The following is a 114,587-nucleotide window of genomic DNA, read 5'->3' as shown; positions in this document are numbered from 1 at the left end:
TCTGGTGGTACTCGGAGGGATTGCCGATACCGTAGATCGCCGAGACGGTCGCGACGATCACCACGTCGCGGCGCTCCATCAGGCTCTTGGTCGCCGAAAGCCGCATCTGCTCGATGTGCTCGTTGATCGACGAATCCTTCTCGATGAAGAGATCGCGCTGCGGCACATACGCTTCGGGCTGGTAATAGTCGTAGTACGAGACGAAGTACTCGACCGCGTTGCGCGGGAAGAACTCGCGGAACTCCGCATAGAGCTGCGCGGCAAGCGTCTTGTTCGGCGCGAACACGATGGCCGGACGGCCCAGGCGCGCGATGGTATTGGCCATCGTGTAGGTCTTGCCCGAGCCCGTCACGCCAAGCAGGGTCTGGAACGACAGACCGTCCTCCACGCCTTCGATGAGCGTTTCGATGGCGCTCGGCTGGTCGCCGGCCGGCGGGTACGGCTGGTAGAGCTGAAACGGCGAGCCGTCGTACTGGACGAATTTCGACTCGTCGAGCGCGTGCGCGTCGGCGACGGTGTGGTCGGACATGGGTGACATCCTGTGCGCGGAGCAAAAAACTATTTTAGCGTTTTGCCGAATCTTGCCGATGGGCAAGCCTGGGCAGACCCTGGCGGGCTTCTATCGTAGATGGGGCGAGCGGCCGGTGCTGCAAGGGTCGCGCGGTGCACAGACGATGCGCGGGCAATGCGCGCAGGGCGCACGGAAGACCGCGCACCGCGAGGCCATCCGGCCGGAATCGTCCGTTCGTGCCGCAAAAATGGCCCCGTTGGCGTCGCAGTCGGCGAAAAACCGGCCTGAGGATTCGTTACAATAGCGAGCTGCGTGGCCGGCTGCCCGGCGCCAATGCCCGATGGGGCGGCGTATGCCAGGAGCATCGAAGCAACCCTGAAGCAACCTGGAACTACCCGCGGCGCGCGGCCCACCGAGCTTCTCACTCACTTTTGCCGAATCATCATGTCCCTCTTTTCCGCTGTCGAACTCGCCCCTCGCGACCCGATCCTGGGTCTGAACGAAGCCTATAACGCCGACACGCGCGCGACCAAGGTGAACCTCGGCGTGGGCGTGTACACCAACGAGGAAGGCAAGATTCCGCTGCTGCGCGCCGTGCGCGAGGCGGAAAAGGCCCGCGTCGAAGCCGGCCTGCCGCGCGGCTACCTGCCCATCGAAGGCCTCGCCGCCTATGACGCCGCTGTGCAGAAGCTGCTGCTCGGCAACGACTCGCCGCTGATCGCAGCGGGCCGCGTCGTCACGGCGCAGGCGTTGGGCGGCACGGGCGCGCTGAAAATCGGCGCCGACTTCTTGAAGCGCGTGAACCCGAACGCCAAAGTCGCGATCAGCGATCCGAGCTGGGAAAACCACCGTGCGCTCTTCGAAAGCGCAGGCTTCGAAGTGGTCGCCTACCCGTACTACGACGCGCAAACCAACGGCGTGAACTTCGAAGGCATGCTTTCGGCGCTGAGCAGCTACGCTGCGGGCACCGTCATCGTGCTGCACGCGTGCTGCCACAACCCGACTGGCGTGGACCTCACCATCGACCAGTGGAAGCAGGTGATCGAAACCGTTAAGGCACGAGGCCTGGTGCCGTTCCTCGATATCGCCTACCAGGGCTTCGGCGACGGCATCGCGGAAGACGGCGAAGTCGTGCGCCTCTTCGCCGCTTCGGAACTCAACGTGTTTGTTTCGTCGTCGTTCTCGAAGTCGTTCTCGCTGTACGGCGAGCGCGTGGGCGCGCTGTCGATCCTCACGAGCAGCAAGGAAGAGTCGGCGCGCGTGCTCTCGCAACTCAAGCGCGTGATCCGCACGAACTACTCGAACCCGCCGACGCACGGCGGCTCGGTGGTCGCAGCCGTCCTCGGCTCGACCGAGCTGCGCGCGATGTGGGAAACCGAGCTTGGCGAAATGCGCAACCGCATCCGCGCGATGCGCACGGGCCTCGTCGAGCGTCTCACGGCGGCGGGCGTGGACCGCGACTTCAACTTCATCAACGTGCAGCGCGGCATGTTCTCGTACTCGGGCCTGACCGCAGCGCAAGTCGACCGCCTGCGCGAAGAGTTCGGCATCTACGCCGTGGGCACGGGCCGTATCTGCGTGGCCGCGCTGAACACGCGCAATCTCGACGCCGTGGCTACCGCTGTGGCGCAAGTGCTGAAGTAATGCGTCTTCGCTAGCGGAGCGCGCTGCCGCAAGACGGCGCGCCGTTCTGCCGCAAAAGAAGCACGAAAAAAAGCGTCCGCTCGAAAGAGCGGACGCTTTTTGTTTTTCCAGGCGCAGCGCGCTTGCCGCGCAACGATCGCACGCCGATGCCCGCCAGACGTCGCCAGGTGCCAGGTACTATGCGCTGCGCTAGGCGCTATGCTCCCCGTCGTTGCCGTGTCCACGGCTGTCACGATGGATGTCATGCGTGACGAAGCCGGAGTCATTGTCGGGCTTGTCGAGCCAGCCCGGCTGCGCGAGCGACGCGCGAATGTCATGCAAGCCGCTCGCCCAATGTTCGCGCATCGTCGAGATGCCGAACTGGAAGTCCTTGAAGTGACCCTCGTACTCCTTCTGCCGGTAGATCAGGTGGATCACGTTGTACTTTTTCGAGCACGAGAGCTCGTCAGCCAGCTTGACCCACTTGTCCTCCCGATGCTCGGGTGCCACGCGATCCAGCACCTCGCGCAACACGTGCCGGTAACGCTGCGAGCGCTGAAGCATGTCGGTAACGAGACGCGTGCGGCTCGAATACTGAATGTCCTTCACGCGGCCCTGGACGTCGGTGATGTTGTCGGGCACCGGTCCAAGCGCGCTCCAGAGGTCCACCTGGAACGCGAGCGTGTCACGCCGAGGCGAAGTCTGAATCACCTCGTAGAGCGGCGTATTCGACATCAGCCCGCCGTCCCAGTAGTACTCGCCGTCGATTTCCACCGCCGCAAAACCCGGCGGCAGTGCCCCCGAGGCGATGAAATGCTCGGGCCGCAGCTTCGTGGTGGTGTTGTCGAAATAGGCGAAATTGCCGGTGCCCACGTTCACGGCGCCGAGCGACACGCGAATCTCGCCCGAATTGATGCGATCGAAATCGCACAAGCGCTCGAGCGTGGCCTTGAGCGGTTTCGTGTCGTAGTAGCTCGCCGTCTCCGGATGCCCGGACGCCTGCGGCAGCGGCGGCGGAACGCGCGGCACGAAGAAGCCCTTCTGGCCTTCGACCAGCGCGCTCGCCGCCTGCATCGCCGTGAAGGTCTTGCGAATGGCGTCGCCGGAGTTGAACAGGGCGTGCTCGATGAAGGCCGGCAATGGCGGCGTGAAGGCAGGCTGGCAGATCGTCTCCCAGAACTCGCGCAGGCGCGCCACGCGATGCTCGGGCGCATTGCCCGCGATCAGCGCCGTGTTGAGCGCGCCGATCGAGATGCCGGCGATCCAGTTGGGCGCGATGCCGGCTTCGAACAAGCCTTCATAGACGCCCGCCTGGTAGGCGCCCAGCGCGCCGCCGCCCTGCAGCGTAAGCGCGATGGTCTCCCACTGCATGGACTCGCTCGCGCAGCTCGTGACGAACGGCTGGGCGCGGGGGGTGTGCTGCGCGGCTGATTGCGAGGCTGGCCGCGCAGCCGGCTTCGCGCCCGGCGGCGAGCCAGGCCGTGCATCGGATTGCGCGTTGTAACGCGCGTCAGACTGCATGCCAGGCTGTGCATCGGACTGCTGCAGCCCGGCGCCGGTGCGCGAGCCCGCCTCTGCGCCGACCGCGCTCGATTCGACCTGCCCTTTCTTGCGTTGCGCCATGGCCGGCTCTCCGCGTTATTGCATGAACCAGCCGTGGCTCACCACGAACGACTGGCCGGTGAAGGCCGCGCTCGGGAACGCCGAGAGGAACAGCACCGTCTGCGCCACGTCTTCGACCGTCGTGAAGATGCCGTCCACGGTGCCGCCCAGCATCACGCGCTTGACCACTTCTTCCTCGGAGATGCCCAGCTCCTTCGCCTGCTCGGGAATCTGCTTTTCAACCAGCGGCGTGCGCACGAAGCCGGGGCAGACCACGTGCGAGCGCACGTTGTGCTTGCCGCCTTCCTTGGCGAGCACGCGCGCGAGGCCCAGCAGCGCATGCTTGGCCGCGACGTAAGCCGACTTGAGTGGCGAAGCTTCGTGCGAGTGCACCGAACCCATATAGATCACGACGCCGCCGCGATCGTCCTTGTACATGTGCTTGAGGACCGCCTTGGTGGTGAGGAATGCGCCGTCCACGTGGATGGCCTGCATCTTTTTCCAGTCGGAGAACGCGTAATTTTCGATCGGGTTCACGATCTGGATGCCGGCGTTCGAGACGAGGATGTCGACCGGGCCAAGCTCGGCCGCCACACGGTCGATGCCCTGGTTCACGGCTTCTTCGCTGGTGACGTCCATGGCCACGCCGATAGCCTTGCCGCCCGCGCCCTTGATCTCCGCGGCCACGGCGTCGGCGCCGCTCTGGTTGAGGTCGGCGATGGCGACCGCCGCGCCCGCCTGCGCGAGCGTGAGCGCGATCTGCTTGCCGATGCCGCTGGCCGCGCCGGTAACGACTGCGACCTTGCCATCGAGCTTCGTGTTCAGAGTGAGAGACGACATCGAGCACCTCCAGGTAGTAGACGGAATGAGACCTCGACGCGCACACGCCGTCAAATCTGTCGAATAGCTTAAGACTCGAGCTTAAGACTCGGGCTTAAAACCCAGGATTAAGACATTGCCTACGCCATTCGGTCGGATGTTGCGCCGCGGCCAACCGCGCTATTGTGCATGAAGCCGTGCGCCGCGCACATCGAGCCGGGCAGCGCCGTGCGCCCTTGCCATGCACTTTCCATGCACTTGCCATGCCTCGCCACGCGTTTGCCGCAGTGCACCGGCGCATGCTGCCCAACCCGCTTGTCGGCCGCTCGTGCCATGCCGCGAGTGCTCGGCACACGCGCGCGGATCATGCTAAGTTTGGCCGCTCTACAAGGAGGCGTTCATGAACTATCGGCGACTGGGCCGCTCGGGTCTGCAAGTCAGCGAACTGTCCATCGGCTCGTGGGTCACCTATGGCAATCAGGTCGATCGCAATCTCGCGCGCGAATCGCTTGCCGCCGCGCGCGACGCGGGCGTCAACTTCTTCGACAATGCTGAAGCCTACGCGGGCGGCAAGTCGGAGGAGATCATGGGCCAGGCGCTCAAGGAGCTCGCCTGGCCGCGCGTGAGCTATGTGGTGTCCACCAAGTTCTTCTGGGGCTTGAACGAGGCGCCCAACCAGTACCATACGCTCAACCGCAAGTACCTCATGAACGCCATCGACGGCTCGCTCAAGCGGCTGCAGCTCGACTACGTCGACCTGGTGTTCTGCCATCGTCCCGATCCGAACACGCCCGTCGAGGAAACCGTCTGGGCCATGAGCGATATGATTGCGCGGGGCAAGGCGCTCTATTGGGGCACCTCGGAGTGGAGCGCCGAGGAAATTCGCGCCGCGTGGGAAATCGCGGAACGGCATCACCTTCACAAGCCCGTCATGGAGCAGCCGCAGTACAACCTGTTCCACCGCCGCCGCGTGGAAGACGAATATCGGCGGCTCTACGAGGACATCGGTCTCGGCCTCACTACCTGGAGCCCGCTGGCCTCGGGGCTACTTACGGGCAAGTATCGCGGTGGCATGCCCGCCGGCAGCCGCGCCCAATTGCAAGGCTACGACTGGCTGCGCAAGGAAGTCACGGATGCCGGCAAGAACGATATCGTCGGCAGGCTCGCGGACTTCGCAAAGGAGCTGGGCTGCACGGTGGGTCAGCTCGCGCTCGCGTGGATTCTCAAGAATCCGCGGGTGAGCACGGTGATTACCGGCGCGTCGCGCGTTGAGCAGATCGGCGAAAACATGCTGGCGCGCGAAGTGGCCCAGAAGATCACGCCGGAGGTGAAGGAAAAGATCGAGGCGATCGTCGGCGACAGCTACGATTGAGGCGGCTGCCGGCTGCGCCGCATGGCGATTATGCCGGTGTGTTGGTGTATCGGTGGTATCGCGCGGTGCATCGTCGGTGCATCGGGCCGAAGCACCGGGCGCTGCACCAGGCGCCACGCCGGGGGCGGTACAATACGCGGCCTCGCCGGCGGGCGGCCTGCATTAGCAGGCCGCCCGCGCGATTCATCCGCGGCGCGTGCGAACGGAACGTATGAGCAAACGTACCGGTAAACGTACAAGCAAGCACACGCGCCGCCGTTTTCGTATCATCTGCAATCGCACAATGCGCTCGTGCAAGTCCGCACGCGCTTGCCCGCGTTTCCGATTGCCACCGACCTCGCGTCCGCCCCATCATGCTGAGTTACCGTCACGCCTTCCACGCCGGCAATCACGCCGATGTCCTCAAGCACGCCGTCGTGGTGCAACTTCTGCAATACCTCAGCAAGAAGGACAAGGCGTACTGGTACATCGACACCCATGCGGGCGCAGGCGCCTATGCGCTGCGTGAAGGCTACGCCACGAAGAACGCCGAGTTCGACACCGGCATCGGCAAGCTCTGGGGCCGCTCCGATCTGCCAGCGATGCTCGCCGACTACGTCGACGAAGTCGCGGCGCTCAATCCCGACGGCGAGTTGCGCTTCTATCCCGGCTCGCCCTATCTCGCCTGGCGGCTCATGCGCGAGCAGGACCGCATGCGGCTATTCGAGCTGCACAGCACGGAGATCGACGTGCTGCGCCACCGTTTTCGCGATGCGGGCCGGCGCGTGATGATCTATGCGGGCGACGGCTTCGACGGCATCAAGGCGCTGCTGCCCCCGCCGCCGCGCCGCGCGCTCGTGCTGATCGACCCGTCATTCGAGGACAAGCGTGACTACGCACGCACCATCGCGTGTGTGGAGGATGGGCTCAAGCGCTTTGCCACTGGCACTTACGCGGTCTGGTATCCACAGGTCACGCGGCCCGAGTCGCAGCGCTTTCCCGAGCAGTTGAAGCGCCTTCAGGAGAAGAACTGGCTGCACGTCTCGCTCTCGGTCAGCCGTCCGCCCGAAGACGGCTTCGGCCTGTATGGCAGCGGCATGTTCATCCTGAATCCGCCCTACACGCTCGTGGCGACCCTCAAAGAAGCCATGCCGTGGCTCGTCAAGACGCTCGGCCTGGACGATGCCGCGCAGTTCAAGATCGAATCGCGCGGCGACTGAAATCCACTTCGGCCACGCGACGGCGCCTGGTGCGCGACGGCGCCGCGGCAAGCGGCGCCTTTATGCGGTGGCATGTATTGTTGCCGCGATTGCCGCGAAGGTTACGGCGAAGGCCTCGGCATCGGCCGCGGCGGCCGCCCTCCGCCACCTGGCACTTCCACATAGGGCGCGACGATGATCGGCACCTGCGAGCCGTCCGCGCCCGTTCCATTCAGCGTGGGCAACGACGGGGCCTGCACCATCGGCTGAGACGAAAGCGGTGCGTTTTGCAGCACCATGCCCGGCTGGCCATCGCTGATTCCTCGCTGCGTATCCAGAATCAATGGCTGCCCGCCCGCGTGCGCGCCGGCGCTCGTCAACGCAATCGCCAGAACGACGCTCGCGCCGACAAACGCTGGCGCGTGGCTCATCCGTCCTGGACAAGAGCGGCGGAATAAACGACCTGACTTCATGAACGCCCCCCCGATCAATGCGACTCCATGGTTTTGTCGATCGGAGTTAGCGCGTTGCGCTCCGATCCCATACAGCGTTATCGGCTTGTCGCAGAAAAGTCTTTACCTTACCGCAATGGCAAGGTTCAGACTGCATCGCGTGGGCACCGCGGCGCATCGAATTCCGGCCCAGAAATAACAAAGCCCCGCCAGATGCGGGGCTTGCGGCAGTGCAGAGGACCTGCGGACTGCTTACAGCGAGTAGCCGTGCGATTCGAGCGAGCGGAGACGCTGTTCGAGTTGCACGATGTCGGCCGACGAGGCGAGGTACGTTTCGCGGCGTTGACGCTCAGCGGTTTCGAGCCAGTTGCTCAGCTTTTCGAGAAGGTATGCAAACATGATGTGTTCTCCAAGGATTGGTGTATCCCCGGTGGATTCGCATCAGGGATTACCCTCGTAAGGGATAACCCGCATTATAACGATTGCCCCAAACTTTTCCAGTGAATTGATCGAATACGGTGCATTCCATTCTGGAATGGTGCGTCGGGACGCTTGGGGCAAGTGCATGATTTATCGGTATATTTCCGGCGACTTCGGCATGTCTGCATGCATCATGCATTGCGATGCACCAGAATTGTGCAGCACTCCGCAAAAGTTGCGACAATTTGCCTGCACGGGTTGCACCTCCTGGCGCCGCGCCGCGCGGCCCTCGCCTCGTTCGTGCGCTCAGGCCTCGACGGTGTGCGCTTCCGGCGTCAGGTCGGCGAGCCGCTCGATGATTGGGCAGTCCGGCCGCTCGTCGCCATGGCAATGGGCCGCCAGATGCTTGAGCGTGTCGCGCATCTGCGTGAGTTCGGCAATACGCTGGTCGAGTTCGGCCACGTGCTGAAGCGCGATGGCCTTGACCTCGGCGCTGGCGCGCGAGCGGTCGTGCCAGAGCGCGAGCAGGCGCCGGATATCGTCGACGAGAAAACCCAGGCGCCGCGCCTGACGGATAAAGCGCAGCGCGTGCACCTCCTGGATGCCGTAAACGCGGTAGCCGGACTCGGTGCGCCCCTTCGGCGCGAGCAGGCCGACGCTCTCGTAGTAACGGATCATTTTTGCCGTGACGCCCGATTCGCGCGCCGCTTCGCCGATATTCATGCTGCTCCCCTGAATGACATTCGATGGTTTGATGCTACACCTTCCCACAATGGGAAGGTGTAGCATCCTCGTCGCCTACCCGCTGGCATAATCCGGCGACGGCCTCATCGGCTCCCTGTTCACGCTTTTCGTTCTCTCCTAAAAGGAAAACACCATGATCCAGTTCAACGTCGAAGGCATGAGCTGCCAACACTGCGTCGGCGCCGTGACGCGCGCGATCCACGAACACGATGCCGCCGCGAAGGTCGAGATCGATCTGGCCACAGGCCGTGTGAGCGTCGAGTCGAAGCAGAGTGTCGAGGTGCTCAAGGCCGCCATCGACGAGGCGGGCTACACCGTCACGGGCACGGCCAGCGTCTGACGCGAGGCCTGCCATGTTCAAGGTTGCCGTAGCAGGCGCTTCCGGGCTGCTCGGGCGCGCGCTCGTACACGAACTTGCGGCCGGGACGGACTGGCAGGTCGTGTCCACCGCATTCAGCCGCGTAGGCGCGGGGCAAGTCGCACTGGACATACGCGACGCGCGCGCGGTCGACGCATTCGTCGCCAGCGAGGCGCCCGACGCCATCGTGATTGCCGCCGCCGAGCGCCGCCCCGATGTCTGCGAGCACGACCCGGTCGCGGCGCGCGCACTCAACGTCGATGCCGTGCGCAGCATGGCTACGGCGGCCAGGCGGCGCGGCGCGTGGGTGCTGTCGATCTCCACCGATTACGTGTTCGACGGCACGCGTCCGCCCTATCTGCCCGATGCCGCACCGAACCCGCTCAACGCCTACGGCCACAGCAAGCTCGAAGGCGAGCGCGCGCTGCTCGACGCCACCGACAACGCGCTCGTGCTGCGCCTGCCGCTCCTGTACGGCCCGATCGTCGACTGGCAGGAGTCGGCGGTGACGAGCCTCGTGCCGGCGATCCGCGCTTCTGCGCAGCCGGGCGCCGCGCCCGCGGTCATGGACGCCTGGGCCACGCGCTACCCCACCTTCACGCCCGACGTCGCGTTCGTGATTCGCGAATTGCTCACGCGCTGCGCGGACGGCAACGCGGTGCGCGGCATCGCCCAGTGGTCCGGCGACGAGCCGATGACCAAATACGACATCGCACAGCGCATTGCGCGCGCGCTCGGCATCGACGCGCAACTCGTCGCACAGACGGCGCCAGCGGACTCGACGCCGCGTCCGCGCGATTGCCACCTCGACTCGGGGCGGCTCGAAACGCTGGGGATCGGCCGGCGCACGCCGTTCGACGCGGGCATTCGCGCGGTGCTCGACGCGTTCGCGCGCGACAGCGCGGCACCGTAGCCCCCTCCCCGCTCAATGGAAATCGCGGCTCTGGGTCGCGAGCCGCCCGAGCAGCCGGCTGTGATCCTCCAGCCGCTGCGCGACCAGATGCACGACCTCGCCCTCGCGCTGCACGACGCCCGCCACCGCCAGCAACGACGCTCCGAGCAGCGCCTTGCGCTGTGACTCCACGAGTTCCGCGTGCACGATCACGTTGACCGCCCCGGTCTCGTCCTCGAGCGAGACGAAGATCGTGCCCTTCGCCGTCCCGGGCCGCTGCCGCACCGTGACGATTCCGCACACGCGCGCGAGCATGCCGTGACGGCACTGCGCCAATTGCGCCGCGCTGCGAAAGCGCTGCTTCGCCAGCCCCGGCCGCAGCAGTTCGAGCGGATGGCGGTTGAGCGTGAGGCGCAGGCTGGCGTAATCGGCGACGATCTCCGCGCCCTCCGAGGCGCGCGGCAATTCGAGCCGCGCCTCGGCCACGGGCGCGTCGCGCAATAGCGCGGGCACCGCGTGCTGCGCGGTCACGGCCCACCACGCTTCGCGCCGATGCCCCGCGATGCTCGCGAGCGCATTGGCCGCCGCGAGCGCCTCAAGCTCGCGACGCGTGAGCGCGGCACGGCGCGCAAGATCGTCGACGTCGACGAACGGCGCCTGAGCGCGCGCAGCCATCACGCGCTGCGCGGCGCCCTCCGAAAATCCCTTGATGAGACTGAAGCCCAGCCGCACCGCCGGCCCTCTGCGTCCGTAATGCCGGGACGCCAGCGCGACGCGCGCATGCACGATGCGCTTGAACTCGTGCATGAACTGGCGAGGACGCTTGCGCCTGCCATCGCGACCGCGCTCATCGTGCTGTCTGCCGCCATGTCCGTCGCACTGTCCGTCACCATGCCCGGCGTCGGCTCCTGCCACACCACTGCGCGCATGTGCAAGTGCGAGCGCAGCGGTCTTTAACAAGGCGCGGTAATGTGCCGCCTCGGCGCGGCGAGTGGGCTCGCCATCGGCGTCGAGGGCATCGAGCCGCACGCCCGGCTGGCCGCGCGACTCCAGCACGGATGCCCAGTCGCTCAGTGCGATATCGGGCGCGCGCACCTGCACGCCGTGTCGCTTCGCATCTTGCACGAGCTGTGATGGCGAATAGAACCCGAGCGGCTGACTATTCAGCAATCCTGCAAGAAACGCAGCGGGCTCGTAGCGCTTGAGCCACGAACTCGTGTAGACGAGCAGCGCAAAACTCGCCGCATGGCTCTCCGGAAAACCGTAGTCGCCGAAGCCCTCGATCTGCTTGCAGATGCGCTTCGCGAAATCTTCTGTATAGCCTTTCTTGAGCATGCGCTGCGTGAGATCGTCCTGATAGGGCCGCAGATCGCCGTCGCGCCGCCATGCGGCCATCGCGCGGCGCAGCTTGTCGGCTTCCTCGCCGGTGTAGTCGGCGGCGACCATCGCGAGATGCATCACCTGCTCCTGAAAGATCGGCACGCCGAGCGTGCGCCCAAGCACTGGGCGCAGATCCTCGTTCGCATACTCGACCTTTTCATCTCCATGCCGGCGCTTCAGATACGGATGCACCATGTCGCCCTGAATCGGCCCGGGCCGCACGATCGCCACCTGGATCACGAGGTCGTAATACGCGCGCGGACGCAAACGCGGCAGCATGCTCTGCTGCGCGCGCGATTCGATCTGGAATACGCCGACGGTGTCCGCGTGACAGCACATCTCGTAGACCGCCCGATCCTCGGCGGGAATGTCCTGCACGCGATACGCCGGGAGCCCGCGTCGCAACGCGACGAATTCGAGCGAGCGCCGGATCGCCGACAGCATGCCGAGCGCGAGCACGTCCACCTTCAAAAGACGCAGCGCGTCGATATCGTCCTTGTCCCACTCGATCACGTAGCGGTCCTTCATCGCTGCGTTCTCGATGGGCACGAGGCGCGAGAGCTTGTCCTTCGCGATCACAAAACCGCCCACGTGCTGCGAGAGATGACGCGGGAAACCGCGCAGTTCGCGCGTGAGACGGATCAGTTGCTGCGTGACATGCGAGTCGGGCGAAAAACCCGCCTCCCGCAGATGGTTCGCGATCGAATCGGGGCCGTCCCACCACTGATTCGCACCGGAGAGCTTTTCGACGAGCGCGTTGTCGAGCCCGAGCGCCTTGCCCACGTCGCGCAGCGCGCTGCGCGAACGGTACGTGATGAGCGTCGCGGCCAGCGCGGCGCGACGCGTGCCGTACTTGCCGTAGATGTACTGAATGACTTCCTCGCGCCGCTGATGCTCGAAGTCGACGTCGATGTCGGGCGGCTCGTTGCGCGCGCGGGACAGAAAGCGCGCGACGAGCATGTTCATGCGCACCGGGTCGATCTCCGTGATGCCCAGGCAGTAGCAGACCACCGAGTTCGCCGCCGAGCCGCGCCCCTGACACAGAATGCTCTGCGAGCGCGCAAAGCGGACGATGTCGTGCACGGTCAGGAAGTACTTTTCGTACTTCAGTTCGGCAATCAGCTTGAGCTCCTCTGCGATCTGCGCGCTGCGCTTCTCGTTCAGGCCGTCGGACCAGCGCTCGGCGGCACCCTTCATCACAAGCTTTTCGAGCCACGACGCGGGCGTCTCGCCCGTGGGCACGAGCTCCTCGGGATACTCGTAGGCCAGCTCGCCCAGGCTGAACGTGCAGCGGCGCGTGACCTCGAGCGTCGCATCGAGCGCATCGCGCGGATACAGCGCGCCGAGCCGCACGCGCGAGCGCAAATGACGCTCCGCATTCGGCTCCAGCGCACGGCCGCACGACGCGAGCGGCTTGCCGATGCGCACCGCACTCAGTGTGTCCTGCAACGGCTTGCGCGAGCGTGCATGCATCAGCACCCCGCCCGCCGCGACGAGCGGCAGACCGCTTTCCTGCGAGACGTGGCGCAGCACGTCGATCTGCGTCTCGTCGCCGCCCGTTTGCCAAAGCTCGAGCGCGAGCCATGCGCGCTCGGCCGCGAAGCCCGCGAGCCAGTGCGCGGCGCGCAGCGTCTGCGCGAGCGGGGCCGCGCGCTGCGGCACGAGCAGCAGCACGCAGTCGCGCAAATGCTTCAGATGCGCTGACGCCGGCTCGGGGTCGGTGAAGTCGGACGGATGCACGCGGTAGTGGCCCTTGTCCGCGCGCGAGCGCGCGAGCGTGATCAACTCGCACAGGTTGCCGTAACCCTCGCGATTCATCGCGATCGCAACGAGCGTGCAAAACGGCGCGCCGTTTTCATCGACGAGATTCAGCTCGCTGCCGATCAGCAAATGCAGCGAAGGCACGAACGGGCTGAGCGCCGCCTCTGCGGTTTCGGCCTGCTTTGTACCTTGTTCCGCACCCTCTCCTGCACCCAGCGCGCGTGCCGCGCGCACGGCTTCGTCGTGCGCTTTTTTGCGTGCTTCGTCATAGTCGTTGAGCGCGCTAAACGCGCGCACGACGCCGGCGAACGAGCATTCGTCGGTGATGGCGAGCGCGCGATAGCCGTGACGGATCGCCTGCTCGACCAGCTCGCCCGGGCGCGACGCACCGCGCAGGAACGTGAAGTTGCTCAGACAGTGCAGTTCCGCATAATCGGGCAATGCCGATCGCGACGAAGAAGATTGTGCAGGCAACGATGAGCCTGCCCCGCTGTTCGACATGATGCTGAAGATGAACCGGCGTTAGCCAAAAAGCCCCTGCAAATACCACTGCCCGCCGATGCGCTCGCGGTACAGCCAGAACATGCGCCCCTGGTCGTCGGCGGCGACGTAGTAGTCGCGCCCGACGCCCTCGCCGTCCCACCAGCCTGCCTCGATGCGCTCGGTGCGCGTGAGCGTCTTGAGCGGCCGCCGATAAACCGGCCGGTCGTCGCGCACCATCAGCTTGAGCGGCTTTTCGAGCAGCCATGCCGGACGCGGCTGCGACGGCAGCGGCACCTCGGGCAGATCGAAGGCCGTCTGCACGGGCGCGGCTTCTTGCTGCGCATCGGCTTGACCGTTCGACTTGCGCGGCTTGCGCACAGCCGTTCGGCGCGCAGGCGCACGGTATGATCGCGCCGACATCGCCTGCTCGGGCCGGTGATCGTCCTCGACGAACAACTGCAGCACGTTCTGCTCGCCAACGCGCGCGCCGATGCGCTCGAAGAGTTGTGCGAGCGATGCGTCCGACGCCTCGGGCGAGGGAAAGAGCGTATCGGTGGGTGGCGCCCAGGCGCTCACCTGATCGGCGACGAGCGCGAGGCCGATCACGGGCGCGGCCAGTTCGGTCTGATTGAGCTTCTCGCGCAGCAGCCACAGCAGATGCTCGGCATCGCGCGAAGGCGCGGCCCACGACAGCGTGAGGCTCGACGTGCGCGGTGCATGACGCGACGCCAGCTCATGCTCGAGACGCAGCTCGAAGCGGCTCAGCGCGCCGTGCTGGGCGGCGAGCCAGCCGGCCAGTTGCATCACGAGGCGGCGCGCGGCGAACAGCAGCGCCTCGGCGCTCTCCACGCGCGCCAGCAATTCGAGCGATGCGTGAAACGACGGCGGCGCGGCAAACCAGGCACGCGGATCGGGCGCCTCGCCGCGCGCCTGCGCGAGCCAGGCGAGCACGCCGTCGCCGAAGCGGCGCACGACGCCGTCACGCGGCAGCCGCCGTAAATCGCCGAGCGTCGCGCAGCCGATCTGCGTGAGCGCCTGCTCGTGCTGCGCGGCGAACGGCGCAAGCTCGACCGGCAGCGCGTCGAGTGCGCGCATGAGCGTGGCGTCCTTGAGCATGCGAAAGCGCCGCGCCGAATGCACCCCGGCGCATGCACGCGCCTGCGCGAGCGTCCACGCGCCCCACGCCGTGGGCGCGCAGGCGATGCGCGCGGCGTGGCCACAACCGGCCACCGTGGCCGCCACCTTGGCGAGCAGCGCGCGCACGCCGCCGAAAAGACGCAGCCCGGAGCCGACTTCGAGCAAAAGCGTATGCGACTGCGCGAGCGACACCTTCGGCGTGTAGGCGAGCAGCGCGAGCGCGAGCGCCTCGAACGCGCGCGTCTCGCGCGCCGGGTCGGGCTCGAGCAGCACGAGCCCCGGCGCCAGCGCAAGCGCATGGGCGCGCGTGCCGCCCGGCTGCACGCCGAGACGAAACGCATCGAGATCGGCAATCAGGATGCGCGCGTGATCGGCGAGCGCGTAGCAGCGCGCGTCTTGTGCGACCTGTGCGCCCAGCCCCGCGGCCTCATCAGGTCGATGACTGGCCGGCAGGGATACCGGCGACGCTGACGACATGAGCGGCACTGGCGGTCTCACGGCCTCCAGCGGCAACAACGGCAAGGTGACGGCGATCCACAACATGATTGATCCCGGACCACGGCTCAGCCGGCAATGCGCCCGGCTGGGGCAGCACCGACTCCTGCAGCGGCAAAGTGATGACGAGTGGCTGAGCGGGCGGCGGCCCGCGACGCTTGAAAATATCGACGGACATGGCGGCGAGCTGCATCCATTGACGACGGTTCAGACGCACGTCATCGGGCGGCGGAACCGGCGTGCACACCATGCGCAGCGGCGCCGGCGACGACTGACTGCGCGCGGCGGGCGGCCGCATGAGAAACGCCAGCGACTGCGAATCCTGGGCGGCGACCTGCAAACGCCGCAGGGCGTCGGCGCGCGCCTTCGGCTGCCAGAGCAGCACGGCGCCGATGCCGTCCTGCTTGAGCGCCTGCTCGGCGGCCCACGGCGCCTCGTCCTCGCTCGCGCGCACCCAGATCAGGCGTTCGAGCGCGATTCCCCACGCCTTGAGCGCGCTTGCGTACGGCTGCCACGGCGGCGCGACAAGCAGCACGTGCCGCCCCGCCTGCGCGGTGAGCGTGCGCAGCGCGGGCGCGACGAGCCGCATCTCGCCGATGCCGCCCTGCTCGACAAGCAGCTCGGTCAGGCTGCCCACGGGCCAGCCCGCGCCGGGCAACAGGGCGTCGAGCGCGGCATGGCCGCTCGCCACCGTGCGCTCGCCCGCGTACGCGAGCTGGTTGCCCTGCCAGACCCGGCTTTGTAGCCGGGGCGGCAGGTGCGTCGCCGCAAACTGGAGTGCTGCCATGATTGCGCTCTGAAAAAAGGAAATAGAACGCCCTGCCCAACGCAAAACGGGGCATGACAGGATTGCCGGCGCGGCGCGAAAGACCTCGCCGCTACCTGTATATTTATACAGTATTTGACGGGGTTGGGGAAGCGGATGCGTTCACCCCCAAACTTCGATCTGTCTTGCAGCAGCGCAGGGTTACGCACCGCTAGCTGGAGCATCCCCGCAAGATCCGCGTGATTAAATTCCCACCCGTTCGATGCACGTTTGCATCTCGTCCCAATATCGCCTCATGACCCAATATCGCTTCATGAAACAGGAATATTTTCGAAAATTTCCTCTTCAGGATAATTACACAATCACAAACATATTTATTACGCATAAAAATAAATCTGCGTAGAAATAATCTTATTTATTGGTCTGACGATATTTGACAGAGTGCTCCATAGTCACGCCTCATTTAACCAGGAAATTTCCCTCTCGCAGGAACGCAAGGTCAGGGGGCGAAAAGAGATGCAGGAAATTTATGCAATCAGGTCGCAGATAAATCGAAATGCAAACATCAAAGGAGTACTAATTTTGACGCACCATAAAAACCCTACCAATACTCCCAATTACGTCCGCGTCATTATTGCCGATGACCATCCCATCGTACGACTGGCCGTTGCCGCTGCCTTTACGAACCTGCCCGGTTATGAGATTGTCGCGCTTGCAAAATCGGGACTCGATCTGCTGAATGTATTGCACAAAACCCCCTGCGATCTGATCGTCACAGATCTCGCAATGTGCTGGGACGCCCCTGAAACGGACGGCATGGCACTGATCCGGTGGCTCAGATTCAAATATCCAGCCACCCCTGTTGTCGTCTTCACAATGACAACCAGCATCAGCATAATCAAAGAACTCATAAAGGCACGCGTTGCCGGCATCGTCACCAAAGACGAGTCGATGTGCGAGCTCACGAAGGTCTGTCAGTATGCGCAGTCTGGCCGCAAAATTGCCGTCTCCGATATGATCGCGCGAAGGCTTTCGGCATCCGCACCAGCAGAGATCAAGCGCAAACTCGTGCTTTCATGCAAGGAACGCGAAGTCGTCCAGTTAATTGCGCGCGGCATGTCACTAACCGAAATTGCCCGCCGCTCCGGCCGCACGACTTCCACGATCGGCACTCAGAAAATGGCGGCGATGCGCAAACTGCACCTGACATCCAACGCCGAGCTGATTCAGTATGCAATGCTCCACGGGCTGGCCGGTTCTTGAAACATCCGGGAACCCGCCCGGCAACACCGCCGCCCGCGCAAAAAGAAAAAGGGCTTAGCATGCGCTAAGCCCTTGATATTACTGGTCGGAGCGATAGGATTCGAACCTACGACCCTCTGATCCCAAATCAGATGCGCTACCAGGCTGCGCTACGCTCCGACGAATTGTCGATTATATCGCCCTCTTTCCGGGATCGTCAAATCCACATCGCTTAAGACGGATACCTTGCCGCCGCCTCGCCCCGCGTGCACCATGCAGGAAACCCGCGTGGAAACCATCCACACATGCCCATCCCTCAAGAGAGCCGCCAAATGAACCTCATCCTCTGGCGCCACGCCGAAGCCGAAGACACCGCCGCGAGCGATCTCGCCCGCCAGCTCACCACGCGCGGGCGCAAGCAGGCGCAGAACGTCGCGCGCTGGCTGCGCGCGCGCCTGCCCGACGACGCCGTGATCCTCGCGAGCCCCGCCGCGCGCACGATCCAGACCGCCGAGGCGCTCACCGATCAGTACCGCGTCGTACGCGAGCTCGCGCCCGACGCGAGCGTCGACGCCGTGCTCGCCGCCGTCGGCTGGCCCAAAGGCATCGCCTCCACGGTCGTTGTGATCGGCCACCAGCCGACACTCGGCGAAGTGGCTGCGCATCTGCTGTCGAATGAAGAAAACCGCAGTTGGGCCCTGAAAAAAGCCGGCGTCTTCTGGATCAAAAGCCGCGAGCGCAACGGCGACGGCGAAGCCATCCTGCTCGCCGCCATCACGCCCGATCTCGTCTAGCGCCCTGGCGGCGCAAACCGCCCTCGCAACCCTTGCCCGCCGCCCCTCCCCATCCCCGCCTTACAGCGCGTCACCGAATCGTCATTGCGTTTTCATGGAAACGTAACCGCGTCTTACTACATTGCCGGAAAAGTTCTTTTACTTCCGACCAGGACGCCCCATGCGAGATCTGCCGACGCCCTCCCTGCCGTTCGCCTCGAGTCTCTTCGAGTCGAATCGACGTCTGCCGCGCGCCGAAGAAACGGTTACCGCGCAGCATCGCCTGCAGGTGGCCTGGGCTCGCAGCGACGAAGAGCTGCGCGAAGCGCAGCGCCTGCGCTACCGCGTGTTCGCCGAGGAAATGGGTGCGCGTCTCTCGGGCCCGGCGGGCCTCGACGTCGACGCCTTCGATAGCTGGTGCGATCACCTGCTCGTGCGCGACCTTGACACGCTCAAGGTCGTGGGCACCTACCGCGTGCTGCCGCCGCACCAGGCCGCGCGCATCGGCCGCCTCTACGCCGAGAGCGAATTCGACGTGTCGCGCCTCGCGCACCTGCGCCCCAAGATGGTCGAGGTGGGCCGCTCGTGCGTGCATCCCGACTACCGTAGCGGCTCGGTCATCATGTCGCTGTGGGGCGGTCTCGGCGCCTACATGACGCATAACGGCTACGAGACGATGCTCGGCTGCGCGAGCGTCGCGATGGCCGACGGCGGCCACTACGCCGCCAATCTCTACACCACGCTCGGCGCGAACGCGCTCACGGCGCCCGAGTACCGCGCGTTCCCGCACACGCCGCTGCCCGTCGAGGAGCTGCGCACGGGCGCGTCCGCCGTGCCGCCGCCGCTCGTCAAGGGCTATCTGCGTCTTGGCGCGAAGATCTGCGGCGCGCCGGCCTGGGATCCCGACTTCAACTGCGCCGACTTCCTCACGCTGTTCCGTCTCTCGGACATCAACGAGCGCTACGCGCGCCACTTCCTCGGCGACGCCGCCGCGCGTTGAGTGCACGAACACGCACCGAACGCGCATCACCGAACACACATAAGCGACGCACCAAAGCACAACGCCCGGATCAGCAGACCGGGCGTTGCTTCTTGAGCGCTTCCAGCAAGACGCGTGGCTCAGGCAGCCGTCACGCTTTGGCCGCGCATCATTCGTCCGCGCGTTACTAGTCCGCGCATCGCTAGTCCGAATACACCACGCGATACGGAATCCCGATCTTGCCCCACTCCGCTGCTTCCTGGACGAGGTTGTAATCGGTAAGCGGATTGTTCTGCACCCACGCGCTCGGCAGCAGCACTTCGTAGCCCTTGCCTTCCTGGATCACCTTGATCTCCGGCAGGCCGACATCGGCGCGGCGGCGGCTCAAGAGGCCCGCGAGGCGCAGGCAGAACAGCAGCGGCCATTCCACGTCGCGCGTCTGCGAGAGCTTGCCGAGCTTGCCTACGTGGCCGAGCACGAGCGCGGCGAGGCGCGCCTGGTCGGTGCGCGAGAAGCCGGGCATGTCGGCGTTGCTGGCGATATAGGCCGAGTGCTTGTGATATGCACTGTGCGAAATCGACAAGCCGATCTCGTGCAGCGACGCCGCCCAGCCGAGGAACATGCGGTTCTCCTCGCGGCGTTCGTCGTCGGGCTCGTCGAACTGGTTGTAGAAGCTCACCGCCAGCCCGCCGATGCGGGCCGCCTGCGCGCGATCCACGCCGTAGCGGCGCATGAAGCCTTCCACGGTGACGGTGCGCATGTCCTCGTGCTGCGAGCGGCCGAGCAGGTCGTACAGCACGCCCAGGCGCAGCGCGCCGTCGGTGGTGTCGACGTAGTCGATGCCCATTTCGTCGAACACGGCGATCATGATCGAGAGACCGCCCGCGAGCACCGGGATGCGGTCGGGCTTGAGCGCGACGAGCTTCAGGCGGTTGACGTTCTCGGCCTTGATGAGCGCGCGCTTGAGGCGCTCGAGCCCGCCGCGCGAGATGCCGTGCGTGACGCCAGGGTCGTTGAAGCCATTCGCTTCCACGAGCTCGGCGAGCGCGCGCGCCGTGCCCGAGGAGCCGATCGCCTGGTCCCAGCCGGTCGTGCGGTAGTCAGAGGAAATAATCTGGATCTCGCGCGTGGCGGCAAGCTCCGCCTGACGCATGGTGTATTCGTCGACGTTGCCGGCCGGGAAAAACTGGCGGCTATGGCTCACGCAGCCGATATAGAGGCTTTCCATGTGGATCGGCGTGTAGTGCGCGCCGATGATGAACTCGGTCGAGCCGCCGCCGATGTCCACCACGAAGCGCTTGCCCGCGCTCGCCGGCACCGAATGCGCAGCGCCTGCGTAGATGAGGCGCGCCTCTTCGCGGCCCGCAATCACTTCGATCGGGAAGCCGAGCGCCTTTTCCGCCTCGACGAGAAATTCGCGCGCGTTCTTCGCCACGCGCAGCGTGTTGGTGGCCACGGCGCGCACGTGGTCCGGGTGGAAGTCGCGCAGGCGTTCGCCGAAGCGCTTGAGCGCGTCCCAGCCGCGCACCTGAGAGGCGCGGTCGAGCATCTTCTCCTTCGAAAGGCCGGCGGCAAGGCGCACGGGCTCGCGCAGGGCATCGACGGGATAGATCTGGCTGCCGGCGTCGGTTTCCTCGACCCGGCCGACGATCAGACGAAAGCTGTTCGAACCGAGATCGACGGCGGCAAGCAGTTGCGGATTAGTGACCATCGAGGGGGCAGGCTCCATGCGTGCGAACGCGGCCATCCGGTCTCGCTGGGCGGCCGCCGCGCTGTCCAAATATGCCATTTTAAGCGTACCCGACTTCGCCATGTCGCTCCTCGCGCCGATTGCGGTCCGCAGTGCCCCACGAGGGGCGCCCTGACCCAGGCTGCATCATTGCCGTGCGTGGTGTCGAATACGTGAAAATGGGGCGTAGAATTTATGACACACCAATTTTCATAATAAAGTCACATAACTGTGAGAATTTCCGAGCGTCCGTTCGAATCATCACCTGGAATTCCGCTTTCGATACCAATGTCCATCCGCTATCCCTTACTCAATCGCGAACTGGGCATTCTGGGATTCAACGAGCGTGTGCTCGCACAGGCCGCCGACCCATCTGTTCCCTTGCTGGAGCGCCTGCGCTTCATCTGCATCACCAGCAGCAATCTCGACGAATTCTTCGAAGTTCGCATGGCCGGGCTCCAGGAGCAGATGCGCGACAACCCGGGCACGATCTCGCCCGACGGCATGTCGCTGCAGCACGTCTACGAGCTCGTGGTCGAGCGCGCGCAGCGTCTCGTGCATCGACAATACGCCATGCTGCACGACATCGTGCTGCCGGCGCTCGAAGCGGAAGGCATCTATTTCCACGGTACGGACGCCTGGAACGAGGCGCAAACCGCGTGGGCGCGCAAATATTTCGTTGACGAACTGCTGCCCGTGCTCACGCCTATCGGGCTCGACCCCGCGCACCCTTTCCCGCGCGTGCTCAACAAGAGCCTGAATTTCGTGGTCGAGCTAGAAGGCAAGGACGCCTTCGGGCGCCAGGCTGTCATGGGCATCGTGCAGGCGCCGCGCGCGCTGCCGCGCCTCGTGCGCATGCCGCAGGAGCTTTCGGGCTTCCAGCACGGCTTCGTGCTGCTCGGCTCGCTGTTGCAGCGCTTCGTGGGCGAACTGTTTCCGAGCCTCGTCGTGCGTAGCTGCAATCAGTTCCGCATCACGCGCAACAGCGAACTGTTCGTCGACGAAGACGAAATCACGAACCTGCGCGTGGCCTTGCAGGGCGAACTGCCCGCGCGCCATCTGGGCAACGCGGTGCGGCTCGAAGTTTCTGCCGAGACGCCGCCGCATCTCGTCAAGCGTCTGCTCGACGAAAGCGGCCTGAACGGGAAGGACTGCTATTACGTCGATGGCCCCGTGAATCTCGTGCGTCTCATGCAATTGCCCGAGAAGGTGGACCGCCCCGACCTCAAGTTCGTGCCGCACGTGCCGGCCATTCCGCAACGCATCGCGGCGAACAGCAATATGTTCGATGTGATCGATCAGGGCGACGTGCTGCTCCATCATCCGTATGAGAGCTTCCAGCCGGTGCTCGAGCTGCTGCTGCAGGCCGCCAACGATCCGAATGTGGTCGCGATCAAGCAGACCATTTACCGCACCGGCACCGACTCGCCGCTCATGGACGCGCTCATGCAGGCCGCGCGCAACGGCAAGGAAGTGACGGTGGTGGTGGAGCTGCTCGCGCGCTTCGACGAGGAAACCAACATCAACTGGGCCTCGCAGCTCGAAGCCGTGGGCGCGCATGTCGTCTACGGCGTGGTAGGCCACAAGTGCCACGCCAAGATGATGCTGATCGTGCGCCGCACGTCCGTGGACGGCCGCATGGTGCTGCGCCGCTACGTGCACCTGGGCACCGGCAACTATCATCCGCGCACGGCGCGCCTCTACACCGACTTCGGCCTCATGACCTCCGAGCCGAAAATATGCGAGGACGTCCATCACGTGTTCCAGCAGCTCACGGGCATCGGCGGCGAGCTGCAACTGCACGAGATGTGGCAGTCGCCGTTCACGCTGCATCCGAGGATGGTCGAATCGATCCGCGCCGAAGCCGAAGCGGCGCGCGCCGGCAAGAAAGCCCGCATCGTCGCGAAGATGAACGCGTTGCTCGAACCCACGGTCATCGACGAGCTTTATGAAGCGTCGCAGGCTGGCGTAAAGATCGACCTGATCGTGCGCGGCGTGTGCTCGCTGCAACCGGGTGTGCCGGGGCTTTCGGAAAACATCACGGTGCGCTCGATCGTCGGGCGCTTCCTCGAGCATCACCGCATCTACTACTTCTACGCGGGCGGCGCGGAGCATGTCTATCTGTCGAGCGCCGACTGGATGGATCGCAACCTGTTCCGCCGCGTCGAGGTGGCGTTCCCGATCCGCGAGCGGCGCATGAAGCGCCGCGTGATCGCCGAAGGCCTGTCGATGTTCCTCGGCGACAACCAGTGCGCGTGGCTCATGCAAAGCGACGGCCATTACCGCCGCCGTCGCGCCGGCAAGGCCGCGCGCAATGCGCAAATGAACCTGCTGACGAAGTTCTGTTCGTGATGTTTCGGTGATGGCGCTACGCGTTGCGCGTGCGCCTCACACTGGCGCCGGCTGCCGGCGCGCCGTGCGCGCGGCCGGAAAGCGCACCGTAAATGTGCTGCCCCGCCCTTCCTCGCTCTTCACTTCGAGCGCCGCGTCATGGCGCTGCAATACGTGCTTGACGATTGCAAGACCCAGCCCCGTGCCGCCCGTGTCGCGCGAGCGGCTGCGGTCCACGCGATAAAAACGCTCGGTGAGGCGCGGAATGTCGCTCGCCGGAATGCCATAGCCGCTATCGGTGACCGAGAACACCGCCCGACCGTCTTCGGCACGCCACGATAGCTGCACCGCGCCGCCTTCCGGCGTGTAGCGCACCGCATTGGTGGCGAGATTGCCGAGCGCGCTCAATATTTCGGTCTCCGATCCAGTCACGCTCAGACCGTCGTCGAAATCCGCCGTGATGCGATGATGCCCGCCCGAGAGACTCTCCGCATCCTCGCACACGTGGCCGAGCACCGCGCGCATATCGATCATCTGCTCGCCGGGTTGACGCCCCTCGCCTTCGAGCTTCGCCAGCACAAGCAGATCGGTCACGATATGGCGCATGCGCGCGGCCTGCTGCTCCATCAGATCGAAATAGCGCTCGCGCTCGTCCTCGGAGAGCGGCAGCTCGCGCATCGTCTCCAGAAAGCCCGAGAGCACAGTGAGCGGCGTCTTCAGCTCGTGCGAGACGTTGGCGACGAAGTCGCGCCGCATGGCGTCGGTGCGCTCCAGTTCGGTGATGTCCTGCGAGAGCACGAGCTTGCGGCCCTCGCCGTACGGAAACACCTGCACCGAAAGCACGTTCTGGCGCTTCGCACCCATGCCGCGCATGATCAGCATGTCCGTGTAATCGTGCAAATTGAGGTAGCGCACGAAGTCGGGCTGACGCACGAGATGAGTGATGTGCTGGCGCAGGTCGCGCTTCGCGTCGAGGCCGAAATGCACCTCGGAGATGGCGTTGCACCACTCGATCTGGTCGTGATCGTCGAGCATGGCCACGCCGTTAGGCGACGCCTGGATCGCCTGAATGAAGCGCGAGTGCTGCTGTTCCACCTGACGCACCTGGGCGTGCCAGCGCTTGGCGAGCTTGTGCAGGCGGTAATAGATTTCGCCCCAGATGCCGGGAGCGCTCGGCACTTCGCCGTAGACGGGCGCATCGAGCAGACGCCAGAGACGTTGCTTGTGGAAGGTGCTGAAGAGCATTTGGCCGATCAGCGCGACGACCGCGACCGCCAGTGCGAGCTTGACGCCAAAGAGCACGCCAATGCCCGCGCAAACGAGCGCAAGTAGCACGATCGATACAAGGGCGCGCGCCCAGATGATGTTCATGTTCCTGCGATCGAAGAGAATGTCGGTCCGGACCGGGGCGCTGCGGATTGGAACGCCGGCGACGCATGAAACACCGCGCCAGCGTGCTGCTGCCTTGATTCAGGCAAACGCGCGTTCAGGCGCCCTTCGCGAGACGGTAGCCGCTGCCGCGCACCGTTTCGATCATAGCATCGCACCCCGCAGGCTTAAGCGCCGCACGCAAACGTTTGATATGCACGTCCACGGTGCGCTCTTCCACGAATACGTGATCGCCCCACACCTGATCGAGCAACTGCGTGCGGCTGTGCACGCGCTCGGGGTGCGTCATGAAGAAGTGCAGCAGGCGGAACTCGGTCGGGCCGAGATCGAGCTTGATCTCGGAGCCTTCCGCATGGGCGGCGACGCGGTGCGTGGCCGGATCGAGCTTCAGCCCGTTGATCGCAACCACGTCTTCCGTGAGCTGCGGCGCGCGGCGGCGCAGGACCGCCTTGATGCGCGCCATCAGTTCCTTCGGCGAGAACGGCTTCGTCACGTAGTCGTCGGCGCCGATCTCGAGGCCGAGCACCTTGTCCTGCTCGTCGCCGCGCGCGGTCAGCATGATGATCGGAATATGCTTCGTGCGCTCGTTGTTGCGCAGATCGCGCGCGAAATTCACACCAGACTTACCCGGCAGCATCCAGTCGAGCAGGATGAGATCGGGCAGCACGTCGCTGATCAGGCTCTGCGCCTGCTCCGCGTTGTAGGCACGGATCGGGCAATGACCTGCGTGCTGCAGGTTCACGGAAATCAGCTCGGAAATTGCGGGCTCATCTTCGATGACGAGAATGCTGCTGGGCATCGGCACCTCTTGACCTTAAGACCTGTTGATACGGTTATCTGCGCGTTTAACTGCTCGGTTAAATGCGCTTTATTTAGCTGAGTGCTTCGCGTTCGAGCGCGTCGCGCGACTTGTGCCGCACGTCGGTGCCCTTCACGATGTAGATGATGAACTCGGCGATATTCTTCGCGTGGTCGCCGATGCGCTCGATCGCCTTGGCGATGAACAGATAGTCGAGCCCGACCGAAATCGTGCGCGGATCTTCCATCATGTAGCTCACGAGCTTGCGCACGAACGCGCGGAATTCCTCGTCGATGGCTTTATCGTCGCGCACGATCTGCGCGGCGGCCACCGTATCGAGACGCGCGAACGCATCGAGTGCGCGACGCAGAATCGCCACGGCCATCTCGCCGGAGACCTTGATCTCGGCGATGTTGACCGTGCGCGAGGCGCCGTCTTCCATCAGGCGCTTGGTGCGCTTGGCGATCTTCTCGGCCTCGTCGCCGGCGCGCTCGAGGTTCGTGATGGTCTTCGAGATCGCGAGCACGAGACGCAAGTCACGCGCGGCCGGCTGACGGCGCGCGATGACATTGCTGCACTCCTCATCGATCTCGACTTCCATCGTGTTGAGGCGGTCTTCGGCGGCGATCACGCGCTCAGCGGCTTCGCCGTCGAACTCGTTCAACGCCTGCATCGCCGTGATGATCTGCGATTCCACGAGGCCGCCCATTTCGAGCACCTTCGACGAAATCAGGTTCAGGTCGGCGTCGAACTGGCTGGACAGATGTTTATCGGGCATGTTTTTTCTCCCTCCCGGCTCGGCGGATCAGCCGAAGCGGCCGGTGATGTAGTCTTCCGTTTCCTTGCGGACCGGCTTGATGAAGATCTTCTCGGTGTCGCCGAATTCGATCAGCTCGCCGAGGTACATGTAGGCAGTGTAGTCCGAGCAGCGCGCGGCCTGTTGCATGTTATGGGTCACGATCACCACGGTGTAATCGCTCTTGAGCTCGGCGATCAGCTCTTCGATGCGGCCCGTCGAAATCGGGTCGAGCGCCGAGCACGGCTCGTCGAGCAGCAGCACTTCGGGGCGGATCGCAATGCCGCGCGCGATGCACAAACGCTGCTGCTGGCCGCCCGAGAGGCCGTAGCCGCTCTGGCCGAGCTTGTCCTTCACTTCGTTCCAGAGCGCGGCCTTGGTGAGCGCCCATTCCACGCGGTCGTCCATCTCGGGGCGCGAGAGCTTCTCGAACATCTTCACGCCGAACGCGATGTTGTCGTAGATCGACATCGGAAACGGGGTCGGCTTCTGGAACACCATGCCGATACGCGCGCGCAACAGCGAAATGTCGCGGTTGTAGGTGAGCAGGTTCTCGCCGTCCATCAAGATCTCGCCCTCGGCGCGCTGCTCCGGATAGAGCGCGTACATCTTGTTGAACGTGCGCAGCAACGTGGACTTGCCGCAGCCCGACGGGCCGATGAACGCCGTCACCTTGCCTTCGGGAATCTGCAGATTGATGTTCTTGAGCGCGTGATACTTGCCGTAGAAGAAGTTCAGGTCCTTGACTTCGATCTTCGGCTTGGCCGACATGAGGCCGCGGTTGCCCTGGGCGGGGTCCAGGCCGGACGGCGCCGTGGTGTTGAGGTGACTCTCTGCCATATTCATCGGATGACTCCGCCCTTACTTTTTCGAAAAGATGGTGCGCGCGAGGATATTCAGACCCAGCACGCCCAGCGTAATCAGGAAAACACCGGCCCAGGCAAGCGATTGCCACTGCGCAAACGGGCTCATTGCAAACTTGTAGATCGTGACCGGCAGGTTCGCCATCGGCTGATTCATGTCCGCGCTGAAGAACTGGTTGGACAGCGCGGTGAAGAGCAGCGGCGCGGTCTCGCCGGCGATGCGCGCAATGGCGAGCAGCACCCCCGTCACGATGCCCGCGATCGAGGCCTTGAGCGTGATCGAGAGCACCATCTTCCACTTCGGCGTGCCGAGCGCGAAAGCCGCTTCGCGCAGGTTGTTCGGCACGAGCTTGAGCATGTTCTCGGTCGTGCGGATCACGATCGGGACCTGCAGCAGCGCGAGCGAAATCGCCCCCGCCCAGCCGCTGAAGTGGCCCATCTTCGCAACCACGAGCGCGTAGACGAACAGGCCCACGACGATCGACGGCGCCGACAGCAAAATGTCGTTGATGAAGCGCGTCACGCTCGCGAGCCAGCTTTTCTGGCCGTATTCGGCGAGGTAAATGCCCGCGAGAATGCCGATGGGCGTGCCCACGAGCGTCGCAGCGGCCACCAGCATCAGGCTGCCGACGATCGCGTTGGCGAGACCGCCGCCATCGGTGTTCGGCGGCGGCGTCGACTGCGTGAACAGTTGCACCGAAAGACCGCCAACGCCGAGCGAGAGCGTCGTGTAGAGAATCCACACGAGCCAGATAATGCCGAAGGCCATCGCGGCCAGCGAGCACGTCAGGGCGATCGCGTTGACCGCGCGGCGGCGGCTTTGCAGCTTCGAGCGCATGCGCTCGAGTTCGGCGCCGTAGGTTGCGCCCGGAATCTTCATCATCGGCTCGCTCATCGTGCGCCCTCCGACTTTTCGAGGCGCAGCAGAAGCAGCTTCGAGATCGCGAGCACGATGAACGTGATCACGAACAGAATGAGGCCGAGTTCCATCAGCGCGGCGGTATGCAGGCCGGGGCTGGCTTCGGCGAACTCGTTGGCGAGCGCCGAGGTGATGCTGTTGCCGGGCGAGAAGAGCGACACGTTGTCGAGCAGGTTCGTATTGCCGATCACGAACGTGACGGCCATGGTCTCGCCGAGCGCGCGGCCGAGTCCGAGCATCACGCCGCCGATCACGCCGGTCTTGGTGAACGGCAGCACGATCTTCCACATGACTTCCCAGGTCGTGCAGCCGATGCCGTAGGCCGACTCCTTGAGCAGCACGGGCGTGACTTCGAACACATCGCGCATGACCGAGGCGATGTACGGGATGATCATGATCGCGAGAATGACGCCCGCGCACAGCATGCCAATGCCGATGGGCGCACCCTGGAACAGCGCACCGACGATCGGCATGCCGCCAAGTACCTGACCGATGGGCTTCTCGAAGTACTGCGCGAAGATCGGCGCGAACACGAGCAAACCCCACATACCGTAGACGATCGACGGAATCGCGGCGAGCAGCTCGATGGCGATGCCGAGCGGGCGGCGCAGCCAGGCGGGCGAGAGCTCGGTGAGAAAGAGCGCGATGCCGAAGCTCACGGGCACGGCAATGATCAGCGCGATGAGCGAAGTAGCGAGCGTGCCGTAGATGGGCACGAGCGCGCCGAACTGCTCGCTAGGCGGATCCCAGTCGGCAGTCCAGAGAAATGAGAGGCCAAACTTGTGGATCGTCGGCATCGAAGCGACGATCAGCGAAACGATGATGCCGCCGAGCAGCAACAGCGTGACGATGGCGGCGCCGCGCGCGAGGCCGCCGAAAATGATGTCCCCTGCCGGGCTGGGCGCTTTCTGCTGCGCGGCGCTGCCAGGCGGGTTCGAGACGAGCGGGACGTCGGACATGATGAGCTGTTTCCAGTGGCCGCGAGCGTCAGGCTCGCGACGTTGATGCGGTTCTGAAACCGCCGGCCGCCTGGCATTCCAGCCTTGTCGGGAACATCGGGCGGGAGATCGGGCGGCACATCGTAGCGGGTGTATTACGTGCGGTATTGCGTACCGCGTGACTGCAAATGTCGGCTTGCATCATCGGCCAGCAAGCAGAACGGGCCGCGCGCGGTCTGCGCGGCGGCCCTTGCTTTGGCCCTGCTGTGGAGCACGGCCAGTCCGCCTTACTCGGCGATCGCCTTGCCGCTGGCGTCCTTCACCTTCACCTTCAACTGCGACTCGATTTCGCTCACGACCGACTGCGGCAGCGAGATGTAGTCGAGGCTGTCGGCAGCCGGCGTGCCGTTCTTGAAGGCCCACTGGAAGAACTTGAGCGTTTCCTTGCCCTGCTCCGGCTTGTCCTGCGCCGTGTGCAGCAGCACGAAGGTCGCGCCGACGACCGGCCACGCATCCTTGCCCGGCTCGTTCGTGAGGATCTGGTAGAACGACTTCTTCCAGTCCGCGCCGGCCGCTGCGGCCTTGAACGTTTCGGTATCCGGCTGAACGACCGCGCCCGATTCATTCTTCATGGCAGTGTAGACCATGTGATTTTGCTTGGCGTAGGCCCACTCGACGTAGCCGATCGCACCCGGCAGACGCTGCACGAAGGCCGCGACGCCGTCGTTGCCCTTGCCGCCCGTGCCCGTCGGCCAGCTCACGGTCGTGCCTTCGCCGACCTTGCTCTTCCACTCGGGGTTGACCTTCGAGAGGTAGTTGGTCCAGATGAAGCTGGTGCCCGAACCGTCGGCGCGGCGAACCACGGCGATGTCCAGATCAGGCAGCTTGACCTTCGGGTTCAGCGCGGCGATGGCCGGATCGTTCCACTTCTTGATCTTGCCGAGGTAGATATCGCCGAGCACGGCACCCGACAGCGTGATTTCGCCAGCCTTGATGCCCGGCACGTTGATTGCCGGCACGACGCCGCCAACCACCGTCGGGAACTGGAACAGGCCGTCCTTGGCCAGTTGATCGTCCTTCAACGGGGCATCCGAGCCCGCGAAGTCGACGGTCTTCGCCTGAATCTGCTTGATGCCGCCCGACGAGCCGATGCCCTGGTAGTTGACCTTGCCGCCGCCCGACTTCTGATAGGCATCCGCCCATTTCGTGTAGATCGGTGCTGCGAAGGTGCTGCCCGCGCCGGTGATGTCAGCAGCTTGCGCTGCGATCGCGAAGAGCGCGCCAGCAACGCCAGCGAGCGCGGTTTGCATCAATTTCATGTGGCCTCCAAGTGTGAGCGGATGAACGACACCGCGAAGCTTAGGGGCTCTTTGTGACAGTAACGTGACGATTCATGAAGCAGCCGTGACAGAACGATTACCGCCTGAAAGGCGAGTGAATCAAGCTCGATGCGCGTGCTTCAAAAGCGGGCGCGCCCCGTCGATTGGGGCACTCGCGCACGACGGCCGATGATGGGGTCATTTGCCATGCATCCCGGGGCCGGATGCGCAAAATGCTCCATGCATGCACAGGAGGGGCTGACGCAAAAGTGAAACGTTTGCTCCAGCGGAAGCGAGGCAAAACGCGGCGCCATGCCGATTGCATGACACCGCGTTCTCAAGCGAGAAAAAATTCGCGGCTGGACGCGCCTGCCGCTGACCGGCGTCTGGATCGTGCCGGTTTTACCGCGTTCAGGTGATCAGGCGATCGCGCGCTTGACCGTGTCGGCGATCGATCCGGCGTACCGAGTCGTGTCGTGCTCGTCGCGCGCCTCCACCATCACGCGCAGCACCGGCTCCGTGCCCGAGGCGCGGATCAGCACACGGCCTTTGCCCTTGAGCTCGGTTTCCGCCTCGGCAATCGCCTGCTGGATCGCGGCGTTGCCCTTCCAGTCGGCGCCCTGCGCGATGCGCACGTTGATGAGCTTCTGAGGAAACAACGTTACACCGTCTAGCAGTTGCGCCAGCGTCCGACCGCTGCGCTTCATCGCGGCGAGCACCAGCAGCGCCGAGACGATGCCGTCGCCGGTCGTGTGGCGATCCAGCGACAGAATGTGCCCCGACCCCTCAGCGCCGATCAGCCAGCCGCGCTCGCGCAACTGCTCCAGCACATAGCGGTCGCCCACATTGGCGCGCACGAACGGCACGCCGATGCGCTCCAGCGCCTGCTCGACCGCGAGGTTCGTCATCAGCGTGCCGACGGCGCCGTCCACCTTACCGTCGGTCGCCATGCGGTCCTTCACGAGCACATAGAGCAGCTCGTCGCCGTTGTAAAGGCGACCCTGCGCGTCCACGATCTGCAGACGATCCGCGTCGCCATCGAGTGCGATACCGAGATCGGCATGATTCGCGCGCACCGCGCGCACGAGCGCGTCGGGCGCCGTAGCGCCCACGCCGTCGTTGATGTTGAAGCCGTTCGGCGAGACGCCGATGGGGACCACATCCGCGCCCAGCTCATGGAACACGTGAGGCGCGATGTCGTAGGCAGCACCGTTCGCGCAGTCGACGACGAGCTTCAGCCCGCGCAGGTTGAACGCCTGCGGGAAAGTGCTCTTGCAGAACTCGATATAGCGGCCGCCCGCGTCATCCAGACGGCGCGCACGGCCAAGCTGTTCCGAGGGCGCGCAGTCGAGCGGCAACTCGAGCTGCTCCTCGATCTGCGTTTCGACTTCGTCGGGCAGCTTGTTGCCGTCGGCGGAAAAGAACTTGATGCCGTTGTCGTAGTACGGATTGTGCGAAGCGCTGATCACCACCCCCGCGGAAAGACGCAGCGCGCGCGTGAGATAGGCGATGCCGGGCGTCGTCATCGGACCCGCCAGCATCACGTCGATGCCGGCGGCCGAAAGCCCCGCCTCGAGCGACGCCTCGAGCATGTAACCCGAAATGCGGGTGTCCTTGCCGATCAGCACGGACGGACGCGAGCGCGACCCGCCTGCCGCACCAGCAGCACCTGCAGCACCTGCCGCATCAGTTGTCCCTGCCAGCACCTTGCCCGCTGCATAACCCAGGCGCAGCACGAAATCCGGCGTGATCGGCATTTCGCCAACCTTGCCGCGAACCCCATCGGTTCCAAAATAGCGACGACCCATAATTCAAACCTCACATTGGCTTTGTTTTGTGGCGCATCTCTGCGCCGAATTCTCTCAGGGCCTGTTCACGCTAATAACAGGCTCTAATGACGCGCGGCCTCGCGCATGGCGCCCCAGACTTTGAGCGCATCGACCGTAGGCGCGACGTCGTGCACACGGATGATGGCGGCGCCCTGCTGCGCCGCGCAGACCGCCGCCGCGACGCTGGCCGCCACGCGCTCGGGCGCAGGCCGGTTCACAAGCGCACCGAGCATCGACTTGCGCGACATGCCCGCAAGAATCGGATAAGGCGCGCCGCCAGCCGCGACGGACGGCGCCGTCTCGCACAGATGCGCGAGCAATGCGTAATTGTGTTCGATCACCGATTTGCCGAAGCCAAAGCCCGGATCAACGCTAATGCGGGCCTTCGCCACGCCTGCCGCCTCGAGCTCGGCGCAGCGCGCTTGCAGAAACTCGCGCACCTCGCGCACGACATCCACGTAATTGGGCTCGCCCACCTGCATGGTCTGCGGCTCGCCGAGCATGTGCATCACGCATAACCCGCAGTTGCTCTCCCGCACCGCCTCGATCGCGCCGGGCATGCGAAAGCCCCAGACATCGTTGATCAGATCGGCGCCCGCAGCGAGCGCGTGGCGCATCACCTCCGGCTTGTACGTGTCGATCGAAAGCGGCACGTTTGCGCTCCTCAGCCGCTCCACGAGCGGAATCACCCGTTCGAGCTCTTCTTCGAGCGCTACAGGCGGCGCGCCCGGACGCGTCGACTCGCCGCCGATATCGATCATGTCCACGCCGTCGAGCAGCATTTGCTCGGCACGGCGCAAAGCATCGTCGAAGGCGAGATAACGGCCGCCATCAGAAAATGAATCCGGCGTGGCGTTGAGTATCCCCATGACGAGCGGACGCTCGAAAGTCAGTGTGAAACGACCGCACACGAGCGGTTCGGGCGCCGCTGCGCCGGGAAGCGCATTGGACAGTGTGTTTGGCAGGTTACCCTGCGAAGTCAGATTGGACACGTCAAGAAACGTCAGAGATGTAACTCAATGTGGCCGCTCAAAGTGGTGGCTTAAAGCGGCCAGGAATATCAGCAACCAGAAATACAAAACGGGCCGATGTGAACGTCACACCGGCCCGCAATTTCAGTCGATTTGGCGCCGTGTCCGGTCAGGCCGGTGCGGTGGCGCTACCGGGCTTGACCTCGGTTCCCGTGCTGCCACCCGACGAAGGCGCATCGCCCGGCGATGCGGGGCTCTTCGGCGAGCGCGGCGGGCGGCCGGCCATGATGTCGTTAATCTGATCGGCGTCGATCGTTTCCCACTCCATCAGCGCGGCGGTCATGGCTTCGACCTTGTCGCGGTTCTCATCGAGCAAGCGCTTCGCGAGGGTGTACTGCTCGTCAAGCACGCGACGGATTTCCGCGTCGACCTTCTGCTGCGTCGCTTCCGAAATCGCGCGCGTGAAGCCCTTGCCGAACGCGCCGCCGTTGTCGTCGTCGTCGGCGTAGACCATCGGTCCGAGCGCGTCGGTCATGCCGAAGCGCGTCACCATCGCGCGGGCCGTCTGCGTTGCCTTGTTGAAGTCGTCCGAGGCACCCGTGCTGATCAGGTTCATGAACAGCTCTTCCGCCACACGGCCGCCGAACAGGATGGCCAGACGATCAAGCAGATAGTCCTTCGAGTAGGTTTCGTTGTCGTGCTCCGGCAACTGCCACGTCACACCCAGCGCGCGACCGCGCGGAATGATCGTGACCTTGTGCACCGGATCGGCCTTCGGCAGCAGCTTCGCGATAACCGCGTGGCCCGACTCGTGATACGCCGTCGCGCGTTTCGCCTCTTCGCGAATGACCGCCGACTTGCGCTCCGGACCCATGAAGATCTTGTCCTTGGCGTCCTCGAAGTCCTGCATCTCGACGATGCGCTTGCCGCGGCGCGCCGCGAACAGTGCCGCTTCGTTCACGAGGTTCGCGAGGTCGGCGCCCGAGAAGCCCGGCGTGCCGCGCGCAATGACCGCTGCGTCGACGTCGTTGGCGATCGGCACCTTGCGCAGGTGCACCTTCATGATCTGCTCGCGACCGCGGATGTCCGGCAGGCCCACGTAGACCTGGCGGTCGAAACGGCCAGGACGCAGCAGCGCCTTGTCGAGCACGTCCGAACGGTTGGTTGCCGCGATCACGATGACGCCCGAGTTGGCCTCGAAGCCGTCCATCTCGACCAGCATCTGGTTGAGCGTCTGCTCGCGCTCGTCGTTGCCGCCGCCCATGCCGGCGCCGCGATGACGACCGACCGCGTCGATTTCGTCGATGAACACGATACACGGCGCATGCTTCTTGGCCTGCTCGAACATGTCGCGCACGCGGGCCGCGCCCACACCGACGAACATTTCCACGAAGTCCGAACCCGAGATGCTGAAGAACGGCACCTTCGCTTCGCCGGCAATGGCACGCGCGAGCAGCGTCTTACCGGTACCCGGAGGGCCGACCAGCAGCACGCCGCGCGGGATGCGCCCGCCCAGCTTCTGGAATTTTTGCGGATCGCGCAGGAAGTCGACGAGCTCGGACACTTCTTCCTTGGCTTCGTCGCAGCCTGCGACGTCGGAGAAGTTGACCGCGTTGTTGTTCTCGTCGATCAGACGGGCGCGCGATTTACCAAACGAGAACGCCCCGCCTTTGCCGCCTCCCTGCATCTGTCTCATCATGTAGAACCAGAACACGATGATCAGGATCGTTGGTCCAAGGTAGTACAGCGCGGAAACGAGCGCATTGGGCTCTTCGTCAGCCTTGCCGCTCACCTGCACGCCATATTTCATCAGGTCCCCGACCATCCAGATGTCCCCTGGGGAGACAATCTGATACTTCTGGCCGTCAGCCGGAGTGACCGTGAGGTTCCGCCCCTGCACCACGACGCTCTTGACCTTGCCGGCCTTCGCGTCGTCCATGAACTGCGAGTACGAAACGCCTTCCTGGACACGGGGCTTGTCGAACTGCTTGAACACCGTAAACAGCACCAGTGCGATTACCAGCCACACCGCTGCCTTCGAAAACATGTTGTTGTTCAAAGCACCACTCCTTCACTCATAGACGGGCGCCTACATTTGCCTTGCGACACCACCAAAGCATTCTAATCCAGTACGCAGGGGCTCGCCATAACGTTTCGCTAAGACGGAAATAGCCTGAGCGCCTTATCCGGACTGTGTCTCGAAGCCGATTCGAGGCGATCTTTACAGTCCTTGCAACGCGTGCTGCGCCGGAACCGATCTTTTGCGACACCCAGCCGACTGGGTCATTAACGGGGTCGCTTCAGATGTTTACCCAATATAAACGTTTCGGACGATTTATCGCGCGAAGCCTTCGGTTTGCGCGCGGCCACGACCTTGAACTGATGCTTGAACTTCTCGACAATCTGGCTGTAGCCACTGCCGTGAAAGCATTTTACTAAAAGGGCGCCATCGGATTTCAAATGATTCTGCGAAAACTCGAGCGCGAGATCGCAGACGTGTTCGATCCGCGCGGCGTCGGCCGACGCCACTCCCGACAGATTGGGCGCCATGTCGGAAATTACAAGGTCCACCGGCCGGCCGCCCACCGCTTCTTCCAGTTGTGCGAGCACGTCGTCCTCGCGGAAGTCGCCTTGGAGAAATTGCACGTCGGCGATGGGCTCCATCGGCAGGAGATCAAGAGCAATGATCGTGCCGTCGATTCCGCCCTCGCGCTGCTCGTCGCGCTTCGAGCTCTGCGCGAGCTTGTTGCGCGCGTACTGGCTCCAACTGCCCGGCGCGGCGCCGAGATCCACGATCACCATGCCCGGGCGGATCAGCTTGTCCTGCTCGTCGATTTCCTTCAGCTTGTACGCGGCGCGGGCGCGGTAACCCTCCCGTTGCGCCATCTTCACGTACGGATCGTTAATGTGGTCGTGCAGCCACGACTGATTGAAGCGGTTTTTTGCCATTAAAGGTGAACTCTTGCTGCGTGATATCGCGCTTTTAGCGGATAATACGCGTTTAATTCGTGCGGCCGTCGCGGCTCGTCCGGTTGCAGGCGCGCGGTTCTCACCGCCTCGCTCGCCGGCATCAGCCCGCGCCACGCCGTTCTCCACGGTTTTCCATTGTTTCGACGCGCCCCCCGCCTGGCGGCCCCTCATCAGGGTGGCCTGCCGTGCCGGCTTTACATGCTGACTGGCGGGCGCCGTCATTTTAGTCGAGTCTGCCACATCCCATGCCCGCCCTCACTCTTACTGCCGAACAGCGTTCCGAACTGCGCTCCGAGGCTCACGCGCTCAAACCGGTCGTGCTCATCGGCGCCGAGGGATTGACCGACGCCGTCCTCAAGGAAATCAAGGTACACCTCGACGCTCACCAGCTCATCAAGGTACGCGTGTTCGGCGACGAGCGCGAAGAACGCATCGCGATCTACGAAGAAATCTGCGATCGCCTGAACGCGGCGCCCATCCAGCACATCGGCAAGCTGCTCGTGATCTACAAGCCCGAGCAAGCCAAGCCGACCACCACCATGGCCCGCGCCGGCGCGCGAGGCACCGTCAAGCGCCCCGCCGGCGACGTGCCGAGCGCGCGCGAAGCGGGCAAGCACGGCGCAGCGCCTCGCACCGTGAAGGTCGTCAAGCCGTCCGACAACCCGATGCGCAAGCCGAAGTCGCAGAAGGTCGTCGTCAAAGGCAACGAGCGCGTCACTCAGGGCGGCAACGTCAAGCGCGCCAAGAAGCGCCAGACCAGCTCGAAGCGAGCCCATCAAGGCTCGAAGTAAGAAAAGCGCGGCCACTGTGCCGCGCTTTTTTTATCTTTTTGCCGGAATGGAGAGCGTGCGCCAACCAGTCAAGCAGCGCCTCAGCGCTGCGCCTGCGCACCGCGCGCGGACGGCAGCAGCCAGACGAGCCAGGCGCCCAACAGACTTTCGACCAGATAGAACACGCTCGACACGCCGTGCAGCATGCCGAAGCGGCTTGCCCAAGGTGAATGGGCGATATCGACGCCAGCCTGCATGGCATTCATGCGCATGGCGTTCATGAACGGCTGCAGCGCGAAATAGCCGATCAGCACACACAGCAGCATGCCGACCAGCAGCCAGCGCAGGCGGCGATAACCCGTCTCGCCACGGCGAATCAGCACGTTCGCAAGCCCGAGCAGCAGCACGCCGCTCACGACGCCGAGCATGCCTTCGATACGAAAGAGCTGCGCGGCAAGCGACCCCGCCACCATGCGATCCAACGAGGTGAACAACACGGGCGCGACCGCGTAACCGATCGTCACCTGGCTGCCCACCCACAGCATGGCGAGCAGCGTGAACACACGGTGCGCCATGAGCGGCGAAGCCGTGCTGACCGAATTCGTCGATGAATTCACGTTACTGGGCACGTCCTTGGGCATGTATCGGGTACGCCACCAGGACCGTCAGATGTAGCGGACGTCGATGATTTCATACTCGCGCACGCCGCCGGGGGCTTGCACTTCGGCCACATCGCCTTCGGACTTGCCGATCAGCGCGCGGGAGATTGGCGAGCTTACGGAGATCAGGCCGTGCTCGAGGTCCGCTTCGTCGTCGCCGACGATCTGATAGGTGACCGTCTTGCCCGACTCGAGGTCTTCGAGGTCGATGGTCGAGCCGAACACCACGCGGCCGTCGGCTTCGAGCGCCGCCGGGTCGATGATCTGGGCCGCCGCCAGCTTCGATTCGATTTCGGCGATGCGGCCTTCGATGAAGCCCTGCTTTTCCTTCGCGGCATCGTATTCCGCGTTTTCCGACAGGTCGCCCTGCGCGCGCGCTTCAGCGATCGAATTGATGACCGCCGGACGCTCGACGGATTTCAGGCGTTGCAGTTCTCCGCGAAGCTGGTCTGCACCGCGCTTGGTCAAGGGAATCGTGCTCATAAAAACAACTCGTTCAGCCCATTGGGGCCGTATTGATGCCGCACGAAAAATCGTTGCGGCCATAAAAAAAATCACCGCGGTTAAGTGCATCCCGCGAGGGCGACAGCGCGCACTGGCGCAGCCTGAAAACCCTGTTGGGACGCCGCTTAACCGCGGCGCATTCAGCCTTGTATTCAGCCTGTTGTCTGCCTTATTAATATTGGACAGACAATCGAAGCCTTAGTTTAGGCGAGCATGGAGGCCTTGTAAATCATAGACTTCCAAGTTCTTCAGGTAGCGCAGCCCCTCGACGGCAGCGCGTGCGCCGGACATCGTGGTGTAGTACGTGACCTTGTTCGCCTGGGCGCTCATGCGAATCGAGCGCGAATCGGCGATCGCCGCGCGGGTCTCGTCGACCGTCGTGAAAACGAGCGAAATCTCGCCGTTCTTGATCATGTCGACCACGTGCGGACGACCGTCCTTCACCTTGTTCACGACCTTCACCGGCACACCGGCCGCCTCGATCGCGGCGGCCGTGCCGCGCGTCGCGACGAGCGGGTAGCCGAGCTCGTGCAGCATGCGCGCGACTTCGACGGCCTTGGGCTTGTCCGCGTCCATCACGGTGATGAAAACGGTGCCCGACTCCGGCAGGCGCGAGCCGGCCGCAAGCTGCGACTTGAAGAGCGCCTCGCCGAAGGTCTTGCCCACGCCCATCACTTCGCCGGTCGAACGCATTTCGGGTCCGAGCACCGGGTCGACGGTCGGGAACTTGACGAACGGGAACACCGCTTCCTTCACGCTGAAGTAAGGCGGCACGACTTCCTTCGTCACGCCCTGCTGTGCGAGCTTCTGGCCGACCATCGCGCGCGCCGCGATCTTCGCGAGCGGCAGGCTCGTGGCCTTCGAGACGTACGGCACGGTACGCGAAGCGCGCGGGTTCACTTCCAGCACGTAGATGATGTCCTTCTTCGAACCGTCATCTTGCGGGACTTGCTGGATCGCGAACTGCACGTTCATCAGGCCGACCACGTTGAGCGCCTTGGCCATCGCGGCCGTTTGACGCTTCAGTTCGGTCACGGTTTCCTGCGAGAGCGAGTACGGCGGCAGCGAGCACGCCGAGTCGCCCGAGTGCACGCCCGCCTGCTCGATGTGCTCCATCACGCCGCCGATGAACACGGCTTCGCCATCGGAGATGCAGTCGACGTCGCATTCGATCGCGTCGTTCAGGAAGCGGTCGAGCAGCACCGGCGAATCGTTCGACACCTTCACGGCCTCGCGCATGTAGCGCTCGAGGTCGCGCGGCTCGTGGACGATTTCCATGGCGCGGCCGCCCAGCACGTACGACGGACGCACGACGAGCGGGTAGCCGATTTCGTCGGCGAGCTTGAGCGCTTCGTCTTCGGCGCGCGCGGTGCGGTTCGGCGGCTGGCGCAGGTTCAGGTCCTGCAGCAGCTTCTGGAAGCGCTCGCGGTCTTCGGCCGCGTCGATCATGTCCGGCGAGGTACCGACGATGGGCACGCCGTTCGCCTCGAGGTCGAGCGCGAGCTTCAGCGGCGTCTGGCCGCCGTACTGCACGATCACGCCAACCGGCTTTTCCAGGTCCACGACTTCGAGCACGTCTTCGAGCGTGAGCGGCTCGAAGTACAGACGGTCGGACGTGTCGTAGTCGGTCGAAACGGTCTCGGGGTTGCAGTTGACCATAATCGTTTCGTAGCCGTCTTCGCGCATCGCGAGCGCGGCGTGCACGCAGCAGTAGTCGAACTCGATACCCTGGCCGATCCGGTTCGGGCCGCCGCCCAGCACCATGATCTTCTTGTTGGTGGTCGGGTTCGCCTCGCACTCTTCCTCATAGGTCGAGTACATATAGGCAGTCTTGGTGGCGAACTCGGCCGCGCAGGTATCCACGCGCTTGTAGACCGGGCGCACGTTCAACTCGATACGGCGCTTGCGCACGTCCGCGGCGTTGCTGCCGAGCAGCTTCGCCAGACGGCGATCCGAGAAGCCGCTCTGCTTGAGGAAGCGCAGTTCGTCCTTCGAGAGGCTTTCGAGCGTACGGCCCTTGACGGCCTCTTCCTTGCGGACGATCTCTTCGATCTGCGCGAGGAACCACGGATCGATCGCGGTTTCTTCGAAGATCTCTTCGCGCGTCATGCCCACACGGAACGCGTCGCCCACGTACCAGATGCGGTCCGGACCGGCTTCGCCGATCTCGCGGATGACTTCGTCACGGCTAGTGGTCTTCTCGTCGAGACCGTCGACGCCCACTTCGAGGCCACGCAGCGCCTTCTGGAACGACTCCTGGAAGGTGCGGCCGATCGCCATCACCTCGCCCACCGACTTCATCTGCGTGGTGAGACGCGGGTCGGCTTCGCGGAACTTCTCGAACGCGAAACGCGGAATCTTCGTGACGACGTAGTCGATGGTCGGCTCGAACGAGGCCGGCGTCTGGCCGCCCGTGATTTCGTTGCGCAGCTCGTCGAGCGTGTAGCCGACTGCCAGCTTGGCCGCGACCTTGGCGATCGGGAAACCCGTGGCCTTCGAGGCCAGTGCCGACGAACGCGACACACGCGGGTTCATTTCGATCACGATCATGCGGCCCGTGCGCGGGTCGATCGAGAACTGCACGTTGGAGCCGCCCGTGTCCACGCCGATCTCGCGCAGGACTGCGAGCGAGGCGTCGCGCAGGATCTGGTATTCCTTGTCGGTGAGCGTTTGTGCCGGCGCGACCGTGATGGAGTCGCCGGTGTGGATGCCCATCGGATCGAGGTTTTCGATCGAGCAGACGATGATGCAGTTATCCGCCTTGTCGCGGACCACTTCCATCTCGTATTCCTTCCAGCCGAGCAGCGACTCTTCGATCAGCAGTTCGCGCGTGGGCGAGAGGTCGAGACCGCGCCTGCAGATCTCTTCGAACTCTTCGCGGTTGTAGGCGATGCCGCCGCCCGAGCCACCGAGCGTGAACGACGGACGAATCACGATCGGGTAGCCGCTCGTGCCGGTGGACGCGGCGATCTCGGCGTGAACCTTGGTCGCTTCTTCCATCGAATGCGCCACGCCCGACTTCGCCGAACCAAGGCCGATCTTCGTCATCGCGTCCTTGAACTTCTGGCGGTCTTCGGCCTTGTCGATCGCTTCCGGCGACGCGCCGATCAGCTCGACGTTGTACTTCTTGAGCACGCCGTGGTGATGCAGGTCGAGCGCGCAGTTCAGCGCGGTCTGGCCGCCCATCGTCGGCAGGATCGCGTTCGGGCGCTCCTTCTCGATGATGCGCTCCACCACTTCCCACGTGATCGGCTCGATATAGGTGACGTCGGCCGTGTTCGGGTCGGTCATGATCGTCGCCGGATTGCTGTTGACGAGAATGACCTTGTAGCCTTCTTCGCGCAGCGCCTTGCACGCCTGGGCGCCCGAGTAGTCGAACTCGCAGGCCTGGCCAATGATGATCGGCCCCGCGCCGATGATGAGAATGCTCTTGATGTCTGTCCGCTTGGGCATAACGCTCTCGCTAAATATTCCTGTGTCTTTCCTTCTTGCAGCGGGCGGCACGTGCTTCGCTTACCGAGTCACGCCTTGCCGCTCGCCGCTGGGCGTCGCGCGTGGGCTGCTTCTTCAAGCGGCTCGCTGCGCGCCCTGCTCTCTCGCTCGCCGTCCGTTCGTTGCGTGCGCTTACGCGGCCGCCGTGCGCTTGTCGCCCTTGGCGCTGTCCATCAGCGTGGTGAAACGGTCGAACAGATAGCCGATGTCCTGCGGACCAGGCGACGCTTCCGGGTGGCCCTGGAAGCAGAACGCCGGCTTGTCGGTCAGTTCGAAACCTTGCAGCGTGCCGTCGAACAGCGAGACGTGCGTGACGCGCGTGTTCGCGGGCAGCGTGTCGGCGTCCACGGCAAAGCCGTGGTTCTGCGACGTGATGACGACGCGGCCATCGCCAAGATCCTTCACCGGATGGTTCGCGCCGTGGTGGCCGGTCTTCATCTTGATGGTCTTCGCGCCGAGCGCGAGGCCCATGATCTGGTGACCGAGGCAGATGCCGAAGGTCGGGATGCCGCGCGCGATGAACTCCTGCGTGGCCTTGATCGCGTAGTCGCACGGCTCGGGGTCGCCGGGGCCGTTCGAGAGGAACACGCCGTCTGGGTTCAGCGCGAGCGCGTCGGCCGCGGTGGCCTGCGCCGGCAGCACGGTGACATGGCAGCCGCGCTCGGCCAGCATGCGCAGGATGTTCTGCTTCACGCCGAAGTCGAACGCCACGACCTTGTACTTCGGTGCCGCTTGCGTGCGGTAGCCTTCGCCCAGGCGCCACTCGGTGGTCGTCCACTCATACGGCTTTTCGGTCGAGACGACCTTCGCGAGGTCCATGCCCGCGAGGCCCGGGAACGAGCGCGCGAGTTCGATGGCCTTGGCTTCGTCGTCCGAGCCCGCGAGAATCGCACCGTTCTGGGCGCCCTTCTCGCGCAGGATACGCGTGAGCTTGCGCGTATCGATGCCGGCGATGGCGACCACGCCTTCGTCCTTCAGGTAGTCGCCGAGCGTGCGCTCCATGCGGAAGTTCGAGGCAAGCGTCGGCAGGTCTCGAATGATCAGACCGGCGGCATGGACTTTCGTGGCTTCGACGTCTTCGGCGTTGACGCCGACATTGCCGATATGCGGATACGTCAGGGTGACGATCTGGCGAGCGTAGCTCGGGTCGGTCAGGATTTCCTGATAACCGGTGATGGCCGTGTTGAACACGACTTCACCGATCGTATGACCCGGCGCGCCGATCGAGTAACCACGAAAGACCGTGCCGTCGGCGAGCGCGAGCAGAGCGGGAGAGAATGACGGCAACACGGGAGACTCCTTGGGGGAGCACCCTGTGCCGACCTGTTATCCGACGTTGCGTGTCTTGCGACCTGGGAGCGGCTGCGGCGTCGGCGTCCTTATCGTAGCGATCAGGACGCGCGCGCGGCACGCTCCACAGTCTGCTCGTTACGCGACTTATCCGTGTTTGACCGTGTTTGGGCGCCGGGCAGCGAAGGAGCGTTTGTGACGCTCGATCGGGCGGCAGCCAGCCAGTAGAAACGGAAAGCGCGGGCGGCGGATGAACGGATGGGGGAGGTAGGCGCTAGGGTGCGGGTTGATAAGCTCAAACCTTGAAATTATAGCGCGAAAACGCCCTTTCTTTCAAATTTCGGGATGGCGCCCATCGGGCGAGGCACCGACCCAAGCCGGGGCAGCGCCCATTCCACTATAGGCGCCGGCAAGTACACAGCAAGCACCAGCAAGCGGAGCGCCATTCATCCGGAGCGGGCCGGCGCGACGATCGCCCGCCTTTTTTCGCTCACAACCGCCCCCACAAACGACTCACAAACGAAAACGCCGCCACCTGGCGAGGTGACGGCGCGAGAAACAAGTGGCAAAAGTGATCGGAGCGAAACATCGCGCACTGCCCCCGCAGCGCACGACTGAGCACCCTTCGCCAGCCGCTATTTGGATTTGTGCTTCTGCGTTTGGGTTTCGGCCTTCGGGCGGCTTGCCGCACCCTTCGACGCCTTGCTGGGCGCGGCGCTGGAAGCCTTTGCCTTGACCGGTTCGGAAACCTTGACGACCCCAGTATGCGCGCGACCGTGTTTCTTATCGTAGCGCGACTTGGAGCCCGTGTCTGCAACCCGGGTCCCGATGCGCTGCACGCCACCGCCGGATACATTCGTCGCCAGACGCTCCGGCCCCGGCTCGCTCGGCATCGTCTTGCCGACCGGCACGTGCAGCACGAGCACCTGACCAGGGCTCACGAGGTCGCGGTGCGTCTTGTTCCATGCCTTGAGCTGACCGACCGAGACACCGTAACGCCCCGCCAGCGCTTCCATCGACTGCTTGCGGCGCACGCGGATCAGCATCTTGCGCGTATCGGGCACGTCCGGCTCCATGGCCAGCACGGCGCTTTCGGCAACGTCGGCGCTGATGTCCTCGTCGTCGCCATCGTCAGTGCGCGGCACCACGAGCGTCGAGCCCGCCTTCAGGCGCATGCCTGCCGGAATCTTGTTGACCGACATGAGCGTGTCCGCGTCCACGCCGATCTTCTGCGCGATGGCTGCCGGCGTGGCCCGCGAGTCGGTCGTGTAGGTGGTCCACGAAGAAAGCTGGCCCGAATACGACTTGAGGTTGCGCTCGAACGCGCTGGCGTTATCGAACGGCAGCAGGATCTGCGGATCGCTCGTACCGAGAATGACCGGCTTCTTGAACGACGGGTTGAGCGAGCGGAACTCGTCAGGCGTCATGTTCGCGAGCTTGGCCGCGACGTCCACATCGATATCGTGCGACGTGGTGACCGTGACGAAATACGGGTGGTTGGGAATGGACGGCAGTGCGAGCCCATATTGCTGCGGGTTCATCACGATGTTCTTGACCGCCTGCAGCTTGGGCACGTAGTTGCGCGTCTCATTGGGCATGCGCAGGCTCTGGTAGTCGGTCGGCAGACCGGCCGCCTGGTTGCGCGCAATGGCGCGCTGCACGTTGCCCTCACCCCAGTTGTAGGCGGCGAGCGCGAGATACCAGTCGCCGAACATGTCGTGCAGGCGCGAGAGATAGTCGAGCGCCGCGCTGGTGGAGGCGAGCACGTCACGGCGCTCGTCCTGCCACATATTCTGCTTGAGGTTGTAGGTGCGGCCCGTGCCCGGCACGAACTGCCACATGCCAGCCGCCTTCGCGACGGAGAGCGCCTGCGGGTTGTACGCGGACTCGATGAACGGCAGCAGCGCGAGCTCGGTCGGCATATGCCGGGCCTCGAGCTCCTCGACGATGTGATAGAGATACTTTTGCGAACGCTCGGTCATGCGCGCGACATAGTCGGGACGCTGGGCATACCACTGGGCGTTCATGTCGACCAGATCGCTCTGCAGGTCGGGCATCTGGAAGCCGCGGCGGATACGCGCCCACAGATCGGCGTCGGGGCTCGTGAGCTGGTCGACCGAGCCTTTGTCGACGTTGATCGTTTCTTTCGCGGCGGAGGTCTTGCGGATGGCGTCGGCGCGCGCCTGGGGATCGGCCGGGGAAAGCGAGTTCGCATTCGGCCCCCCGCTCGCACAGGCGGCGAGCATGAGAACCAGCAGCGCGCTTAGGATAAATCGCATGAACGTCTACTTGCTAATGGCGGGAATTTGGAGCCGATAGTACGGAACGCACACGTTTCCGTCAATCGGAATAATTGGAAAAACCTCAAGAAAATCCGCAGCTTGGACGACGTTCCATACTTTTGGGATGAGGATACCCCCGCGACCCGTTGGGTCAGCGGAACCGATTCTTCCATTCGCGCATCAGCGCGAACGCGGCCAGCCGGTCCGTCACCGTTTCATGCAGCGCCTCGGCAAGCGCTGCTTGAACGGCCGGATCGCCGGATCGCAGAAAGGGGTTGACGGCACGCTCGTGCGCGATAGTGGTGGGCAAGGTGGGGATACCGCGCTCGCGCATCGCATGTGCCTGATGGCTCCAGTCGCGCAGATCGGCATTGTCCGGATCGCAGGCCAGCGCGAAACGAATATTCGAAAGCGTGTATTCGTGTGCGCAATGCACCTGGCTGGCACCCGGCAGTGCCGCGAACGAATCGAGCGAAGCGAGCATCTGCGCGGGCGTGCCCTCGAAGAGACGTCCGCAGCCGCAGGCGAACAGCGTGTCACCACAGAACAGATGTGGCGTGCCCGACGGGTCGGCCGCCTGGAAATAAGCGATATGCCCGCGCGTATGCCCCGGCACGTCCATCACCTTGAGGTCGAGCGCCGGCGCATCAAGATGCACTGCATCGCCGCCCTTCACGCGCGTAACAAACGCGTCGAGCAGGCCGAGCGCCTCGCTCGCCGGACCGTACACCGGCACGCACTCATCCGAAAGGAGGTCGGCCACCCCGCCGACGTGGTCGTTGTGGTGATGGGTGAGTAAAATAGCGACGAGCCGCCAGCCTCGCTTCGCCAGATATGCGCGAACCGGCGCGGCGTCGCCCGGATCGACGGCAACGGCATTGCGGCCGTCCGACACGACCCAGATGTAGTTATCTTCAAAAGCCGGAACCGGTATGTATTCAAGCGCGGCGGCGAGCGCGGCGGCTGGCACGGATGCGTGCTCAAGCGGACTCTTCATGGGGCGGCGAACTTTTCGACATGTCTGACCGAACGATTATAGACTGGCCCGCCTGGACCGGATCGCCCGCAGGCAGGTACGTGCTGGGCTGGGAGCAGGAGCAGCTCGACCGCGTGGTGTCGAACATCTTCGGCTACCATGCGCTGCAGCTCGGCCTGCCGCAGCTCGATGCGCTGCGCGAAAACCGCATGTCGTGCCGGGGCCTCGTGCTCGACGCGGCCAGCGCCACGAGCGCGCCGTACACCGTGCCGGGCGCTCAGCCGCTGTCCGATTTGCAGCATCCGCCCGTGCCCCACGCGCCGGCGGATCGCAGCACGGTTTGGTGCGACCATCTCGATCTGCCGTTCGAGGCGCAGAGCGTCGACCTCATCGTGATGCCGCATACGCTCGAATTCACGAGCGACCCGCACCGCCTGCTGCGTGAAGCCGAACGCGTGCTGATGCCCGAAGGGCAGTTGCTGATCGTCGGCTTCAACTCGCTCTCGCTGTGGGGCGCGCGCCAGTCAGCGGCCAGGCTCACGGGACATCCCTTCCTGCCCGCGCGCGAAGACCTGATCGCCTTCACGCGCCTGAAAGACTGGATCAAGCTGCTGGGCTTCGAGCTTGAACGCGGCCGCTTCGGCTGCTATCGTCCGCCGCTCGCCAGCGAGAAATGGCTCGGGCGCTACACCTTCATGGAGGCCGCCGGCGACCGCTGGTGGCCGATCTTCGGCGCCATCTATATGGTATCGGCCATCAAGCGCGTGCGCGGCATGCGGCTCGTCGGCCCGCTAAAGGTCAAGAAACCGGTGCTTGCGGCGAGCCTGAAACCCGCCGCCACCACTCCCTCCCCCACTCGCAACAAGGACTCATGAGCTCACCCGATTTCGTCGAAATCTTCACGGACGGTGCCTGCAAGGGCAACCCCGGCCCCGGCGGCTGGGGCGCGCTGCTGCGCTTCGGCGCGCAGGAAAAGGAACTGTTCGGCGGCGAGCCCGGCACGACCAACAACCGCATGGAGCTGATGGCGGTGATCGCCGCGCTCGACGCGCTCAAGCGTCCATGCAAGGTGATCGTGCACACCGACTCGCAGTATGTACAGAAAGGCATCAGCGAGTGGATCCACGGCTGGAAGAAGAAGAACTGGATGACAGCCGCGAAAACGCCCGTCAAGAACGACGACCTGTGGAAACGCCTCGACGCGCTCGTCGCACAACATGAGGTGGAGTGGCGCTGGGTCAAGGGCCACGCCGGGCATCCGGAGAACGAACGCGCCGACGCACTCGCGAACCGCGGCGTCGCCACGCTCGCCGAACTCTAAGCCGGACGTGTAGCGCGCATCGCTTCACGCGTTTTTTTACGCGTTTTTTCATCCGCTGCTTTACGCTCTGCCCCTGCCTCCACGCAATCACGCTTCAAACGACATGCGACAGATCATTCTCGATACCGAAACCACCGGCCTGAACCCCCGCACGGGCGACCGCATCATCGAAATCGGCTGCGTCGAGCTGGTCAATCGCCGGCTGACGGGCAAGAACCTGCACTTCTACGTCAACCCCGAGCGCGACAGCGATCCGGGCGCGCTCGCGGTACACGGCCTGACGACCGAGTTCCTCTCGGACAAGCCGAAGTTCGCCGAGGTCGCCAACGAAATCCTCGACTTCGTGCGCGACGCCGACATCATCATCCACAATGCGCCGTTCGATATTGGCTTTCTCGACGCCGAGCTCGCGCTGCTCGGCAAGCCGTCGTTCAAGGAGCATTGCGGCGAAGTGATCGACACGCTGGTGCAGGCCAAGCAGATCTTCCCCGGCAAGCGTAATTCGCTCGACGCGCTGTGCGACCGCTTCGGCATCAGCAACGCGCACCGCACGCTGCACGGCGCACTGCTCGACTCGGAACTGCTCGCCGAAGTTTATCTGGCGATGACGCGTGGCCAGGAAAGTCTCGTCATCGACATGACGAGCACGGTCGAGACCACCGGCAGCGTGGCAACGCCGCGCGTGACGTTCGAGACGCTCGTGCTACCCGTGATCGTCGCAAGCGAGGAAGAACTCGCTGCGCACGAAGCGCTGCTCGACGGTCTCGACAAATCGATCAAAGGCACCTCGGTATGGCGCACGCAATCGACCCAATCGGCCCCCCGCTGAAGAGAATGCGGCCACTGTGCAAAATACTTAAAAAAGGGCTTTACAAGATCGGAAACGCCCGGCATAATTTCAATCTCTTCGGGTGGTTAGCTCAGCGGTAGAGCACTGCCTTCACACGGCAGGGGTCACTGGTTCGATCCCAGTACTACCCACCAGAATTCTGGTGTTGGTAAAGACAAGCACCGAAGATTAAAAACCCCGTTGCGCATGCAACGGGGTTTTTTCATTTCCGGCACGTGAATCCGACAATAACAAGCGGCTGTAACAAGGATGCCGATACAAACCGCCCTCCTCATCCGCCACCCGCTCGTAGCGAGTTCAGCTACGCGTCACCCACGCCGATCCCGACTCCGCGCGCCATCCCCGTCGCGGCGAGCACCATCACGATGAGCAGCACCGTCTGCCACGCGCCGATACGCGCGTACTTCGTTGCGCTGGTGAGATCCGGCACATCGCCACGGCGCACGGCGAGCCGCCAGCGCAGTAGCGCCATCATCGGTGCAATCTCAAGCAACAAGATCAATACGAGCGCACCCATCTTCACGTGAAAGAGCGGCTCATGCAGGTAGTAGTCCGCGCCCTTTTCGAACCCGCCGAACGCACGCGCCGCTCCCGTCACGATCAGCAGGACCGCCGAGATGCCCCAGCCGTTGTCGGCACTGAAGATCGCGGGCAGCGCCTCGGTGGAGGTGCAACGGCGCAGGCCGCGCGTGCGCCGCAAGATCGATGCGAACGCCAGGCCGAAGGCCAGCAGATGAATGGCGGCAAGCAACCAGCGTATGAGCATCGCGACTCCTTCGAAACGACGACGGGATCGACAAGCTTGCGCGAAACCTGCTCCGCGCGAGGACTGCCTCAAGCGGTACTGCCTGGTGGCTCGCCCGGCGCGCCTTTCACGGTAACGCAGCGGGCGGGGTCTGTTTGAGAGCGGTATCGAGCGCGCGTGCGGCGACACGGTCGCCTTCGGTGGCGAGCCGCACGCGCATGACAGTCTGGTGATTGTGTCCCGCCGCTGCTGGCGAGTCCCACAGCAACTCGATCATCGGCCGACGCCCGACGGTGCGCGCGGGCGCGGCATGACGCGGCGATGCCGGAACGGCAGAAACGCTGCTCGCAGCCGGCGCGGGGGATGTCGCCGATACGGTCGATACCGTCGATACGGTCGATACAGTTGACGCGGTCGATATCGCCGGGGCGAACGATTCAGCGTCCGGCGCCGGGCTCGCGGTGTCGGCGATGGCGCCGGATTGGGCCGGTGTCGCGCCGGCCACGGGCGCATCGGCGGGCGCGGAACATGCCATATCGGCGGCCGGTTGCATATCCGTCGGCCAGCGCACCGACAGCTCCCGCGCGTCGTACTGCCCGACTTTGCGGCTTTCGAGCCAGACGATGGTCGTGCGCGTCGCGGCGTCGACCGATACCGCGTAGCGCCCGATCGCGAAGCGCCGCGCCGCCACGTTGCTACGCCACAATGCGCGCGGGCGGCAGATCCAGACCACGGCCGCATAGAGCGCCGGCGCGACGACGAGCCAACCGTTGGTGACCTCGATCGCCTCCACCGCACGCCGCCAGCCGTCGGCCCAGACGAATACGCCGATCGACCAGAGCGCGAACAGGCAGCCGAGCACGCCGAACATGCGCAACGTCTGGCGCAGCCATTGAGGCAGCGGATGGAACGGCCGCTCGACGCGGGCCTGCGCGCCGGGCAACACGATCAGCAGAAACAGGAAGACGAGGTTCAGGCAAGCGACTGGCGACGAGGCCATGCCCCGCAGCGCCACCAGAAAATTCATATCCCCCATCGAGTGGAGCCAGCGCGCAAGAATCACGAGACCGATCGCGCGCAGCGCAAACATCTTCCCGGCACCGGGAACGGCGGCGGCGCGCGTCGGTCGGGATCTCGCCAAGGCACTTCTCCTGAGGTCGCGTTTGGGTTGCGCTGTGGTCGTCATGCAACGTCTTGCGCGGTCGTCGCGCGCAGCTTTCGTGAATAAATTACGGATTTCGCGGAACGGCCATTATAGGGACATTGCTGTTACCCCTCACGCTCGCAAGCGGTCTTTGCATGTTCTCGCGCGCCCTGTGCGGCACAAATGCGACAACGCCCCGGTGCACAGCACCGGGGCGTTGGAGAAACGGGGAACGCGCGTGCGGCGCGTCCCGTGCAGCGGCTTGCCTGAGCGCGGGTCTTGCAAACGCGCGGACCAAGCCGACGTTGGCTAGCGAACGCCAGTCAACATTATTAGCCAGCGTTGACTTCGCGCAGCACCGTGCGGTGCTTCTGGCGCAGCAGGTCTTCGTACACGGCCACATAGTTGCGCGCCATCACCTTCGACGAGAAGCGCGCCTCGAACGCGCCGCGCACCTTCTCGCGCGACAACGTCGGCAGGCGCTTGAGCGCAGCGACTGCGCTGATTTCGTCTTCGACGACGAAACCCGACACGCCATTCTCGATGACTTCGGGCACCGAGCCGCGCTTGAACGCGATGACCGGCGTACCGCAGGCCATGGCTTCGATCATGACGAGACCGAAGGGCTCCGGCCAGTCGATCGGGAACACCAGTGCATGCGCATTGCCGAGGAACTCGCGCTTTTCATGCTCGCCGATTTCGCCGATGTACTCGACGTGCGGCAACGCCATCAGCGGCTTGATGACTTCTTCGTAGTAGGCACGGTCGGCCTTGTCGATCTTCGCGGCGACCTTGAGCTTCATGCCCGCCTGCTGGGCGATGCGAATCGCGCGGTCAAGGCCCTTCTCCGGCGAAACGCGGCCGAGGAATGCAAGGTAGCCGGGCTCGACGTTCGGAATCGGCTTGAGCACGTCTTCGGGCAGGCCGTGGTAGACGGTCTGCTGCCAGTTCGCCTGTTGCAGCGGGATGCGCTGGTTGTCCGAGATCGAGACGACCGGCACGTCATTGAATGCGGTGAAGATCGGCTGCAGTTCGGGCAGGTCGAGACGGCCGTGCATGGTCGTGACGAACGGCACCGGCTGGCGCTGGAACAGCGAGAACGGGTAGTAGTCGATGTGGAAGTGCAGCACGTCGAATTCGTCCGCGCGGCGGCGCACTTCTTCGAGCAGCAGCATGTGCGGAGCCATCACGTCGCGAATCGTCGGGTCGAGGCGCAGCGCCTGCGGCCAGAATGCTTCGAGCTTTGCCGAGGTGATCGAATCGCCGCTGGCGAAGAGCGTGACGTCGTGACCCTGCTCCACCAGCGCTTCGGTCAGGTAGGAGACCACCCGTTCCGTGCCGCCGTACAGCTTGGGAGGAACCGCCTCGTGCAACGGAGCGATTTGAGCGATTCGCATAGTGGTGAACTCCTTCCTCGTAATAAATCGGGCTTAGTACTGCAATTTTGACAATCGACCTTGCGGGCTGCGGCCTCTTTGCCGCGCGCCCCACCAGGCGTTCCATACCGCTAACCGCGCCGGTAGCCGGCACACTGACCGACGCGGTTGTGAAGTCCTGGATGGACACAAGCGGCGGTTCAGGCGGTAAACGCGCAGGGTTCGCGGTCGTTGACATTCATGCTGTCAAAATCCCTACGCTGTTCGAGTCGGCATTATCGGGGTTTGCACCCATTGCCGGCTACGAGATTTCAAACTCTTTACGTTGTTACAAAGTAGAAACACTCCGCAACCCCTTGTTTTTTAAGCCCGTTCTAAATTGGGGGTTCGTTTTTCGGGCAGCACAGCGCCGGAACACGGTCAGAATGCTGCTTTATCTGACCCCAGTTTCGTGAAACTTGCGGCTCGAGAGTGGATCGCGCCTGCGGTACGGCGCGTCGTGTAGGCGCATATGGCGCGCCTGAACGGAGTCTGCGATTGTATCTCGAAAACCCAGTGGAAACCCGTTGAACTCCGCCGCGACAATATGTTGGGAAGGGTCACTCTCCGCGGCATAGTCGCGATAAGATGCGCGTCCCGCCGGGCATGAGCCGTGCGGCTCGCGCGTGGGGTGTTTACAATGCGGGAATTCCGCGCGGTTAGCGGTTGCGCGCCTTCTTGTCTCTTTTTTCTACCTTGCACGGACGAAGCTCCGTCAGACCGACCACCGATCAATTGGAACATCTGACCATCGCCCAGCGTAACGCCCATAACGCAAAGCTCGCGAGCTATGCGCACCGGCCGCTTGCGTTTCTTTTCCGCTACATCAAGCGCCATCCGCTCGCCCATGGGGTCGTGCTCGCCAGCGTGTTCGCAGCCGTGGGCTGTGCCCTCGCCTCGCAATACGCGATCAAGCATCTGATCGACGTGCTCGGCGCGGGCCGGCACCATCCGGGCCCGTTGTGGACTGCGTTCGCGATCCTCGTCGGGCTGATTGCCGCCGACAATCTGCTCTGGCGGGTAGGCGGCTGGTTCGCCGCGCACACGTTTGTCGCCGTCACGGGCGACCTGAGACGCGACCTCTTCCAGTATCTAAGCGGCCACTCGAATACGTATTACGCGGAAAAACAGCCCGGCACGCTCGCGAGCCGAATCACCGCGACCTCGAACGCCGTGTACACAGCCGAGAACACCACCGCGTGGAACGTGCTGCCGCCGTGCATCGCCGTGGCGGGCGCCATTGTGATGATCATTGCGGTCAATCCGTTGATGGCGGCCGGCCTCCTGCTCTGCTCGGCGATTCTGTCGGTCATTCTCTTCAAGCTGGCCGGACTCGGCTCGGCGCGCCACCACACATTCGCCTCCAAGGCGGCTGCCGTGGACGGCGAGCTCGTCGACGTGATCGGCAACATGGCGCTCGTGCGCGCCTTCGGCATGACGCTGCGCGAGCAAAATCGCTTCGGCTCGACCGTGAAGGCCGAACTGGACGCGCGCCGCTCGAGCCTGCTCTATCTGGAAAAGCTGCGCCTGCTGCATGCCGTCATCACGGCGATGCTTTCGGCTGGCCTGCTCGGCTGGGCACTGTGGCTCTGGGACCAGGGCAAGGCCACGTCGGGCGACATTGTGCTGGTGAGCTCGCTCGGCTTCACGATCCTGCACGGCACGCGCGACCTGGCCGTGGCGCTCGTCGACGTCACGCAGCACGTCGCGCGTCTGGCCGAAGCCGTGCAAACGCTGCTCGAGCCGCATGGCATGCCCGATCGCGACGACGCCAGCGAACTCGTCGCCCAGGGCGGCCGCGTGGACTTCGAAGGCGTCACCTTCGCCTACCCGCACCGCAAGCCCATCCTCGACCACTTCGACCTGCGTATCGAGGCCGGCCAGCGCGTGGGCCTGATCGGCAAGTCGGGCGCGGGCAAGACCACGGTGCTCGCGCTGCTGCAGCACTTCTACGAGACCCAGGGCGGCGCGATCAAGATCGACGGCCAGGACATCGCCCACGTCTCGCAGGACAGTCTGCGTCACGCCATCGCGCTCGTGCCGCAGGACATCTCCCTGCTGCACCGCTCGATTTACGAAAACATCGCCTACGGCCGCCCCGAGGCAAGCCGCGACGAAGTGCTCGCCGCTGCACGCGAAGCGCGCTGCGCCGACTTCATCGAGGCCATGCCCGAAGGCTACGACACGATCGTGGGCGACCGCGGCGTGAAGCTCTCGGGCGGCCAGCGCCAGCGCATCGCGATCGCGCGCGCGATTCTCAAGAATTCGCCGATCCTCTTGCTCGACGAGGCCACTTCGGCGCTCGACAGCGCCTCGGAGGAAGCCATCCAGCAGGCGCTCGACCGGCTGATGGTGGGCCGCACGGTGATCGCCATCGCGCACCGGCTCTCCACGCTGCACAACTTCGACCGCATCATCGTGATGAGCGCGGGCAAGGTGATCGACGATGGCAGCCCCGAGGAGTTGCGCAACCGTCCGGGCCTGTACCGCGAACTGCTTGCCAAGCAGTACGGCAAGTCGTCCACGCTGCATCTGGGCGCCAAGAAGGCCGACGAAAAGCACGTGGCCTGACGCCAGGCGCTCCGTCCTGACCCAAAGAAAAAGCCGCTTCGTTCGTGAAGCGGCTTTTTCGTTTTCGGCGGCGTTTGAGGGGTTTTGATGTTGGCGCGACGGGCTTTGACGCGGCCCAAAGCGCTACGGAACGCCACCGGATACGCGAGAGAGAGGCCCCAGCCCTACTGCCGCGCGAGCTCCACGGACGGCGGCAACGACACGCCAATGCGCTGGGCGATGTTCGTCAAATCGCGCATGAAGCGGTCGCGCCAAACCGAGACGTTGTTCTCGCGTAGCTGCACCATCATGTCGTTGTAGCGCGCGAGGCGCTCGGCGAGCGGCATCGAGAGCGCCTTGCCGAGCGCGTCGGCCATGCCGTCGATGTCGAGCGGATTCACGATCAGCGCGCCGCCCAATTCCTGCGCGGCGCCCGCGAAGCGCGAGAGCACCAGCACGCCGGGATTCTCGGGATCCTGCGCCGACACGTACTCCTTCGCGACGAGGTTCATGCCGTCGCGCAGCGGCGTGACGTAGCCCACGTGCGAGGCGCGAAACAGCGCCGCGAGCACGGCGCGTTCGTACTGGCGGTGGATGTACCAGATCGGCGTCCAGTCGAGCTCCGCGAAGCGACCATTGATGCGCCCCGACTCGGCCTCGAGCCGCAGCCGGATGTCCTGGTACGCGTGCAGGTCAGCGCGCGTGGGCGGCGCGATCTGCACGAACGACACCTTGTTGCGCTGCGCGGGCGCGTGCTCCAGCAGCCGTTCGAAGGCGCGAAAGCGCTCGACGAGGCCCTTCGAGTAGTCGAGCCGGTCCACGCTCATGATCACCTTGCGGCCGTGCAGCGTGGCCTTGAGCGTGCGCACCGGCTTGTCGTTCTCGCCGGCCTTGGCAAGCTCGGCGACTTCGTCGGGATAAACGCCGATCGGGTAATCGTTCACGCACAGGGTCTTGCCGAACGCCTCGATCTGCGTGATGCCGTCTGCGCGCCTCGCGACCGAGCCGCCCGCCTCGTTCAGGATGTAATCGCAGAACGCGCGCACGTCGGGCTTCGTCTGGAAGCCGAGCAGGTCGAACGAGCACAGCGCCTGAACCAGCTCGCGGTGCGGCGGCACCGCCAGCAGCACCTGCGAAGCCGGAAACGGGATATGCAGGAAGAAGCCGATGCGGTTTTTCACGCCCGCCGCGCGCAGCGCCTCGGCAAACGGAATCAGGTGATAGTCGTGGACCCAGATGACGTCGTCTTCGCGCAAAAGCGGCACGAGTTGCTGGGCGAGCCACGCGTTCACGCGGCAATAGCCGGCGTATTCGTGACGGTCGTACTGCACGAGATCGGCGCGATAGTGGAACGCCGGCCAGAGCGTGGCGTTCGAGAAGCCGCGGTAGTACTGGTCGTAGTCGCGGCGCAGCAGGCCGATAGTGGCAAAGGTGACCGGGCCGCGCTCTTCGAGCTGGATCTGCGGCTGGCCGGACGAGAGCACCTCGCCGCTCCAGCCGAACCACATGCCACCGGTTTCCTTGAGCGCGTCGTAGACGCCGACCGCGAGACCGCCCGCGGCCGGGCCGCCTTCGGAAATCGGCGCGACCCGGTTCGACACGATGATCAGTCGGCTCATGAGATGCAGGTTCCGTGCAGAAAAGAAGTTAGAAGCAGCCGTGCGGGCGCGGCCCAGGGGCAGCGCAAAACGCGCTGGCGCGCAGGGGCCAGATGCGCCGGTGCGTGCGCCGAATCAGGCACAAATCAAGCACCCACACCCAATCAGGCACCGCGAGGCACGCAATCAGGTACCGCGCGGCGGCGCGACGAGCGTGTCGAGCCACGCGAGCAGCGCCTCGACCGACTCGACGCGTGTTTTTGCGATCGTGTCGCCGCCGCCGACCTTGATCGACAGGCCGCCCTCGGCATTGACCACGGCGAAGCCCTTCTCGTCAGTCAGATCGTCGCCGGCGAACACGGGCGTGCGGCCCGCGAACGGCGGCTCGTCGAGGAAGGCGCGCAGCGCGCGGCCCTTGTCGACGTCCTTCGGCTTGATTTCGTAGACCATCTTGCCGGGCTGCAGCACATAGGCATCGGCGAATTCGGCGGCGAGCTTTTCGGTGGCCGCACGTGCCACGCTCTCGTGCTCGGGCGCGTTGCGGTAGTGCAGCGCGAGCGCCGCGCCCTTGATCTCGAGCAGCATGCCCGCATGGGTGCGCACCACTTCGGCGAGCACCTGCTCCATATGCAGAAGACGCTGATCGTTGAAGCCGACGCGTTGCGTGTCGCCATTGGCGTCGCGGCGCTCAGCGCCGTGCAGGCCCGCGACCGGCAAATCGGGCATGCCGAGGAAGGTGTCGATGCTCTCGATGCCGCGTCCCGAGACGATGGCCACTGCGCCGTGCGTCGCACGGCGCAAGGCGGCGAGCAGCGCGAGCATGTCGGGGCGCACCAGCACGCCGTCGGGTGTGGGCGCGAGGTCGACGAGCGTGCCGTCGAAATCGAAGAAAAATGCCGTCTTGTCGAACGGCAGTTCAGCCGGAAGTACTTGCATTACGTTCGTTTCGTCCCTCGGCGCATCGGCCGGGTTGATCCAGCGAGCGCTCGCCCGCCGGAGAAAGTGTGCGCATCTTACCGCGCATCGTCCTGATTTTCGAGAAAGGAAAGTCCACCCTGCCATTGGGCCAGCCGTTTCCAGGCCAAGCCGGAACGCAACAGCGGGTACTCTGCCGACGTGGATCCGTTCAGACGCCTTTTTTGCGCCGCCGTCTTCTTTCGCCCTTTTTCCCTTTCCACCGTTACCCGCTGGCGCCCACCGATGCCCACCGATGCACATCGGCACGGAAGATGCGTCAAATTGACCCTGCCTCCCCGCCACACCGGACCATGCGCGGCAGCGAGCACCCAATTTTGCTACAGTCCAGCGACACAGCGTGGGCTGGCAACGCGCACGTCCTTGTAAATCGAGTTAACGAGAAAGCCTTTGTTCCCCGAGTTCGACGCTTCACGTTCGTCACGCTTCGCATCCCGCACTCGCGCTGCAGTCGGCCTGCTCCGCGCTCTGCACGGAATACGTCTCGCAGCACTGCTGACGCTCGCCGCCGGCTCCATGCTGCTCGGCGCATGTTCGCGTCCGGCCGAGCCGTGGCAACTCACCAATGTGAGCGGCCACCTGCCCGACCTCACGTTCGCACTCACCGACGACAGCGGCAAGCGCATGAGCGGCGCGGACCTGCACGGCAATACGACGCTCGTGTACTTCGGCTACACGCATTGCCCGGACGTCTGTCCGGAAACGATGGCGCGGCTGATGCAGGTCATAGCGAAACTCGGACCCGATGCGCAGCATGTGCGGATACTCTTCATCAGCGTCGATCCCGCACGCGACACGCCACAGGCGCTGCACGCCTACGTAAGCGCGTTCGACTCACAGCATGCGCTCGGTCTCACCGGCACCGACGCGCAAATCGAATCGCTCGCAAAGCACTATCGCGTGGCGTATCAGATGGAAAAACGCGACCCTGACGGCAGCTACGAAGTCACGCACAGCTCGGCCGTCTACGTGTTCGACGCACAAGGCCGCGCGCGCCTGCTCGCCACCGACAAGGACTCGCCCGACGCCATCGCGCATGACCTGCGCCGTGTGATCGATTCCGCAGCGTAGGCTTCGCCGGACATCGCCGGGGCTGCAATCCACAACTTCGGCAACCCCGATTTACGTACCACCCGCAACAGGAACTGCCATGACGATGAAAATGAAGTCCCGCCGCGTTACTCGCATGAGCCCCCGCATGAGCCCCACAGGCGCCATGAGCCGGCTCGGCGCCGCACTCGGCTGCGCCCTCGCCTGCACGTTCACGGCGTTCGCCCCTGCGGCGCACGCCGCCGACGCCGCGCTCACCGCGCAGAACGCATGGGTCCGCTGGCTGCCCAACAATCTGCCGGCGGCGGGCTACGTCACGTTGAAGAACGACAGCGACAAACCGGTCGACCTCGTGAATGTGACAAGCGACGACTACGGCATGGTGATGCTGCATCAAACCGTTTCGAACGGCTCGACGCAGAAGATGGTGATGGTGCACAAGGCCACGGTGCCCGCGCACGGCACGCTCTCGATCGCTCCGGGCGGCTATCACCTGATGCTGGAGCATGCGAAGCACAAGATCGCGCCCGGCGACACAGTGAAGGTGAAACTGGAGTTCTCGGACGGCGCGACGCTCGACACGCCGTTCGCGGTGAAGCCGCCGTCGCAGCAATAATCACCTGCCGAGCCCGAAGAAGCGCGCCATGACCTTCGTGAAGAAGTCCGCGATGAACCTGCCCAGTTGTCCGCGATGAACCTGCTCTATTGGCTCGACCCGTGGGAGCCCTCACCGACCGTCGTGATCGCCGTGATCCTGACGGCGGTGCTGTTCGTGCGCGGCAAGCGCCAGGCGAAAGTCTCGCTGGCGCGGCAGATCTCGTTCTGGTTCGGGCTCGGCGCGCTCTATGTCGCGCTGCATACGCGGCTCGACTACTTCTTCGAGCATGAGTTCTTCATGCACCGCGCGCAGCATCTCGTGCTGCACCACCTCGGGCCGTTTTTCATCGCGCTCGCTTATCCGGGCGCGGCGCTGCGCGCAGGCGTCCCATTCGCGTGGCGGCAACGCTTCGTGCGCCCCGCACTGAACGCGCGGCCGGTGCGGGCGATGCTCGACATCGTCATGCATCCCGTCGTCGCGGTGACGCTCTTCGTCGGGCTCATCTACTTCTGGCTGCTCTCGCCCATCCACTTCATCGCGATGCTCGACTGGCGGCTCTATCGCGTGATGAACTGGAGCATGGTGATCGACGGCCTGCTGTTCTGGTGGCTCGTGCTCGATCCGCGCCCCGCGCCGCCCGCGCGCCTCGCACCCGGCAAGCGCGTGCTGGTGGTGATCGCGGCAATTCCTCCGCAGATCGTGCTCGGCGCGTTCATCTTCTTCACGTCACACGAGCTTTATCCGATCTACTCGATTTGCGGACGCGCATTCACGTGGCTCTCGCCAATGCGCGATCAGCAGATCGGCGGCCTGCTGCTATGGATTCCGGGATCGATGATGAGCGTGGTCGGCGCGTTGATCGCGCTGCGCCACTGGATGCGGCTTTCGGCGCGCGGACGCCTCAAGCGCGCTGGGGGAGCGCGCAAGCCTGCACGCGCCTCGCACAAACACGACGTGCAGCACACCTGAGCGCACGCATCGCACGCGCAAGGCGCGAAGTTCAGCTGAGAAGTGCGGCGCGAAGTTCAGCGTAAAGCGCGGCGCGAAGAACAGTGCACTACGCCGAGCGCATCCAGATGTGCGGGATGCCGTCCTCGTCGTGAATCTCCGAGACTGGCTTGAAACCGAACGCACCGTAGAACTTCTGCAAATGCGCCTGGGCGTGCAGCCGCATCGGCACGCCCGGCCATTGCCGCGCGATGTGCGCGATCGCGCGTTCGAGCAACCCGTTGCCGAGCTTGATGCCGCGGAAGTGCGGCGAAGTCACCACGCGGCCAATGCGCACGTCCGGGTCCTGCGCGTCGGGCAGCAGCACCCGCAGGTAGCCCGCCAGTTGGCGCGAGCCGCCCTGCCCGCCCCACGCGAACAGATGCCAGGCGTCGCCGTCGAGGCCGTCGATATCACCGTACACGCAGTTCTGCTCGACCACGAACACGGCCGAACGCAGCCTGAGCATTTCATAGACATCGCGTGAGGAAAGCGCATCGAATGCGTTCCATTGCCAGTCGAGTTGGGCTGTCGGCAAGGCGGGAGACTGCGCAATCATGTGATTTCCGTCAAAGCGTGCTGAAACGCCGATTATGCCCTGCGACGCGAGCACGGCACAAACGCCAGCAGCCTTGGCCGCGCGCGCACGTCTTCGGAGAGTTCGATGGTCATTGGCGGGAATCCGGATGGAAGCGATGCGATGCGATGCGTGGATTGTGCGCGAGTACGCGGGACAACACATCATCCATTTGACCTGGCACGACCGCCTGCCTGACTGGCTCGCGCGCCCAGCACAAAACACACGCAAAACACACGACATGCGCGATATGAATGCGCACCAGGAAAAAGAAAAGCCACCCGAAGGTGGCTTTTCTCGTCTTACCTGGAGGCGCGAGCCGGAGTCGAACCGGCCTACACGGCTTTGCAGGCCGCTGCATAACCGCTTTGCTATCGCGCCAAAAGCGGACTGTTTGATGTATCAGGCGCACCGCACTGCTTGCGCGCACAACCACCAGACAGATTTTTGTGCGGCGGCCTTGCGGCCTGCCAAACAAAAAGGGAAGCGCTGCTTCCCCGGAATTCTGGAGCGGGAGACGAGTCTCGAACTCGCGACCTCAACCTTGGCAAGGTTGCGCTCTACCAACTGAGCTACTCCCGCATTTGTGCTACCGAACTACCTACTGCTCCGGCGCCTCGTTTCACACTGCTGCAAAACGCCGCACCTAAAATCTGGAGCGGGAGACGAGTCTCGAACTCGCGACCTCAACCTTGGCAAGGTTGCGCTCTACCAACTGAGCTACTCCCGCATCTTTACTGCTTCGCCGCTGATTTACTGCTTATCTTCAGCGATCTCCACTACATCTGCTTCGTTTGCTGCTTGTCGTGCAGCGGAGAAGTGAGATTATGTATAAGCCGCTGAATCGTGTCAACCCCTTGGTGTGATCTTTTCAAAAAAAGATGCACGAGGAACCCCGCTTGCGCCGCCTGGTTCGCTTACAGGCTCCCGCGCTCGCGGATCTGCGGCCACGCGAGCTTCATGTAATAGAGCATCGACCAGATCGTCAGCACGGCTGCCACGTAAATGAGCCAGGTGCCCCACACGCGCGAGTCGAACAACGTGAGCCCGCCGATCGTCACTGGCGCGTAGAACAGCAGCATGGGGATCGCCACCATCTGGCACGCCGTCTTGAACTTGCCGAGCTGGTTCACGGCAACGCTCCTGGACGCACCGATCTGCGCCATCCATTCGCGCAGCGCCGAAATGGCGATCTCGCGGCCCACGATCACCAGCGCGATCACCGCATCGAGGCGCTGCAGATGCACGAGCACCAGCAGCGCGGCCGTCACCATGAGCTTGTCGGCCACCGGATCGAGGAACGCGCCGAACGACGACGTCTGATTCCACTTGCGGGCGAGATAGCCGTCGAACCAGTCGGTCAGCGCCGCCAGCACGAAGATCACCATGGCCGCCGTGTTCTGGTGCATCGGGCTCAGCAGCGTTTGCGGCAGATAAAACACGCCAACCACGAGCGGAATCAGCACGATCCGCAGCCATGTCAGAAGAATTGGAATATTGAACGGCATCGTGTGGCGCAGTCTGTCAGGGGAGATTGCAATGATGGGAGATGCAATTGTGCCGCGTCACCGAACCTGCCACAAGCAAACCGCAAGCAACCGTAAGGCAGCGCGGCCGGCGGCGCAGCAATGGACTCAACCGCGGACTCAATGAAGCTGCCGGTAGATCTGCTCGGCAAGCGCGTGCGAAATGCCCTCCACACTCGCCAGGTCCTCCACGCTCGCGGCCATCACGCCGCGCAGGCCGCCGAAGCGCGCAAGCAGGCGCTGGCGGCGCTTTGCGCCCACCCCCTCGAGCTCTTCGAGCCGCGAGGTCTGGCGCGTCTTGCCGCGCTTCGCGCGCATGCCCGTGATCGCAAAACGGTGCGCCTCGTCGCGAATCTGCGCGACCAGCATCAGCGCCGCGCTCTCCTTGCCGAGTTCGAGCGGTGAACGGCCATCGGCGAACACGAGGGTCTCGAGACCGACCTTGCGCCCCTCGCCCTTGGCCACGCCTACCAGCATCGCAGGGTCGAGCCCCAGCTCGTCGAACACCTGGCGCGCGATCTCGACCTGGCCCTTGCCGCCGTCGATCAACACGATGTTCGGCAGCGTGCCGCCCGCCGCAGGCGGTTGTGCGCATTCGGACGATGCCGCGGTGCTTTCGGTGCTTTCGGTGCTTTCAGTACCTCCAGTAGCATCGGGAGGCGACAAAGACTGCGCTTCGTCGCCTTCGCCAGCCTCGATGCGCGCCGATTGCTCGACCATCTTTTCATAGCGCCGCGTAAGTACCTGGCGCATGGCCGCGTAATCGTCGCCGCCCGTGATGCCGGTGATGTTGTAGCGCCGGTACTCGCCCGACTGCATCTTGTGATGGTGATAGACGACGCACGAAGCCTGGGTCGCCTCGCCCATCGTATGGCTGATGTCGAAGCACTCGATGCGCAGATGCGCGAGGTCGTCGAGTTCGAGCCCGAGCATCTGCGCGAGCGTGCGCGTGCGCGCCTGCTGCGAGCCCTGCTCGGAGAGCAGGCGGGCGAGCGCGAGCCGCGCGTTCTGCTCGGCCATCGCGAGCCACGCGCGCTTTTGTCCTTGCGGCTGGCGCAGCAGCGTGACCTTGTGGCCGGCCTGCTCGCTGAGCACGTCGACGAGTTCGCGATTCGCCGGCGGATGGCTCACGACCAGCACCGGCGGCACACGGTTGCCGAAGTAATGCTGGGCGATGAAGGCATCGAGCACTTCGGATTCGATGCCGGTCTCGCGCTTGCCGCGCGCCGTTGCCCGGGAGGATGCCGCGGAATCGGCGTCCACACCGCCTCCGGTGCTTTCGGAAGCATCGGCAAGATCGGCCCCATCGTCCTCATCTCCCCCTTGCGCCTCGCTCGCGAGATCCGCCGCGAGCGCGAGCGGATCAGGTGCGGCGCCTTCATCGGCCAGCTCGCGCCCACCGCTACTTTCCGCGCCGCTTTCGTCGCCGCTTATTTCGCCGCTTACCTCGCTCTCATGGCCGGCCTGCGCGCCAGCGGCAGCCACCATCGCCTTGCGCGCGAGCGAAGGCAGCGACTTCAGCGCCGATGCCGCCAGCACCGCCTCGCCCTCGATTTCCTCGGCGACGCCGCCCTCCTCGTCGGTCAGCGCGCGCTCGACGTGTGCCGGGAAATACGCCTTGTCGCCCAAATGCCGGCCGCCGCGCACCATGGCGAGATTCACACAGACCCGCCCGCCTAGCGCCACCACCGCGAGAATGTCGACGTCGCTTTCGCCCCCGGTCTCGATGGCCTGCTGATGCAGCACCGTCGAGAGCGAGCTCATCTGGTTGCGCACCGCCGCCGCCTGCTCGAACTTCAGCTCGGCGGCAAACGCGTGCATCTTCGTCTCCAGCTCCTTCATCACCTCGTTCTGACGGCCGAGCAAAAAGCGCGAGGCATTGCTCACGTCGCGCGCGTAATCGTCCGCGCTGATCGCGCCCACGCACGGCGCCGTGCAGCGCGCGATCTGATGCAGCAAACAGGGCCGCGTGCGATTGTTGAAGACAGAGTCTTCGCAAGTACGCAACTGGAACACGCGCTGCAGGATCTGAATGCTCTCACGCACCGCCGAGGCGCTCGGAAACGGCCCGAAGTACTGGTTGTTACGATCGACCGCTCCGCGGTAGTACGCCATGCGCGGAAACTTGTGGCCCGTGAGCTTGAGGAACGGGTACGACTTGTCGTCGCGAAAAAGGATGTTGTAGCGCGGCGTGAGCGCCTTGATGAGATTGTTTTCAAGCAGCAGCGCTTCGGCCTCGGAACGCGTGACCGTGGTCTCGATGCGCACGATGCGCGTGACCATCATGGCGATGCGCGGCGAGAGCTGCGTCTTCGTGAAGTAGCTCGATACGCGCTTTTTCAGGTCGCGCGCCTTGCCCACGTAGAGCACCGTGCCTTGCGCGTCGTAATAGCGGTACACACCGGGCAGATGCGGGAGCTGCGCCAGGACCTCTTTCGGGTCGAAAACGTCGGGATCGGTGGAAGCGGTCATCCAGTCTGGAGGCGTGGGGCGGCGTCGGTTGTCGTCGGCTGGCAGGCCGCGCCGCCTGCGCGACGCCATCATGCGAGTGTCTTAGAATCGCAAGTTTAGATCATTCCGCGCGGGGCCGAACCCGTTGGCTCGAAGGCCGAAGGCCTGGTCGCCGGTTGGCCGCGCTTGCGAACCCGCACCTGCGCTCTTCTCCGCCATGCCACACAGCAAACGTCCCGCAGCAACCCGCGAACACGACGACGCGCGACCCGCAGCGCAACCCACGGCCCAACCCGCAGCCCAACCCACGGCCCAACCCGCAGCCGAATCCGCAACTGAATCCGCAGCCGAATCGCGCATCGCTTGCGACATCTTCTGCGCCGTGATCGACAACTTCGGCGACATCGGCGTGTGCTGGCGCCTCGCGCGTCAGCTTGCACACGAGCACGGCTGGGAGGTACGCGTGTTCGTCGACGATCTGCTCGCCTTTCAGAAGCTTTGCCCCGCACTCAATCTCGAACGCGCGACGCAGACCGTCGAGGACGTCGTAATCGAGCACTGGCACGAGCCCGAGCACGCGGGCGAGACGCTCCGGATCGCCGACGTGGTGGTCGAAGCGTTCGCCTGCGAACTCCCGGGCGTCTACGTGAGCGCAATGGCACAGCGCGAACGCACGCCCGTGTGGCTGAACCTCGAATATCTGAGCGCCGAAGACTGGGTCGCCGACTTCCACCTGCGCCCCTCGCCGCATCCGCGCTACCCGCTGCTCAAGCACTTCTTTTTCCCGGGCCTGGGTCCCGGCACGGGCGGCGTGCTCAAGGAGCGTGATCTGGACGCCGCACGCGCCGCGTTCGAGCACTCGGCCGAGGCGCGCGCGGCATGGTGGCAAAGCGCCACCGGCGGCCCGCCGCCCGGCCCGCAAGCCACGGTGATCTCGCTCTTCGCTTACGAAAATCCCGCCGTCGACGCGCTGCTCGAGCAATGGTGCGACAGCCCGACGCCAATCGTGCTGCTCGTGCCGCAAGGCCGCATCTCCGGCGCGCTCGCGCGCTTTTTCGGCATCGCGTCGTTCGACGCGCATGCCTGTGCCGAGCGCGGATCGCTGCGCGCGCACGGCCTCGCCTTCACGGAGCAACGCGGCTACGACGCGCTGTTATGGGTGAGCGACATCAACTTCGTGCGCGGAGAGGACTCGTTCGTCCGCGCGCAATGGGCGGCGCGGCCGTTCGTCTGGCAGATCTATCCGCAAGGGGACGATGCCCATCTGCCCAAGCTCGATGCGGCGCTCGAGCACTACGCGCGCACGCTCGCCGAGGCACCGCGCAATGCGCTCGCGCGTTTCTGGCACGCGTGGAACGGCAACGGCGTCGAGGCGCCAACCGATGGCCCGAGCAGTGCGCCCGCCAGCCCTGCCGATGCGCCCCTACAAGCATCCCAACCCGCCCCCCAACCGACGCCCCTGCCCACACTCGACTGGCGCGATTTCGCGCAATATTTGCCTGTGTTCAAAGCCCGGGCACAGGCCTGGGCGGGCGAACTGGCACAAGCCGGCGATCTCGGCGGAAATCTAGCCGAATTCGCAAAAACTCAGTTAAAATAAGCGGTTACCCGACGGCACCCGTCTCAAGCGCTTCGATTTTCGTTCCCCTGCCATCAAGGGGACACACCACTCGAACCGCTTGCGACGTTTGCCGTCGCGCACACTCAAAGCAATTTAATCTGGACAGGACTGTTTTTTATTATGAAGACCGCACAGGAACTCCGCGTCGGCAACGTTGTGATGATTGGCAACGACGCCATGGTCGTGCAGAAGGCCGAGTACAACAAATCGGGCCGTAACTCCGCCGTCGTGAAGATGAAATTCAAGAATCTGCTGACCGGCGCGGGCATGGAAACCGTGTACAAGGCTGACGACAAGTTCGACGTCGTCGTGCTGGATCGCAAGGAAGTGACGTACTCGTACTTCGCCGACCCGATGTACGTGTTCATGGACGCCGACTACAACCAGTACGAAGTCGAAGGCGAGATGATGGCCGACGCCCTGAACTACCTCGAAGACGGCATGGCTTGCGAAGTCGTGTTCTACAACGAGAAGGCCATCTCGGTCGAACTGCCGACCGTGCTCGTGCGCGAAATCATCTACACGGAGCCGGCAGTCAAGGGCGACACGTCGTCGGGCAAGGTCCTGAAGAACGCCAAGCTGAACACCGGTTTCGAGCTGCAGGTGCCGCTCTTCTGCAACATCGGCGACAAGATCGAAATCGACACGCGCACGAACGAGTACCGCAGCCGCGCCTGACGCGTTCGTCTGCATGCGCCAGCGGCGCGCGAGTGCGTCCGCAACGATCTGCACGCACGCGCAACGCCCTCTCGATGTATGGCGGATGCAAAAATTAAAGCGCCCCTCGGGGCGCTTTTTCTTTTTTTCCCGAACGTGTATGTTTGTGTCTACATGGGAAATCTTTACCGGTTATTCAGGTACGCAAATCAGGCGCATCTCGCGGCGGTAAGGCATAACACTCATGGCACGGTTTCTGCTGGTTCATTTTTTGAGATGTCCTCGAGATGTATTCCCGCAATGGGGCAACCCGCGGGCATCCCTCTTCTCTGAACCAGGAGAGACACGATGAACAATGACATCGCTGCAGGCAAGTGGAAGCAGTTGCTGGGCAAAGCCAAGGCCACCTGGGGCAAACTCGCGGACGACGAGCTCATGAGGGTTGAAGGGCACGCCGAACGTCTCGTTGGACTGATCCAGGAACGGTATGGCAAGACGCGTGACGAGGCCGAGCGAGAGGTGCATCGCTGGCTCGAGACACACGGGCCACGCCATTGATCGATTGATCGATTGATTCGCGGCGTGGCTTACGATGTGGCTCGCGGCAGGGTCACCTGGCGGCTCAACAAGAAGGCAGCTTGCGTGCAGCATGGGGGTAGTACGGCTTGAGCGTTGCGCGTCGCGGGGCGGCAAACCTGCGCGACGCACAGCGCGGCGCGACGATAACACCAAGGCACAGGAAATCCGTGCGGGCAGAGGCTGCCCGGCGGACCCTGCCCGCACGGGCGCACCGCCTCGCGGTCGGCGCAGCCCGACAAACCGCCGTGCGCCAGCCGCTAATCTGGGAGGACCGGAGCTGAACAACCTGCTTCGAGACATTTCGGTGATCTCGGTGAAATCTTCCGTATCGTGCCGCGCCGCGGCGCGCCGCGACGTCGTGCCCGCTCGTTGCCTTGCTGTCTGCCCTCCTTGCTGCCAGCAGGGCGCCGTGCATGCGAGCGCGCCTGCCGCGCGGCGTACCTGCGCTCATCCGTAAGCCGCCCCCACCATGCCACACGCCCTGATTGTCGAAGACGATCCCAATAGCCTGTCCGGCCTTTCGGCCATCCTGGCCGCCGACGGCTTTTCCGTCGATACGGCCGCCACGCTCGCCGACGCGCGCGCCGCACTCGCGCGCTTTATCCCCGACGTCGTGCTCGTCGACCTGAACCTGCCCGACGGCGGCGGTCTGGATCTGCTGCCCCATCTGCCCGCGCAGCCGCCCGGCGGCGCGTTGCCCGTGATCGTGATGACCGGCAATGCGACCGTCGAAAGCGCCATCGAGGGTCTGCGCCACGGCATCTGGGACTATCTGCTCAAGCCCGTCAACATTCCGCGCCTGCGCAGCCTGCTCGCGCGCATTCCGCGCCCATACGAGCTGACCGAAGAAGTCCGCACGCTGCGCTCGACGCTGCGCGAACTCGGCCGCTTCGGCCCGATGGTGGGCCGCAGCAGCGCGATCCAGCATGTCTATGACGCACTCGAACAGCTCGCGCCCACTGAGTCGGCGATCCTCGTGCACGGAGAGGCCGGCACCGGCAAGGAAGTCACGGCGCGCACGCTGCATCAGTTGAGCCGCCGCCGCAAGGGGCCGTTCGTCGTCTGCGACGTGCGCACGCTCGCAGCCGAAGCCGCCGGCGGGCGGCCGCTCGCAAGCCTCCTGTTCGGCCACGAACGCGGGGCGTTCAATGGCGCGGAGCAGCGCGAGCCTGGCCTCGTCGATCAGGCGAGCGGCGGCACGCTCTTCATCGACGAGCTCACCGAGTTACCGCGCGCCCAACAGGAAGCGCTCCTGCGCGCGCTCGATTCGCAAACCTTCATGCGCGTGGGCGGCAATAGCGAAGTAGGCACCGATTTCCGTCTCATCGCGGCTACGCGCGTGGTGCCGCGCGACGCGGTCCGCCAAGGCATGCTGCACGAAGATCTGTGGACGCGCCTCGATGCCGCCTCGGTCCAGTTGCCGCCGCTGCGCGAGCGCGAAGACGACGCGGCGCTGCTCGCCGCGGCGCGCGTCGACGAACTCAATCTCGAAGCCCATGCGCGCGGCCTCACCGGCACGACGCGGCTTGTCGCGCCCACGTTCCTGCGCGAGTGCCTCGCCTACGACTGGCCCGGCAACGTGCGCGAGTTGCAGGAACGCGTGGAGCGCGCGTGGCACGCGTCCGGCGACATCGTCGAAACCTTGCAGGCAGAGGAAGCCAACGGCGTCTCGCCGCGCGAAGTCAACGGCGGCCGCGTGCAGGTCACGGTGGGCACCCCGCTCGCCGACGTCGAGGAAATGCTGATCCGCGCCACACTCGATGCCGTGGGCGGCACGCGCCACCGCGCGGCATCGCTCCTTGGCATCAGCCCGAAGACGCTCTATAACAAGCTCCAGCGCATGCGGCTGAACTGACGTCTGACACCCTACGTTCGTCACCTGATTTTGGTCACCTGATTTTGGTCACGTTTCTTGCGCATGAAAAAACGGCGGCCCTTCGAATTCGAAGGGCCGCCGTTTCGGCTTTTTGGGTCGTGTGCGCGCGAAACGTAACGTAACGCGCGCTGTGCGACCAACGCTCAGGGCAACACGGTACGCAATAACGCCTGGGCGGAAAGATACGCGGGATCGGCCACGAGCTTCTCCCAGTGCAGCGCCTTGCCGCGCGGACGCAGCCGCCTGATACGCCGCGCCGACGCCTGCGCGGCGCGCGTGGGTTCGGCGGCGCGCAGCGCGTCGAGCACCTTCTCCGCCTCATGTGGCTGGTTGCAGATCAGCACCATGTCGCAGCCCGCTTCGAGCGCCGCGCGGGCGCCCTCGGTCAGCGTGCCGCCCTGCCGCGCAGCCTCCATCGAGAGGTCGTCGCTGAAGATCGCGCCCGTGAAGCGCAGGCGCTCGCGCAAAATCTCCTGCACCCAGATGCGCGAAAAGCCGGCCGGCTTCGAGTCGACCTTCGGATAGATCACGTGACCCGGCATGGCCGCCGCGAGCGAAAGGCCGAGCCAGTCATAAGGCTGCGCATCCTCGCCGAGTATCGATTCGAGCGGGCGCTCGTCCACCGGCACCGCGACGTGCGAATCGGCGGTCGCAAAACCGTGACCCGGGAAATGCTTGCCGCAGTTCGCCATGCCCGCGAGCGCGAGACCGTGGTTCAGGCTCTTGGCGAGCAGCGTGACGACGCGCGGGTCGCGATGGAACGCGCGGTCGCCCACCACCTTCGACTGGCCATAGCCCAGATCGAGCACGGGCGTGAAGCTCAAGTCGATGCCGCATGCGCGCAGCTCGCTCGCGAGGATATAGCCGACCGATGTCGCCAGCTTGGTCGCGAGCAGCACGTCCTTGTCCCACAGCGCGCCGATGCGTCCCATCGCGGGCAGCACCGTGAAGCCATCGGTGCGAAAGCGCTGCACCCGGCCACCCTCATGGTCGACAGCGATCAGCAGGTCGTCGCGCACCGCGCGAATGGCGTCCGTGAGCGCGACGAGCTGCGCGCGATTCTCGTAGTGGCGCGCGAACAGGATCACGCCGCCGGTTGAGGGATGCGCGAGGCGACGGACGTCGTCGTCGTTGAGCGTCGTGCCGACCACGTCGAGCATGACCGGTCCGGGAATTCTTTTCATCGATCGATCTGGCGTTGAATGGGCGTTGATTTTACGTAACAGTTCTTACGTAACAGCGACCGCGCGGCATCTGCCGCGCGATGGGATTGAAATCGGCGTACAGACTAGGCGGTTTCAGCGATCACGAACGAGACCGCATAGTCCTGTTCGTCGGTGATCGACACCTGCGTGGTGATGCCGCGTGCCTCGAGCCATTGCGCGAGCTCGCCGGAGGCCACCAGGTACGGCTTGCCGCCGGGCGCGTTGAGCGTCTGGAGCGCGCGCCAGGTCATCGGCATATGGATGCCGAGGCCGATGGCCTTCGAGAACGCTTCCTTCGCGGAAAAGCGCGTGCACAGATACGCGAGCCCGCGCTTCTCCGAGCGCGCCTTGCGCGCTTCATAAACCACGAGTTCGTCGGGGCCGAGCACGCGCTGCGCAAAGCGTCCGCCGGTGCGCTCCATGACGGCCGCGACGCGGCTCACCTGGATGATGTCGGTACCGATACCGTAGATCGCCATGCGTTCCTCGTCGCCACGAAGGCCGATGTTGGTTGATGTGTGGGGCAATCCAATCAGATGCGGATCACGCGGCAGATCACGCGCGCGTCGCGGCAAGACGCGCCGCAACCATGATCGCCTTCATCTCGCGCACCGCGTTCTCCCAGCCCGCGAAGATCGCATGCGCGACGATCGCGTGGCCGATGTTGAGCTCGTGAATCCCGTCGATGGCCGCGATCTGCTGCACGTTCGTATAGTGCAGCCCGTGGCCCGCGTTCACCTTCAGCCCAAGGCCGACGCCGCAATTCACGCCCAGCACCACGCGCTCGAACTCGTGCTGCTGTTCGGCGGCCTCGTGCGCTTCGGCATAGCGGCCCGTATGCAGTTCGATCACGGGCGCGCCGGTCTCGTGCGCCGCGCGAATCTGCGTCTCGTCCGGGTCGATGAAGAGCGACACGCGGATGCCCGCGTCGGCAAGCTGCCGGCAGGCGGCGGCCACGGCGTCGAACTGCCCCGCCACGTCAAGGCCACCTTCGGTCGTCAGCTCCGCGCGCTTTTCCGGCACGAGGCAGACGTCGTGCGGCTTGATCTCGCACGCGATGTCGAGCATCTCGGCCGTGACCGCGCATTCGAGATTCATGCGCGTCTTGAGCAGCGGACGCAGCTTGCGCACGTCGGCGTCGACGATATGACGTCGATCCTCGCGCAGATGCAGCGTGATCGCATCGGCGCCCGCCTCTTCGGCAAGCAACGCCGCGCGGATCGGATCGGGATAGGCCGTGCCGCGCGCATTGCGCAGCGTGGCGACGTGATCGATATTGATGCCGAGGTCGATCACGGTGGGCGAAGTGAGAAAGAAGCTCATAGATTCTGCAGGTCGATCAGGATCTGGCGCGTCGCGAGCGGCGTGCCGCCAAGGTAAGTGTGCAACAGGAAACGCATCAGCGCCTTGCTCTGCGCGACGGTCTGGGGTCGATGGTAATCGTCCTCTTCCATGTCGAGCAACGTCTGGCCAGAAAGCACGGGCCATTGTGCAGGCCATTCGTCGGAGGCTTCGCGCACGCCGCGCTCGGGATCGAACACATAGCGCCCTTCGGCCACCACGGCCTTGCGGTTCACAGTGCGGTTGAGCGAGAGCGCATAGCCGGTTTCGCGCAGCAGCACACGCTCGAACGAGCGCAAGACCTGCACGGGCGGCTCGTCGTGCGCGAGGCGCGTCATCGTCACGACGTAGTGGCGAAACAGCGGAGGATGCGGATCTTCGCGCGCGCAGAATTTCACGAGCAGCTCGTTCACGTAGAAGCCGCACAAGAGCGCGTCTCCGGCGAGCGGCAACATGCCGCCCACCCATTCGGCTCCGGTGAGCGTGCGCACTTCGCCCTTGCCGGTCCACGAGAGCGTGAGCGGCTGGAACGTCTGCAGCACGCCGCGCAGCGCCGAGTGCGGGCGCTTGGCGCCCTTCGCGACGAGCGCGACGCGGCCGTGATCGCGCGTGAGCACGTCGATGATGAGGCTGGTTTCGCGCCAGGGATAGCTGTGCAGCACGAACGCGGGCTGCTCGGCGACGCGGTAGTCGGGCGTCGCGCTGCGCGGCACGCGCGGTAACGTCGAGCGTGCGCTGGTCTTGCGCGAGGCGGACGACGAGGCGCCACGCTCGAGCGTGGCATCAGCGCCTTCGGTCATGTCGCCGTGCGAGGCGGATGATGGTTTGCGTCTGCCACGCGCAGGCGTGCGCGTAGCGCGTGCGCGGCCGCCAGCGGGCGACTCGAAGCCGGTGTCGTCGGCGTTCATGCCCGCGTCGGGAGCGGGCCAGTCGTCGTTCAGGGTTCCGGCTGCGCCGTCACTCATCGTGGCACCCGCTCCTGGCACACCCGCTCCTGGCACGCATAACGGGTCACTCGTAACCGTAAGCGCGCAGGCCGGCCTCGTTGTCGGCCCAGCCGCTCTTCACCTTCACGAAGGTCTCGAGATAGACCGGACCGTCAAACAGCTTTTCCATGTCGAGGCGCGCCTCGGTGCTGATCTGCTTGAGCTTGCTGCCCTTCTGGCCGATCACCATGGCCTTCTGCGTGTCGCGCTCGACGAGGATCGTCGCGAAGATGCGGCGCAAGCGCCCTTCCTGCTCGAACTTGTCGATGAGCACGGTGCTCGTGTACGGCAGTTCGTCGCCGGTCCAGCGGAACACTTTTTCGCGCAGGATTTCTGCAGCAAGAAAGCGCTCGCTGCGATCGGTCAGGTCGTCTTCGCCGTAGATCGGCTCGCCTTCGGGCAGATACGGCTTGAGCGTTTCGAGCAGGTGCTTGATGTCATCGGAATTCTTGGCCGAGAGCGGAACGATCTCGCGGAATTCGCGCAGCTTCTGCACGCCCTGGATGAACGGATAGAGCGTGGCCTTGTCGCTCACGCGGTCGATCTTGTTGGCGATCAGGATCGTGGGCGCGTTCGGCGGAATCAGGTCGAGCACCCTCTGGTCGTCGGGGCCGAACTTGCCAGCTTCGATCACGAACAGCACCGCATCGACGGAACTGAGCGTCGAGGTGACGGCGCGGTTGAGCGAGCGGTTGAGCGCGGTGCCGTGGCGCGTCTGGAAACCAGGCGTATCGACGAAGATGTACTGCGCGTCATCGACCGTGTTGATACCGGTGATGCGATGACGCGTGGTTTGCGCCTTGCGCGACGTGATGCTGATTTTCTGGCCGACGAGCGCGTTCATCAGCGTGGACTTGCCAACGTTCGGACGGCCGACGATCGCGACCATGCCGCAGCGAAAACCGGCAGGAGTGGAAGTAGGTGCGTTCATGATCGGACCGGAGTAATGGAGCAAAAGCGGGAACAGAGCGCGCGCCCGTTCAAAACGGCGCGCATATGGGTTGAATCAGTGGCCGGCATCGGCGGCGCGCACGGGGACCGCTGCGCCTGATTCGATGCTGGCGCCCGCGGTGGCGCCGGACGATGCGCTGGACAGCGTGCCCGGCGACGGATCGTCGCCTGCGCTGGTCGTGCCTGAGCCGGCCGCACCGTTCTGTGCATCGCGGCCGCGCGCCGAGCGCGGCGCGATCGAACCGGCAGACGGCACGGCATCGAATTTATCGGCGGGCTTTTCGGCGGATTTCTCCGCCACGGAGCGCTCGACCTTTTCGATGGGCTTTTCCGAGGCTTTTTCGCCCCCCTTCTCCACACCGCGCTCTTGAACGTGCGACGCGCGGATCACCGCGAGCGGCGCGGCAGCCGCGGCGGCCGTGCGCTCGTACGACTCCTCGCTTGCCGCAAGGGCACCCGTCACGCTAGCAGCCGGACGCTCGCCGCGCGCACGACGCTCCGGCGCACGCAAATCGAGCGCGCCCTGCACGCCCGTCACGCCGGGCACGACCTCAGGTTCGGCTTTTGGGGCTCGCGCGCCCTTCGACCGGCGCGGCTTGGCAACCAGCGCGGGCGCCGCGGCCATCACTTCGTCGAGCGCCTTCTTCGCGGCAGCCTGCTCGGCCGCGCGGCGGCTCGCCCCCGAACCCGACACCTTGACGTCGAGCTTGGGCACCGTGCATTCGACTTCGAACTGCTGATTGTGCGCCGCACCATGCGTCGCGACGACGGTATAGGTTGGCAATGCGATCTTATGACCCTGCAGGTACTCCTGCAGCAGCGTCTTGGAATCCTTGCCGAGCGTACGCGGGTCGATGTGATCGAGGATCGGGACGTAGAGGCGCTTGATGACGGTCTGCGCTGCGTCGAAGCCGCCGTCCAGGAAAATCGCGCCAAAGATGGCTTCGAGTGCGTCCGCGAGGATCGAGGGACGACGGAAGCCGCCGCTGCGCAGCTCGCCTTCGCCCAGCCGCAAGCCATCGGCAATATTGAGGGCCTGAGCAATCTCGTAAAGCGACTGTTGCTTGACCAGATTCGCCCGCACGCGCGAGAGGTCGCCTTCGTCCAGTTTGCTAAAACGTTGGAACAATAGGGCCGCCACCGCGCAATTCAGAACCGAATCACCGAGGAATTCGAGGCGTTCGTTATGCGTGGCACTGTGACTGCGGTGGGTCAAAGCCTGGCGCAATAATTCCGCATTGCGAAATTCGTAGCGCAAACGGCTTTCCAACGGAGATAGGGGCATGGGGAGAGTATAACGCGCCCGCCGCCCCCGGCGAAAACGCGGGGCGGCGGGCGAAAAACCGTGATGAAGCGACCTTACCGGTGGTTCTTCAAGTAGCGTCCGAAGATGCGCTGCGGGAATCGAGCGCACACCGAACACACATTACTCGAACGAACCGATACGCTTCAGGCTGCTGAAGTTCATCCAGATGAAAAACGCACGGCCAACGACGTTGGCATCGGGCACGAAGCCCCAATAGCGGCTGTCCGCACTGTTGTCGCGGTTATCGCCCATCATGAAGTAATGGCCCGGCGGCACCTTGCAGATCACGCCGCGCGCGTTGTACTGGCAGTTGTCGCGATACGGATAATCTTCGGCGCCCACAATGAACGGCGGCACAGCGGGATTGTTGAGGATATTGTTCTTGCGGCCGTTGAGATCTTCCGTGAACTGCTTCGCGTAGCCAATGCGCTCTTCGTCGAAGTAATCGGTTTGCGGCGTTTCGGGCACCGGCTTGCCATTGATCGTGAGTTGCTTGTCCTGATACGCGATCACGTCGCCCGGCAGGCCGATCACACGCTTGATGTAGTCGACCGACTCGTCTTTCGGATAGCGGAACACCACCACATCACCACGCTCGAGCGGCCGGCCCTGGGTGACCTTCGTGTTCGTGATCGGCAGACGCAGACCGTAGTCGAACTTGTTCACGAGGATAAAGTCGCCCACGAGGAGCGTGGGCACCATCGAGCCCGACGGAATCTTGAACGGCTCCACGACGAACGAGCGCACCAGAAACACGATCAGGATGACCGGGAAGAAGCTCGCCGTGTACTCCAGCCACCACGGCTGGCGCAGCTTTTCGTTGCGCAGGTTCTGACGCGTCACCGGCGCGTTCTCGTCGGCAAAGCGCTCGCCCACCCGCGCCTGCTGCCGGTCGAATTCGGCGACGGCCACATCGGCGGCGAGGCGCCGGCGCGGCATGAAAACCAGCTTGTCTGCAACCCACGCGATACCCGTCAAAACGACGAGCACAAAAAGAATCAGCGCAAAATTCATGGAAAGGTCCGTTGTTCTGCCGTTGTTCTGCTTATCTGCCCAACTTATTTGTCTTCGACCCGGAGAATCGCGAGGAATGCCTCTTGCGGAATTTCGACGGAGCCGACCTGCTTCATCCGCTTCTTGCCTTCCTTCTGCTTTTCGAGAAGCTTCTTCTTACGCGAAATGTCGCCGCCGTAGCACTTGGCCAGCACGTTCTTGCGCAGCGCCTTGATATTCTCGCGCGCGATGATGTGCGCGCCGATGGCCGCCTGAATGGCCACGTCGTACATCTGGCGCGGGATGATCTCGCGCATCTTCGCCGCCACTTCGCGGCCGCGATATTGCGACTGCGAGCGGTGCACGATGATGGACAGCGCATCGACCTTGTCGCCGTTGATCAGCATGTCGACCTTCACGACGTCCGAGGTGCGGTACTCCTTGAACTCGTAGTCCATGGACGCGTAGCCGCGCGACACCGACTTCAGGCGATCGAAGAAGTCGAGCACGATTTCGGCCATCGGAATTTCGTAGGTGAGCTGCACCTGGCGGCCGTGGTACTGCATGTTGATCTGGTTGCCGCGCTTTTGCGTACAGAGCGTGATCACCGAACCCACATAGTCTTGCGGCATGTACAGGTTTACGGTCACGATAGGCTCGCGAATCTCGCCGATCTTTGAGGGCTCCGGCATCTTCGCCGGATTCTCGACCTTGATCAGGGTGCCGTCCGCCTGCACGACTTCGTACACCACGGTGGGCGCCGTGGTGATGAGGTCCATGTCGAACTCGCGCTCGAGACGCTCCTGCACGATCTCCATGTGCAAGAGACCGAGGAAGCCGCAGCGAAAGCCGAAGCCCAGCGCCTGCGAGACTTCCGGCTCGTACTGCAGCGAGGCGTCGTTGAGCTTCAGCTTTTCGAGCGACTCGCGCAGCGCGTCGTACTGGTTCGCCTCGACCGGATAGAGACCCGCGAACACCTGCGGCTTCACTTCCTTGAAGCCCGGCAGCGGTTCCGTGGCCGGCTTGGTCGCATGCGTGACGGTGTCGCCCACCTTGGTCGCGGCGAGTTCCTTGATGCCCGCGATGATGAAGCCCACCTGCCCCGCCGAGAGCTGCTCGAGGTTGCGCGACTTCGGCGAGAACACGCCCACGTGCTCGACCGGATACTGCGCGCCGGTGGCCATGAGCTTGATCTTGTCCTTCGGACGCAGCGTGCCGTTGACGATGCGCACGAGCATCACCACGCCCACGTAGTTGTCGAACCACGAGTCGATGATGAGCGCCTGCAGCGGCGCTTCCGGGTCGCCCTTGGGCGGCGGCACCTTGGCGATGAGCGATTCGAGCACGTCGTCCACGCCCATGCCGGTCTTCGCGCTGCAGCGCGTGGCGTCGGTGGCGTCGATGCCGATCACGTCTTCGATTTCCTCGATGGCGTTTTCGGGGTTCGCGGCGGGCAGGTCGATCTTGTTGAGCACCGGCACGACTTCGACGCCGAGCTCGATCGCGGTGTAGCAGTTGGCGACCGTCTGCGCCTCGACACCCTGGCTCGCGTCCACGACGAGCAGCGCGCCCTCGCACGCAGAGAGCGAGCGGCTCACTTCGTACGAGAAGTCGACGTGTCCCGGCGTGTCGATGAGATTCAGGTTGTAGACCTTGCCGTCACGTGCCTTGTACGAGAGTGCGGCGGTCTGCGCCTTGATCGTGATGCCGCGCTCGCGCTCGAGATCCATCGAGTCGAGCACCTGCGATTCCATTTCGCGATCGGACAAGCCGCCGCACAGTTGGATGATGCGATCGGCGAGCGTCGACTTGCCATGGTCGATGTGCGCAATGATCGAGAAGTTACGAATATGATCCATTCAGGGCCGATCAAGCGAAAAAGGCGCGTCCCAACGAAAGCTGGACACGCCTCGTAAACAGATGAAAAAACGATCTATTTTAGCCGAAAAGGGGGGCGGCCGGCGAACCGGGCGGTAAGTCACGGTTGTGTCATGGCGCAACGGCGCCCGCGGATGTGTCAAAACTCAGCGGCGCCCGGTGTGTCACGACGCGGTGGCGCCCAAGCGCAGCGCGGCGCGCACGCGTGCCTCGTCGAGCCGGTAATGGCACAGTTCGACGCCGTCGCATACCAGCACCGGCACGAGTTCGTCATAGCGCGCCTGCAGCGCGGGGTCGGAATCGACATCGATCGTCTCGATGTGCGCCCCCGCCGCCGCAGCCAACGGCTCCAGCGCCACGCGCATGTCCTCGCACAGATGACACCACGCGCGGCCATAAAGCACGAGATGCACGCCCGCGCGGGGCTCGGCGACATTCGACGTCCGCACAGGCGCGCTCATCGTGCTTACTTCTGCCCCGGATTACGCGGGCGCAGCGGCACGAACTGTGTGTTGTCGCCGCGACGCACGAGAATCGCCACCATCTTCTGCGAATCGAGGCGCGACGTAACCTCCAGGAACTGTTTCGCGCTCGTGACATCCGTATCGCCCACGCGCAGGATGATGTCGCCCTTCTGCAAGCCGGCGCGCGCGGCCGGGCCGTCCACCGCGTCCACCATCACGCCACCCTTGATCTTGAGCTGGCTCAGTTGCTCGGCGGAAAGGTCGGTCACCGCGAGGCCCAGCGCATTCGACGCGCGCGGCTTCGGTTCCGGCGCCTTGCGCTGATCAGCCTTCGCGCTCTTGTCCGACTGCATTTCGGCCACGGTGATCGGCAGCTCGCGCGTCGAGCCCTTGCGCCAGATCGTGACGGTCGACTTGGTGCCCGGCTTGGTGTCGCCCACCATGCGCGGCAGGTCGGTGGCCGCATCGACCGTCTGGCCGTTGAACTTCTGGATGATGTCGCCAGGCTGGATACCCGCCTTGTCGGCCGGGCCGCCCGGCTCGACGCTCGACACCAGCGCGCCCTGCGCCTTCGGCAGACCGAGCGAATCGGCCACGTCCTTGGTCACCTCGCCGATGGCTACGGCAATCCGGCCGCGCGTGACCTTGCCCGTCGCCTTGAGCTGATCGGCCACACGCATCGCCTCGTCGATCGGAATCGCGAACGAAATGCCCATGAAACCGCCGGTGCGGCTATAGATCTGCGAGTTGATGCCGATCACCTCGCCCTGCATGTTTATGAGCGGACCGCCCGAGTTGCCGGGATTCACGGCCACGTCGGTCTGGATGAACGGCAGATAGTCGCCCGTGTCGCGGCCCTTCGCGCTCACGATGCCCGCGGTGACGGTGTTCTCGAGCCCGAACGGCGAGCCGATCGCCACGACCCACTCGCCCACGCGCACCTTGTTCGAATCGCCAATCGTGATAGCCGGCAGATTGTTGGCCTGAATCTTCACGACCGCCACGTCGGTGCGGTCGTCCACGCCGATCAGCTTCGCCTTGAACTCGCGCTTGTCAGTGAGCGTCACGTAGATGCTGTCCGCGTCGTCGACGACATGCGCGTTGGTCATCACGTAGCCGTCGCCCGTCATGATGAAGCCCGAGCCGACGCCGCTGTTTTGCTCGGTGTCGCTGCCACCGTCCGGCCCGGAGTCCTGTCCTCCGCCCTGCCCGCCGCCTTGACCGCCGCGCGGCGACTGACCGCCCTGCGGCCCCTGCGGCAAAGGAATGCCGAAGAAACGGCGGAAGAATTCCGACATGTCGCCGTTGTCCATCCCCGGCGGCAGCCCGCGCTGCGAGAGCGTCACGCGCGTGGTCGTGCGGATGTTGACGACGGAGGGCCCCACCTTGTCCACGAGATCGGTGAAGTCCGGCAGATTGGCAGCGGGCGCCGCCGATGCCGTGTGCGGGGCGAACGGCAGGCACGCCGCCACCACCGCAGCCGCGAAGAATTTGCGCAGCGGGAGGATCGTCATATCGAAATCGGCCGTAGCAGTTACTTGGGAGCCTTGTATTCTATGGCAGACGCGAATTGCTGCAACGTGGTCTGGGGCACTTCGCCGAGCAACGTGATCCAGTAATTCCCGTTGCGCTTCACGAGCACGTGGGTCGCGCCGCTGCTACCCGAGCCTTCCTTGCGGCTGTTGTGCTCGACCGGCTCGACAAAAACGGAGACGGCCGAAAGCCCGTCGGAGAACACGGCCTGATCGACGGGAATGGGCGGATCGTTGGCATCGCGCGCGGCCATCGGACGGCGCACTTCGCGGATCTTGCGAAAACCCGGTACGGTCTGCGCGAAGGTCCAGCCCTGGGCCTCCATGTCGACCGTTTGCAGCGGCGGACGCACGACCGTCCAGCCCGAGGTATTGCGCATACCGGCCGCGATCGGCGCCTTGTCCGCCGGCACGCCGATGCTCACCTGCGTGAACGAGAGCTGCTGGAGCACCTGGCCATTCGACGGGTCGAGCGTCTGCGTGCGCAGCAGCAGGCCCGTTTTCGCATCGACCCACAGTTTGTAGGCGAAGCGATAAGCGTCCTTGGGATCGAGCTCGATCACCTGGCTGTCGATGCCGGCCACGCGGTCGCTGCCGAGCACCTTCGGATCGTAGACGGCGAGCACCTGCTCGCCGCTCGTGGCGAGCAGCGCCGGGAAGGCTTCCTTGTTCTGGCGTTTTTCGACGACGCACAGCTTGCGTTCGGGCACGAACGTGTAGAGATCGTCGTTGTGACGCAGCATCTTGCGCGGCTTGCCGTCGAGGCTTTCGAGCTGCTCGTACTCGCCGTCGCCCTTCGTGGCGTAATGCGCGATGCGAGAGGACTGCACGAACGCGCCACGCTGATAGACAAAGGTGCCCGTGTAGTTCAGCTGCTGCGCGGACTGCTGGATGCGGTCGAGCCACTGCACGGCGCTCTGGCGCGCGGCCGGATCGGTGGCCGACGCGCCTTGCGCGTATGCGTGCGTGGCGGCAGACAGAGCGGTGAACGTTACGGCCGCACAGCACAGGAATGCCGGCAGCCGCCCCCAGAATGTAGTTTTATTCAACCGCGCTATCTGCATCAGACTTTATTGGCCTTGCGTGGTAAGGGCGGCAGACCGGATGAACGGCATCGAATCCGTCATGACCGGTTGCTGTGCGAACTGCTGATGCGCTTCGAGATATTCGTCCAGACGCGCGTCGCGAATGATGTTGCCGTCCTGCACGGCGGCCGACTGCACCGGCACCGTATTCATGGCCACGCGCTGGACATGGTCGCCGGCGGATTGCACCGAAGCGATCTGCGGCGCGCCGGCCGTGCCGACGCCGCGCATCTGCGGCATGACGATCCACGTGAGCGTGGCGGCAGCGGCGGCCACGGCCAGCGACGGCACGACGCGGCGGCGCAGCGCAAGAATGCGCGCAACGCGGCCACTATGCGTGGCGGACTGGCTATTAGAAACAGCGGCAGCGGGCAAAGCAGCCGGCGCCAGCACGTGCGGTTCCGCCTCGAAGCGCGCGGCGAAACCCGCCATGAACGACTGGCTCGCGGCCGGGCTCATCGCCAGGTCGTCGGAGCGCAGCACGTCGCCGATCAGGTGATAGCTCGACCAGGCCGTGCGGCCGTCTTGATCGAGCCCGGAAAAAATAGCGTTCAGATGCTGTTCATCGCCGGCCGTTTCGCCGTCGACGAAGGCGGACAGTTGCTCGCCGCGCGAGCTTGACACCGATTGCATCGAAACCGACCCCATGATGCTCCCCATTTCCTTACAGAGCCACGTAGTGACACACACCCACATCCAGGTGAACTGCGTCCGTGCCCGGCGCAAAGCTGGCTTGTTACCAGCGCTTGCCTTCCGGTGTGTCCAGCAGCGGACGCAATTTTGCCGCAATGGCTTCGCGAGCGCGGAAAATTCTCGATCTGACGGTGCCGATCGGGCAACCCATCATCTCGGCGATTTCCTCGTAGCTCAAACCCTCAATTTCCCGAAGAGTAATGGCGGTACGCAGCTCTTCCGGTAAAACCGCCATTGCAGCATTGACCGTCTCTGCGATCTGCTTGCTCATCAACATCGACTCTGGCGTGTTGATATCCCTTAGTTGATCGGCGTCCGAGAAAGTTTCCGCTTCTTCTGCATCCGCTTCGGTAGAGGTGGGTGCGCGTCTTCCCTGGGTTGCAAGGTAGTTCTTCGCCGTGTTGACGGCAATTCGGTACAACCACGTATAGAAAGCGGATTCGCCACGGAACTGCGGCAGTGCCCGATAGGCCTTGATAAAGGCGTCCTGGGCCACGTCCTCGACCTCCGCGGGGTCCCGCACGAGGCGCGAGATCAGGCGGATGATCTTGCGATGGTACTTGGAGACCAGCAGTTCGAACGCGGCCTTGTCGCCTTTTTGCACGCGCTCGACCAGCACCTGGTCAATTTCTTTTTCGCTCACCTGAAAAATCCGTTAGCTCATGGAAGTGGACGCGGGGGCACCATTGTAGCGTTACCGCCACGGTGCTACGTTACGCGCGTAACAGCCGTTACAGTCGTTACCGCGCTCTGGCAGGCGCAGGACAAAATTAGTTGGGGACGGTGCGGCGAAAGACAATGCTGGCAATGCGGACAAATGCGGGTACGCGAAGCCGCGAAACACCGAGCGGCCACGCGGGTGCAACGGTGCTTAACTGCCGGATACGCGGCCGGATGCGCTGCGCGCGCTGACCGCGAGAATGCGGAAGGTCTCGGTATCGAGGGAGTCGGCGGCCACGAGCAGCGTCTTGCGGCACCCGCCCTGTTCCACCGCGAGCGCGAGGAGTGCCGCGCCCCACTGCGAAGCACCGAGCAGGCGCCCGTCGATGAGATACGCTCCGGTGCGCGCAATGGCGGCGAAGCGATCGGTCCCGATTTCGATGAAAGCGGGCTGCGCACGGCGCCACGCCTGGAAAGCAAGCAGCCCAGCGGCGCCCAGCGCGAGCGTGGGCGGCACAGCGCGCCACGTGCCAAGCTAGGGCGCGAGTGTCGTGAAAAACGCTGCGGTGGCGATCAGCACGCCGGCGAGCAGTGCTACGTGCAGTGTCCGGGACGGGCGCAAGACAATGCGCGGCGCACGGATGCGCCGCGCATCTTGAAGAGAGTCGCGGCCGGCCGGCGGCAAATGCAACTGCGGCAACTGTGGCAACTGCTGCAACTGCGCCGGCGCGGCCGCTGTGTCGCTCGTGGCGATCACATCTGGCTCACATGTCGCTCAGATGCGATTCAAGCGTGACGCTTGAAAACGAGCGTGCCATTCGTGCCGCCGAAGCCGAACGAGTTCTTCAGCGCGACGTCGATCTTCATGTCCCGCGCGGTGTTCGCGCAGTAGTCCAGGTCGCATGCCGGATCCTGGTTGAAGATGTTGATCGTCGGCGGCGACACCTGGTTGTGCACGGCGAGCACCGTGAACACCGACTCCAGGCCGCCCGCGCCGCCCAGCAAGTGGCCGGTCATCGACTTGGTGGAGTTGACGACGATGTCCTTCGCGTGGTCGCCGAACGCGCGCTTGATCGCGGTGGTTTCCGCGATGTCGCCGAGCGGCGTCGAGGTGCCGTGCGCGCTGACCCAATCCACTTCGTTCGGGTTCACGCCTGCGTTGCGCATCGCGTACTGCATGCAGCGGCGCGCGCCGTCGCCGTCTTCGAGCGGTGCGGTCATGTGATACGCATCGCCGCTCATGCCGTAGCCGCTGACTTCCGCGTAGATCTTCGCGCCACGCTTCTTCGCGTGCTCGTACTCTTCGAGGACCATCACGCCCGCGCCCTCGCCCAGCACGAAGCCGTCGCGGTCCTTGTCCCACGGACGGCTTGCCGTTGCCGGATCGTCGTTGCGCTGCGAGAGCGCGCGCGCCGCCGCGAAGCCGCCGATGCCGAGCGGCGAAACGGTCGATTCCGCCCCGCCCGCGATCATCACGTCGACGTCGCCGTACTCGATGAGACGCGAGGCTTCGCCAATGCAGTGCAGGCCGGTCGTGCAGGCCGTGACCATGGCGAGGTTCGGGCCTTTGAGGCCGTACTTGATCGACAGGTGGCCAGAGATCATGTTGATGATCGAGGCCGGCACGAAGAACGGCGAAATACGGCGCGGACCGCGGTTGAGCAGTTCCGTTTGCGTGACTTCGATCATCGGCAGGCCGCCAATGCCCGAACCCACCACGACACCCACGCGCTCGGAATTCTCTTCGGTGACCTCGAAGCCGCTGTCCTGCATCGCCTGGATGCCCGCGGCAATGCCGTAATGGATGAACGTATCCATGTGACGCGCTTCTTTCGCCGGCATGTAATCTTCGACGTTGAAACCCTTCACTTCGCCAGCAAAGCGGGTCGAGAAGTTCGTAGCGTCGAACTTCGTGATGTTGGCAATGCCTGACTTTCCGGCGACCAGATTGGCCCACCCGTCGGCAACATTATTGCCAACAGGCGAAATCAGCCCCAGGCCTGTAACGACAACTCGACGGCGGCTCACGGTAACCCCTTTTCCATAGATGACAAAACAAAAGCCACAGAGGCCACAGGAAATGCTCCTGTGAGCCCTGTGGCTAGTTGACCGGCAGATGTCCCGCGGCAGGTGCGGCGGGTTTTCGCGGTTTCACGGGCAAGCGTCCTCGCGGGCCGCTAGCGCGCAACTTGCGTGCGCGCGCCGGCCCGGGCAGGAATATGGCGCTTAGGCCTTGACGTTCGCGCGAGCGTAGTCGATCGCTTGCTGAACCGTCGTGATCTTCTCGGCTTCCTCGTCCGGGATTTCCATGCCGAATTCGTCTTCGAGGGCCATCACCAGTTCCACGGTGTCGAGCGAGTCTGCGCCCAGATCGTTCACGAACGAAGCTTCGTTCTTGATTTCAGCTTCGGCGACGCCCAGTTGTTCGGCGACGATCTTCTTGACGCGCTGTTCGATGTTGTCCATTACCCCTCCAAGGGAAAAAAGTTAGCTCATAAATGCGAGTGCGCGCATTTTATCAGGTTTGACCTGGCAGAAAAGCGGCGCTCGCGGTTCCGGAACGGCTATTCGCACATGCGCTTGGGCGATATTCGCAAAGACGCATCAAGGCGCGGATAGTACCTGAATCCGGTTAAGACATATACATCCCGCCATTTACGTGCAATGTAGTGCCCGTGATATAGCCCGCTTGCGGCGATGCGAGAAAAACGACCGCATGCGCGATGTCTTCCGGACTGCCCAGACGGCCCAGCGGAATCTGCTGCTGGAGCGCGGCCTGTTGCTCGGCGGGCAGATCCTTGGTCATGTCGGTGTCGATGAACCCCGGCGCCACGCAGTTCACGGTGATGCCGCGACTGCCGATCTCGCGCGCGAGCGCGCGCGTCATGCCCGCGACGCCGGCCTTGGCCGCCGCGTAGTTGGCCTGGCCCGGGTTGCCCGACGAGCCGACCACCGACGTAATGTTGATGATGCGGCCGGTGCGCGCCTTCATCATCGGGCGCAGCACGGCGCGCGAGAGGCGGAACACCGACTTCAGATTGGTGTCGATCACCGCGTCCCACTCGTCGTCCTTCATGCGCATCGCCAGGTTGTCCTGCGTGATGCCCGCATTGTTGACGAGAATCGCGAGGCCGCCGAACTCCTTGACCGTCGCGTCGATGAGCGCCTCGGCCGCAGCCGCGTCGTTGACGTTCAGCACCGCGCCGCGGCCCTTTACGCCCGCTGCTTCGAAAGCCGCAGTAATGGCTTGTGCGCCGGCTTCACTCGTTGCCGTGCCGATCACCGTCGCGCCCTTGCGCGCCAGTTCGAGCGCGATTGCCCGGCCGATGCCGCGCGAAGCGCCGGTCACGATCGCGGCCTGATTGTCGAGAGTCTTTTCCATCGTTCGAATCCGTTGCGTTTGATGCTTTCCGATGCTGCGGCTTAGGCTTTGACGAGCGCGAGCGCCTCTTCGAGCGACTTCGGATCGGCCACGGAGGCGCCGACCAGGTTGCCGTCGATACGCTTGGTGAGGCCCGCGAGCACCTTGCCCGGACCGCACTCGATCACATGCGTCGCGCCCTGCGCGGCGATTGCCTTCACGCACTCGACCCAGCGCACCGCGCCCGCGGCCTGGCGCACGAGCGCGTCGCGGATCTTCGCGGGATCGGTCTCGAAGACCACGTCGACGTTGTTCGCGACCGGGATCTGCGGCGCGTTGAGCGTGACGTTCGCAAGGTATTCGCGCAGCTGGTCCGAAGCGGGCTTGAGCAGCGACGAATGGAACGGCGCCGAAACCGGCAGCGGCAGCGCGCGCTTGGCGCCCTTCGCCTTGGCGATCTCGCAGGCTTTTTCGACTGCGTTCTTGTGGCCCGCGATCACGACCTGCGCCGGCGCGTTGAAGTTCACCGCTTCGACCACGCCGCCGCTAGCTGCAGCCGCTTCGGTGCAGACGGCGCGCACGGTGTCGTCGTCGAGGCCGAGCACGGCGGCCATGCCGCCCTCGCCCACCGGCACCGCGCTTTGCATCGCCTGGGCGCGAAAGCGCACGAGCGGCACGGCGTCGCGGAACGCGAGCACGCCTGCAGCCACGAGCGCCGTGTATTCGCCAAGGCTATGGCCCGCGACGATCGCCGGCGCCGGGCCACCCGCCGCTTGCCACGCGCGATAGACGGCGTAGGCGGCGGTGAGCATGACCGGCTGCGTGTTGGTGGTGAGATTGAGCTCGTCGGCCGGGCCTTCGGCGATCAGCTTGCCGAGGTCCTGGTTGAGCGCGTCGGACGCTTCTTGCAGCGTCTCGCGCACGATGGCGTTATCGGCAAAGACGTCGAGCATGCCGACGGCCTGCGAGCCTTGTCCGGGAAAAACGAACGCGAATTTCATAACGTCCCCAAAATTCGATCAAAACGGATGGGCGATGCGCTCGGATGAACCGCTCCCGGGCCGCGCGCGTCGCGCATGCGGCTCTCTTGCGGGAGCGCCCGCCTCGGGTTGGTCAGAAGCGGATGACGGAGGCGCCCCAGGTAAAGCCGCCGCCGACGCCTTCGAGCAGCACGTTGTGGCCGCGCTTGATGCGGCCGTCGCGCACTGCGACGTCGAATGCGAGCGGAATCGAGGCCGCCGAGGTATTGCCGTGTTCGCCAACGGTGACCACCATGCGCTCGGCCGGCAGACCGAGCTTGCGGCAGGTGCCCTGCATGATGCGGATGTTGGCCTGATGCGGAATCAGCCAGTCGATCTGGTCGGCCGTGAGGTGCGCCTTTTCGAGCGCCTCGACCGCGACCTTCTCGAGCACGTTCACGGCAAGCTTGAACACCGCCTGGCCATCCATGTGCAAGAACGCGTTGCCGGCGACCACGCCGCCGTTCACGTGGCCCGGCGTGCAGAGGATGTGCGCGTAGCTGCCGTCGGCATGCAGCGCGCTCGAGAGCACGCCCGGCTCATCCGAGCCTTGCAGCACGATCGCGCCCGCGCCGTCGCCGAACAGCACGCAGGTCGTGCGGTCGTTGAAGTCGAGGATGCGCGAGAACGTCTCTGCGCCCACCACGAGCGCCGTCTTGTGCTGACCGCTGCGGATCAGGCTGTCCGCCACCGAAACGGCGTACGCGAAGCCCGCGCACACGGCCTGCACGTCGAACGCCGCGCCGTGATTGCGGATGCCGAGCTTGTTCTGCAGCAGGCAGGCGGTGCTCGGAAACACGAAATCGGGCGTGGAGGTGGCGACGATGATGAGGTCGATCGATTGCGGGTCGACGTCGGCAGCGGCGATCGCGCGCTGCGAAGCGGCCAGTGCGAGATCGCTGGTCGTGACGTCGGGCGCTGCGAAGTGGCGCGCGTGGATGCCGGTGCGAGCGACGATCCACTCGTCGCTCGTCTCGACGCCCTTTGCGGCGAGACGTTCGGCCAGATCCTGATTGGTGACGCGCTCAGGCGGAAGAAAACTACCCGTGCCGAGCACGCGGGAATAGAGAGTCGATTGAGCCATTATGTCTTCGAGGGTGATACGGCGCCGGGCGGCAGATCGCCCGCCGTCTGACCGGGTGAGCTCGCGGATGGACTCGCGGACGGCTCCTCGGGAGCCCTTGCGGCGGCACCGTTCGGGCCGCCCGAGGACGCACCGGCGGCCTGTTCGATTGAACCGGCGTTTTCTTCCATGGCGCGCGCGAGACGCTCCAGCACGCCATTTTTGACGGCATCATACCCGCGTTTGATCGCCCACTCAAACGCATAGGCGTCCGCTGAGCCATGGCTCTTGAAGACGAGGCTCTTCAGGCCGAGCAGCGCCGCGCCGTTGTACTGGCGGTGATCGACGCGCTTCTTGAAGCGCATGAGCACCGGCAGCGCGGTGAGCGCCATGAGCTTCGTCGCCCACGAGCGGCCGAACTCTTCCTTGATCATGTCGTTGAGCATCTGTGCGAGGCCCTCCGACGTCTTGAGCGCGACATTCCCAACGAAGCCGTCACAGACGATGACGTCGACGGTGCCCTTGTAAATGTCGTTGCCCTCTACATTGCCGCGGAAGTTCAGCGTGCTCGCGCGCAGCAGTTCGCCCGCGCGCTTGATGGTCTCGTTGCCCTTGATGACCTCTTCGCCGATATTCAGGAGCCCGATGGTCGGACGATCCTTGCCTTCGAGCGCGGCAACGAGCGCGTGGCCCATCTCGGCGAACTGCAGCAGGTGCTGGGGTTCGCAGTCGACGTTCGCGCCGAGGTCGAGCATCGTCGTATAGCCACGCGGGTTGGGCAGCGCGAACGCGATGGCCGGCCGTTCGATGCCGGGCAGCGTCTTGAGCACATAGCGCGAGACGGCCATGAGCGCGCCGGTATTGCCAGCAGAGACGCAGGCTTGCGCCTCGCCCTCTTTCACGCGATTGAGCGCGACGCGCATCGACGAATCTTTCTTCTTGCGAAGGGCGACTTCGACCGGATCGTCCATTTCGACGACCTCGGTGGCGGGAACGACGGAAAGTGCGGGGAGGTCCAGCGCCTTCAGCTTTTTGAGCTGGGCGCGAATCGCCGTCTCGATACCCACCAGTTGCAGTCGCGCATCGGGATGCGAGCGAACGAAACTGACTGCGGCAGGCACGGTCACGGACGGACCGTGGTCGCCTCCCATGCAATCTATCGTGAGCGTAACAGTCATGGAGTGCGACGGATTTCAGGCACAAAAAAGCGGCAGTTGAATGCCGCCTTTTTTGCCGAGCCGAAAAATTGTCAAGCGAACAGAATCGCCATGTGCGGCGCTGCCTGGAAACCCGCTTTCGGGTTGCTGCGCCGCACGCTGGAACGATTAGTCGTTCTTGGTCTTGACGACTTTCTTGCCGCGGTAGTAGCCGTTCGGGCTGATGTGGTGACGCAGATGCACTTCACCCGTGCTCGGCTCGACAGCCAGCGGCGCGCCCGTGAGGAAATCGTGCGAGCGGTGCATGCCGCGCTTCGACGGCGACTTCTTGTTTTGTTGAACTGCCATGATAACTCCTGAAAATTTTCCGAATTCTAACACAGCCCGATCCGGCCGCCGCCACCCTGGGGATGACCGGACTCCGGGACTGGGCCCACGAATTGATACTGCACGCCACCCGCAGCCGCTCAGTAAAACCTAGTGCTTGCTGCCGGGACCGTCCTTCTTGAGCGATTCGAGCGCCGCAAACGGGTTGACGCGCTCTTCCGGCTCGATTTCCTGCTCCGGCACTTCGTCGACGGAATCCACGCCCTCGGCGCCGTCGGCACCCGAGGCGAGGCTTTCGTGAATTTCCGGACAAACTTCGTGCTTCGGCACGAGCGGCAGCGAGAGCAACAACTCCTCTTCGATCAAGTCGACGAGATCGAAATGGCGCGAGCCCACAATCACATCGAATTCATCGTCGTCGAGCGGGATCTCGTCCGCCTCATCTTCCGTCTGGACGATCCGGAAGACTGTGTCCGCGTCGAACGCCTGCTCGTAGGGAGCGAGGCAACGCTGACACGTAAGCCATGCGCCACCGTGAACCGCCAGCCGCAGATACGGCTGCGGCCCCTCGGTGCCGTCGTCCTGCAATTCCTGTTGCGTGAAACCCTCGGCCTGCCAGGTGAACGCGGTGTCGCGATCTGGCGCCTCGGCCGGGACTTCGTTCAGCATGCGCGGCAACTGCGAGAGGCGCACCGTGCCTGAGGCACTGCGCCCGCTACGCGCAAATTCGAAGATATCGAGATCGCGCGGGTTAAGCGCGCCCTTATCCGCTGCGGCGCCAGCAGGCTTGCCGGGATGTTCGGTCATGTGCGCTCTCCTGCTCCAGACGCGCGAGCCCGCAGGCGGCGCGAAAAGCCTTAACTGCTGCCGATCTGTATTCTTTATCTGTTTCAACCGGCTCCCTACCTGCCTCAAGCGGCTTAGGTACGGACCACGCTCACATCTCTTTTGGCGCACGTTTTTAGCCATTGGCCAGAAACCGTGACCAGCGCTTACTGAAGACGCGCGAGGTGAGCGTACCGATGAAAAGCGCAAAATCATAGCGTCTTTATCTTTGCGAGTCAAACACTTAAGCTCACGCCCGCAAGCCTTTGTGCGGGCCTTGTCCGCTGTCCGCCGCCTACGACCATTATTCACGATCCGACAATCATGCAGGATACCGCTGCACTCGCCCCACAAACGGGCCGCCCCGCGCTGATTCTCGCCTCCAGCTCGCGCTACCGCCGCGAGCTGCTCGAGCGCCTGCGCATTCCTTTCGACACCGCCGTGCCCGCCATCGACGAAACGCCGCAGCCCGGCGAAACGCCCGAGGCCACGGCGCTGCGCCTCGCCGTGGCCAAGGCCCGAGCCGTGGCCGCCGCCCTGCCAGCCAGCGCCGGACGCTCGCTCGTGATCGGCTCCGACCAGGTGGCGACCTTCGACGGTCACCAGATCGGCAAGCCGGGCACGCACGAGCGCGCGCTCGAACAGCTGCGAGCCATGCGCGGGCGCGAGGTACTGTTCCATAGTGCGCTCAGTCTGCTCGACAGCGCTACTGGCCGAACGGATACCGTCGATGTCGTGACCAAGGTGCGCTTTCGCGACCTTCCCGACGCCGCGCTCGACGCTTATCTGCGCGCCGAGCAGCCCTACGACTGCGCGGGCAGCGCGAAATCGGAAGGGCTGGGCATCGCGCTGCTGGAAGCCATCGAATCCGACGACCCCACCGCACTGATCGGCCTGCCGCTCATCGCGCTCACGCGCATGCTGCTCGCCGCCGGCTATCCGCTACTGACGACGCCGCAGGAGGCTCGCGAATGACCACGGGCACGCTCTATCTGATCCCGAATACGCTCGGTGACGGCGACGACGCCGCGCTCGCCGCCGTCCTCCCCACGCCCGTGCGCGAACGGGCGGGCACGCTGGCGAGCTATATCGGCGAAAACGCCAAGACCACGCGCGCGTTCCTGAAGCGCGTCGGAACCACGCGGCCGATCCAGGAGATCGAGATCCGCGAGCTCAACGTCAACACGCCCGCAGGCGAGGTCGAGAAGCTGCTCGCGCCGCTTCTGGCCGGCGTCGACACAGGGCTCGTCTCCGAAGCGGGCGTACCCGCCGTGGCCGATCCGGGCGCCCTGCTGGTGCGGCGCGCGCACGAGCGCGGCATCAAGGTCGTGCCGCTCGTCGGGCCGAGCTCGATCCTGCTCGCGCTGATGGCTTCGGGCCTGAACGGCCAGAGCTTCGCGTTCCACGGCTACCTGCCCGTCGATGCGAACGAGCGCACGAAGAAGCTGCGCGAGCTCGAACAGACCTCCCGCAAGGCAAAGCAGACGCAGATCTTCATCGAAACGCCCTATCGCAACCGTGCGCTGCTCGACGCGCTGCTCGCGACCTGCGCGCCTTCCACGCTCGTGTGCGTGGCCGCCGACCTCACGCTGCCAGACGAGACGATCGTGAGCCGCGCGGTGTCCGAATGGAAGAAGAAACCGGCGCCCGAGTTGCACAAGCGGCCCGCGATCTTCCTGCTGCTGGCGAACTGAGCGCACACCGGCGCAAAGGCGCACCGGCACACCGACGCTTGAAATCGAGGGCGCGAGCCGCCCGCGAAACGAAACGGCCGCTGCGCATCATGCAGCGGCCGTTTTTACAGCGACGCGAGCCCGCGTGCGCGCGATCAGCGCACCGAGATCTTCCCGCCCGAAATCAGCGAATGCACGGCCGCCGAACCGATGCTCGCGCCGAGGCGCTTCGCGACGCGGTCGGTGATGCCCTGCTTGACCGTGTAATCGACGATATCCGGTGCCTTGATGATTTCGCGCGCCACGTAGTCGTTGTCGCCGAAGCCGTCGGCGAGGCCGAGCTCGACGCTCTTCTGGCCGGTCCAGAAGAGGCCCGAGAAAATGTCCGGCGAATCCTTCAGGCGCTGGCCGCGACCGGCCTTCACGGCGTCGATGAACTGCTGGTGGATCTGGTCGAGCATCTCCTGCGCGTGCGCGTCCATCTTCGGCGTGTCCGGCGAAAACGGGTCGAAGAAGCCCTTGTTCTCGCCCGAGGTGCGCAGGCGGCGCTGAATGCCGAGCTTGTCCATCATGCCCGTAAAGCCGAAGCTGTCCATCAGCACGCCGATCGAGCCGACGATGCTGGCCTTGTTCACATAGATCTTGTCGGCGGCAGCGGCGACGTAATAGCCGCCCGAGGCGCACATGTCGCCCACCACCACGTAGAGCGGAATGGCCGGGTATTTCGCGCGCAGCCGGCGGATCTCGTCGTTGATGATGCCGGCCTGCACCGGCGAGCCGCCGGGGCTGTCGATATGCAGGATCACGCCGGCGGTGCCGTCGTCCTCGAAGGCGCTGCTGAGCGCGTTGTTGATGTCCTCGGCGTTGGCGAGCGTATCCGACGCGATCTCGCCGTTGAGCGTGACGAGCGCCGTGTGGCGGCCGCCGCTGTCCACACGCGCCCCGGAAAGGTCGAGGATGCTCCACGCGATCAGCACCAGCACCGCGAGAAACGCGAAGCGGAAAAAGATCTTCCAGCGCCGCGCCGCGCGCTGCTCGTTGATCGCGGCCATGGCAATGCGCTCGAGCGCCTCGCGCTCCCAGCCGGGCTTGCCGCCGTCAGCGCCAGTGGCGCGGCCGGACTTCCCGTCGGGCGCAGAACCTGCCGGCCCGCCGGGTTCAGGAGTCAGATTATCGGACATGCGTGGGCAATGAGGTCAGGATGGGGTCGGACTCAAATCGTCGTCCGGCAGCCAGAATACCGCACGGCCCTCGGGCGTGTCGCGTTCCTCGACACGCACCGGGCGCAGCCGGGCGCCACGGCACGGGCCGCCCACGCACTTGCCCGTGTCGGGCTGATAGATCGCGCCGTGCGTCGCGCACATGATGTAGAGCCCCGACGACTCGAAAAACTGCCCTTCGACCCAGTCGAGCTCCATCGGCACATGCGCGCAGCGGTTCAGGTAGCCATACACCTCGCCGCCGTAGCGCACGAAGAACACCACGGCGTCGCCGCCCGCGTAAGTCGCGTTCAGGCGCTGGCCCGCGCCACCTTCGACCAGCGCTTCGGCAGCGCAGACGCGCACCGGGGCATGGCGCGTCTCGTGTGTTCCGCTCCCGCCCGGATTCGCACTCATGCGTGCTCCCGCAGCCACGCGGCCAGCGCGGCCACGTCCGGCGCGATGAAGCGCGGCGCGAGCACCTCCAGCGCACCCGACGAATGCGCGCCGTAGGCCACGCCCACGCCCGCCGCGCCAGCGTTGGCGGCCATCTGCAGGTCGTGCGTCGTGTCGCCGATCATCACCGTGCGATGAAGATCCTGCCCCAGCTCGCGCGTGAGCTCATGGAGCATGGCCGGATGAGGCTTCGAGAAGGTTTCGTCGGCGCAGCGCGTGCCGTCGAACAGGCTAGTGAGGCTCGCTTCGGCAAGCGCGCGGTTCAACCCTACCCGGCTCTTGCCGGTCGCCACGGCGAGCAGATACCCCGTGTCGCGCAGCTCGGTGAGCATCTCGCGCACGCCCACGAACAGCTCGGTCTGCTGATCCTTCAGCAGATAGTGGACGCGGTAGCGCTCCACGAGGCGCGGATAATCGGCGGGATCGAGCGTCGGCGCGGCAATCTGCAGCGCCTCGCGCAAGCCGAGGCCGATCACGTAGCTCGCGGCCTCGTCGCCGGGCACGGGCAAGCCCAGGTCGCGGCACGCGGCCTGGATGCTGCGCGTGATATGGGCGGTCGAGTCCATCAGCGTACCGTCCCAGTCGAACACAATCAGGTCAAATTGCTCTCGGGCCATGCGGTCCTTCTCCAAACACTGTAATTCTTGAGTCCGGCTTGCTCCCCGGTTCGTTACGGCACCGCGCGTGGCATCGATTGCGACGGCGCTGGCCGCTTTCGGCGCACGCGTTCACGGCACTCGCGCCCTCATTCGGGCTGCGCCGCGGCGTGGCCCCCGCTTTCATCTGCCGCCTGGCCAGCCCCCTCGCCGGCCGCTTCGCGCTGTGCGCGCAGTTCGCCGACGAAGCGTCGCAGCTCGGGCGGCAGCGGCGCTTCGAACTGCAGCGGCGCGCCCGTGATCGGATGCGTGAGCTTCAGCCGGTGCGCATGCAGGAACATGCGCTTGACGCCGGGCTTCGCGCCGTTGCGCGCGAGCGCCTTGTTGAGCGCGAAGTCGCCGTACTTGGCGTCGCCGACGATCGGCAGGCCCAGATGGGCCAGGTGCACGCGGATCTGATGGGTGCGGCCGGTCTTGAGCTCGGCCTCGACGAGCGCATAGCCCGGCCAGCGCTCGACGAGATTGAACACCGTATGCGACGGCTGGCCGTCGGGCTGAACGCGCACGCGCCGCTCGCCTTCCGGGGTCAGATACTTGTGAAGCGGCTCCTTCACGGCCCGCCGGCGCCCCCAGTCGCTCGCCCATTCGCCGTGGACGCACGCGTAATAGCGCTTGTCCGTCTTGCTGTCGCGCATCTGCTCATGCAGGCCGACCAGCGCCGCGCGCTTCTTCGCAAGCATCAGCACGCCGGAAGTCTCGCGGTCGAGCCGGTGCACGAGTTCGAGGAATTTGCCGTGCGGCCGCGCCTCGCGCAGTTGCTCGATGACCCCGAAGGCCACGCCGCTGCCGCCATGGACGGCCACGCCAGCGGGCTTGTCGATCACGAGCAGCGCCTCGTCCTCGTACAGCACGCTGAAATTTGCCGCAGGCACGGGTGCCGCGCCCACAGGCTCGTTCGGCTGCGCGACGCGCATGGGCGGCACGCGCACGACATCGCCCATCTCGAGCCGGTACTGCGCGTCGATCCGCCCCTTGTTCACACGCACTTCCCCGCTGCGCAGAATGCGGTAAATGTGGCTCTTCGGCACGCCCTTGCAGACGCGCAGCAGGAAATTGTCGATCCGCTGACCGGCGGAGCCTTCGTCGATCTCGACGAACGAAACCTGGTCGCTCGCGACCTGATTCTGGGATATTTTGCCTAACCCTTTCATTCTGAATATAATTTGCCCAGCGCTGACGCGACGGAAGGCCAAACGGCCTAAAAGTTCCTGATTCGCCCGACCAGTACCCACGGGCGTTTCTTCGGGTTCTTGAACCGCGCAGCATGCGCAGGCGGCAAGCGATAAACCGATATTTTACTTGCGCCCGGGGCTGGTTGCTCACCCCGTCTGAAGAGATGCAACGAGTTGCACGCACGGAAATCCGCACGGCAGGGACGGCGCCCACAGGCACGTTCGGTCGAACCGGACTCCGACGGTAACGGAAGGTTGGTATAAAGAATTCATCCGGCGCGTCGTGCGCGCAGTCGCAACGTTTCGAGCGACTGCAGCCAGACGCGCTGGTGGCGAAAATACGGCGAGCGCCCGAAGCGTCCCGGCAAGGTGCGGGACATGGCGACGTCAAAAGTGGCGAGACACCCCGAGGGGAAGACGGGTGTTCCTGAAAGCTTCCCGTGCGCGGCCCCTGCTCGATGCTCGAGGCCGCAAAGCAGATCCAGCCAGCAGCGCGCGCAGTTCGCGGCTGCGGCCGATGTCCTGTCGCGGTCGTGCGTGGCGCAGTTTGCCGCCCGCACGCCCAGCAAGCAGCAACGGGCGGATCGGAAGCGCAGGAAAAACCGTGCGCCCCCGCATGTCTAGCCACTCTTGAAAACGTATTTCGCATGTGCCCACGCGGCCCGTCCATGGCAACTCAACGCCCGACCAGCCGCCCCAAAGGCAATTCTCCCCGCCATCGTTCCTGCTCCAGCGTGCTTGTGAAAACACAATAAGGCGCGGCTTGCCGTGGCCCTCTCCCCCATGCAGCCCGGCGAAGCGCCGGGCGCCGTCGAGGGACAGGGGCCGCGCGCGAAGCCGCACTGGAGCCGTTCAATGAAACGAATGCTGTTCAACGCGACACAGCAGGAAGAACTGCGTGTCGCCATTGTCGATGGGCAAAAGCTGATCGACATCGACATCGAAACCGCCGGACGCGAACAGCGCAAAGGCAACATCTACAAGGGCATCGTCACCCGCATCGAGCCGTCGCTCGAAGCGTGTTTCGTCAACTACGGCGAAGACCGCCACGGCTTCCTGCCGTTCAAGGAAGTCGCCCGCCAGTACTTCCGCGAAGGCGTCGACATGCGCGGCGCGCGCATTCAGGACGCCCTCAAGGAAGGCCAGGAACTGATCGTCCAGGTCGAGAAGGAAGAGCGCGGCAACAAGGGCGCTGCTCTCACCACGTTCATCTCGCTCGCCGGCCGCTACCTCGTCCTCATGCCGAACAACCCGCGCGGCGGCGGCGTGTCGCGCCGCATCGAGGGCGACGACCGTCAGGAACTGCGCGAAACCATGGCGCAGCTGCAACTGCCGGAAGGCATGAGCATCATCGCGCGCACGGCCGGCATCGGCCGCTCCGCCGAAGAGCTCCAGTGGGACCTGAACTACTTGATGCAACTGTGGCGCGCGATCGAAGCCGCGTCGCAGGCCGGCCAGTCCGGTCAGCCGATGCTGATTTATCTGGAGTCGAGCCTCGTCATTCGCGCGATCCGCGACTACTTCCAGCCCGACATTGGCGAAATCCTCATCGACACCACCGAGATCCATGACCAGGCGCGCGCCTTCATGGATATCGTGATGCCGGACAATGTCAACAAGGTGAAGCGGTATCACGACGACGTGCCGCTCTTCTCGCGCTTCCAGATCGAGCACCAGATCGAGACGGCCTACTCGCGCACGGTGCCGCTGCCCTCGGGCGGCGCGATCGTGATCGACCACACCGAGGCGCTAGTCGCCATCGACGTGAACTCGGCGCGCGCCACCAAGGGCGCCGACATCGAGGAAACCGCCGCGCGCACCAACCTCGAAGCCGCCGACGAAGTGGCGCGCCAGCTGCGTCTGCGCGACCTGGGCGGCCTGATCGTGATCGACTTCATCGACATGGAGTCGGCCAAGAGCCAGCGCGAAGTCGAGCAGCGCCTGAAGGACGCGCTGCGCCACGACCGCGCGCGCGTGCAGATGGGCAAGATCTCGCGCTTCGGCCTGATGGAGCTCTCGCGCCAGCGCCTGCGCCCGGCCCTCTCGGAAGGCAGCCACGTCACCTGCCCGCGCTGTAACGGCACGGGTCATATCCGCGATACGGAATCGTCGGCGCTTCAGGTCCTGCGCATCATCCAGGAAGAGGCGATGAAGGAAAACACCGCGGCGATCCATTGCCAGGTGCCGGTCGAAGTGACCGCCTTCCTGCTCAACGAAAAGCGCTCGGAGATCAACAAGATCGAGTCGCGCTTCAAGGTCGGCGTCGTCCTGATCCCGAACAAGCACCTCGAAACGCCGCACTATAAGCTTGAGCGCCTGCGTCACGACGATGCGCGCCTCGACGACCCGCGCGCCTCGTGGAAGATGGCCGAAGAGGCCGCGCGCGAGCTCGAGTCGGAAACCGGCTACAGCAAGCGCACCGCCGAAGCCAAGCCCAAGCAGGAAGCCGCGGTGAAGGGCATCACGCCCGAACGTCCGGCCCCCTCCGCACAGGCCAAGCCGGTCGAGGCGATGCCCGTTGGCGCACCGGTCGCAGCAGCGCCGGCAAGCGGCGGCGGCTTCTTCGCCTTCATCAAGCGCCTCTTCGGCGGCGCGCCGGCCGCGGCTCCCGTGCCGGCACCGGTCGAGCAGCAGGAAAAGGCTGCCCGTCCGGTACGCGAAGCCCGCACCGAGCGCGGTGAAAAGGCAGGTGCAGGTTCCGCCGACCGCAACCGCAACCGTCGTGGCGGTGGCCGCGATGCGGCCGGCCGTGGCGAAGCAGCAGGCGGCGCGCGCGCCGGCCAGCCCTCGGGGCGCCGCGAAGAGCGCGAACCGCGTGAATCGCGCGAAGGACGTGAAAGCCGCGAGGGCCGTGAAGGTCGCGCCCCCCGTGAACAACGCGAGCCGCGTGAAGCACGCGAAAGCCGCGAGGTCCGTGCCGAACGCGACCAGCGCATCGAGCGCGTCGAACGTGGCCCGGACCGCAGCGAGGCAGCCGAAGCCGCCCCGCGCGGCGAACGCCAGGAACGTGGCGAGCGCCGTGAACGTGGTGAGCGCACTGAACGCGCCGAGCGTGGCGAACGCCGCCGTCAGCAGCCGGCCGAAGCCGCCGAGGCGCAGGAAGCGCGCCTCGACGCCGCCGGCACCGAAGTCGAGACCGCCGAAGCAGCCCAGGCCGCCCTCACCGATGGTGTGAGCCACGCCGGTGCCGAGGAAGACGGCGCAACGCCGCAAGGTGAAGAGCGCCGCCGCCGCCGCCGCGGCCGCCGTGGCGGTCGCCGCGAGCGCGATGCGGAAGGCACGCAAGGGCTCGAAGGCGCCGATGAAAGCGCCGACGAGGCCGCTGCAGCGCCTGCCGGCGCGCAGCCCGCCGTCGAGCACGCTGCCGAGCGCGTCGAAGCTCAAGCCGAAGCCCGTGCGCCGGAAGCTGTCGTTCACGCGCCCTCCGTCGCCGAGGCGGTGGTCGTGACGGCCCTGCCGGTCGCAGCCGCCGCTGCTGCCGAAGCCGCACAAGCGGCACAAACGGCACAAGCGGAGCAACCGGCACAACCGGCACAACCCGCGGAAGTGACCGGAGCACCGGCAGCCAAAACGCCGGTCGCCGAAGCACCGGCCTTCGTGACGGCTGCGCCGGCCGAGACGCCGGCACCGGCTGCTACGCCTGTCGCCCCCGCTGTCGAACCGGCTGCTGCGGCCACCCCGACCGAAGCCGAGCCGGCCCAGGTTGCTGCCGCACCGGCTGCCGTTGCCGTGACGCCCCAGGTTGCTGCCGCACCGGCTGCCGTTGCCGAGACGCCGGCCGCGCCCGCCGTGGAGCCCGCTGCTGCCGAAACGCCGGCGGTTCGCGAAGATCGTGTCGAAGCTCCGCATGCAGCGCCCGTCGAAACGGCTACCGCCGCTCAACCCGCGCCGGTCGAGACGCGTGCCGAAGCCGTTGTGGCACAAGTCGAAGCCGCTGCACCGGCCGCCGAGCCCGCGACGCAGCGTCACGCGCAAGCAAGCGCTGCCGCCACGGCAGACACGCTGCGTCCGATGCTGGAATCGGCGGGCCTCGAGTGGGTCAACACGGACGCCGTCAAGCTGCGCGCCGCACAGGACGCCGCCGCACAAGTGGTGAAGCCCGCGCGTGTGCCGCGCGAGCGCAAGCCGCTGCCGCCGGCCGACAGCGCGCCGATGCAGCAGGTCGAGACGAGCCGCCAGCCTTAACTGGCACACGAGCACTGCCTGGGTCGCAAAGCGGTCCAGGCAGTGTTCTAAATTAAAAAAACACCCCAACGGTTGGCCACTGGCCCAACCGTTGGGGTGTTTTTCATTGCGGACGTTGAACCCGACACAGGTACAAATGCGACCGTGTGACCCAGTGCTCGCGTGGTCAGGTTGCAACTGGTTTGACGCATAGCGAGTAATCCCCCGTATGTGGTCGTGGAAGTCAGTAGGAGCCAATACCATGACGCCTCGTAAGGCTCGCGTCACATGACGGGCCAATTTCTGGAAAAAGTAACGATGCGGCGCTGAAAGTCCCGCATTTGGAGTTTGGAGGATCAATGACGGGGCACGCGTGGGTTCGTCGAGGTATCGTGGCTAGTGCGCTCCTGGCGACAGGCGCCGTAGCCGTCATGGCGGTCGGTGCCGGTGGTGCCGATAGCTCGCAGGCGGGATACCGCGCCGACGGGACAACTACTGGCACCACGCCCCCCGCAGTCGCGGCAATCTCCCCCTCGCCTGGCACAGAGGCGACACCCGCCGTCTCGAAGGCCGCAACAGCAGATGTCGCAGCCGCCACTGCGCCGCCCACGGCCCAAGCGATAACGCCAGCCGTGGTGGCGATTCCTCCCGCCGGGACTCCCATGTCTCAGGCGATCAAAATGATCCAGGATCAAGCCGCAAGTGCCCTGGCCGCGAATCCGACCGTTGAGCCGCATGATGCAGTTGGGGGTCCCCCCGCATTTCCAGTGGGTTTTGACTTTGGCGCGGCTAGTCCGCCAGCCACCGCGCCGAGCGAGTGCATCAAGGCCAAGCGGATCATTTGCGTGGATAAAACGACCTATACCGCCACGGTGTATGAGGCTGGCAAGCCGCAGTGGTCGTTTTATGTTCGCCCGGGGGACGCGCGTGGCACCCGGTATCAAACAGGGGAAGGTTACGGCCACATTACTCACAAGAGTCGTAATCACGTGTCCAGCATTTATGGCACGCCCATGCCCTATGCGATGTTTATTGCGTGGGACAACTCCCCTGCCACTGGCGAAGCCTTCCATTTGTCATATCAGTTCCAGTCGGAAGGGTATTACGGGGCAAGCCACGGATGTATGGGCGTCGGTACCGAAGCGGCCATCAAACGACTCTGGGACACCAGCCCCAAAGGGACACGGGTATTCGTCTATCGCACCTGAAGGGGCGTGACATGGCATCGATATGTTGATGCGCCGTCGGGGACAGGGTGATCGCTTCTGACGGAGAAGCGCCCGCTGATATATTAAATTCATCTTTGGCAATGACCAAAGCGCGGTTGGGCTAGAATCGAACCATCGCGAGAACGAGCCCACCATGTCCCGACGCATCATCCCTGTTGCCGATATCCGCTCGCTGCCGCCCAGCCCGGCGGCGCAGACCGTGCGTGCGCCGTCTGGCGAGCTGTTCGACGCCCTTGCGCGACCGCTGCGCGACCTGCGCATCTCGGTCACGGACCGTTGCAACTTCCGCTGCGTCTACTGCATGCCGCGCGCCGTTTTCGATAAGGACTACCCGTTCCTGCCGCATTCCGCGCTTCTTTCGCTCGAAGAAATCGAACGTCTCGCGCGGCTTTTCGTCGCGCACGGTGTCACGAAGATCCGCCTGACCGGGGGCGAACCGCTCCTGCGCAAAAACATCGAATTCCTGATCGAGCGACTCGCGAAGCTGCGCACGCCAGAAGGCGAGCCGCTCGACCTCACGCTCACGACCAATGGGTCGCTGCTCGCGCGCAAAGCGCGCGCATTGCGCGACGCGGGCCTCACGCGCGTCACGGTGAGCCTCGACGCGCTCGACGACGCCCTCTTTCGGCGCATGAACGACGCCGATTTCGCGGTCTCCGACGTGCTCGACGGCATCGCGGTCGCGCAATCGGTCGGGCTCGGGCCCATCAAGGTCAACATGGTCGTCAAGCGCGGCACCAACGACGGCGAGATCGTGCCGCTCGCACGCCACTTCCGCGGCTCGGGCGTGACATTGCGTTTCATCGAATACATGGATGTGGGCACCTCGAACGGCTGGAATATGGCCGAGGTGCTGCCGTCCGCCGACGTGGTCGCACGTATCGCCGAGCATTTCCCGCTCGTGCCGCTTGAAGCGCACAACGCCGCCGAAACGGCGCAGCGCTGGGGCTACGCGGACGGCGCAGGCGAAATCGGCGTGATCTCCAGCGTCACGCGCGCGTTCTGCGGCGACTGCACGCGTGCGCGCCTCTCGACCGAGGGCAAGCTGTATCTGTGCCTGTTCGCGTCGATGGGCTACGACCTGCGTGCGATGCTGCGCGGCGAAGCGGGCGACGAGGCGATCTCGTCCGCGATCGCCCAGATCTGGGAGCAGCGCGCCGACCGCTATTCGCAACTGCGCGGCAGCGACGCCGCCCCGGCTGCTGGCGAAGAGCGTCGTATCGAAATGTCCTATATCGGCGGCTGAAACACCGTACACCGATCCGCCAATGCCCCCCGCCTCGCCTGCCCCTGCCATCCCCGCCGCCGCGCTCACGGGCCTCGTGCTCGCGGGCGGCCGCGGCCAGCGCATGGGCGGCGTCGACAAGGGCCTGCAGCGCCTGCACGGCAAGCCGCTCGCCGCCCACGTGCTGGCGCGCCTCGCGCCGCAAGCAGGCGCACTCGCCATCAGCGCGAACCGCAACCGCGAGGTCTACGCCGAACTCGGCGCGCGGTGGCATGCGGAGGTGATCGCCGATACGCTGCCCGACTACCCCGGCCCGCTCGCGGGATTGTTGGCCGGCCTGCGCGCCGCCCGCACCGAATGGTTGCTGAGCGCGCCGTGCGATTCGCCGTGGCTGCCGGCCGATCTCGGCGCACGTCTGGCCATTGCCGCGTGCGCGCAAAACACGCTCATCGCCACGGCGAAGACGGCGAATGCTGCCGGCGAAGTCAGCCTGCACCCCGTCTTCGCGCTCGTCCACACCTCGCTCGCCGACGATCTCGCCGCGTTTCTGGACGCGGGCGAGCGCAAGGTGCGTGCGTGGTACGCGCGCCACACGGCCGCCGAAGTGGTCTTTGCCGACGAGCGTGCGTTTTACAATGTCAATTCCTTACAGGAACTTGCCGACCTCGACCGTGCCTGACGAGCGCGCCCGGCTCGACCGCCGCCCGCCACCGGCCTGATGCACGTCCCACTGGACGATCGCCGCACCCAACGTGCGGATGCGACGCTTCTCCACTCCATGACCACGCTTAACAGTATTACCGGTAGCGCAGGAAGCCTTAGTCAGTTCGATCCTCAAGCCTTGCCCGTCAGCGCCGCCCAGGCCATCGTGCTCCAGTGGGTGACGCCGCTCGCGCAAAGCGAGCGCGTGCCGCTGCGCGATGCGCTCGCGCGCGTGCTCGCGCGAGACGTGATTTCGCCGATCGACGTACCCGCGCACGACAACTCGGCGATGGACGGCTACGCCTTCGACGGCGCCTCGCTGCTGGCCAATGCCAATATCAATACCGCGGCCAGCACGCCCGACAGCGCGGCGCTCACACTGAGCGTCGCCGGCAAGGCGTTCGCCGGCCATCCGTACACGGGCGCCATCGCAGCAGGGGCGTGCGTGCGCATCATGACGGGCGCGCCGATGCCCGCTGGCTGCGACACCGTCGTTCCGCAGGAACGCGTGGAGCGCAGCGGCGGTGCAGCGGGCGAAGAGCGCGCTGCCGAAGCAGTCATCGAAACCATTACATTCCGCGCCGACGCCGTGAGACCCGGCGCGAACCGTCGCCGCAAGGGTGAAGATCTCGCGCGCGGCAATGCCGCATTGCGCGCAGGCCGCGTGCTGCGCGCGAGCGACATCGGCTTGATGGCCTCGCTCGGCCTGGTCGATGTGGCGGTCAAGCGGCGCCTGCGCGTGGCGTTCTTCTCGACCGGCGACGAGCTGCGCTCGCCCGGCGAGCCACTCGACGCCGGCTGCATCTACGACAGCAACCGCTACACGCTCGGCGCGATGCTCCAGCGTCTGAACATCGAGCCGGTCGACCTCGGCAGAGTGCGCGACGACCCCGAATCGCTCGCTGCCACGCTCAAGGCAGCCGCCGAAAGCGCCGACGTCGTGCTGACCTCGGGCGGCGTCTCGGTCGGCGAGGCCGATTTCACGCGCACCCAGTTGCAGACGCTCGGCGACGTATCCTTCTGGGGCCTCGCGATGCGTCCGGGCCGCCCGCTCGCGTTCGGTCGCATCTGGTCGGGCGGCCAGCCGGGCGCCGGGCGCGCGGCGCTCCTGTTCGGCCTGCCAGGCAACCCCGTCGCCACGATGGTCGCGTTCTACCAGATCGTGCGCCCCGCGCTGATCGCGATGTCGGGCGCGACGCCACAACCGGTGCCGCTCTTTCCGGCACGCTGCGATGCGCCCATCAAGAAGCGCCCGGGCCGCACCGAATTCCAGCGCGGCATCGCCGAACGCGACGCGCAGGGCCAGTGGCACGTCGCGCCCACGGGCTCGCAAAGCTCCGGCGCGCTCAGCACGATGAGCGAGGCGAACTGCTTCATCGTGCTCGCCCACGAAAGCGCCGACCTCGATGCCGGCGACGCCGTCGACATCATGCTCTTCGACGGCCTCGTCTAGCCCAGCGCCCATGACCAGCCCGCGCACCGCTCAACATAATTCGACGTCCATCAGCGACGTCCCCTCGACCTACGGACCGACTCACATGAAAAAACAGATTTCGTTCATCGCCGCCGGGCAGACCGCGAAGGCGCTCATCCTCGTGTACCTGACCTTCAGCGTGCCGGTCGTGCTGCTGGTCGCGGTGGTCGCGTTCTTCCGCTACGGCACCTTCGAGCTCGGCACCGTGTTCAGCGCGCTGATCCTCAATGCGATCGTCGGCTTCGTGCTGCTGTGGATCGCCTGCCATCTGTACAACTGGGTCGCCTCGCGCTTCGGCGGCATCGAGATCCATCTCTCCGACGTGCCCGAGGAGGCGTGATGGCCGCCACGATCCGCACGGCCGCGCCGGCCGACGTCGGCGCCATGCACGCGCTGATGTACGAACTCGCCGAGTTCGAAAAGCTCACGCACCTCTTCACCGGCACGCCCGAAAGCCTCGCCGATGCGCTCTTCGGCGCACATCCCGCGGCCGAGGCGCTCGTGGCCGAGGACGCGGGCCGCATCGTCGGTTACGCGCTCTTCTTCCATAACTATTCGACCTTCCTCGGCAAGCGCGGGCTCTATCTCGAAGACCTCTACGTGCAGCCGTCGCAGCGCGGCACGGGACTCGGCACGGCGCTGCTGCGCGCACTTGCGGCCATCGCCGTGGAGCGCCGGTGCGGCCGCTTCGAGTGGACCGTGCTCGACTGGAACGAGCCGGCCATCCGCTTCTACGAAAAGATGGGCGCGATCATCCTGCCCGACTGGCGCGTGGTGCGCGTGACGGGCGATGCGCTCGACCAGCTTGCGGCGCCTGCCGAACCGGTTGTGGGCTAACCGATCGGCTAACCAGTCCCAGGCAACAAAAAGGGCCGTCCGCAGCGATTTGCGGACGGCCCTTCGTTTTTTGCGTGGGTCACTCGTCGCCGCTTTCGCCGTTCTCTTCGTTGCGCAGCACGTCGCCAAGCAGGCTCGAAGCCGCCTCGCCGGGCAAGGCCTCGACCTCGCGCAGCTTGCGGTTCATCACGCGCGTGCGCACTTCGGCGGCTTCGATCGAACGCGTCACCGTCTCCAGTTGCGACTTCGTGCGCGCGAGCACATCGCCGAACTTGCCGAACTCCGTCTTCACCGCGCCCAGCACCTGCCAGACCTCGCTCGAGCGCTTCTCGATCGCGAGCGTGCGAAAGCCCATCTGCAGGCTGTTGAGCAGCGCCGTCAGCGTGGTCGGGCCCGCCACGCTCACGCGGTAATCGCGCTGTAGCACGTCGGTAAGGCCCGGGCGGCGCAGGATCTCGGCGTAGAGCCCCTCGGTGGGCAGGAACAGTAGCGCGAAGTCGGTCGTGTGCGGCGGCGCGACGTATTTTTCGGCGATGGTGCGGGCCTCGGCGCGCACGCGCGCCTCCAGCGCACGCCCCGCGTCTTCGATGCCGGCCGCGTCGGCGCGCTCTTGGGCGTCGATGAGCCGCTCGTAGTCCTCGCGCGGAAACTTCGCGTCGACGGGCAGCCAGACCGGCGCACAGTCGGAGGCGCAAGCGGCCGTACCGCCCTGCACGCCGCGCCCCGGCAACCGGATCGCGAACTCCACGCGCTCGCTGCTGCCCGGCACCGTCGCCACATTTTTCGCGAACTGTTCGGGCGTAAGCATCTGCTCGAGCAGCGCTTCGAGCTGCACTTCGCCCCACGTGCCGCGCGTCTTCACGTTCGTGAGCACTTTCTTCAGGTCGCCGACACCCGCCGCGAGCGTCTGCATCTCGCCCAACCCGCGATGCACCTGCTCGAGCCGGTCGGAGACGAGCTTGAACGATTCGCCCAGACGCTGCTCGAGCGTCGCATGCAGCTTCTCGTCGACGGTGCGGCGCATCTCTTCGAGCTTGGCCGCGTTGTTGGCTTCGATGTCCTTCAGGCGTTGTTCGAGCGTCGCGCGCACCTCGGCGAGGCGGCGGTCGTTCGCCTCGGTCAGTTGCACGAGTTGCTGAGCGAGCACGTCGCCGAAATGGCGCAGCGCCTGGCCTTGCTCCTCGCGCGCCTGTTGCGCCTGCAACTGCTGGCTCTGGCGCACGGCGTCGAGTTGCTGCGCGTTGCTCTGCGTGAGCTTCGCGAGCTGCTGCGCGAAGCTGTCGAGCTGGCCGTTCTGCACGGTTGCGATGCTCGTGAGATGCGCGGCGAGCGCCTGCTGCACCTGCGCAAAGCCGCCGCCGAACTCGCTGCGCGAGGCCTGCGCGGTGCGCGCGATCTCGTTGCGCAGTTCGCGCTCGATGCGCTCGGCCGCGCGCGCCTGGGCGTCCGTCGAACCCGCAATGCGGTCGCTCAACTGGTCGAGCGCGTCGAGCGTGGCTTCGCCTTGCTCGTCGTCATGCGTGCCACGGCGCGCGCGCAGAAGCGCAAAAACCGCGAGCGCCAGCGCGAGCGCGAGCACGAGCGTCGCCACCGCCATCAACGGCTGAGCGTTCATGAACGCGCCTTCCCCATCACGGCCGGATTGATCGGGTTGGGCGGCTGGCCCGCGCGCGGACCCTCGCCCAGCGCGGCGATCAGGTTGTCGGCGGCGAGGTTCGCCATCGCGCGGCGCGTGCCTTCGCTCGCGCTCGCGATGTGCGGCGTGAGCACCACGTTGTCGACCGTGAGCAATGCCGGATGCACGCTCGGCTCGCCTTCGAACACGTCGAGGCCGGCGGCGGCGATCTGGCGCGTGCGCAGCGCCTCGGCGAGCGCCGCGTCGTCGACGATGCCGCCGCGTGCGATGTTCGTGAGTGTGGCCGTGGGCTTCATCAGCGCGAGCTCGGCCGCGCCGATCGTGTGGTGGTTTGCCGGCACATACGGCAGCACGAGCACGACGTGATCGGCTTCCTTGAGCAGTGCTTCTTTCGAGCGATATTCGGCGTTCAGCTCGGCCTCGAGCTCGGGCGCGACGCGCGAGCGGTTGTGATAGATCACGCGCATGTTGAAGCCGCGTGCGCGGCGCGCGAGCGCCTGGCCGATGCGACCCATGCCGATCACGCCGAGCGTCGAGCCATGCACGTCCGCGCCGAGAAACATGTCGAAGGACCACTTCTGCCATTTGCCCGCACGCAGGAAGTGTTCCGATTCGGCCATGCGGCGCGCGGCCGCCATCATCAGCGCCCAGCCGAAGTCGGCCGTGGTTTCGTTGAGCACGTCCGGCGTGTTGGTGCCCAGCACGTTCGCGGCGTTGAAGGCCGGCATGTCGAAGTTGTTGTAGCCCACCGCCATGTTCGAGACCACGCGCAAACGCGGGGCCGCGGCGAGCGTGGCCGCATCGATCGGCTCGCCCATGGTGAGCGCGCCGTCCTTGTCGGCGAGTCGCGCCTTGAGGGCGTCGGCAGACAGCGTCTCGCCGTTATTCCAGTCGACGTCGAAGTACTGCTTGAGACGGTCGATCACGTCCGGAAAGATCGAGCGCGCCACGAGAATCTTTTGCATCGTTGCTCTCCACGCTTAGGAGGTTGGTTCGCCTTGAATGGGCCGGCCGGGCCCGTTAGACGAAAAAGAGCCAGGTCGCCACGGCGAGCACCGGCAGCAAGACCGCGCAGGACCAGCCAAGATAGCCGAAGAAGCCCGGCATGCGCACGCCGCGCTGCTGCGCGATCGCCTTCACCATGAAGTTCGGCGCGTTGCCGATATAGGTCATCGCGCCCATCCAGACGGCGCCCGCCGAGATCGCCGCGAGCGTTTTCGCGCCGCCCGTCATGAGCGACTGCGCGTCGCCGCCCGCGAGATTGAAAAACACGAGATAGGTGGGTGCGTTATCGAGAAACGACGAGAGCAGGCCCGTCGCCCAGAAGTACAGCGCGTCATTGGGGTGCCCCGGCGCGTCGTTCACGAACTGGATCAGCGCGGCGAACGCGCCCGCCTCGCCCGCGCGCAGCATCGCGATGACGGGCGTGATCGTCACGAAAATGCCCGCGAAGAGCTTCGCCACCTCGACGATGGGCGCCCAGTCGAAGTCGTTGTCCGCGCGCGCCTTGCGCGATGCGAAGACGAGCGACACGAGCGCCAGCGCAACCAGCCCCGCGTCGCGCACGAGATTTTGCAGCTCGATGCGCGTGCCCGGCAACGCGATGCCGATGCCCGGCTTCCAGACGCCGCTCGTCAGCACGAGCGCAATCGCAAGCGCGAGCAGCACGAAGTTGGATTTGCCGCCCACATAAAACTGCGGCGTATCGGGCGTCGGGTCGAGAAATGCCGCGCGCGCCTCGCCAGAACGGTGGAAATACCACGTATCGAGCGCATAAAACACGGCGAGCAGCACGACGCAGACGAACAGCATCGGCAGCGCGAGATGCTGCGTAGTCCAGAAGAAGCCCACGCCGTTGAGAAAGCCGAGGAAGAGCGGCGGGTCGCCGAGCGGCGTGAGCGAGCCGCCCGCATTGGCGGCGAGAAAAATGAAGAACACCACCACGTGGACGTTATGGCGCCGGTTGTCGTTCGCGCGCAGGAGCGGGCGGATCAGCAGCATCGCGGCGCCGGTCGTGCCCATCACGCTCGCGAGCGCGGTGCCGAGCGCGAGAATCGCCGTATTCGTGCGCGGCGAGCCGCGCAGATTGCCGTACACGCAGATGCCGCCCGATATCGTATAGAGCGCGCCGAGCAGGACGATGAACGGCACATACTCGTCGACGAGCGCGTGCAGCAAGAGCGGATAGGTGGCCGAAAACCCGTGCGTCGCCGCGAACGGCAACAGCAACGCAAGCGCCCAGGCCGCCGAGATCTTGCCGAAGTGGTGATGCCAGAATGTGGCCGCGAACATCGGAAAGAGCGCGATCGACAGCAGCATGCACGCGAACGGCAGGCCCCATGCGGCGGGAAGCGTCGCGCCGTCCACGCCGGCCGCGTGCGCTGGGGGCGCCACGAACGCCATCATCGCGACGAGCCCCGCGAGCGCCCCGAGTCCATGGCGCGCTGGATGCACGGGTCGCACGGGTGGCATAGGTCGCGCGGCCCCGTCCTTCACGTGCTGCGCACCTTCTTCTGCACGCGCGGTGCACTCGACGACCGCAAACGTCATGCGCCCTGCACGACGATGACATGCACGCGATACGGCCCGTGCGCGCCGAGGATGATGGTCTGCTCGATATCGCCGGTGCGCGACGGCCCCGAAACGAAGTTGACCGCGCGCGGCAGCTCGCCACGTTCGGCGCGCATGAGCGCGAAGGCGTCCTCGTGACCGGCGACGATGCGCGACGCCGGCACGACGGCAATGTGCGTCTCGGGCAGCAACGCGCCCGAGGCCCAGGTCTGCGGACTGGAAAGCAGGACCAGCGTGCCGGTTTCGGCGCTCGCGCAAAAGCATCCGGTCAGACCGACGAGATCGCGGTCTTCAGGCTTGCGAAACTCGACGCTCAATCCCGCGCCGGCCCAGTCGAACGATTCGAGCGTTTGCCAGGCCACTGCTTGCGTGGACAACTCAAGCGACGCGAGATAGCGCGCGGCGGCGGCGGGCACATCGGCGAGCTGCGCGACTTCATCGACGGTAGAGGCCATCTTCTTCGCCTCGGCCACGAAGCGCGCGACGAGGTCGCCTTCGAGCGGCGGACGCGGTCCTTGCGGATGACGCGCGAGGTAGTCGGCGACAGCTTCGCGCTCGTGCGCGGCGGGCGTCGCGTCGCGGCCCTGCGCCGCGCGAATGCGCGCGAGTATGCTGCGGCGGGCGGCCGTGGTGTCGACCTTGGAGTCCATACGCGTCCTCGACAGATGAAGAAAAGCGACGCGCCGATTATACCGGGGCGTCGCTCGTCATCTGGCTCGGTTCGCGCACCTGGATGGCGCGCGGCGCGTGCGCGGATGAATGTCCGTGCAGAAGCACTTACTTGCCCGCGCTCTCTTCCTCCGTGGGCTGCTCGATGCCGAACACCTGGCGCAGATAGGCGAGATAGGCCTTGTCGTCGCACATGTTCTTGCCCGGCGAATCGGAGAGCTTGGCGACGGGCTGGCCGTTGCAGCGAACCATCTTGATGACGATCTGCAGCGGCTGATAGCCGAGGTCGTTGGTGAGATTGGTGCCCACGCCGAAAGCAAGGCGGCAACGGCCGCCAAAGCGCTCGTAAAGACGCAGCACCTTGGGAATGTCGAGCGCGTCCGAGAAGATCATGGTCTTCGTGCGCGTGTCGCAGCGGTTGTCCTCGTAGTGCTTGAGCAGGCGCTCGCCCCACTCGAACGGATCGCCCGAGTCGTGGCGCGCGCCGTCGAAGAGCTTGCAGAAGTACATGTCGAAGTCGCGCAGGAAGGCCTGCATGCCGTAGACATCGGAGAGCGCGATGCCGAGGTCGCCGCGATACTCCTTCGCCCACATCTCGAAGCCGTAGATCTGCGAGTCGCGCAGGCGCGGGCCGAGCGCCTGGCACGCCTGCAGGTACTCGTGCGCCATCGTGCCGAGCGGCGTGAGGTTGTGCTTCATCGCGTAGTAGACGTTGCTCGTGCCCGTGAACTGCTCGCCGAGATCGTCCTTGAGCGTGAGGATCACTTCCTCGTGCCAGCGCTTCGAGAAGCGGCGGCGCGTGCCGTAGTCGGCGATCTTGCAGTCGGCGAATTCGGGCTTCGCGCCGAGCAGCTCGATCTTGTGGCGCAGACGCTCACGCCCCTCCTCGTACTGCGGATGATGCTGCGTGTTGCGGAAATAGACTTCGTTGACGATGGCAAGCACCGGGATCTCGAAGAGGATCGTGTGCAGCCACGGCCCCTTGATCTCGATGTCGATTTCGCCATTGCCCTTGGGCGAAGGCGCGACCGAGATGTACTTCTCGTTGAGATGGAAGAGCGCGAGGAAATCGATGAAATCGCCCTTGATGAAGCGCATCTTGCGCAGGTACTCGAGCTCGGGCTCGGCAAAGCGCAGCCTGCAAAGCTTCTGGATCTCGCTGCGGATTTCATCGACGTAAGGCACGAGGTCGATGTCGGGCGTGCGGCAGCGGAAGCGGTATTCCACATTGGCCGCGGGGAAATGATGCAGCACCACCTGCATCATCGTGAATTTGTAGAGATCGGTATCGAGCAGCGAAGTAATGATCATGATGGGCCGGCCGGACTGCTATCGGAAGGCGCGCGCTCCGGTTGCCGCCCCGCCCTCGCCTTGTGGGACGAGGCGGCAGCGCCGCAAACGGCGTGCGCCGATGGGTGCGCCCATGTTACCCCAATGCGTCCGCGCCAAGCCGCCAGCGCCGCACGTCCACGCGCGCTCGGGCAATGAGTGCAATGGCGTAAAACCTCGCGCAAAGCACGGGCATGGATCGTATGCACCCGAGGTAGCGCATAAACTAATCACAAAACGATATAAAAGCGGCTGCGGACGTCTGGCTGAGAAAAATCGTCATCAGTTACAATATTGCTTTTGGCAAACGGCCAACGCCGCGCCAACCCCCGATACAAGCATGCAGGAGCTGCCTGAATGACCCACGTTGTGACCGAAAGCTGCATCAAGTGCCGCTATACCGACTGCGTCGATGTGTGCCCGGTGGACTGCTTTCGCGAAGGTCCCAACTTCCTCGCGATCGACCCGGACGAATGCATCGACTGCGCTGTGTGCGTTGCCGAATGCCCGGTGAACGCCATCTACGCTGAAGAAGACGTGCCTGGCGACCAGCAGCACTTCACTCCGCTGAACGCCGAACTGGCGAAGGCATGGCCGAGCATCACCAAGACCAAGGCGCCGCTGCCGGAAGCCGACGAATTCAAGGACGTGAAGGACAAGCTCGCGCTGCTCGCGCGCTAAGCATACGTTCCGTTTCGGGGCGTCGTCATCTTGAACCCTGCGCTCCTTCGCACAGGGAGAAATAACAAGAAGACGGCAAGGTGTTGACAGACACCGCCAGACCCCATAGAATCTCGTTCTCTGCTTTTGTTGATCCCCGATAGCTCAGTCGGTAGAGCGCCGGACTGTTAATCCGTAGGTCCCTGGTTCGAGCCCAGGTCGGGGAGCCAAGATTCGCAAAAGCCCGTTGGCGGTAATCACATCGCAAAACGGGCTTTTTCATGAAGTTAAAGTTGTAGCTGTACTGCTGTTCCCCGATAGCTCAGTCGGTAGAGCGCCGGACTGTTAATCCGTAGGTCCCTGGTTCGAGCCCAGGTCGGGGAGCCAAAATATCGAAGCCGTTGCGTATATTGCGCAACGGCTTTTTTCTTTTCTGCCTTGCGCAAGCACCTCCCCTTTCCATCATCGCCTCCACGAGCATGGCATGACCTGCCGAACAACGCGCTTTGATGGAGTGTGTCCCCATGCCTACCCGTAACGGGCGACCAGGTACGTACCTCCGGTACTGCCAATAACCGCCCTCGACTCGCGCCCTGCCCGATAATGTCGGCTCATCGTTCTCGGGAATCCGCATGAAATCGACTCGCTTCGCCGCCCGGCTGCTTCCGGCCATCGTCCTTTGCGCCGGTGCTCTTGCAGCAGGCGCCGCCCACGCCGAGCAGATCGGCAGCGTGAACACCAACTTCCGCATAACCGGCTCCGACAGGGTGGTGGTCGAGGCCTACGACGACCCCGCCGTGAGCGGCGTCACGTGCTACGTCTCCCGCGCGCGCACCGGCGGCGTGAAAGGCACGCTCGGCATCGCGGAGGACCCGACCGAAGCGTCGATCGCCTGCCGCCAGATCGGCCCGATCAGCTTCGCCGCCCCGCTCAAGCAGCAAGCCGATGTCTTCAGCGAGCGCATGTCGCTTGTCTTCAAGACGCTGCACGTGGTCCGCGTGGTCGACACGAAGCGCAACGCGCTCGTCTACCTGACGTACAGCGACCGCGTGGTGAGCGGCAGCGCGAAGAACAGCGTCACCGCGGTGCCGATGCCCGCGGGCACGACTATTCCCGTGCGCTAAACTGAGGGGCCAGGCCGGACCCTTGCCATGACCGTCTCCCGTTTTCGCGATTTCGCCCGTTACTGGCGCACGCCGCTTTTGCCCGGCGCGGACCTGCTCACGGCCGAATATCACGATCACGCATTCACCCCGCACTGGCACGAGGCCTACACGATCCCCGTGATCGAGGACGGCGCCGAGTGCTACCGCTATCGCGGTGCGCTGCACGTCGCGGAGGCGGGCAGCGTGCCGGTCATCAATCCGGGCGAGGTCCACACCGGCTCGCGCGCCGTCGACGAAGGCTGGCGCTATCGCGTCATGTACGTGCCCGTCGACACGCTGCACACGCTCGCGAGCGAAATTGCGGGCCGCGCAGAGCCGCTGCCGTGGTTCGACGCCGAAGTGATCCGCGATCCCGATCTCGCTCGCCGCCTCTCGCGCGCGCACCGGCTGCTGGAGGCGGACGCCGACCGCCGCCACGCGGAGTTCGCGCTCGTGCCGAATGTGCCGAATGCGCCAAACACGCCGCAATCCGACCTCCTCGCGGTGGAAGACGCGTTGCTCGACGCGCTTTCGACGCTTCTCACCCGCCACGCGCGCACGCACGAGGCCCGGCTCGGGTCCGCTGCAAACGAGCCGCGTGTCGAAATCATGAAGGCGCTGTTGGCCGCCGATCTCACCGCGCCGCTGCGCGTGGCCGATCTCGCACAGGCGGTCGGCCTCTCGCCATTTCATGCGACGCGTCTGTTCACCCAGGCCACGGGGCTGCCGCCCCATGCGTGGCGCACCCAGTTGCGCTTGCAACGCGCGCTCGCGCCGTTGCGCGCGGGCGCCTCGGTCGCCGAGGTCGCCGCCGCGACCGGCTTCACGGACCAGAGCCACTTCACGCGGCACTTCCGCCGCATGTTCGGCGTGCCGCCGGGCCGCTGGCAGGCGAACTAGCCGCACGATCCGCTCGCGCGCCGCAAGAACGTACAAGCCATGCGCGCCGCGCCCGGCTATGCTGGCTCCCTGGCCTTGCATGGGGCCAGAGTAAGGCACTTTGCATGGGCAGGAGCCCGTGCTGAAGCGCCAACTCTCGCCGATACAGGAGACTCGTTTGACCCGCCATCCCCATCGCTTCAAGGAATTTGTCGCCGGCGCGCGCGACACGCTCCCCATGATGATCGGCTCGGCGCCCTTCGGCGTCATTTTCGGCACGCTCGTGACCTCGGGGCCGCTCTCGCCCTGGCATGGCCAGTTGATGTCGCTCGCCGTGTTCGCGGGCTCGGCGCAGTTCATCGCGCTCGGGCTGATCGCCTCGCATGCGAGCTTCGCCGTGATCTGGGCCACCACGCTCATTGTGAATCTGCGTCACGTGCTCTATAGCGCGACGCTCGCGCCCTACGTCTCGCATCTGCCGATGCGCTGGCGTCTCGTGCTCGGCGGCCTGCTCACCGACGAGGTGTTCGCCGTCGCGTGGGCGTATTTCCGCCGCCACGCGCCGGGCGATGTGTCGCCGTGGCATTTCCTCGGCTCCGGGCTCTCGATGTACCTGAACTGGCAGTTCTGGACGGCCGCAGGCCTGCTGTTCGGCGCCGCGTTTCCGGGTCTGCAATCGCTCGGGCTCGACTTCGCGATGGTCGCCACGTTCATCGCCATCGTCGTGCCGCAGCTCGTGGCCGTGCGCTATCTGGCCGCCGCCATCACGGCGGGCACGCTCGCCTTCTTCTGGCAAGGCTGGCCGTACAAGCTCGGCCTGCTCGGCGCCGTGCTCGCGGGTGTGGCCGTGGGCGTCGCGCTCTCGCTGCCGCGCAAGCCGCGCGCGAGCCCTGCCGAGAAGGACGACCACGCCACCCCTTCCGCTCAAGCGGCCCAAGCTGCCCAAGCTGCCGGCCCGGGCGGCAAGAACACGCGCGAGGCAAGCACCGCGTGCCTTTCCTGTCATGATGCGCACGCCGCTGGAGGCCGCCCATGAACTACGTCGTCCTGATTCTCGGCATGGCTTTCATCACCGTGGCGGTGCGTACCGCCGTCTTCGTGCTGGGCGAGCGGCTCGTGTTTGCGCCGATCGTGCGCACGGCGCTCGGCTTCGTGCCCGTCACGGTGCTCACCGCGCTCATCGTGCCGATGGCCGTCTCGCCCCACGGCCAGCAAGCCGAGCTTACGTGGCGCAACCCGCAGCTCGTCGGCGCGCTTGCGGCGGTCGCCGTGAGCGCGCTCACGAAGCGGCCGCTTCTCACTATCGCCGTGGGGCTGGGCGTGTTCTTCCTCTGGCAGGGTGTGGTGCTGCGCTGAGGTTGCCTTCCTCCCATCCTCGCCCGTCCGCTCCCGGACATGCCCTCCGCAACCGCCAGGCGCCGCCCTGGCGGCGCGCCTCAGTGTCCCGCCTCAAGTTTCGCCTCGCTGCGCCGATAAACCGTCGAGGCCTGCATTGGCGCGACGGCCAGGCACCGCCAGGAATACACGGGGCAACCACAATGGGGCACATCACCCTCAATCTCAAGGACGAAACGCTTGCGTCGCTGCGCAAGGATTTCGACGCGTTCCTGCGCGTCTCGCTCAAGCTCGACCCGCAATTCCTCACGCCGTCGTTCGAGGACTTCCTGCGCGCGAAGCTGCTCGACAATATGACGCCGCTCACCGAGCAGGCCGTGCAGCGGCTTTTGCAGGG

104 protein-coding genes and 7 tRNA genes (2 of these 111 cut by a window edge) are annotated in these 114,587 nt (G+C 64.9%); 40 read left to right on the top strand and 71 right to left on the bottom strand.

Annotation, left to right across the window (positions count from 1 at the left end):
- A protein-coding gene (uvrB, locus tag L5014_RS15125; protein WP_238464537.1) for an excinuclease ABC subunit UvrB crosses the window boundary here: on the bottom strand, positions 1-529 show its 5' end (the start). The gene continues 1,553 nt to the left of window position 1, outside the view; the window shows 529 of its 2,082 coding nt (coding positions 1-529); its start codon is at positions 527-529; its stop codon lies off the left edge, out of view.
- Between uvrB and L5014_RS15120 the strand changes: the two genes are divergently transcribed.
- Together L5014_RS15120 and L5014_RS15115 are read left to right on the top strand one after the other, a co-directional pair.
- Entirely contained in the window at positions 528-815 is a 288-nt protein-coding gene (locus tag L5014_RS15120) for a hypothetical protein (RefSeq protein ID WP_238464536.1), read from the top strand. The two genes, uvrB and L5014_RS15120, sit on opposite strands and share 2 nt — an antisense overlap.
- A 140-nt stretch (positions 816-955) precedes the next feature.
- Positions 956-2,155 carry an amino acid aminotransferase gene (locus L5014_RS15115; protein ID WP_238464535.1) on the top strand — a complete coding sequence of 400 codons (1,200 nt, stop codon included), beginning with the start codon at positions 956-958 and terminating at the stop codon, positions 2,153-2,155.
- A 189-nt stretch (positions 2,156-2,344) separates the two neighbouring features.
- Here the strand turns inward: L5014_RS15115 and L5014_RS15110 are convergent, their stop codons facing one another.
- A complete protein-coding gene (locus tag L5014_RS15110) occupies positions 2,345-3,757 on the bottom strand; it encodes a DUF3734 domain-containing protein (protein WP_420800071.1) in 1,413 nt (470 codons plus the stop codon).
- A 15-nt stretch (positions 3,758-3,772) separates the two neighbouring features.
- Complete coding sequence (locus L5014_RS15105) at positions 3,773-4,576, bottom strand: 3-hydroxybutyrate dehydrogenase (RefSeq protein ID WP_213294530.1); 804 nt, start codon at positions 4,574-4,576, stop codon at positions 3,773-3,775.
- 379 nt (positions 4,577-4,955) lie between these two features.
- Between L5014_RS15105 and L5014_RS15100 the strand changes: the two genes are divergently transcribed.
- Both L5014_RS15100 and L5014_RS15095 read left to right on the top strand, forming a co-directional pair.
- A complete protein-coding gene (locus tag L5014_RS15100; protein ID WP_238464534.1) occupies positions 4,956-5,927 on the top strand; it encodes a potassium channel beta subunit family protein in 972 nt (323 codons plus the stop codon).
- Positions 5,928-6,280: 353 nt separating this feature from the next.
- Positions 6,281-7,126, top strand: a complete 846-nt coding sequence (locus tag L5014_RS15095) for a 23S rRNA (adenine(2030)-N(6))-methyltransferase RlmJ (protein ID WP_238464533.1) — start codon at positions 6,281-6,283, stop codon at positions 7,124-7,126.
- Between the two features lie 101 nt (positions 7,127-7,227).
- Here L5014_RS15095 and L5014_RS15090 read toward each other — a convergent pair whose 3' ends face one another.
- The 3 genes from L5014_RS15090 to cueR all read right to left on the bottom strand — a co-directional run bounded on the left by L5014_RS15090 (position 7,228) and on the right by cueR (position 8,700).
- Positions 7,228-7,536: a hypothetical protein gene (locus L5014_RS15090; protein ID WP_238464532.1), complete on the bottom strand. Its 309-nt coding sequence runs from the start codon at positions 7,534-7,536 to the stop codon at positions 7,228-7,230.
- 273 nt (positions 7,537-7,809) lie between these two features.
- Positions 7,810-7,956, bottom strand: a complete 147-nt coding sequence (locus tag L5014_RS15085; RefSeq protein ID WP_238464531.1) for a DUF3563 family protein — start codon at positions 7,954-7,956, stop codon at positions 7,810-7,812.
- Positions 7,957-8,283: 327 nt separating this feature from the next.
- Positions 8,284-8,700, bottom strand: a complete 417-nt coding sequence (gene cueR / locus L5014_RS15080; protein WP_238464530.1) for a Cu(I)-responsive transcriptional regulator — start codon at positions 8,698-8,700, stop codon at positions 8,284-8,286.
- Positions 8,701-8,854: 154 nt separating this feature from the next.
- Between cueR and L5014_RS15075 the strand changes: the two genes are divergently transcribed.
- Positions 8,855-9,061, top strand: coding sequence for a heavy-metal-associated domain-containing protein (locus L5014_RS15075; RefSeq protein ID WP_238464529.1), 207 nt, complete (start codon positions 8,855-8,857; stop codon positions 9,059-9,061).
- Between the two features lie 13 nt (positions 9,062-9,074).
- A complete protein-coding gene (locus L5014_RS15070; RefSeq protein ID WP_238464528.1) occupies positions 9,075-9,992 on the top strand; it encodes a dTDP-4-dehydrorhamnose reductase family protein in 918 nt (305 codons plus the stop codon).
- A gap of 12 nt (positions 9,993-10,004) precedes the next feature.
- Here L5014_RS15070 and L5014_RS15065 read toward each other — a convergent pair whose 3' ends face one another.
- Genes L5014_RS15065 through imuA form a run of 3 tightly spaced genes read right to left on the bottom strand, consistent with a single transcriptional unit; the run spans position 10,005 to position 16,014 of the window.
- The gene (locus L5014_RS15065) at positions 10,005-13,613 is read right to left on the bottom strand and encodes an error-prone DNA polymerase (protein ID WP_238464527.1); all 3,609 of its coding nucleotides are present in this window, start codon (positions 13,611-13,613) and stop codon (positions 10,005-10,007) included.
- A gap of 21 nt (positions 13,614-13,634) precedes the next feature.
- Positions 13,635-15,275, bottom strand: coding sequence for a Y-family DNA polymerase (locus tag L5014_RS15060; protein ID WP_238464526.1), 1,641 nt, complete (start codon positions 15,273-15,275; stop codon positions 13,635-13,637).
- Positions 15,163-16,014 (bottom strand): translesion DNA synthesis-associated protein ImuA, encoded by an 852-nt coding sequence (gene imuA, locus L5014_RS15055; RefSeq protein ID WP_238464525.1) that lies wholly within the window; start codon positions 16,012-16,014, stop codon positions 15,163-15,165. Before imuA ends, L5014_RS15060 begins: the two co-directional genes overlap by 113 nt.
- Positions 16,015-16,434: 420 nt before the next feature.
- On the opposite strand from imuA, the gene L5014_RS15050 reads away from it, so the two are divergent.
- The gene (locus L5014_RS15050; protein WP_238464524.1) at positions 16,435-17,256 is read left to right on the top strand and encodes a response regulator; all 822 of its coding nucleotides are present in this window, start codon (positions 16,435-16,437) and stop codon (positions 17,254-17,256) included.
- 82 nt (positions 17,257-17,338) lie between these two features.
- On the opposite strand, the gene L5014_RS15045 is transcribed toward L5014_RS15050, so the two are convergent.
- Positions 17,339-17,415 (bottom strand) — tRNA-Pro (locus tag L5014_RS15045).
- Between the two features lie 152 nt (positions 17,416-17,567).
- Here L5014_RS15045 and sixA point away from each other — a divergent pair.
- Both sixA and L5014_RS15035 read left to right on the top strand, forming a co-directional pair.
- Complete coding sequence (gene sixA / locus L5014_RS15040) at positions 17,568-18,029, top strand: phosphohistidine phosphatase SixA (protein WP_238464523.1); 462 nt, start codon at positions 17,568-17,570, stop codon at positions 18,027-18,029.
- Between the two features lie 160 nt (positions 18,030-18,189).
- On the top strand, positions 18,190-19,008 hold the full coding sequence (locus tag L5014_RS15035) for a GNAT family N-acetyltransferase (protein WP_238464522.1): 819 nt from the start codon (positions 18,190-18,192) through the stop codon (positions 19,006-19,008).
- Positions 19,009-19,189: 181 nt separating this feature from the next.
- Here L5014_RS15035 and ppx read toward each other — a convergent pair whose 3' ends face one another.
- Positions 19,190-20,776 (bottom strand): exopolyphosphatase, encoded by a 1,587-nt coding sequence (ppx, locus tag L5014_RS15030; RefSeq protein WP_238464521.1) that lies wholly within the window; start codon positions 20,774-20,776, stop codon positions 19,190-19,192.
- Between the two features lie 228 nt (positions 20,777-21,004).
- On the opposite strand from ppx, the gene ppk1 reads away from it, so the two are divergent.
- A complete protein-coding gene (gene ppk1 / locus L5014_RS15025) occupies positions 21,005-23,068 on the top strand; it encodes a polyphosphate kinase 1 (protein WP_238464520.1) in 2,064 nt (687 codons plus the stop codon).
- Positions 23,069-23,104: 36 nt separating this feature from the next.
- Here the strand turns inward: ppk1 and phoR are convergent, their stop codons facing one another.
- The 11 genes from phoR to L5014_RS14970 all read right to left on the bottom strand — a co-directional run bounded on the left by phoR (position 23,105) and on the right by L5014_RS14970 (position 35,819).
- Positions 23,105-24,418, bottom strand: coding sequence for a phosphate regulon sensor histidine kinase PhoR (gene phoR / locus L5014_RS15020; RefSeq protein WP_238464519.1), 1,314 nt, complete (start codon positions 24,416-24,418; stop codon positions 23,105-23,107).
- Between the two features lie 115 nt (positions 24,419-24,533).
- Positions 24,534-25,235: a phosphate regulon transcriptional regulator PhoB gene (phoB, locus tag L5014_RS15015; protein ID WP_035522777.1), complete on the bottom strand. Its 702-nt coding sequence runs from the start codon at positions 25,233-25,235 to the stop codon at positions 24,534-24,536.
- 73 nt (positions 25,236-25,308) lie between these two features.
- A complete protein-coding gene (phoU, locus tag L5014_RS15010; protein ID WP_238464518.1) occupies positions 25,309-26,013 on the bottom strand; it encodes a phosphate signaling complex protein PhoU in 705 nt (234 codons plus the stop codon).
- Positions 26,014-26,040: 27 nt separating this feature from the next.
- Positions 26,041-26,877 carry a phosphate ABC transporter ATP-binding protein PstB gene (gene pstB, locus L5014_RS15005; protein ID WP_238464517.1) on the bottom strand — a complete coding sequence of 279 codons (837 nt, stop codon included), beginning with the start codon at positions 26,875-26,877 and terminating at the stop codon, positions 26,041-26,043.
- Between the two features lie 15 nt (positions 26,878-26,892).
- Positions 26,893-27,789 carry a phosphate ABC transporter permease PstA gene (gene pstA, locus L5014_RS15000; RefSeq protein WP_238464516.1) on the bottom strand — a complete coding sequence of 299 codons (897 nt, stop codon included), beginning with the start codon at positions 27,787-27,789 and terminating at the stop codon, positions 26,893-26,895.
- Positions 27,786-28,772 (bottom strand): phosphate ABC transporter permease PstC, encoded by a 987-nt coding sequence (gene pstC / locus L5014_RS14995; RefSeq protein ID WP_238464515.1) that lies wholly within the window; start codon positions 28,770-28,772, stop codon positions 27,786-27,788. The genes pstA and pstC overlap by 4 nt, the downstream gene beginning before the upstream one ends.
- 266 nt (positions 28,773-29,038) lie before the next feature.
- On the bottom strand, positions 29,039-30,070 hold the full coding sequence (pstS, locus tag L5014_RS14990; RefSeq protein WP_238464514.1) for a phosphate ABC transporter substrate-binding protein PstS: 1,032 nt from the start codon (positions 30,068-30,070) through the stop codon (positions 29,039-29,041).
- A gap of 419 nt (positions 30,071-30,489) precedes the next feature.
- Complete coding sequence (gene glmM, locus L5014_RS14985) at positions 30,490-31,878, bottom strand: phosphoglucosamine mutase (RefSeq protein WP_238464513.1); 1,389 nt, start codon at positions 31,876-31,878, stop codon at positions 30,490-30,492.
- Between the two features lie 83 nt (positions 31,879-31,961).
- Positions 31,962-32,768, bottom strand: coding sequence for a dihydropteroate synthase (folP, locus tag L5014_RS14980; RefSeq protein WP_238464578.1), 807 nt, complete (start codon positions 32,766-32,768; stop codon positions 31,962-31,964).
- A 271-nt stretch (positions 32,769-33,039) separates the two neighbouring features.
- Complete coding sequence (gene ftsH / locus L5014_RS14975) at positions 33,040-34,929, bottom strand: ATP-dependent zinc metalloprotease FtsH (protein WP_238464512.1); 1,890 nt, start codon at positions 34,927-34,929, stop codon at positions 33,040-33,042.
- A gap of 227 nt (positions 34,930-35,156) precedes the next feature.
- On the bottom strand, positions 35,157-35,819 hold the full coding sequence (locus L5014_RS14970) for an RlmE family RNA methyltransferase (protein WP_238464577.1): 663 nt from the start codon (positions 35,817-35,819) through the stop codon (positions 35,157-35,159).
- 266 nt (positions 35,820-36,085) lie between these two features.
- Here L5014_RS14970 and L5014_RS14965 point away from each other — a divergent pair, with 266 nt between their 5' ends.
- Positions 36,086-36,631, top strand: coding sequence for a YhbY family RNA-binding protein (locus tag L5014_RS14965; protein WP_238464511.1), 546 nt, complete (start codon positions 36,086-36,088; stop codon positions 36,629-36,631).
- An 80-nt stretch (positions 36,632-36,711) separates the two neighbouring features.
- Here L5014_RS14965 and L5014_RS14960 read toward each other — a convergent pair whose 3' ends face one another.
- The 6 genes from L5014_RS14960 to gloB form a co-directional block, all read right to left on the bottom strand.
- On the bottom strand, positions 36,712-37,185 hold the full coding sequence (locus tag L5014_RS14960; RefSeq protein WP_238464576.1) for a DUF4149 domain-containing protein: 474 nt from the start codon (positions 37,183-37,185) through the stop codon (positions 36,712-36,714).
- A 90-nt stretch (positions 37,186-37,275) separates the two neighbouring features.
- Positions 37,276-37,752: a transcription elongation factor GreA gene (greA, locus tag L5014_RS14955; RefSeq protein ID WP_238464510.1), complete on the bottom strand. Its 477-nt coding sequence runs from the start codon at positions 37,750-37,752 to the stop codon at positions 37,276-37,278.
- Between the two features lie 219 nt (positions 37,753-37,971).
- The gene (carB, locus tag L5014_RS14950; RefSeq protein ID WP_238464509.1) at positions 37,972-41,226 is read right to left on the bottom strand and encodes a carbamoyl-phosphate synthase large subunit; all 3,255 of its coding nucleotides are present in this window, start codon (positions 41,224-41,226) and stop codon (positions 37,972-37,974) included.
- Positions 41,227-41,397: 171 nt separating this feature from the next.
- On the bottom strand, positions 41,398-42,555 hold the full coding sequence (carA, locus tag L5014_RS14945; RefSeq protein ID WP_238464508.1) for a glutamine-hydrolyzing carbamoyl-phosphate synthase small subunit: 1,158 nt from the start codon (positions 42,553-42,555) through the stop codon (positions 41,398-41,400).
- 635 nt (positions 42,556-43,190) lie between these two features.
- On the bottom strand, positions 43,191-44,834 hold the full coding sequence (locus L5014_RS14940) for a transglycosylase SLT domain-containing protein (RefSeq protein WP_238464507.1): 1,644 nt from the start codon (positions 44,832-44,834) through the stop codon (positions 43,191-43,193).
- 154 nt (positions 44,835-44,988) lie between these two features.
- Positions 44,989-45,834, bottom strand: coding sequence for a hydroxyacylglutathione hydrolase (gene gloB, locus L5014_RS14935; RefSeq protein ID WP_238464506.1), 846 nt, complete (start codon positions 45,832-45,834; stop codon positions 44,989-44,991).
- A gap of 20 nt (positions 45,835-45,854) precedes the next feature.
- Between gloB and L5014_RS14930 the strand changes: the two genes are divergently transcribed.
- From L5014_RS14930 to L5014_RS14915, 4 genes are all read left to right on the top strand, one after another.
- Positions 45,855-46,688: a class I SAM-dependent methyltransferase gene (locus tag L5014_RS14930; protein WP_238464505.1), complete on the top strand. Its 834-nt coding sequence runs from the start codon at positions 45,855-45,857 to the stop codon at positions 46,686-46,688.
- Complete coding sequence (gene rnhA / locus L5014_RS14925; protein WP_129562423.1) at positions 46,685-47,134, top strand: ribonuclease HI; 450 nt, start codon at positions 46,685-46,687, stop codon at positions 47,132-47,134. The genes L5014_RS14930 and rnhA overlap by 4 nt, the downstream gene beginning before the upstream one ends.
- A gap of 103 nt (positions 47,135-47,237) precedes the next feature.
- Positions 47,238-47,963, top strand: a complete 726-nt coding sequence (dnaQ, locus tag L5014_RS14920; protein WP_238464504.1) for a DNA polymerase III subunit epsilon — start codon at positions 47,238-47,240, stop codon at positions 47,961-47,963.
- 80 nt (positions 47,964-48,043) lie between these two features.
- Positions 48,044-48,118 (top strand) — tRNA-Val (locus L5014_RS14915).
- A gap of 167 nt (positions 48,119-48,285) precedes the next feature.
- Here the strand turns inward: L5014_RS14915 and L5014_RS14910 are convergent.
- From L5014_RS14910 to L5014_RS14900, 3 genes are all read right to left on the bottom strand, one after another.
- On the bottom strand, positions 48,286-48,750 hold the full coding sequence (locus L5014_RS14910) for a DUF2214 family protein (RefSeq protein WP_238464503.1): 465 nt from the start codon (positions 48,748-48,750) through the stop codon (positions 48,286-48,288).
- Positions 48,751-48,856: 106 nt separating this feature from the next.
- A complete protein-coding gene (locus tag L5014_RS14905) occupies positions 48,857-49,870 on the bottom strand; it encodes a hypothetical protein (protein WP_238464502.1) in 1,014 nt (337 codons plus the stop codon).
- A gap of 335 nt (positions 49,871-50,205) precedes the next feature.
- Complete coding sequence (locus tag L5014_RS14900) at positions 50,206-51,270, bottom strand: glycosyltransferase family 4 protein (RefSeq protein WP_238464501.1); 1,065 nt, start codon at positions 51,268-51,270, stop codon at positions 50,206-50,208.
- Between the two features lie 753 nt (positions 51,271-52,023).
- Between L5014_RS14900 and L5014_RS14895 the strand changes: the two genes are divergently transcribed.
- Positions 52,024-53,859 (top strand): ABC transporter ATP-binding protein, encoded by a 1,836-nt coding sequence (locus L5014_RS14895; RefSeq protein ID WP_238464500.1) that lies wholly within the window; start codon positions 52,024-52,026, stop codon positions 53,857-53,859.
- A gap of 164 nt (positions 53,860-54,023) precedes the next feature.
- On the opposite strand, the gene otsA is transcribed toward L5014_RS14895, so the two are convergent.
- Both otsA and otsB read right to left on the bottom strand, forming a co-directional pair.
- Complete coding sequence (gene otsA, locus L5014_RS14890; protein WP_238464499.1) at positions 54,024-55,457, bottom strand: alpha,alpha-trehalose-phosphate synthase (UDP-forming); 1,434 nt, start codon at positions 55,455-55,457, stop codon at positions 54,024-54,026.
- A 165-nt stretch (positions 55,458-55,622) separates the two neighbouring features.
- Positions 55,623-56,372 carry a trehalose-phosphatase gene (gene otsB / locus L5014_RS14885; protein ID WP_238464498.1) on the bottom strand — a complete coding sequence of 250 codons (750 nt, stop codon included), beginning with the start codon at positions 56,370-56,372 and terminating at the stop codon, positions 55,623-55,625.
- Positions 56,373-56,927: 555 nt separating this feature from the next.
- Between otsB and L5014_RS14880 the strand changes: the two genes are divergently transcribed.
- From L5014_RS14880 to L5014_RS14870, 3 genes are all read left to right on the top strand, one after another.
- Complete coding sequence (locus L5014_RS14880; RefSeq protein WP_238464497.1) at positions 56,928-57,482, top strand: SCO family protein; 555 nt, start codon at positions 56,928-56,930, stop codon at positions 57,480-57,482.
- Positions 57,483-57,609: 127 nt separating this feature from the next.
- Positions 57,610-58,077 carry a copper chaperone PCu(A)C gene (locus L5014_RS14875; RefSeq protein WP_420800070.1) on the top strand — a complete coding sequence of 156 codons (468 nt, stop codon included), beginning with the start codon at positions 57,610-57,612 and terminating at the stop codon, positions 58,075-58,077.
- Positions 58,078-58,152: 75 nt separating this feature from the next.
- Complete coding sequence (locus tag L5014_RS14870; protein ID WP_238464496.1) at positions 58,153-59,028, top strand: cytochrome c oxidase assembly protein; 876 nt, start codon at positions 58,153-58,155, stop codon at positions 59,026-59,028.
- A gap of 88 nt (positions 59,029-59,116) precedes the next feature.
- Here the strand turns inward: L5014_RS14870 and L5014_RS14865 are convergent, their stop codons facing one another.
- From L5014_RS14865 to uvrC, 6 genes are all read right to left on the bottom strand, one after another.
- Complete coding sequence (locus L5014_RS14865; RefSeq protein ID WP_238464495.1) at positions 59,117-59,605, bottom strand: GNAT family N-acetyltransferase; 489 nt, start codon at positions 59,603-59,605, stop codon at positions 59,117-59,119.
- A gap of 325 nt (positions 59,606-59,930) precedes the next feature.
- Positions 59,931-60,004: transfer RNA gene (locus tag L5014_RS14860), tRNA-Cys, on the bottom strand.
- A gap of 125 nt (positions 60,005-60,129) precedes the next feature.
- Positions 60,130-60,205: transfer RNA gene (locus L5014_RS14855), tRNA-Gly, on the bottom strand.
- Positions 60,206-60,277: 72 nt separating this feature from the next.
- Positions 60,278-60,353 (bottom strand) — tRNA-Gly (locus tag L5014_RS14850).
- A 187-nt stretch (positions 60,354-60,540) separates the two neighbouring features.
- Positions 60,541-61,131 carry a CDP-diacylglycerol--glycerol-3-phosphate 3-phosphatidyltransferase gene (gene pgsA, locus L5014_RS14845; protein WP_238464494.1) on the bottom strand — a complete coding sequence of 197 codons (591 nt, stop codon included), beginning with the start codon at positions 61,129-61,131 and terminating at the stop codon, positions 60,541-60,543.
- Between the two features lie 138 nt (positions 61,132-61,269).
- The gene (gene uvrC, locus L5014_RS14840; protein WP_238464493.1) at positions 61,270-63,621 is read right to left on the bottom strand and encodes an excinuclease ABC subunit UvrC; all 2,352 of its coding nucleotides are present in this window, start codon (positions 63,619-63,621) and stop codon (positions 61,270-61,272) included.
- A 196-nt stretch (positions 63,622-63,817) separates the two neighbouring features.
- Here uvrC and earP point away from each other — a divergent pair, with 196 nt between their 5' ends.
- The 4 genes from earP (at position 63,818) to L5014_RS14820 (ending at position 68,312) form a co-directional block, all read left to right on the top strand.
- Entirely contained in the window at positions 63,818-65,200 is a 1,383-nt protein-coding gene (earP, locus tag L5014_RS14835; protein ID WP_238464492.1) for an elongation factor P maturation arginine rhamnosyltransferase EarP, read from the top strand.
- Between the two features lie 141 nt (positions 65,201-65,341).
- A complete protein-coding gene (gene efp, locus L5014_RS14830; RefSeq protein WP_238464491.1) occupies positions 65,342-65,899 on the top strand; it encodes an elongation factor P in 558 nt (185 codons plus the stop codon).
- Positions 65,900-66,226: 327 nt separating this feature from the next.
- On the top strand, positions 66,227-66,436 hold the full coding sequence (locus L5014_RS14825) for a CsbD family protein (RefSeq protein ID WP_238464490.1): 210 nt from the start codon (positions 66,227-66,229) through the stop codon (positions 66,434-66,436).
- 490 nt (positions 66,437-66,926) lie between these two features.
- Positions 66,927-68,312, top strand: coding sequence for a sigma-54-dependent transcriptional regulator (locus tag L5014_RS14820; protein WP_238464489.1), 1,386 nt, complete (start codon positions 66,927-66,929; stop codon positions 68,310-68,312).
- Between the two features lie 164 nt (positions 68,313-68,476).
- Here L5014_RS14820 and nagZ read toward each other — a convergent pair whose 3' ends face one another.
- From nagZ to L5014_RS14705, 23 genes are all read right to left on the bottom strand, one after another.
- The gene (gene nagZ, locus L5014_RS14815) at positions 68,477-69,517 is read right to left on the bottom strand and encodes a beta-N-acetylhexosaminidase (protein WP_238464488.1); all 1,041 of its coding nucleotides are present in this window, start codon (positions 69,515-69,517) and stop codon (positions 68,477-68,479) included.
- Positions 69,518-69,621: 104 nt separating this feature from the next.
- A complete protein-coding gene (gene acpS / locus L5014_RS14810; RefSeq protein ID WP_238464487.1) occupies positions 69,622-70,017 on the bottom strand; it encodes a holo-ACP synthase in 396 nt (131 codons plus the stop codon).
- A 76-nt stretch (positions 70,018-70,093) separates the two neighbouring features.
- Positions 70,094-70,861: a pyridoxine 5'-phosphate synthase gene (pdxJ, locus tag L5014_RS14805; RefSeq protein WP_238464486.1), complete on the bottom strand. Its 768-nt coding sequence runs from the start codon at positions 70,859-70,861 to the stop codon at positions 70,094-70,096.
- Complete coding sequence (gene recO, locus L5014_RS14800) at positions 70,858-71,844, bottom strand: DNA repair protein RecO (RefSeq protein WP_238464485.1); 987 nt, start codon at positions 71,842-71,844, stop codon at positions 70,858-70,860. Before recO ends, pdxJ begins: the two co-directional genes overlap by 4 nt.
- Positions 71,845-71,890: 46 nt before the next feature.
- Positions 71,891-72,796 (bottom strand): GTPase Era, encoded by a 906-nt coding sequence (gene era / locus L5014_RS14795; protein ID WP_238464484.1) that lies wholly within the window; start codon positions 72,794-72,796, stop codon positions 71,891-71,893.
- Between the two features lie 75 nt (positions 72,797-72,871).
- A complete protein-coding gene (rnc, locus tag L5014_RS14790) occupies positions 72,872-74,101 on the bottom strand; it encodes a ribonuclease III (protein WP_238464483.1) in 1,230 nt (409 codons plus the stop codon).
- 141 nt (positions 74,102-74,242) lie between these two features.
- The gene (gene lepB / locus L5014_RS14785) at positions 74,243-75,136 is read right to left on the bottom strand and encodes a signal peptidase I (protein ID WP_238464482.1); all 894 of its coding nucleotides are present in this window, start codon (positions 75,134-75,136) and stop codon (positions 74,243-74,245) included.
- A 44-nt stretch (positions 75,137-75,180) separates the two neighbouring features.
- On the bottom strand, positions 75,181-76,974 hold the full coding sequence (gene lepA, locus L5014_RS14780) for a translation elongation factor 4 (RefSeq protein WP_238464481.1): 1,794 nt from the start codon (positions 76,972-76,974) through the stop codon (positions 75,181-75,183).
- 183 nt (positions 76,975-77,157) lie between these two features.
- Positions 77,158-77,454, bottom strand: a complete 297-nt coding sequence (locus tag L5014_RS14775; protein WP_238464480.1) for a glutaredoxin family protein — start codon at positions 77,452-77,454, stop codon at positions 77,158-77,160.
- 5 nt (positions 77,455-77,459) lie between these two features.
- Positions 77,460-78,971, bottom strand: coding sequence for a DegQ family serine endoprotease (locus tag L5014_RS14770; RefSeq protein WP_238464479.1), 1,512 nt, complete (start codon positions 78,969-78,971; stop codon positions 77,460-77,462).
- A 20-nt stretch (positions 78,972-78,991) separates the two neighbouring features.
- The gene (locus L5014_RS14765) at positions 78,992-80,053 is read right to left on the bottom strand and encodes a MucB/RseB C-terminal domain-containing protein (RefSeq protein ID WP_238464478.1); all 1,062 of its coding nucleotides are present in this window, start codon (positions 80,051-80,053) and stop codon (positions 78,992-78,994) included.
- Between the two features lie 6 nt (positions 80,054-80,059).
- Complete coding sequence (locus tag L5014_RS14760; RefSeq protein ID WP_238464477.1) at positions 80,060-80,722, bottom strand: sigma-E factor negative regulatory protein; 663 nt, start codon at positions 80,720-80,722, stop codon at positions 80,060-80,062.
- An 88-nt stretch (positions 80,723-80,810) separates the two neighbouring features.
- Positions 80,811-81,410: an RNA polymerase sigma factor RpoE gene (gene rpoE / locus L5014_RS14755; RefSeq protein ID WP_028215987.1), complete on the bottom strand. Its 600-nt coding sequence runs from the start codon at positions 81,408-81,410 to the stop codon at positions 80,811-80,813.
- A gap of 228 nt (positions 81,411-81,638) precedes the next feature.
- Positions 81,639-81,944, bottom strand: a complete 306-nt coding sequence (locus tag L5014_RS14750; RefSeq protein ID WP_238464476.1) for a hypothetical protein — start codon at positions 81,942-81,944, stop codon at positions 81,639-81,641.
- Between the two features lie 18 nt (positions 81,945-81,962).
- Positions 81,963-82,184: a hypothetical protein gene (locus L5014_RS14745; RefSeq protein WP_238464475.1), complete on the bottom strand. Its 222-nt coding sequence runs from the start codon at positions 82,182-82,184 to the stop codon at positions 81,963-81,965.
- A gap of 29 nt (positions 82,185-82,213) precedes the next feature.
- A complete protein-coding gene (fabF, locus tag L5014_RS14740; protein WP_238464474.1) occupies positions 82,214-83,455 on the bottom strand; it encodes a beta-ketoacyl-ACP synthase II in 1,242 nt (413 codons plus the stop codon).
- A 198-nt stretch (positions 83,456-83,653) separates the two neighbouring features.
- Positions 83,654-83,893, bottom strand: a complete 240-nt coding sequence (gene acpP, locus L5014_RS14735; protein WP_004197638.1) for an acyl carrier protein — start codon at positions 83,891-83,893, stop codon at positions 83,654-83,656.
- Positions 83,894-84,059: 166 nt separating this feature from the next.
- Entirely contained in the window at positions 84,060-84,809 is a 750-nt protein-coding gene (gene fabG / locus L5014_RS14730; protein ID WP_238464473.1) for a 3-oxoacyl-ACP reductase FabG, read from the bottom strand.
- Positions 84,810-84,850: 41 nt separating this feature from the next.
- Positions 84,851-85,789 carry an ACP S-malonyltransferase gene (gene fabD / locus L5014_RS14725; RefSeq protein ID WP_238464472.1) on the bottom strand — a complete coding sequence of 313 codons (939 nt, stop codon included), beginning with the start codon at positions 85,787-85,789 and terminating at the stop codon, positions 84,851-84,853.
- 112 nt (positions 85,790-85,901) lie between these two features.
- Positions 85,902-86,891: a beta-ketoacyl-ACP synthase III gene (locus tag L5014_RS14720; protein ID WP_238464471.1), complete on the bottom strand. Its 990-nt coding sequence runs from the start codon at positions 86,889-86,891 to the stop codon at positions 85,902-85,904.
- Positions 86,891-88,048: a phosphate acyltransferase PlsX gene (gene plsX / locus L5014_RS14715; protein WP_238464470.1), complete on the bottom strand. Its 1,158-nt coding sequence runs from the start codon at positions 88,046-88,048 to the stop codon at positions 86,891-86,893. The genes L5014_RS14720 and plsX overlap by 1 nt, the downstream gene beginning before the upstream one ends.
- Before the next feature lie 147 nt (positions 88,049-88,195).
- Complete coding sequence (gene rpmF, locus L5014_RS14710) at positions 88,196-88,375, bottom strand: 50S ribosomal protein L32 (protein ID WP_018441573.1); 180 nt, start codon at positions 88,373-88,375, stop codon at positions 88,196-88,198.
- A gap of 129 nt (positions 88,376-88,504) precedes the next feature.
- Positions 88,505-89,161: a YceD family protein gene (locus L5014_RS14705; RefSeq protein WP_238464469.1), complete on the bottom strand. Its 657-nt coding sequence runs from the start codon at positions 89,159-89,161 to the stop codon at positions 88,505-88,507.
- A gap of 342 nt (positions 89,162-89,503) precedes the next feature.
- On the opposite strand from L5014_RS14705, the gene L5014_RS14700 reads away from it, so the two are divergent.
- Together L5014_RS14700 and L5014_RS14695 are read left to right on the top strand one after the other, a co-directional pair.
- Positions 89,504-90,154, top strand: coding sequence for a Maf-like protein (locus L5014_RS14700; protein ID WP_238464468.1), 651 nt, complete (start codon positions 89,504-89,506; stop codon positions 90,152-90,154).
- Positions 90,151-90,873: an SAM-dependent methyltransferase gene (locus tag L5014_RS14695; RefSeq protein ID WP_238464467.1), complete on the top strand. Its 723-nt coding sequence runs from the start codon at positions 90,151-90,153 to the stop codon at positions 90,871-90,873. The genes L5014_RS14700 and L5014_RS14695 overlap by 4 nt, the downstream gene beginning before the upstream one ends.
- Positions 90,874-91,007: 134 nt before the next feature.
- Here L5014_RS14695 and L5014_RS14690 read toward each other — a convergent pair whose 3' ends face one another.
- The 4 genes from L5014_RS14690 to L5014_RS14675 all read right to left on the bottom strand — a co-directional run bounded on the left by L5014_RS14690 (position 91,008) and on the right by L5014_RS14675 (position 94,314).
- The gene (locus L5014_RS14690; protein WP_238464466.1) at positions 91,008-92,033 is read right to left on the bottom strand and encodes a S49 family peptidase; all 1,026 of its coding nucleotides are present in this window, start codon (positions 92,031-92,033) and stop codon (positions 91,008-91,010) included.
- A 15-nt stretch (positions 92,034-92,048) separates the two neighbouring features.
- Entirely contained in the window at positions 92,049-92,468 is a 420-nt protein-coding gene (locus L5014_RS14685) for a Rieske (2Fe-2S) protein (protein ID WP_238464465.1), read from the bottom strand.
- Positions 92,465-93,124 carry an HAD-IIIA family hydrolase gene (locus tag L5014_RS14680; RefSeq protein WP_238464464.1) on the bottom strand — a complete coding sequence of 220 codons (660 nt, stop codon included), beginning with the start codon at positions 93,122-93,124 and terminating at the stop codon, positions 92,465-92,467. The genes L5014_RS14685 and L5014_RS14680 overlap by 4 nt, the downstream gene beginning before the upstream one ends.
- A gap of 128 nt (positions 93,125-93,252) precedes the next feature.
- Positions 93,253-94,314, bottom strand: coding sequence for an RluA family pseudouridine synthase (locus tag L5014_RS14675; RefSeq protein WP_238464463.1), 1,062 nt, complete (start codon positions 94,312-94,314; stop codon positions 93,253-93,255).
- A gap of 876 nt (positions 94,315-95,190) precedes the next feature.
- Between L5014_RS14675 and L5014_RS14670 the strand changes: the two genes are divergently transcribed.
- The 7 genes from L5014_RS14670 (at position 95,191) to L5014_RS14640 (ending at position 103,966) form a co-directional block, all read left to right on the top strand.
- On the top strand, positions 95,191-98,520 hold the full coding sequence (locus tag L5014_RS14670; protein WP_238464462.1) for an Rne/Rng family ribonuclease: 3,330 nt from the start codon (positions 95,191-95,193) through the stop codon (positions 98,518-98,520).
- 659 nt (positions 98,521-99,179) lie between these two features.
- Entirely contained in the window at positions 99,180-99,707 is a 528-nt protein-coding gene (locus tag L5014_RS14665; protein WP_238464461.1) for a L,D-transpeptidase, read from the top strand.
- Positions 99,708-99,861: 154 nt separating this feature from the next.
- Positions 99,862-100,974 (top strand): GTP 3',8-cyclase MoaA, encoded by a 1,113-nt coding sequence (moaA, locus tag L5014_RS14660; protein ID WP_238464460.1) that lies wholly within the window; start codon positions 99,862-99,864, stop codon positions 100,972-100,974.
- Positions 100,975-100,996: 22 nt separating this feature from the next.
- Complete coding sequence (gene mobA / locus L5014_RS14655) at positions 100,997-101,632, top strand: molybdenum cofactor guanylyltransferase MobA (protein WP_238464459.1); 636 nt, start codon at positions 100,997-100,999, stop codon at positions 101,630-101,632.
- A gap of 99 nt (positions 101,633-101,731) precedes the next feature.
- Positions 101,732-103,108 carry a molybdopterin molybdotransferase MoeA gene (moeA, locus tag L5014_RS14650; RefSeq protein ID WP_238464458.1) on the top strand — a complete coding sequence of 459 codons (1,377 nt, stop codon included), beginning with the start codon at positions 101,732-101,734 and terminating at the stop codon, positions 103,106-103,108.
- Positions 103,109-103,193: 85 nt separating this feature from the next.
- A complete protein-coding gene (locus L5014_RS14645) occupies positions 103,194-103,469 on the top strand; it encodes a DUF3566 domain-containing protein (protein ID WP_027817320.1) in 276 nt (91 codons plus the stop codon).
- Positions 103,469-103,966, top strand: a complete 498-nt coding sequence (locus tag L5014_RS14640) for a GNAT family N-acetyltransferase (RefSeq protein ID WP_238464457.1) — start codon at positions 103,469-103,471, stop codon at positions 103,964-103,966. The genes L5014_RS14645 and L5014_RS14640 overlap by 1 nt, the downstream gene beginning before the upstream one ends.
- A gap of 79 nt (positions 103,967-104,045) precedes the next feature.
- Here the strand turns inward: L5014_RS14640 and L5014_RS14635 are convergent, their stop codons facing one another.
- The 5 genes from L5014_RS14635 to pncB all read right to left on the bottom strand — a co-directional run bounded on the left by L5014_RS14635 (position 104,046) and on the right by pncB (position 110,153).
- On the bottom strand, positions 104,046-105,581 hold the full coding sequence (locus L5014_RS14635; RefSeq protein WP_420800069.1) for a DNA recombination protein RmuC: 1,536 nt from the start codon (positions 105,579-105,581) through the stop codon (positions 104,046-104,048).
- Complete coding sequence (locus L5014_RS14630) at positions 105,578-106,567, bottom strand: 2-hydroxyacid dehydrogenase (protein ID WP_238464456.1); 990 nt, start codon at positions 106,565-106,567, stop codon at positions 105,578-105,580. The genes L5014_RS14635 and L5014_RS14630 overlap by 4 nt, the downstream gene beginning before the upstream one ends.
- Before the next feature lie 55 nt (positions 106,568-106,622).
- Positions 106,623-108,074, bottom strand: a complete 1,452-nt coding sequence (locus tag L5014_RS14625) for a sodium:proton antiporter (protein ID WP_420800074.1) — start codon at positions 108,072-108,074, stop codon at positions 106,623-106,625.
- A 74-nt stretch (positions 108,075-108,148) separates the two neighbouring features.
- Positions 108,149-108,823, bottom strand: a complete 675-nt coding sequence (locus L5014_RS14620) for a LutC/YkgG family protein (protein WP_238464455.1) — start codon at positions 108,821-108,823, stop codon at positions 108,149-108,151.
- Positions 108,824-108,950: 127 nt separating this feature from the next.
- Positions 108,951-110,153, bottom strand: coding sequence for a nicotinate phosphoribosyltransferase (gene pncB, locus L5014_RS14615; protein WP_238464454.1), 1,203 nt, complete (start codon positions 110,151-110,153; stop codon positions 108,951-108,953).
- 375 nt (positions 110,154-110,528) lie between these two features.
- Here pncB and fdxA point away from each other — a divergent pair, with 375 nt between their 5' ends.
- The 8 genes from fdxA to L5014_RS14575 all read left to right on the top strand — a co-directional run.
- Positions 110,529-110,852 carry a ferredoxin FdxA gene (gene fdxA / locus L5014_RS14610; protein ID WP_238464453.1) on the top strand — a complete coding sequence of 108 codons (324 nt, stop codon included), beginning with the start codon at positions 110,529-110,531 and terminating at the stop codon, positions 110,850-110,852.
- Positions 110,853-110,985: 133 nt separating this feature from the next.
- Positions 110,986-111,061 (top strand) — tRNA-Asn (locus L5014_RS14605).
- Positions 111,062-111,142: 81 nt separating this feature from the next.
- A tRNA-Asn gene (locus L5014_RS14600) sits at positions 111,143-111,218 on the top strand.
- Between the two features lie 245 nt (positions 111,219-111,463).
- A complete protein-coding gene (locus L5014_RS14595) occupies positions 111,464-111,955 on the top strand; it encodes a CreA family protein (protein ID WP_238464452.1) in 492 nt (163 codons plus the stop codon).
- A 27-nt stretch (positions 111,956-111,982) separates the two neighbouring features.
- Positions 111,983-112,876: an AraC family transcriptional regulator gene (locus tag L5014_RS14590; protein WP_238464451.1), complete on the top strand. Its 894-nt coding sequence runs from the start codon at positions 111,983-111,985 to the stop codon at positions 112,874-112,876.
- A 217-nt stretch (positions 112,877-113,093) separates the two neighbouring features.
- Entirely contained in the window at positions 113,094-113,891 is a 798-nt protein-coding gene (locus L5014_RS14585; protein ID WP_238464572.1) for an AzlC family ABC transporter permease, read from the top strand.
- Complete coding sequence (locus L5014_RS14580) at positions 113,888-114,211, top strand: AzlD domain-containing protein (RefSeq protein ID WP_238464450.1); 324 nt, start codon at positions 113,888-113,890, stop codon at positions 114,209-114,211. Before L5014_RS14585 ends, L5014_RS14580 begins: the two co-directional genes overlap by 4 nt.
- A 182-nt stretch (positions 114,212-114,393) precedes the next feature.
- Positions 114,394-114,587, top strand: partial view of a DUF4088 family protein gene (locus L5014_RS14575; protein ID WP_238464449.1) — the beginning only. 556 nt of this gene lie beyond the right edge of the window; the window shows 194 of its 750 coding nt (coding positions 1-194); the start codon lies at positions 114,394-114,396; its stop codon lies off the right edge, out of view.

Source organism: Paraburkholderia tagetis (genome assembly GCF_022213065.1).
GTDB classification, from domain to species: Bacteria; Pseudomonadota; Gammaproteobacteria; order Burkholderiales; family Burkholderiaceae; genus Paraburkholderia; species Paraburkholderia tagetis.
This window is presented reverse-complemented; position numbering and strand designations above follow the sequence as displayed.

Coding starts and splice junctions, on each gene's coding strand:
- L5014_RS15120 (WP_238464536.1), top strand. CDS start 528: ATGGGTGACATCCTGTGCGCGGAGCAAAAAACTATTTTAGCGTTTTGC.
- L5014_RS15115 (WP_238464535.1), top strand. CDS start 956: ATGTCCCTCTTTTCCGCTGTCGAACTCGCCCCTCGCGACCCGATCCTG.
- L5014_RS15110 (WP_420800071.1), bottom strand. CDS start 3,757: ATGGCGCAACGCAAGAAAGGGCAGGTCGAATCGAGCGCGGTCGGCGCA.
- L5014_RS15105 (WP_213294530.1), bottom strand. CDS start 4,576: ATGTCGTCTCTCACTCTGAACACGAAGCTCGATGGCAAGGTCGCAGTC.
- L5014_RS15100 (WP_238464534.1), top strand. CDS start 4,956: ATGAACTATCGGCGACTGGGCCGCTCGGGTCTGCAAGTCAGCGAACTG.
- L5014_RS15095 (WP_238464533.1), top strand. CDS start 6,281: ATGCTGAGTTACCGTCACGCCTTCCACGCCGGCAATCACGCCGATGTC.
- L5014_RS15090 (WP_238464532.1), bottom strand. CDS start 7,536: ATGAGCCACGCGCCAGCGTTTGTCGGCGCGAGCGTCGTTCTGGCGATT.
- L5014_RS15085 (WP_238464531.1), bottom strand. CDS start 7,956: ATGTTTGCATACCTTCTCGAAAAGCTGAGCAACTGGCTCGAAACCGCT.
- cueR (WP_238464530.1), bottom strand. CDS start 8,700: ATGAATATCGGCGAAGCGGCGCGCGAATCGGGCGTCACGGCAAAAATG.
- L5014_RS15075 (WP_238464529.1), top strand. CDS start 8,855: ATGATCCAGTTCAACGTCGAAGGCATGAGCTGCCAACACTGCGTCGGC.
- L5014_RS15070 (WP_238464528.1), top strand. CDS start 9,075: ATGTTCAAGGTTGCCGTAGCAGGCGCTTCCGGGCTGCTCGGGCGCGCG.
- L5014_RS15065 (WP_238464527.1), bottom strand. CDS start 13,613: ATGTCGAACAGCGGGGCAGGCTCATCGTTGCCTGCACAATCTTCTTCG.
- L5014_RS15060 (WP_238464526.1), bottom strand. CDS start 15,275: ATGTTGTGGATCGCCGTCACCTTGCCGTTGTTGCCGCTGGAGGCCGTG.
- imuA (WP_238464525.1), bottom strand. CDS start 16,014: ATGGCAGCACTCCAGTTTGCGGCGACGCACCTGCCGCCCCGGCTACAA.
- sixA (WP_238464523.1), top strand. CDS start 17,568: ATGAACCTCATCCTCTGGCGCCACGCCGAAGCCGAAGACACCGCCGCG.
- L5014_RS15035 (WP_238464522.1), top strand. CDS start 18,190: ATGCGAGATCTGCCGACGCCCTCCCTGCCGTTCGCCTCGAGTCTCTTC.
- ppx (WP_238464521.1), bottom strand. CDS start 20,776: ATGGCATATTTGGACAGCGCGGCGGCCGCCCAGCGAGACCGGATGGCC.
- ppk1 (WP_238464520.1), top strand. CDS start 21,005: ATGTCCATCCGCTATCCCTTACTCAATCGCGAACTGGGCATTCTGGGA.
- phoR (WP_238464519.1), bottom strand. CDS start 24,418: ATGAACATCATCTGGGCGCGCGCCCTTGTATCGATCGTGCTACTTGCG.
- phoB (WP_035522777.1), bottom strand. CDS start 25,235: ATGCCCAGCAGCATTCTCGTCATCGAAGATGAGCCCGCAATTTCCGAG.
- phoU (WP_238464518.1), bottom strand. CDS start 26,013: ATGCCCGATAAACATCTGTCCAGCCAGTTCGACGCCGACCTGAACCTG.
- pstB (WP_238464517.1), bottom strand. CDS start 26,877: ATGAATATGGCAGAGAGTCACCTCAACACCACGGCGCCGTCCGGCCTG.
- pstA (WP_238464516.1), bottom strand. CDS start 27,789: ATGAGCGAGCCGATGATGAAGATTCCGGGCGCAACCTACGGCGCCGAA.
- pstC (WP_238464515.1), bottom strand. CDS start 28,772: ATGTCCGACGTCCCGCTCGTCTCGAACCCGCCTGGCAGCGCCGCGCAG.
- pstS (WP_238464514.1), bottom strand. CDS start 30,070: ATGAAATTGATGCAAACCGCGCTCGCTGGCGTTGCTGGCGCGCTCTTC.
- glmM (WP_238464513.1), bottom strand. CDS start 31,878: ATGGGTCGTCGCTATTTTGGAACCGATGGGGTTCGCGGCAAGGTTGGC.
- folP (WP_238464578.1), bottom strand. CDS start 32,768: ATGGGGATACTCAACGCCACGCCGGATTCATTTTCTGATGGCGGCCGT.
- L5014_RS14970 (WP_238464577.1), bottom strand. CDS start 35,819: ATGGCAAAAAACCGCTTCAATCAGTCGTGGCTGCACGACCACATTAAC.
- L5014_RS14965 (WP_238464511.1), top strand. CDS start 36,086: ATGCCCGCCCTCACTCTTACTGCCGAACAGCGTTCCGAACTGCGCTCC.
- L5014_RS14960 (WP_238464576.1), bottom strand. CDS start 37,185: ATGGCGCACCGTGTGTTCACGCTGCTCGCCATGCTGTGGGTGGGCAGC.
- greA (WP_238464510.1), bottom strand. CDS start 37,752: ATGAGCACGATTCCCTTGACCAAGCGCGGTGCAGACCAGCTTCGCGGA.
- carB (WP_238464509.1), bottom strand. CDS start 41,226: ATGCCCAAGCGGACAGACATCAAGAGCATTCTCATCATCGGCGCGGGG.
- L5014_RS14940 (WP_238464507.1), bottom strand. CDS start 44,834: ATGCGATTTATCCTAAGCGCGCTGCTGGTTCTCATGCTCGCCGCCTGT.
- gloB (WP_238464506.1), bottom strand. CDS start 45,834: ATGAAGAGTCCGCTTGAGCACGCATCCGTGCCAGCCGCCGCGCTCGCC.
- L5014_RS14930 (WP_238464505.1), top strand. CDS start 45,855: ATGTCTGACCGAACGATTATAGACTGGCCCGCCTGGACCGGATCGCCC.
- rnhA (WP_129562423.1), top strand. CDS start 46,685: ATGAGCTCACCCGATTTCGTCGAAATCTTCACGGACGGTGCCTGCAAG.
- dnaQ (WP_238464504.1), top strand. CDS start 47,238: ATGCGACAGATCATTCTCGATACCGAAACCACCGGCCTGAACCCCCGC.
- L5014_RS14910 (WP_238464503.1), bottom strand. CDS start 48,750: ATGCTCATACGCTGGTTGCTTGCCGCCATTCATCTGCTGGCCTTCGGC.
- L5014_RS14900 (WP_238464501.1), bottom strand. CDS start 51,270: ATGCGAATCGCTCAAATCGCTCCGTTGCACGAGGCGGTTCCTCCCAAG.
- otsA (WP_238464499.1), bottom strand. CDS start 55,457: ATGAGCCGACTGATCATCGTGTCGAACCGGGTCGCGCCGATTTCCGAA.
- otsB (WP_238464498.1), bottom strand. CDS start 56,372: ATGCAAGTACTTCCGGCTGAACTGCCGTTCGACAAGACGGCATTTTTC.
- L5014_RS14880 (WP_238464497.1), top strand. CDS start 56,928: ATGCTGCTCGGCGCATGTTCGCGTCCGGCCGAGCCGTGGCAACTCACC.
- L5014_RS14875 (WP_420800070.1), top strand. CDS start 57,610: ATGAGCCCCACAGGCGCCATGAGCCGGCTCGGCGCCGCACTCGGCTGC.
- L5014_RS14870 (WP_238464496.1), top strand. CDS start 58,153: ATGAACCTGCTCTATTGGCTCGACCCGTGGGAGCCCTCACCGACCGTC.
- L5014_RS14865 (WP_238464495.1), bottom strand. CDS start 59,605: ATGATTGCGCAGTCTCCCGCCTTGCCGACAGCCCAACTCGACTGGCAA.
- pgsA (WP_238464494.1), bottom strand. CDS start 61,131: ATGCCGTTCAATATTCCAATTCTTCTGACATGGCTGCGGATCGTGCTG.
- uvrC (WP_238464493.1), bottom strand. CDS start 63,621: ATGACCGCTTCCACCGATCCCGACGTTTTCGACCCGAAAGAGGTCCTG.
- earP (WP_238464492.1), top strand. CDS start 63,818: ATGCCACACAGCAAACGTCCCGCAGCAACCCGCGAACACGACGACGCG.
- efp (WP_238464491.1), top strand. CDS start 65,342: ATGAAGACCGCACAGGAACTCCGCGTCGGCAACGTTGTGATGATTGGC.
- L5014_RS14825 (WP_238464490.1), top strand. CDS start 66,227: ATGAACAATGACATCGCTGCAGGCAAGTGGAAGCAGTTGCTGGGCAAA.
- L5014_RS14820 (WP_238464489.1), top strand. CDS start 66,927: ATGCCACACGCCCTGATTGTCGAAGACGATCCCAATAGCCTGTCCGGC.
- nagZ (WP_238464488.1), bottom strand. CDS start 69,517: ATGAAAAGAATTCCCGGACCGGTCATGCTCGACGTGGTCGGCACGACG.
- acpS (WP_238464487.1), bottom strand. CDS start 70,017: ATGGCGATCTACGGTATCGGTACCGACATCATCCAGGTGAGCCGCGTC.
- pdxJ (WP_238464486.1), bottom strand. CDS start 70,861: ATGAGCTTCTTTCTCACTTCGCCCACCGTGATCGACCTCGGCATCAAT.
- recO (WP_238464485.1), bottom strand. CDS start 71,844: ATGAGTGACGGCGCAGCCGGAACCCTGAACGACGACTGGCCCGCTCCC.
- era (WP_238464484.1), bottom strand. CDS start 72,796: ATGAACGCACCTACTTCCACTCCTGCCGGTTTTCGCTGCGGCATGGTC.
- rnc (WP_238464483.1), bottom strand. CDS start 74,101: ATGCCCCTATCTCCGTTGGAAAGCCGTTTGCGCTACGAATTTCGCAAT.
- lepB (WP_238464482.1), bottom strand. CDS start 75,136: ATGAATTTTGCGCTGATTCTTTTTGTGCTCGTCGTTTTGACGGGTATC.
- lepA (WP_238464481.1), bottom strand. CDS start 76,974: ATGGATCATATTCGTAACTTCTCGATCATTGCGCACATCGACCATGGC.
- L5014_RS14775 (WP_238464480.1), bottom strand. CDS start 77,454: ATGAGCGCGCCTGTGCGGACGTCGAATGTCGCCGAGCCCCGCGCGGGC.
- L5014_RS14770 (WP_238464479.1), bottom strand. CDS start 78,971: ATGACGATCCTCCCGCTGCGCAAATTCTTCGCGGCTGCGGTGGTGGCG.
- L5014_RS14765 (WP_238464478.1), bottom strand. CDS start 80,053: ATGCAGATAGCGCGGTTGAATAAAACTACATTCTGGGGGCGGCTGCCG.
- L5014_RS14760 (WP_238464477.1), bottom strand. CDS start 80,722: ATGGGGTCGGTTTCGATGCAATCGGTGTCAAGCTCGCGCGGCGAGCAA.
- acpP (WP_004197638.1), bottom strand. CDS start 83,893: ATGGACAACATCGAACAGCGCGTCAAGAAGATCGTCGCCGAACAACTG.
- fabG (WP_238464473.1), bottom strand. CDS start 84,809: ATGGAAAAGACTCTCGACAATCAGGCCGCGATCGTGACCGGCGCTTCG.
- fabD (WP_238464472.1), bottom strand. CDS start 85,789: ATGAAATTCGCGTTCGTTTTTCCCGGACAAGGCTCGCAGGCCGTCGGC.
- L5014_RS14720 (WP_238464471.1), bottom strand. CDS start 86,891: ATGGCTCAATCGACTCTCTATTCCCGCGTGCTCGGCACGGGTAGTTTT.
- plsX (WP_238464470.1), bottom strand. CDS start 88,048: ATGACTGTTACGCTCACGATAGATTGCATGGGAGGCGACCACGGTCCG.
- rpmF (WP_018441573.1), bottom strand. CDS start 88,375: ATGGCAGTTCAACAAAACAAGAAGTCGCCGTCGAAGCGCGGCATGCAC.
- L5014_RS14705 (WP_238464469.1), bottom strand. CDS start 89,161: ATGACCGAACATCCCGGCAAGCCTGCTGGCGCCGCAGCGGATAAGGGC.
- L5014_RS14700 (WP_238464468.1), top strand. CDS start 89,504: ATGCAGGATACCGCTGCACTCGCCCCACAAACGGGCCGCCCCGCGCTG.
- L5014_RS14695 (WP_238464467.1), top strand. CDS start 90,151: ATGACCACGGGCACGCTCTATCTGATCCCGAATACGCTCGGTGACGGC.
- L5014_RS14690 (WP_238464466.1), bottom strand. CDS start 92,033: ATGTCCGATAATCTGACTCCTGAACCCGGCGGGCCGGCAGGTTCTGCG.
- L5014_RS14685 (WP_238464465.1), bottom strand. CDS start 92,468: ATGAGTGCGAATCCGGGCGGGAGCGGAACACACGAGACGCGCCATGCC.
- L5014_RS14680 (WP_238464464.1), bottom strand. CDS start 93,124: ATGGCCCGAGAGCAATTTGACCTGATTGTGTTCGACTGGGACGGTACG.
- L5014_RS14675 (WP_238464463.1), bottom strand. CDS start 94,314: ATGAAAGGGTTAGGCAAAATATCCCAGAATCAGGTCGCGAGCGACCAG.
- L5014_RS14670 (WP_238464462.1), top strand. CDS start 95,191: ATGAAACGAATGCTGTTCAACGCGACACAGCAGGAAGAACTGCGTGTC.
- L5014_RS14665 (WP_238464461.1), top strand. CDS start 99,180: ATGATCCAGGATCAAGCCGCAAGTGCCCTGGCCGCGAATCCGACCGTT.
- moaA (WP_238464460.1), top strand. CDS start 99,862: ATGTCCCGACGCATCATCCCTGTTGCCGATATCCGCTCGCTGCCGCCC.
- mobA (WP_238464459.1), top strand. CDS start 100,997: ATGCCCCCCGCCTCGCCTGCCCCTGCCATCCCCGCCGCCGCGCTCACG.
- moeA (WP_238464458.1), top strand. CDS start 101,732: ATGACCACGCTTAACAGTATTACCGGTAGCGCAGGAAGCCTTAGTCAG.
- L5014_RS14645 (WP_027817320.1), top strand. CDS start 103,194: ATGAAAAAACAGATTTCGTTCATCGCCGCCGGGCAGACCGCGAAGGCG.
- L5014_RS14640 (WP_238464457.1), top strand. CDS start 103,469: ATGGCCGCCACGATCCGCACGGCCGCGCCGGCCGACGTCGGCGCCATG.
- L5014_RS14635 (WP_420800069.1), bottom strand. CDS start 105,581: ATGAACGCTCAGCCGTTGATGGCGGTGGCGACGCTCGTGCTCGCGCTC.
- L5014_RS14630 (WP_238464456.1), bottom strand. CDS start 106,567: ATGCAAAAGATTCTCGTGGCGCGCTCGATCTTTCCGGACGTGATCGAC.
- L5014_RS14625 (WP_420800074.1), bottom strand. CDS start 108,074: ATGCCACCCGTGCGACCCGTGCATCCAGCGCGCCATGGACTCGGGGCG.
- L5014_RS14620 (WP_238464455.1), bottom strand. CDS start 108,823: ATGGACTCCAAGGTCGACACCACGGCCGCCCGCCGCAGCATACTCGCG.
- pncB (WP_238464454.1), bottom strand. CDS start 110,153: ATGATCATTACTTCGCTGCTCGATACCGATCTCTACAAATTCACGATG.
- fdxA (WP_238464453.1), top strand. CDS start 110,529: ATGACCCACGTTGTGACCGAAAGCTGCATCAAGTGCCGCTATACCGAC.
- L5014_RS14595 (WP_238464452.1), top strand. CDS start 111,464: ATGAAATCGACTCGCTTCGCCGCCCGGCTGCTTCCGGCCATCGTCCTT.
- L5014_RS14590 (WP_238464451.1), top strand. CDS start 111,983: ATGACCGTCTCCCGTTTTCGCGATTTCGCCCGTTACTGGCGCACGCCG.
- L5014_RS14585 (WP_238464572.1), top strand. CDS start 113,094: ATGATGATCGGCTCGGCGCCCTTCGGCGTCATTTTCGGCACGCTCGTG.
- L5014_RS14580 (WP_238464450.1), top strand. CDS start 113,888: ATGAACTACGTCGTCCTGATTCTCGGCATGGCTTTCATCACCGTGGCG.